Annotated in this window: 102 protein-coding genes and 1 other RNA gene (1 of these 103 only partly in view); 53 read left to right on the top strand and 50 right to left on the bottom strand. The window is 59.9% G+C overall.

Going from position 1 to position 113,835, the window contains the following annotated elements:
* The 4 genes from ACVWYU_RS19270 to ACVWYU_RS19255 form a co-directional block, all read right to left on the bottom strand.
* Positions 1–56, bottom strand: the 5' end (the start) of a protein-coding gene (locus ACVWYU_RS19270) for a hypothetical protein (protein ID WP_457373434.1). The gene continues 1,138 nt to the left of window position 1, outside the view; the window shows 56 of its 1,194 coding nt (coding positions 1–56); its start codon is at positions 54–56; its stop codon lies off the left edge, out of view.
* 16 nt (positions 57–72) lie between these two features.
* Positions 73–960 carry a nitrilase family protein gene (locus ACVWYU_RS19265; protein ID WP_457373433.1) on the bottom strand — a complete coding sequence of 296 codons (888 nt, stop codon included), beginning with the start codon at positions 958–960 and terminating at the stop codon, positions 73–75.
* Between the two features lie 207 nt (positions 961–1,167).
* Entirely contained in the window at positions 1,168–3,114 is a 1,947-nt protein-coding gene (locus tag ACVWYU_RS19260) for a flavin monoamine oxidase family protein (protein WP_457373432.1), read from the bottom strand.
* A gap of 197 nt (positions 3,115–3,311) precedes the next feature.
* Positions 3,312–4,232 carry a GlxA family transcriptional regulator gene (locus ACVWYU_RS19255; RefSeq protein ID WP_174552506.1) on the bottom strand — a complete coding sequence of 307 codons (921 nt, stop codon included), beginning with the start codon at positions 4,230–4,232 and terminating at the stop codon, positions 3,312–3,314.
* 220 nt (positions 4,233–4,452) lie between these two features.
* Here ACVWYU_RS19255 and ACVWYU_RS19250 point away from each other — a divergent pair, with 220 nt between their 5' ends.
* The gene (locus tag ACVWYU_RS19250; protein WP_047533029.1) at positions 4,453–5,589 is read left to right on the top strand and encodes an acyl-CoA dehydrogenase family protein; all 1,137 of its coding nucleotides are present in this window, start codon (positions 4,453–4,455) and stop codon (positions 5,587–5,589) included.
* A 103-nt stretch (positions 5,590–5,692) separates the two neighbouring features.
* Here ACVWYU_RS19250 and ACVWYU_RS19245 read toward each other — a convergent pair whose 3' ends face one another.
* Positions 5,693–6,733: an NADP(H)-dependent aldo-keto reductase gene (locus tag ACVWYU_RS19245; protein WP_247256347.1), complete on the bottom strand. Its 1,041-nt coding sequence runs from the start codon at positions 6,731–6,733 to the stop codon at positions 5,693–5,695.
* Positions 6,734–6,978: 245 nt separating this feature from the next.
* Between ACVWYU_RS19245 and rplM the strand changes: the two genes are divergently transcribed.
* The 7 genes from rplM (at position 6,979) to ACVWYU_RS19210 (ending at position 11,867) form a co-directional block, all read left to right on the top strand.
* Entirely contained in the window at positions 6,979–7,407 is a 429-nt protein-coding gene (rplM, locus tag ACVWYU_RS19240; RefSeq protein ID WP_003228062.1) for a 50S ribosomal protein L13, read from the top strand.
* A 14-nt stretch (positions 7,408–7,421) separates the two neighbouring features.
* A complete protein-coding gene (rpsI, locus tag ACVWYU_RS19235) occupies positions 7,422–7,814 on the top strand; it encodes a 30S ribosomal protein S9 (protein WP_003228056.1) in 393 nt (130 codons plus the stop codon).
* A gap of 268 nt (positions 7,815–8,082) precedes the next feature.
* Positions 8,083–8,676, top strand: a complete 594-nt coding sequence (petA, locus tag ACVWYU_RS19230) for a ubiquinol-cytochrome c reductase iron-sulfur subunit (protein WP_034149537.1) — start codon at positions 8,083–8,085, stop codon at positions 8,674–8,676.
* On the top strand, positions 8,676–9,887 hold the full coding sequence (locus ACVWYU_RS19225; protein WP_247256348.1) for a cytochrome b: 1,212 nt from the start codon (positions 8,676–8,678) through the stop codon (positions 9,885–9,887). The genes petA and ACVWYU_RS19225 overlap by 1 nt, the downstream gene beginning before the upstream one ends.
* Positions 9,887–10,669, top strand: coding sequence for a cytochrome c1 (locus ACVWYU_RS19220; RefSeq protein ID WP_090325053.1), 783 nt, complete (start codon positions 9,887–9,889; stop codon positions 10,667–10,669). The genes ACVWYU_RS19225 and ACVWYU_RS19220 overlap by 1 nt, the downstream gene beginning before the upstream one ends.
* A 150-nt stretch (positions 10,670–10,819) precedes the next feature.
* A complete protein-coding gene (locus ACVWYU_RS19215) occupies positions 10,820–11,437 on the top strand; it encodes a glutathione S-transferase N-terminal domain-containing protein (RefSeq protein ID WP_247256349.1) in 618 nt (205 codons plus the stop codon).
* Between the two features lie 16 nt (positions 11,438–11,453).
* The gene (locus tag ACVWYU_RS19210) at positions 11,454–11,867 is read left to right on the top strand and encodes a ClpXP protease specificity-enhancing factor (RefSeq protein WP_457373431.1); all 414 of its coding nucleotides are present in this window, start codon (positions 11,454–11,456) and stop codon (positions 11,865–11,867) included.
* 155 nt (positions 11,868–12,022) lie between these two features.
* On the opposite strand, the gene ACVWYU_RS19205 is transcribed toward ACVWYU_RS19210, so the two are convergent.
* The 4 genes from ACVWYU_RS19205 to ACVWYU_RS19190 form a co-directional block, all read right to left on the bottom strand.
* Positions 12,023–12,601, bottom strand: coding sequence for a BON domain-containing protein (locus ACVWYU_RS19205; RefSeq protein WP_090325050.1), 579 nt, complete (start codon positions 12,599–12,601; stop codon positions 12,023–12,025).
* Positions 12,598–13,191, bottom strand: a complete 594-nt coding sequence (locus ACVWYU_RS19200; RefSeq protein WP_007904374.1) for a phosphoheptose isomerase — start codon at positions 13,189–13,191, stop codon at positions 12,598–12,600. Before ACVWYU_RS19200 ends, ACVWYU_RS19205 begins: the two co-directional genes overlap by 4 nt.
* 101 nt (positions 13,192–13,292) lie before the next feature.
* Complete coding sequence (locus ACVWYU_RS19195; RefSeq protein ID WP_090325049.1) at positions 13,293–13,655, bottom strand: YraN family protein; 363 nt, start codon at positions 13,653–13,655, stop codon at positions 13,293–13,295.
* Positions 13,655–15,466 (bottom strand): penicillin-binding protein activator, encoded by a 1,812-nt coding sequence (locus ACVWYU_RS19190; protein WP_090325047.1) that lies wholly within the window; start codon positions 15,464–15,466, stop codon positions 13,655–13,657. Before ACVWYU_RS19190 ends, ACVWYU_RS19195 begins: the two co-directional genes overlap by 1 nt.
* Before the next feature lie 187 nt (positions 15,467–15,653).
* Between ACVWYU_RS19190 and rsmI the strand changes: the two genes are divergently transcribed.
* The 18 genes from rsmI to lpxC all read left to right on the top strand — a co-directional run bounded on the left by rsmI (position 15,654) and on the right by lpxC (position 35,236).
* Positions 15,654–16,526: a 16S rRNA (cytidine(1402)-2'-O)-methyltransferase gene (gene rsmI / locus ACVWYU_RS19185; protein ID WP_247256350.1), complete on the top strand. Its 873-nt coding sequence runs from the start codon at positions 15,654–15,656 to the stop codon at positions 16,524–16,526.
* 75 nt (positions 16,527–16,601) lie between these two features.
* Positions 16,602–16,955: RNase P RNA component class A (gene rnpB, locus ACVWYU_RS19180), an RNA gene on the top strand.
* 447 nt (positions 16,956–17,402) lie between these two features.
* A complete protein-coding gene (gene mraZ / locus ACVWYU_RS19175; RefSeq protein WP_003205355.1) occupies positions 17,403–17,858 on the top strand; it encodes a division/cell wall cluster transcriptional repressor MraZ in 456 nt (151 codons plus the stop codon).
* Complete coding sequence (gene rsmH / locus ACVWYU_RS19170; RefSeq protein WP_162493938.1) at positions 17,855–18,802, top strand: 16S rRNA (cytosine(1402)-N(4))-methyltransferase RsmH; 948 nt, start codon at positions 17,855–17,857, stop codon at positions 18,800–18,802. Before mraZ ends, rsmH begins: the two co-directional genes overlap by 4 nt.
* On the top strand, positions 18,799–19,092 hold the full coding sequence (gene ftsL / locus ACVWYU_RS19165; protein WP_090325044.1) for a cell division protein FtsL: 294 nt from the start codon (positions 18,799–18,801) through the stop codon (positions 19,090–19,092). The genes rsmH and ftsL overlap by 4 nt, the downstream gene beginning before the upstream one ends.
* Positions 19,092–20,831 carry a peptidoglycan D,D-transpeptidase FtsI family protein gene (locus tag ACVWYU_RS19160; protein ID WP_174552505.1) on the top strand — a complete coding sequence of 580 codons (1,740 nt, stop codon included), beginning with the start codon at positions 19,092–19,094 and terminating at the stop codon, positions 20,829–20,831. Before ftsL ends, ACVWYU_RS19160 begins: the two co-directional genes overlap by 1 nt.
* Positions 20,831–22,294, top strand: a complete 1,464-nt coding sequence (locus tag ACVWYU_RS19155) for a UDP-N-acetylmuramoyl-L-alanyl-D-glutamate--2,6-diaminopimelate ligase (protein ID WP_247256351.1) — start codon at positions 20,831–20,833, stop codon at positions 22,292–22,294. The genes ACVWYU_RS19160 and ACVWYU_RS19155 overlap by 1 nt, the downstream gene beginning before the upstream one ends.
* Positions 22,287–23,654: a UDP-N-acetylmuramoyl-tripeptide--D-alanyl-D-alanine ligase gene (locus ACVWYU_RS19150; protein ID WP_457373430.1), complete on the top strand. Its 1,368-nt coding sequence runs from the start codon at positions 22,287–22,289 to the stop codon at positions 23,652–23,654. The genes ACVWYU_RS19155 and ACVWYU_RS19150 overlap by 8 nt, the downstream gene beginning before the upstream one ends.
* Entirely contained in the window at positions 23,654–24,736 is a 1,083-nt protein-coding gene (mraY, locus tag ACVWYU_RS19145; RefSeq protein ID WP_090325038.1) for a phospho-N-acetylmuramoyl-pentapeptide-transferase, read from the top strand. Before ACVWYU_RS19150 ends, mraY begins: the two co-directional genes overlap by 1 nt.
* 5 nt (positions 24,737–24,741) lie before the next feature.
* Positions 24,742–26,088, top strand: a complete 1,347-nt coding sequence (murD, locus tag ACVWYU_RS19140; protein WP_248916549.1) for a UDP-N-acetylmuramoyl-L-alanine--D-glutamate ligase — start codon at positions 24,742–24,744, stop codon at positions 26,086–26,088.
* Positions 26,085–27,302 carry a putative lipid II flippase FtsW gene (gene ftsW / locus ACVWYU_RS19135; RefSeq protein ID WP_090325034.1) on the top strand — a complete coding sequence of 406 codons (1,218 nt, stop codon included), beginning with the start codon at positions 26,085–26,087 and terminating at the stop codon, positions 27,300–27,302. Before murD ends, ftsW begins: the two co-directional genes overlap by 4 nt.
* Complete coding sequence (murG, locus tag ACVWYU_RS19130; RefSeq protein WP_390957224.1) at positions 27,292–28,362, top strand: undecaprenyldiphospho-muramoylpentapeptide beta-N-acetylglucosaminyltransferase; 1,071 nt, start codon at positions 27,292–27,294, stop codon at positions 28,360–28,362. The genes ftsW and murG overlap by 11 nt, the downstream gene beginning before the upstream one ends.
* On the top strand, positions 28,355–29,815 hold the full coding sequence (gene murC, locus ACVWYU_RS19125; protein WP_090325031.1) for a UDP-N-acetylmuramate--L-alanine ligase: 1,461 nt from the start codon (positions 28,355–28,357) through the stop codon (positions 29,813–29,815). The genes murG and murC overlap by 8 nt, the downstream gene beginning before the upstream one ends.
* Entirely contained in the window at positions 29,812–30,795 is a 984-nt protein-coding gene (locus ACVWYU_RS19120) for a D-alanine--D-alanine ligase (protein ID WP_090325029.1), read from the top strand. The genes murC and ACVWYU_RS19120 overlap by 4 nt, the downstream gene beginning before the upstream one ends.
* 4 nt (positions 30,796–30,799) lie before the next feature.
* The gene (locus tag ACVWYU_RS19115) at positions 30,800–31,666 is read left to right on the top strand and encodes a cell division protein FtsQ/DivIB (RefSeq protein ID WP_090325028.1); all 867 of its coding nucleotides are present in this window, start codon (positions 30,800–30,802) and stop codon (positions 31,664–31,666) included.
* A 15-nt stretch (positions 31,667–31,681) separates the two neighbouring features.
* A complete protein-coding gene (gene ftsA / locus ACVWYU_RS19110; RefSeq protein ID WP_090325026.1) occupies positions 31,682–32,941 on the top strand; it encodes a cell division protein FtsA in 1,260 nt (419 codons plus the stop codon).
* 77 nt (positions 32,942–33,018) lie between these two features.
* Entirely contained in the window at positions 33,019–34,212 is a 1,194-nt protein-coding gene (ftsZ, locus tag ACVWYU_RS19105; protein WP_047532942.1) for a cell division protein FtsZ, read from the top strand.
* Positions 34,213–34,324: 112 nt separating this feature from the next.
* Complete coding sequence (lpxC, locus tag ACVWYU_RS19100; protein ID WP_034149517.1) at positions 34,325–35,236, top strand: UDP-3-O-acyl-N-acetylglucosamine deacetylase; 912 nt, start codon at positions 34,325–34,327, stop codon at positions 35,234–35,236.
* Between the two features lie 180 nt (positions 35,237–35,416).
* Here the strand turns inward: lpxC and ACVWYU_RS19095 are convergent, their stop codons facing one another.
* The 7 genes from ACVWYU_RS19095 to ACVWYU_RS19065 form a co-directional block, all read right to left on the bottom strand.
* Positions 35,417–36,916 (bottom strand): sensor domain-containing diguanylate cyclase, encoded by a 1,500-nt coding sequence (locus ACVWYU_RS19095; protein ID WP_457373429.1) that lies wholly within the window; start codon positions 36,914–36,916, stop codon positions 35,417–35,419.
* Positions 36,917–37,219: 303 nt separating this feature from the next.
* Entirely contained in the window at positions 37,220–37,441 is a 222-nt protein-coding gene (locus tag ACVWYU_RS19090) for a hypothetical protein (RefSeq protein ID WP_457373428.1), read from the bottom strand.
* Between the two features lie 142 nt (positions 37,442–37,583).
* Positions 37,584–38,948 carry a heavy metal sensor histidine kinase gene (locus tag ACVWYU_RS19085; RefSeq protein ID WP_090325021.1) on the bottom strand — a complete coding sequence of 455 codons (1,365 nt, stop codon included), beginning with the start codon at positions 38,946–38,948 and terminating at the stop codon, positions 37,584–37,586.
* Positions 38,938–39,615: a heavy metal response regulator transcription factor gene (locus tag ACVWYU_RS19080; RefSeq protein ID WP_033056445.1), complete on the bottom strand. Its 678-nt coding sequence runs from the start codon at positions 39,613–39,615 to the stop codon at positions 38,938–38,940. Before ACVWYU_RS19080 ends, ACVWYU_RS19085 begins: the two co-directional genes overlap by 11 nt.
* A gap of 9 nt (positions 39,616–39,624) precedes the next feature.
* Positions 39,625–42,726, bottom strand: a complete 3,102-nt coding sequence (locus ACVWYU_RS19075) for a multidrug efflux RND transporter permease subunit (RefSeq protein ID WP_457373427.1) — start codon at positions 42,724–42,726, stop codon at positions 39,625–39,627.
* Entirely contained in the window at positions 42,723–43,883 is a 1,161-nt protein-coding gene (locus ACVWYU_RS19070; RefSeq protein ID WP_457373426.1) for an efflux RND transporter periplasmic adaptor subunit, read from the bottom strand. The genes ACVWYU_RS19075 and ACVWYU_RS19070 overlap by 4 nt, the downstream gene beginning before the upstream one ends.
* Positions 43,884–44,535: 652 nt before the next feature.
* Positions 44,536–45,504, bottom strand: coding sequence for a LysR family transcriptional regulator (locus ACVWYU_RS19065; RefSeq protein WP_390957220.1), 969 nt, complete (start codon positions 45,502–45,504; stop codon positions 44,536–44,538).
* 181 nt (positions 45,505–45,685) lie between these two features.
* Between ACVWYU_RS19065 and ACVWYU_RS19060 the strand changes: the two genes are divergently transcribed.
* The 4 genes from ACVWYU_RS19060 (at position 45,686) to ACVWYU_RS19045 (ending at position 50,637) form a co-directional block, all read left to right on the top strand.
* Positions 45,686–47,185, top strand: a complete 1,500-nt coding sequence (locus tag ACVWYU_RS19060; protein WP_457373425.1) for an efflux transporter outer membrane subunit — start codon at positions 45,686–45,688, stop codon at positions 47,183–47,185.
* 183 nt (positions 47,186–47,368) lie between these two features.
* Positions 47,369–49,573 (top strand): FUSC family protein, encoded by a 2,205-nt coding sequence (locus tag ACVWYU_RS19055; protein WP_457373424.1) that lies wholly within the window; start codon positions 47,369–47,371, stop codon positions 49,571–49,573.
* Positions 49,563–49,763: a DUF1656 domain-containing protein gene (locus ACVWYU_RS19050; protein ID WP_047532914.1), complete on the top strand. Its 201-nt coding sequence runs from the start codon at positions 49,563–49,565 to the stop codon at positions 49,761–49,763. Before ACVWYU_RS19055 ends, ACVWYU_RS19050 begins: the two co-directional genes overlap by 11 nt.
* Before the next feature lie 10 nt (positions 49,764–49,773).
* Entirely contained in the window at positions 49,774–50,637 is an 864-nt protein-coding gene (locus tag ACVWYU_RS19045) for an efflux RND transporter periplasmic adaptor subunit (protein ID WP_457373423.1), read from the top strand.
* A 122-nt stretch (positions 50,638–50,759) separates the two neighbouring features.
* On the opposite strand, the gene ACVWYU_RS19040 is transcribed toward ACVWYU_RS19045, so the two are convergent.
* The 16 genes from ACVWYU_RS19040 to yaaA all read right to left on the bottom strand — a co-directional run bounded on the left by ACVWYU_RS19040 (position 50,760) and on the right by yaaA (position 71,005).
* Positions 50,760–51,158, bottom strand: a complete 399-nt coding sequence (locus ACVWYU_RS19040; RefSeq protein ID WP_457373422.1) for a DUF4440 domain-containing protein — start codon at positions 51,156–51,158, stop codon at positions 50,760–50,762.
* A 47-nt stretch (positions 51,159–51,205) separates the two neighbouring features.
* Entirely contained in the window at positions 51,206–52,030 is an 825-nt protein-coding gene (locus tag ACVWYU_RS19035; protein ID WP_457373421.1) for an SDR family oxidoreductase, read from the bottom strand.
* A gap of 37 nt (positions 52,031–52,067) precedes the next feature.
* Positions 52,068–52,532: a multidrug transporter gene (locus tag ACVWYU_RS19030; protein ID WP_247256362.1), complete on the bottom strand. Its 465-nt coding sequence runs from the start codon at positions 52,530–52,532 to the stop codon at positions 52,068–52,070.
* 295 nt (positions 52,533–52,827) lie between these two features.
* A complete protein-coding gene (locus ACVWYU_RS19025; protein WP_247256363.1) occupies positions 52,828–54,279 on the bottom strand; it encodes a mannose-1-phosphate guanylyltransferase/mannose-6-phosphate isomerase in 1,452 nt (483 codons plus the stop codon).
* A gap of 224 nt (positions 54,280–54,503) precedes the next feature.
* On the bottom strand, positions 54,504–55,160 hold the full coding sequence (locus ACVWYU_RS19020) for an alginate O-acetyltransferase AlgF (protein ID WP_457373420.1): 657 nt from the start codon (positions 55,158–55,160) through the stop codon (positions 54,504–54,506).
* A 17-nt stretch (positions 55,161–55,177) separates the two neighbouring features.
* Entirely contained in the window at positions 55,178–56,353 is a 1,176-nt protein-coding gene (locus tag ACVWYU_RS19015; RefSeq protein ID WP_457373419.1) for an alginate O-acetyltransferase, read from the bottom strand.
* An 11-nt stretch (positions 56,354–56,364) separates the two neighbouring features.
* Positions 56,365–57,930: an MBOAT family O-acyltransferase gene (locus ACVWYU_RS19010; protein WP_457373418.1), complete on the bottom strand. Its 1,566-nt coding sequence runs from the start codon at positions 57,928–57,930 to the stop codon at positions 56,365–56,367.
* A gap of 150 nt (positions 57,931–58,080) precedes the next feature.
* Positions 58,081–59,202 (bottom strand): mannuronate-specific alginate lyase, encoded by a 1,122-nt coding sequence (locus ACVWYU_RS19005; RefSeq protein WP_457373417.1) that lies wholly within the window; start codon positions 59,200–59,202, stop codon positions 58,081–58,083.
* An 8-nt stretch (positions 59,203–59,210) separates the two neighbouring features.
* Positions 59,211–60,659 (bottom strand): alginate O-acetyltransferase, encoded by a 1,449-nt coding sequence (locus tag ACVWYU_RS19000; protein ID WP_457373416.1) that lies wholly within the window; start codon positions 60,657–60,659, stop codon positions 59,211–59,213.
* 10 nt (positions 60,660–60,669) lie between these two features.
* Positions 60,670–62,268: a mannuronan 5-epimerase AlgG gene (algG, locus tag ACVWYU_RS18995; RefSeq protein ID WP_457373415.1), complete on the bottom strand. Its 1,599-nt coding sequence runs from the start codon at positions 62,266–62,268 to the stop codon at positions 60,670–60,672.
* 26 nt (positions 62,269–62,294) lie between these two features.
* Positions 62,295–63,776: an alginate export family protein gene (locus tag ACVWYU_RS18990; protein ID WP_457373414.1), complete on the bottom strand. Its 1,482-nt coding sequence runs from the start codon at positions 63,774–63,776 to the stop codon at positions 62,295–62,297.
* The gene (gene algK / locus ACVWYU_RS18985) at positions 63,773–65,275 is read right to left on the bottom strand and encodes an alginate biosynthesis TPR repeat lipoprotein AlgK (RefSeq protein WP_457373413.1); all 1,503 of its coding nucleotides are present in this window, start codon (positions 65,273–65,275) and stop codon (positions 63,773–63,775) included. Before algK ends, ACVWYU_RS18990 begins: the two co-directional genes overlap by 4 nt.
* Before the next feature lie 9 nt (positions 65,276–65,284).
* Positions 65,285–66,454, bottom strand: a complete 1,170-nt coding sequence (locus ACVWYU_RS18980) for a PilZ domain-containing protein (RefSeq protein ID WP_457373412.1) — start codon at positions 66,452–66,454, stop codon at positions 65,285–65,287.
* Positions 66,455–66,489: 35 nt separating this feature from the next.
* Positions 66,490–67,971, bottom strand: a complete 1,482-nt coding sequence (alg8, locus tag ACVWYU_RS18975; RefSeq protein WP_425524303.1) for a mannuronan synthase — start codon at positions 67,969–67,971, stop codon at positions 66,490–66,492.
* A gap of 114 nt (positions 67,972–68,085) precedes the next feature.
* Entirely contained in the window at positions 68,086–69,402 is a 1,317-nt protein-coding gene (locus ACVWYU_RS18970) for a nucleotide sugar dehydrogenase (protein WP_457373411.1), read from the bottom strand.
* 823 nt (positions 69,403–70,225) lie between these two features.
* Positions 70,226–71,005, bottom strand: a complete 780-nt coding sequence (gene yaaA, locus ACVWYU_RS18965) for a peroxide stress protein YaaA (protein ID WP_090324986.1) — start codon at positions 71,003–71,005, stop codon at positions 70,226–70,228.
* A 310-nt stretch (positions 71,006–71,315) separates the two neighbouring features.
* Between yaaA and ACVWYU_RS18960 the strand changes: the two genes are divergently transcribed.
* The 6 genes from ACVWYU_RS18960 to ACVWYU_RS18935 all read left to right on the top strand — a co-directional run bounded on the left by ACVWYU_RS18960 (position 71,316) and on the right by ACVWYU_RS18935 (position 76,690).
* A complete protein-coding gene (locus ACVWYU_RS18960; protein WP_457373410.1) occupies positions 71,316–72,440 on the top strand; it encodes a polysaccharide deacetylase family protein in 1,125 nt (374 codons plus the stop codon).
* Positions 72,441–72,798: 358 nt separating this feature from the next.
* On the top strand, positions 72,799–74,193 hold the full coding sequence (locus ACVWYU_RS18955; RefSeq protein ID WP_056854495.1) for a PhoH family protein: 1,395 nt from the start codon (positions 72,799–72,801) through the stop codon (positions 74,191–74,193).
* A 247-nt stretch (positions 74,194–74,440) separates the two neighbouring features.
* The gene (moaC, locus tag ACVWYU_RS18950) at positions 74,441–74,914 is read left to right on the top strand and encodes a cyclic pyranopterin monophosphate synthase MoaC (RefSeq protein WP_457373409.1); all 474 of its coding nucleotides are present in this window, start codon (positions 74,441–74,443) and stop codon (positions 74,912–74,914) included.
* Positions 74,911–75,153: a molybdopterin converting factor subunit 1 gene (moaD, locus tag ACVWYU_RS18945; protein WP_090324982.1), complete on the top strand. Its 243-nt coding sequence runs from the start codon at positions 74,911–74,913 to the stop codon at positions 75,151–75,153. The genes moaC and moaD overlap by 4 nt, the downstream gene beginning before the upstream one ends.
* Positions 75,154–75,156: 3 nt before the next feature.
* Entirely contained in the window at positions 75,157–75,609 is a 453-nt protein-coding gene (gene moaE, locus ACVWYU_RS18940; protein ID WP_247256373.1) for a molybdopterin synthase catalytic subunit MoaE, read from the top strand.
* Positions 75,610–75,913: 304 nt separating this feature from the next.
* Positions 75,914–76,690 carry an ABC transporter substrate-binding protein gene (locus tag ACVWYU_RS18935; protein WP_457373408.1) on the top strand — a complete coding sequence of 259 codons (777 nt, stop codon included), beginning with the start codon at positions 75,914–75,916 and terminating at the stop codon, positions 76,688–76,690.
* Between the two features lie 123 nt (positions 76,691–76,813).
* On the opposite strand, the gene ACVWYU_RS18930 is transcribed toward ACVWYU_RS18935, so the two are convergent.
* The 5 genes from ACVWYU_RS18930 to ACVWYU_RS18910 all read right to left on the bottom strand — a co-directional run bounded on the left by ACVWYU_RS18930 (position 76,814) and on the right by ACVWYU_RS18910 (position 82,145).
* The gene (locus tag ACVWYU_RS18930) at positions 76,814–77,455 is read right to left on the bottom strand and encodes a helix-turn-helix transcriptional regulator (protein WP_090324977.1); all 642 of its coding nucleotides are present in this window, start codon (positions 77,453–77,455) and stop codon (positions 76,814–76,816) included.
* Between the two features lie 90 nt (positions 77,456–77,545).
* Positions 77,546–78,673 (bottom strand): NAD(P)/FAD-dependent oxidoreductase, encoded by a 1,128-nt coding sequence (locus ACVWYU_RS18925; protein ID WP_457373407.1) that lies wholly within the window; start codon positions 78,671–78,673, stop codon positions 77,546–77,548.
* Between the two features lie 144 nt (positions 78,674–78,817).
* A complete protein-coding gene (locus ACVWYU_RS18920; RefSeq protein ID WP_457373406.1) occupies positions 78,818–79,765 on the bottom strand; it encodes an ornithine cyclodeaminase family protein in 948 nt (315 codons plus the stop codon).
* 138 nt (positions 79,766–79,903) lie between these two features.
* The gene (gene rhlB, locus ACVWYU_RS18915) at positions 79,904–81,391 is read right to left on the bottom strand and encodes an ATP-dependent RNA helicase RhlB (protein WP_457373405.1); all 1,488 of its coding nucleotides are present in this window, start codon (positions 81,389–81,391) and stop codon (positions 79,904–79,906) included.
* A 97-nt stretch (positions 81,392–81,488) separates the two neighbouring features.
* Positions 81,489–82,145, bottom strand: a complete 657-nt coding sequence (locus ACVWYU_RS18910; protein WP_457373464.1) for an alpha/beta hydrolase — start codon at positions 82,143–82,145, stop codon at positions 81,489–81,491.
* Between the two features lie 467 nt (positions 82,146–82,612).
* Here ACVWYU_RS18910 and ACVWYU_RS18905 point away from each other — a divergent pair, with 467 nt between their 5' ends.
* The 6 genes from ACVWYU_RS18905 to ACVWYU_RS18880 all read left to right on the top strand — a co-directional run bounded on the left by ACVWYU_RS18905 (position 82,613) and on the right by ACVWYU_RS18880 (position 88,973).
* Complete coding sequence (locus tag ACVWYU_RS18905) at positions 82,613–83,644, top strand: amino acid ABC transporter substrate-binding protein (RefSeq protein ID WP_090324971.1); 1,032 nt, start codon at positions 82,613–82,615, stop codon at positions 83,642–83,644.
* 65 nt (positions 83,645–83,709) lie between these two features.
* Positions 83,710–84,891: an amino acid ABC transporter permease gene (locus ACVWYU_RS18900; protein ID WP_247256377.1), complete on the top strand. Its 1,182-nt coding sequence runs from the start codon at positions 83,710–83,712 to the stop codon at positions 84,889–84,891.
* 10 nt (positions 84,892–84,901) lie between these two features.
* Positions 84,902–85,999 (top strand): amino acid ABC transporter permease, encoded by a 1,098-nt coding sequence (locus ACVWYU_RS18895; RefSeq protein ID WP_247256378.1) that lies wholly within the window; start codon positions 84,902–84,904, stop codon positions 85,997–85,999.
* A gap of 10 nt (positions 86,000–86,009) precedes the next feature.
* Positions 86,010–86,774, top strand: coding sequence for an amino acid ABC transporter ATP-binding protein (locus tag ACVWYU_RS18890; protein ID WP_003171943.1), 765 nt, complete (start codon positions 86,010–86,012; stop codon positions 86,772–86,774).
* 242 nt (positions 86,775–87,016) lie between these two features.
* Positions 87,017–87,676, top strand: a complete 660-nt coding sequence (locus ACVWYU_RS18885) for a FadR/GntR family transcriptional regulator (RefSeq protein ID WP_390957205.1) — start codon at positions 87,017–87,019, stop codon at positions 87,674–87,676.
* The gene (locus ACVWYU_RS18880; protein ID WP_457373404.1) at positions 87,666–88,973 is read left to right on the top strand and encodes a CynX/NimT family MFS transporter; all 1,308 of its coding nucleotides are present in this window, start codon (positions 87,666–87,668) and stop codon (positions 88,971–88,973) included. The genes ACVWYU_RS18885 and ACVWYU_RS18880 overlap by 11 nt, the downstream gene beginning before the upstream one ends.
* Positions 88,974–89,025: 52 nt before the next feature.
* Here the strand turns inward: ACVWYU_RS18880 and ACVWYU_RS18875 are convergent, their stop codons facing one another.
* The 6 genes from ACVWYU_RS18875 to ACVWYU_RS18850 form a co-directional block, all read right to left on the bottom strand.
* Positions 89,026–89,661, bottom strand: a complete 636-nt coding sequence (locus ACVWYU_RS18875) for a DUF1120 domain-containing protein (RefSeq protein WP_457373403.1) — start codon at positions 89,659–89,661, stop codon at positions 89,026–89,028.
* A gap of 116 nt (positions 89,662–89,777) precedes the next feature.
* Positions 89,778–90,395: a DUF1120 domain-containing protein gene (locus ACVWYU_RS18870; protein ID WP_457373402.1), complete on the bottom strand. Its 618-nt coding sequence runs from the start codon at positions 90,393–90,395 to the stop codon at positions 89,778–89,780.
* A gap of 84 nt (positions 90,396–90,479) precedes the next feature.
* A complete protein-coding gene (locus tag ACVWYU_RS18865; protein ID WP_457373401.1) occupies positions 90,480–91,622 on the bottom strand; it encodes a DUF1120 domain-containing protein in 1,143 nt (380 codons plus the stop codon).
* Between the two features lie 9 nt (positions 91,623–91,631).
* The gene (locus ACVWYU_RS18860; RefSeq protein WP_457373400.1) at positions 91,632–94,115 is read right to left on the bottom strand and encodes a fimbria/pilus outer membrane usher protein; all 2,484 of its coding nucleotides are present in this window, start codon (positions 94,113–94,115) and stop codon (positions 91,632–91,634) included.
* 135 nt (positions 94,116–94,250) lie between these two features.
* A complete protein-coding gene (locus ACVWYU_RS18855) occupies positions 94,251–94,967 on the bottom strand; it encodes a fimbria/pilus chaperone family protein (RefSeq protein ID WP_090324958.1) in 717 nt (238 codons plus the stop codon).
* Positions 94,968–95,309: 342 nt separating this feature from the next.
* Complete coding sequence (locus tag ACVWYU_RS18850) at positions 95,310–95,927, bottom strand: DUF1120 domain-containing protein (RefSeq protein WP_457373399.1); 618 nt, start codon at positions 95,925–95,927, stop codon at positions 95,310–95,312.
* A gap of 332 nt (positions 95,928–96,259) precedes the next feature.
* Here ACVWYU_RS18850 and ACVWYU_RS18845 point away from each other — a divergent pair, with 332 nt between their 5' ends.
* The 4 genes from ACVWYU_RS18845 to ACVWYU_RS18830 all read left to right on the top strand — a co-directional run bounded on the left by ACVWYU_RS18845 (position 96,260) and on the right by ACVWYU_RS18830 (position 98,853).
* Complete coding sequence (locus ACVWYU_RS18845; RefSeq protein WP_390957196.1) at positions 96,260–96,886, top strand: response regulator; 627 nt, start codon at positions 96,260–96,262, stop codon at positions 96,884–96,886.
* A gap of 120 nt (positions 96,887–97,006) precedes the next feature.
* Positions 97,007–97,477, top strand: coding sequence for a nuclear transport factor 2 family protein (locus ACVWYU_RS18840; protein WP_090324952.1), 471 nt, complete (start codon positions 97,007–97,009; stop codon positions 97,475–97,477).
* A 41-nt stretch (positions 97,478–97,518) separates the two neighbouring features.
* Positions 97,519–97,830, top strand: a complete 312-nt coding sequence (locus tag ACVWYU_RS18835; protein ID WP_247256386.1) for a GIY-YIG nuclease family protein — start codon at positions 97,519–97,521, stop codon at positions 97,828–97,830.
* A gap of 87 nt (positions 97,831–97,917) precedes the next feature.
* Complete coding sequence (locus tag ACVWYU_RS18830) at positions 97,918–98,853, top strand: glutathione S-transferase family protein (protein ID WP_457373398.1); 936 nt, start codon at positions 97,918–97,920, stop codon at positions 98,851–98,853.
* 85 nt (positions 98,854–98,938) lie between these two features.
* Here ACVWYU_RS18830 and ACVWYU_RS18825 read toward each other — a convergent pair whose 3' ends face one another.
* Positions 98,939–99,289 carry a glutaredoxin family protein gene (locus ACVWYU_RS18825; protein WP_090324948.1) on the bottom strand — a complete coding sequence of 117 codons (351 nt, stop codon included), beginning with the start codon at positions 99,287–99,289 and terminating at the stop codon, positions 98,939–98,941.
* The gene (gene yejK / locus ACVWYU_RS18820) at positions 99,289–100,293 is read right to left on the bottom strand and encodes a nucleoid-associated protein YejK (protein WP_247256388.1); all 1,005 of its coding nucleotides are present in this window, start codon (positions 100,291–100,293) and stop codon (positions 99,289–99,291) included. Before yejK ends, ACVWYU_RS18825 begins: the two co-directional genes overlap by 1 nt.
* Positions 100,294–100,689: 396 nt before the next feature.
* Between yejK and ACVWYU_RS18815 the strand changes: the two genes are divergently transcribed.
* Both ACVWYU_RS18815 and ACVWYU_RS18810 read left to right on the top strand, forming a co-directional pair.
* Positions 100,690–100,971 carry an HU family DNA-binding protein gene (locus ACVWYU_RS18815; protein WP_007905514.1) on the top strand — a complete coding sequence of 94 codons (282 nt, stop codon included), beginning with the start codon at positions 100,690–100,692 and terminating at the stop codon, positions 100,969–100,971.
* Positions 100,972–101,334: 363 nt separating this feature from the next.
* Entirely contained in the window at positions 101,335–101,772 is a 438-nt protein-coding gene (locus ACVWYU_RS18810) for a DUF3757 domain-containing protein (RefSeq protein WP_390957195.1), read from the top strand.
* 163 nt (positions 101,773–101,935) lie between these two features.
* Here the strand turns inward: ACVWYU_RS18810 and rlmF are convergent, their stop codons facing one another.
* From rlmF to ACVWYU_RS18785, 5 genes are all read right to left on the bottom strand, one after another.
* Positions 101,936–102,967, bottom strand: coding sequence for a 23S rRNA (adenine(1618)-N(6))-methyltransferase RlmF (gene rlmF / locus ACVWYU_RS18805; protein WP_457373397.1), 1,032 nt, complete (start codon positions 102,965–102,967; stop codon positions 101,936–101,938).
* Between the two features lie 216 nt (positions 102,968–103,183).
* Complete coding sequence (locus tag ACVWYU_RS18800; protein ID WP_457373396.1) at positions 103,184–106,030, bottom strand: valine--tRNA ligase; 2,847 nt, start codon at positions 106,028–106,030, stop codon at positions 103,184–103,186.
* 236 nt (positions 106,031–106,266) lie between these two features.
* Complete coding sequence (locus tag ACVWYU_RS18795; RefSeq protein WP_457373395.1) at positions 106,267–107,583, bottom strand: MFS transporter; 1,317 nt, start codon at positions 107,581–107,583, stop codon at positions 106,267–106,269.
* Positions 107,584–107,881: 298 nt separating this feature from the next.
* Positions 107,882–109,117, bottom strand: coding sequence for a CNNM domain-containing protein (locus tag ACVWYU_RS18790; RefSeq protein WP_247256393.1), 1,236 nt, complete (start codon positions 109,115–109,117; stop codon positions 107,882–107,884).
* 12 nt (positions 109,118–109,129) lie between these two features.
* Positions 109,130–109,942 (bottom strand): cytochrome C assembly family protein, encoded by an 813-nt coding sequence (locus tag ACVWYU_RS18785; protein ID WP_247256394.1) that lies wholly within the window; start codon positions 109,940–109,942, stop codon positions 109,130–109,132.
* Positions 109,943–110,137: 195 nt separating this feature from the next.
* On the opposite strand from ACVWYU_RS18785, the gene ffh reads away from it, so the two are divergent.
* The 5 genes from ffh to rplS all read left to right on the top strand — a co-directional run bounded on the left by ffh (position 110,138) and on the right by rplS (position 113,706).
* Positions 110,138–111,514 carry a signal recognition particle protein gene (ffh, locus tag ACVWYU_RS18780; protein ID WP_090324937.1) on the top strand — a complete coding sequence of 459 codons (1,377 nt, stop codon included), beginning with the start codon at positions 110,138–110,140 and terminating at the stop codon, positions 111,512–111,514.
* 247 nt (positions 111,515–111,761) lie between these two features.
* A complete protein-coding gene (rpsP, locus tag ACVWYU_RS18775; RefSeq protein ID WP_003198088.1) occupies positions 111,762–112,013 on the top strand; it encodes a 30S ribosomal protein S16 in 252 nt (83 codons plus the stop codon).
* Between the two features lie 5 nt (positions 112,014–112,018).
* Complete coding sequence (gene rimM / locus ACVWYU_RS18770) at positions 112,019–112,555, top strand: ribosome maturation factor RimM (protein WP_007972729.1); 537 nt, start codon at positions 112,019–112,021, stop codon at positions 112,553–112,555.
* 2 nt (positions 112,556–112,557) lie between these two features.
* A complete protein-coding gene (trmD, locus tag ACVWYU_RS18765) occupies positions 112,558–113,310 on the top strand; it encodes a tRNA (guanosine(37)-N1)-methyltransferase TrmD (protein ID WP_077046481.1) in 753 nt (250 codons plus the stop codon).
* A gap of 45 nt (positions 113,311–113,355) precedes the next feature.
* Complete coding sequence (gene rplS, locus ACVWYU_RS18760; protein WP_003175895.1) at positions 113,356–113,706, top strand: 50S ribosomal protein L19; 351 nt, start codon at positions 113,356–113,358, stop codon at positions 113,704–113,706.
* Positions 113,707–113,835 lie beyond the last annotated feature (129 nt).

Below are 113,835 nucleotides of genomic sequence, written 5' to 3'. Positions count from 1 at the left end.
GCTGTATCGATCGGTGATTTGCGCGATGTTTGGGTTTTGTCGGTTGTAACTTCCATGCGATAGGCCTCCTGATCAACGTGGGAGGCAAGGGTGTTGGGTGTAACCGAGCATCTGATCGTAAAGATCGGCTCGGCGGTCACGATGCAGATCGTTCAGGTTGTTCCAGATGGGCGCACTGCGGGAGCTGGTCAGGTCAACATCGGCAAAGAGGATTTCCTGCCTGTCTGCCGAAGCCACGGCGCCAATCGGCCAGCCGTTGGTTCCGGCAATCAACGAGCAACCCAGGTAGCGTGCGCCGCGCTCCTCGCCGATCCGGCTGGCGGCAGCGATAAACACGTTATTGACGTGAGCGGCAGTCATCGTCAAATACGACGCCATGCACTTTCCGGCATCGTCGAACAGCGGTGGCGGTGTCCAGACCCAATTGTTCAGACTGCAAATGATGTCTGCGCCTTGCTGGGCTAGGATCCGTGGCACCTCCGGGAACCAGATGTCCCAGCAGATCAACAGCCCGATGCGGCCGATCGGTGTGTCGAAAACCGGGAAACCCAGGTCGCCGGGGGTGAACCAGAGCTTCTCCAGATTCCACAAATGGGCTTTGCGGTACTTGCCGATAAAACCGTCTGGTCCCACCAGAACGCCGGTATTGAAGAGACGCATGCCGTCGCGTTCGGCCAGACCGGCCACGAGGTAAACGTTGTGTTCGCGGGCGAAGTCGATCCAGCGCTGCACGCTTGGCCCGTCGGGAACTGATTCAGCATGGGCGAAGGCATCCTGTCGATTGCTAAAGAAATAGCCGGTATTGGAAAGCTCGGGCAGAACGATGAGATTCGCACCGCCGTTTACCGCTTCAAGCGCCAATTCCAGGCTGCGACGTAGATTACCTACACATTTCTCGATGCCGACTTGTGGATCGAATTGCACGACTGCTACACGCACAGGGCTTGTTGGCTCACTCATTCCGTCGTTCCTCTTTTTATTGTTTTTCAAGCTGTTAAATGGCGTGTGTATAAGAGGGGAATCAGGAATGGGGTGTAAGTCAGCTACTTCCGTTTAGGTCGTAGTCCTTGTCCTAAAATGGATCAAAGTGATGTTTGAAGGCAGTGGGAAGCAGGTGCGAGAGGTAGAGCCATGTATTGCGTGCATGGCTCTGGAATGGAGACGTGATCAGGTTTTGAGTTGGTATTGCGGGTAGTCGCTCAAGGAAAATCCACCATTGAAGGTCGCGGTGGTTTTGTTGCAGATATGTATCACTGCATCGACAGCACCCCGAAAACAAGGCTCCGTCCAACCGGCATCGACGGAAAAAGATTCACCAGACAAATACAAGCCTGATACATGAGCAAAGTCCCGGTTGTACTTCATCAGGCCGACGGCATCGTAGTAGGTGCCCGGTCGGTAAAGCTTGGCGCAGCCCAGAGCATTTTTATCAGTGATCCAACGCTGAACCACCGCTTGATCAATGCTGATGTAGGGAGAGATTTTCTCCTGGACGTTGGCAGAGTTCATGAGTATGCGATCCAGCTCTTCGGTGCATTTTGATACCAACTCCTGATCGCTGAATGAGGCGAGCTTGGTTGCGTCATCTTCCCATGTATAACTCAGCAGGATGCAGTCGTAGCTGTAGTTGTCGTTATAGCGGTAGGTATAGACATCGTGGATAAAACTGTCGGTTACGATGGCTTGCGGGATGTTTGTGTTTTTCGAGAGAAATGATTTCTTCAGCGGTGCAAACACTTTGCAGCTAGTTTCCCAGTGTGCGGTTTTGTAGGCGTTAATCGTCTCGAAAGGCAGCATCTCCTGGGTGAAATTTTCGAGCTTGATTCGAGTTTCAATCAGCCAGGAGGGTAGTGTCATGATGACTGAGTCAAAGTCATCAAATTGCTCCTGGATTTGCTCGGGTTGACTGTGTTTCCAATTGTAGTAGACGCGTATTTTTTGATTGGGCAGCTTTTCCAGTTTTGTGACGGATGAGTCTGTGAGAAGTCCATTGCTTCTTTCGAGGCTATGTTCGTAGATGGACTTTCCGGTTTCGTCGGTTTTCATAAACAGCAGGCATTCATCCAGCGCGGCGAGGCCGATGTAGCGAGGTCTGTCGAAACTCTGCCCCATCGAGTCAAAAACAGCTTCGTTGTTCAGGTAGGGCGAATCCAGTGGATCGCCGTTTGAGTCCACTCGACCATGGATCAATTGTAATTGGCTGCTGAAACCGAAAATCGCGGTACGCAGAGGGTAGAGGCAGCAGACGTCGTAGAAAGCTCCCCAGCTACCATCACCTATACCTATCGCGTAAAAAATTGCTGACTCTTGCGCAGACATTCCCATTCCGCCGAAATCCCCAGGTGAGCGGTCATCCCAAGCTTCAAGTGCGGGCATGCTGACCAGATCGCGGAACGAGACACTCTCGTATTTTTCAACGATAGAAGCCCATATGGCTTCCCATTCCGGGCTCGCATAGAGCTCGGCAACATGGCGGGTCATACGATCGGCAAAGGCTTTCCACTTGGAATAAACCTTTTGCAATTCATCGCCGGGAGGTGGTGTGACACCGTCTTCGTTTTTCCATATCAACATTTGCGGCGCCGATCCGCCGCCCATACTGCCCTCCCGGAGATAGATGCCGGTCGAGTTAACCCATTGGCTACCGGGATTCGCGAAGTCTGAAAACGCCAATTCAAATTGATTGGCGTAGTAAGCCATCAGCGACCGACCTTCTGTCGGTGGCTCATCCACCCGGTTGAAGAAGGGCATGCGCATGGCGCCCATTTCAAACGGTGTGTGGCTTGCTGCCGAGTTTCGGCTACCGGGAACCGTCAGGTGCCTGCCGCCGATGCGTCTGGATTGCTCTATGAGACTGATGTGGGTAAAACCGCATCGATAGAGTTCTCTGGCGGCGGTCAGGCCTGTGACGCCGGCGCCGATGATGCAGATTTTATGTTGCGGGTCAGTTGCCTTGGCGATGCCGTTTTTCTGTTCTACCAGTGCACGATAGTCAAAACACAAATCCGGCGGATTGGGAAAGCGAACCGCCCATTTGTTTTTAGCCGAGCGCTTTGTTCGTGTGGCCTCCTTGGCAATGTATGAAGGGTAGTTATAGCTTGAGCCGATAGTCATGGTTGATCTTCCCTGATGGTGTTTGCAGGGAGGATGTTGAAGTTTTTAAGGGGGCGCGTCTGTGGGCAGGGTTGGGTTCTCTGACGCTCTGTATTCTGTTTTTTGCGTAGGAAAGTGCATAGCGAACGAACTGCGTGGCCGGCGCAAGATTCAATGTGGAAGCGAGTAGGCTCGCTCCCACATTCGGTTGGTGCTGGCTACGCCGCTTGCTGAAACTGCTGCCGATACTGGTTCGGCGACAGCTCCGTGTGCTGGCGGAACAGGCGGGCGAAAAAGCTCGCATCGTCGTAGCCGACTTCGTAGCTGATGGTCTTGATGCTCTTGCGGCTGCCGGACAGCAGGCCCTTGGCGGTTTCTATGCGCAGGCGTTGCAGGTAGTGCAGGGGCTTGTCGCCGGTGGCGGTCTGGAAGCGGCGCATGAAGTTGCGGATGCTCATGCCGTGTTCGCGGGCGACGTCTTCGAAGCGGAACTTGTCGGCAAAGTGTTCTTCGAGCCAATGCTGGATCTGCAGGATGATCACGTCTTGATGCAGCTTCTGCCCGCCGAAGCCGATGCGGCCCGGTGAGTAGCTGCGCTGGACTTCATAAAGAATGTCCCGTGCCACGGCCTGGGAGACATTGGCGCCGCAGAAACGCTCGATCAGATAGATATAGAGATCGCACGCCGATGTGGTGCCGCCGGCGCAGTACAGGTTGTCGGCGTCGGTCAGGTGTTTGTCCTGGTTGAGCTGGACCTGTGGAAAGCGTTCGGCGAAGGCGTTGAAGAAGCGCCAGTAGGTGGTTGCTTCCTTGCCATTGAGCAGTCCGGCCTCGGCCAGCCAGAACACTCCGGTGGCCTCGCCGCAAAGCACCGCGCCACGGGCGTGTTGCTGGCGCAGCCAGGGCAGTACCTGTGGATAACGTTTGCTCAGGGTATCGAAATCGTCCCAGAAGGCGGGGATGACAATGATGTCGGCATTTTCCAGACCGCCGTCTACCGGGATCTTCACATCGCTGAATGTGTTGACCGACTGGCCGTCGGGGCTGACCAGGCGTGTTTCGAACGCGGGAGTCAGGCCGTGGCCGAGCTGTTTGCCGTAGCGCAGGCTGGCGAGGTGGAAGAAATCCTTGGCTTGCATGAGGGTGGAAGCGAAAACCCGGTCGATGGCCAGGATGCTGACGCGCCGCAGGGGCGTGGAGGCTTGGTTAGACATAATTCAACTTTATTTTTATAGGGGAAAGTGGTCACCAGACGGCTGGATCGTCTTATTTTTTGTCGGATGTGTCCAGTGTTCTGTATCGGATGCGAGGCTTAGTCTCTGAAGGTTGATTCCTGCTAAATACCCAGAAAGGTGCCGCATGATTCCCAGAACCCTGTTCAGTTCCGAGCACGAACTTTTTCGCGACAGTGTACGAACCTTCCTTGAAAAAGAGGCGGTGCCGTTCCACGGACAATGGGAAAAGCAGGGCTACATCGACCGCCAACTCTGGAACAAAGCAGGGGAGGCGGGAATGTTGTGCTCGCATCTGCCGGAGGAGTACGGCGGGTTGGGCGCAGACTTTCTCTACAGTGCGGTGGTGATCGAGGAGGTGGGGCGCCTGGGGTTGACCGGCATCGGTTTTTCCCTGCATTCGGACATCGTGGCGCCGTACATCCTGCATTACGGCAGTGAGATGCTGAAGCACAAATACTTGCCGAAACTGGTCTCCGGGGAGCTGGTTACGGCCATCGCCATGACCGAGCCAGGGGCCGGATCCGACCTCCAGGGCGTCAAGACCACCGCGGTGCTCGACGGCGACGAGTACGTGATCAATGGCTCTAAGACTTTTATCACCAATGGCTTTCTCGCTGACTTGGTGATTGTCGTTGCCAAGACCGATCCCAAGGCCGGCGCGAAGGGCACCAGCCTGTTTTTGGTGGAAGCCAATACGCCAGGCTTTGAAAAGGGCAAGCGCCTGGAGAAGGTCGGCATGAAAGCCCAGGACACGTCGGAATTATTTTTCCAGGACGTTCGGGTACCCAAGGAAAACCTGCTCGGCCAGGCCGGGATGGGTTTTGCGTACCTGATGCAGGAATTGCCCCAGGAGCGCCTCACCGTAGCCATCGGCGGCTTGGCTTCCGCCGAGGCTGCATTGCAATGGACGCTGGAGTACACCCGCGAACGCAAGGCGTTTGGCAAGGCGATTGCGGACTTCCAGAATACCCGCTTCAAACTGGCTGAAATGGCGACAGAAATTCAGATTGGTCGTGTCTTTGTGGATCGCTGCCTGGAATTGCATCTGCAAGGCAAGCTCGATGTGCCAACAGCCGCGATGGCCAAATACTGGGGCACCGACCTGCAATGCAAGGTCCTCGACGAGTGCGTGCAGTTGCATGGTGGTTACGGCTTTATGTGGGAATACCCGATCGCCCGGGCGTGGGCGGATGCGCGGGTGCAGCGGATCTATGCCGGGACCAATGAAATCATGAAGGAGATTATTGCCCGGTCGCTTTGATCTGAGTTGGCAGGCCAGACGCCATCGCGGGCAGCCACACTCCCACAGGCTCCAGGATTCCTGTGGGAATGTGGCATCGCCCGCGATGAGATCTAAAGGTCAATCAAGGCGCAGGATTCGGGTGATCCTTATGGATCGCTTCGATCCCTTCCAGCACTTCCTCTGACAGCTTCAGATCGAAGCTGGCAATGTTGCTCTCCAGTTGCTCCAGGGTGGTCGCGCCAATGATGTTGCTGGTCACGAACGGCTGTTGCGTCACGAACGCCAGGGCCATTTGCGCCGGGTCCAGGCCGTGTTCGCGAGCCAGCGCCACATAACGGCTGCAGGCAGCTTCCGACTGTGGGTTGAAGTAGCGGCTGAAGCGGCTGTATAGGCTCAGGCGACCTTTTGGTGGACGTGCGCCCCCTTCGTATTTGCCCGACAGGAACCCAAACGCCAGCGGTGAATAAGCGAGCAGGCCGCACTGTTCACGAATGGCGATTTCCGCCAGGCCGACCTCGAAACTGCGATTGAGCAGGTTGTAGGGGTTCTGGATCGATACCGCACGCGGCCAGCCCCGGGCTTCGGCCAGGGCGAGGAAGCGCATGGTGCCCCAGGGTGTTTCGTTGGACAGGCCAATGTGGCGGATCTTGCCGGCCTTGACCTGCTCGTCCAGTGCTTCGAGGGTGTCTTCCAGGGGTGTCAGATTGGCTTCGATCTTGTGCTTGTACCCCAGTTGACCGAAGAAATTGGTGCTGCGCTCCGGCCAGTGCAACTGGTACAGGTCGATGTAATCGGTCTGCAGGCGCTTGAGGCTGGCGTCCACGGCTTCAGTGATGTGCTGTCGATTGTGCCGCAGGTTCTTGTCGCGGATGTAGTCGATGGTATTGCCCGGACCGGCGATCTTGCTGGCCAGGATCCAGTCGGCACGGTCGCCGCGACTTTTGAAATAATTGCCGATGTAGCGTTCGGTGGTGGCGTAGGTTTCGGCCTTTGGCGGCACCGGGTACATCTCGGCGGTGTCGATGAAGTTGATCCCGGCACTCTTGGCCCGTTCAATCTGTGCGAAGGCTTCAGCTTCGCTGTTTTGCTCGCCCCAGGTCATGGTTCCGAGGCAGATGGCACTCACGTTTAGATTGGTCCGGCCTAGCTGGCGATAGTCCATCGGGTGCTCCTTGGGCAAAACAATCATAAAAGCAGGTTGAATTATTTTTCGCAATCTGCATAATTGCGCACCTCTTTCTGCAGTGGAAGTGATGCCCCGCCGCCGAAGAATCTTGCCGTTGAACGGACGCGCCGACCCGAGCCCCCGAAAGCGTCTGTATCCGGCTGCCTTTGACTTGTCAAAGTACGCACTATTCAGTAAGATCCGCCGTCTAATTTACAGGGCGGCCCCTGAGGCTATAAAGAATGAAAACTTTTACTGCTAAACCGGAAACAGTAAAGCGCGACTGGTTTGTCGTCGACGCTGCTGGTCAGACCCTGGGTCGTCTGGCCACCGAAATCGCGAGCCGTCTGCGTGGCAAGCACAAGCCTGAGTACACTCCTCACGTTGACACCGGCGACTACATCGTCGTAATCAACGCTGAGCAGATCCGTGTTACCGGTGCTAAAACCACTGACAAAATGTACTACTCCCACTCCGGTTTCCCGGGCGGTATCAAGTCGATCAACTTTGAAAAGCTGATCGCCAAGGCCCCTGAGCGCGTGATCGAGACCGCGGTCAAAGGCATGCTGCCTAAGAACCCGCTGGGTCGCGACATGTACCGTAAGCTGAAAGTCTATGCGGGCGCTGCACACCCTCATACTGCTCAGCAGCCCCAAGAACTGAAGATTTAACGGAATAGTTCATTATGTCGGCGACTCAAAATTACGGCACTGGCCGTCGCAAGACCGCAACCGCACGCGTTTTCCTGCGTCCGGGTACTGGTAACATCTCCATCAACAACCGTTCGCTGGATAATTTCTTCGGCCGTGAAACTGCCCGCATGGTAGTTCGTCAGCCGCTGGAATTGACTGAGACTGTCGAGAAGTTCGACATCTACGTCACCGTGATCGGTGGTGGTGTAAGTGGTCAAGCTGGCGCAATCCGCCACGGCATCACTCGCGCTCTGATGGATTACGACGAGACTCTGCGCAGCGCTCTGCGTAAAGCCGGCTTCGTAACCCGCGATGCACGTGAAGTTGAACGTAAGAAAGTTGGTCTGCGTAAAGCGCGTAAGCGTCCGCAGTACTCGAAGCGTTAATTCGCTTCCACGTTCAAAAAAGAACGCCCAGTTTCCTCACGGAGCTGGGCGTTTTTTTATGTGTGCGATTTATCAAAGAATTGCGCTGTGACAACTTGCCACACGCGCAGAGCCCCTATACTACAAGGCTTGGGAGTGGTGCCCTCAGGTAATTACCTTGTCAGAATTGGGGGTTTTCATTACCATTCGGCAAAATTTTTATAAGTACATAGATTTACTTAGTAGATGCCTGATTTAACAGGCCACAAAGCTGATGGGAGAGGACTGAATGAGCAATGACGGCGTGAATGCAGGCCGGCGTCGCTTCTTGGTAGCAGCCACATCCGTGGTGGGTGCTGCAGGAGCGGTGGGGGCTGCGGTCCCGTTCGTGGGGTCATGGTTTCCCAGTGCCAAGGCGAAAGCCGCAGGTGCACCGGTGAAAGTGAATGTCAGCAAAATCGAGCCAGGCCAGCAGATGATTGCTGAGTGGCGCGGCCAGCCGGTGTTCATCGTCCGCCGTACGCAGGAAATCCTGGGGAATCTGAAGAAGATCGAGGGCCAGTTGTCTGACCCTACCTCCAAGAACTCGACTCAACCAACCTATGTTGATCCGGAAACCCGTTCGATCAAACCTGAGGTTCTGCTGCTGATCGGTATCTGCACGCACCTCGGTTGCTCGCCGACTTTCCGTCCGGAAGTCGCTCCCGCAGATCTTGGCAAAGATTGGGTAGGTGGCTATTTCTGCCCATGCCACGGCTCCCACTACGACCTGGCTGGCCGCGTCTACAAGTCGCAACCTGCGCCTTTGAACCTGCCAGTTCCCCCGCATTCCTATGAGACCGATGACATCATTGTCGTTGGCGTCGATACGGAGAAAGCGTGATGAGCAAGTTCATGGATTGGGTTGATGCGCGCTTTCCCGCGACCAAAATGTGGGAAGACCATCTCAGCAAGTACTACGCCCCGAAGAACTTCAACTTCTTCTACTTCTTTGGTTCCCTGGCGCTGCTCGTTCTGGTCAACCAGATCGTTACCGGTGTCTGGCTGACCATGAGCTACACCCCGTCGGCGGAAGAAGCGTTTGCTTCGGTCGAATACATCATGCGCGACGTCGAGTACGGCTCGATCCTGCGTCTGCTGCACTCCACCGGTGCTTCGGCGTTCTTTATCGTGGTCTATCTGCACATGTTCCGTGGCTTGCTCTACGGTTCGTATCAGAAACCGCGTGAGCTGGTGTGGGTCTTCGGCATGCTGATTTACCTGGCGCTGATGGCTGAGGCTTTCATGGGCTACCTGCTGCCGTGGGGTCAGATGTCCTACTGGGGTGCCCAGGTGATCATCTCGCTGTTCGGTGCGATCCCGGTCATCGGTAACGACCTGACCCAGTGGATTCGCGGTGACTACCTGATTTCCGGCATTACCCTGAACCGCTTCTTCGCCCTGCACGTGGTTGCCTTGCCAATCGTGATTCTCGGCCTGGTGGTGCTGCACGTTCTGGCATTGCACGAAGTCGGTTCGAACAACCCGGACGGCGTGGACATCAAGAAGCACAAGGACGAAAACGGCGTGCCGCTGGACGGTATTGCCTTCCACCCGTACTACACCGTGAAAGATATCGTCGGCGTGGTGGTGTTCCTGTTCATCTTCTGTTCGATCGTGTTCTTCTTCCCGGAAATGGGTGGCTACTTCCTCGAGAAGCCGAACTTTGAAGTGGCGAACGCCTTCAAGACTCCCGAGCACATCGCTCCGGTCTGGTACTTCACACCGTTCTACGCCATCTTGCGCGCAGTTCCGGACAAGCTCTTCGGCGTTATCGCAATGGGTGCGGCCATCGCCGTGCTGTTCGTCCTGCCGTGGCTGGACCGTAGTCCGGTCAAGTCGATGCGCTACAAGGGCTGGCTGAGCAAAATCTGGCTGTGGGTGTTCTGCATCGCGTTCGTGATCCTGGGTGTGCTGGGCGTTCTGGCTCCGACCCCTGAGCGCACGCTGCTGTCGCAGGTATGTACCATCCTGTACTTCGCCTACTTCATTCTGATGCCGTTCTACACCAGGCTCGAGAAGACCAAACCGGTTCCGGAAAGGGTGACTGGCTGATGAAAAAGCTATTTGCTGTACTTATTCTTGCGGCTATGCCGGTACTGTCCTTCGCGGCCGAACACGGTGGTCCAGAGCTGGAAAAAGTCGATATCGACGTTTCCGACAAAGCGGCCATGCAGGACGGCGCGCGTACGTTCGCCAACTATTGCATGGGTTGCCACAGCGCCAAGTTCCAGCGCTATGAGCGTGTCGCTGATGACCTGGGCATACCTCATGAGCTGATGCTCGAGAAGCTGGTGTTCACAGGCGCCAAGATCGGCGACCACATGAGCATCGGCATGCAGCCTGCTGACGCCAAGACCTGGTTCGGTGCGGCGCCGCCCGATCTGACGCTGGTTGCACGCGTTCGTGGTACTGACTGGCTTTATGGTTACCTGAAGTCGTTCTACGAAGATCCGGCGCGCCCTTGGGGTGTGAACAACAAGGTCTTCCCGAATGTCGGCATGCCTAACGTCCTGGTCGGCCTGCAAGGCCGTCAGGTTGTCGGTTGCAAACAGGTTCAAATCGTTGAAGACGGCAAGAAGCAATTTGATCCGCTGACCGGTACGCCGCTGACACATGAAGCGTGCGATCAGCTGACCATCCTGCCGAAAACGGGTGCTTTGACCGAAGAGCAGTTCGATGAGAAGGTCAAGAATCTGGTAACCTTCCTGGCTTACTCGGCTAACCCGGTTAAGCTGCAACATCAGCGCATCGGTACGTATGTATTGCTGTACCTGGCTTTCTTCTTCGTGTTCGCATACCTGCTCAAGCGCGAATACTGGAAAGATGTGCACTGATAAAGCTTTAAGCAATTGCTGTTAATCGCGCGCGCCCAAGGGCGTCTCTGAAGGTGTAACGAGCCTGGTGATCCAGGCGTTACGGGAGACGCCCTATGGGCGCGCTCGTTTTTCCGCTTCCGATAATTTCTACAAGCGAGGAGGACCGCCATGGGCGTGACCAATCGGTTGGCCTGTTACTCCGACCCCGCCGACCACTATTCCCACCGAGTGCGAATCGTACTGGCAGAGAAGGGTGTAAGCGCCGAGATCATTTATGTGGAAGCTGGCCGTCAGCCGCCTAAACTGATCGAAGTGAACCCTTATGGCAGCTTGCCCACCCTGGTCGATCGTGACCTGGCGTTGTGGGAATCAACGGTGGTGATGGAATATCTGGATGAGCGTTACCCGCACCCGCCACTACTGCCGGTTTATCCGGTGGCGCGTGCCAACAGTCGTTTGCTGATTCATCGTATTCAGCGTGACTGGTGCGGTCTGGTGGATCTGATCCTGGATTCGCGGACCAAAGAGTCAGCTCGAGCCGTAGCGCGTAAAGAGTTGCGCGAAAGTCTGACAGGCGTGTCGCCGTTGTTCGCCGACAAGCCGTTTTTCCTCAGTGAGGAGCAAAGCCTGGTGGATTGCTGCCTATTGCCAATACTCTGGCGATTGCCGATTCTGGGTATAGAACTGCCGCGGCCAGCCAAGCCGCTGCTTGATTACATGGAGCGCCAGTTTGCGCGTGAGGCTTTCCAGGCAAGTCTGTCTGGTGTCGAACGCGATATGCGCTAAGGCTTAAGGAGCCGCTATGAACTCCAGTCGACCTTATCTGGTCCGCGCGCTCTACGAGTGGATTGTGGATAACGATTGCACCCCGCACATGCTGGTCAACTCCGAGTATCCGTCGGTGCAGGTGCCGCAGGGTTTTGCCAGTGATGGACAGATTGTCCTGAATGTATCGCCGCAGGCTGTGCGCCATTTGCACATGGATAACGAAGCGGTCAGTTTCGAGGGGCGCTTCGGTGGCGTGCCACACACGCTATACGTGCCTATCGCATCGATCCTGGGTATTTACGCCCGGGAGAACGGCCAGGGCATGGTGTTTGATCTGGAATCGCCTATTGAAGACGAGGATGAGATCGAGCCGGATGACGACCTCCCGCCACCCGACAGCGAGCCGCCGCGTCCTAGCGGCCGACCAAGTTTGAAGGTAGTGAAATAAAAAAAGGGTGATCCGCAGGGATCACCCTTTTTTTATTTCACTACCTTCAAACGATGTAGGAGCGAGCCTGCCGGCGATGGGTGTGAACGATAACGCGGGCTGCCTGAATGAACGTATTCACCGGCGTTTTTCGCGAGCAGGCTGGCTCACAGGTCTTAATCGATGTACTCGAACAGCTTCACAATCTTCTGCACACCAGAAACGCCTTGCACCAGATTGGTTGCCTGAGCGGCTTCCTGTTTGGTCAGCAGGCCCAGCAGGTAGACGATGCCATTTTCCGTGACGACCTTGATACGTGAGCCGGGGATGTTCGGGTCAGTAAGCATCTGAGTCTTGATCTTGGAAGTCAGCCAGGTGTCGTTCTGGCGGGCAAGGAAGCCGGAGGGTGGCAGAATCTGCAGTTCGTTGTGGACGGTCTTCACCCGTTGAACAGCGGCGGCGGCCTGTTCGGCCTTGGCCTTGAGGTCTGCGCGCGGGGTTTGTCCGGCAAGCAGTACCACGCCGTTGAAGCTGGTGACGACGATATGGGAATCGTTGTCCAGGGCCGGATCGGCCTTGGCGATGTTCACACCGACCTTGGTGTCGATCAGGGAGTCATCGATCTTGCTGCCGAAGGTGCGGGTGCCGCGGTCATCTTCAATCGGTGCTTCACGGCTGGCACTTACCACCGAGGTGCAGCCGCTGATGCCGAGGCACAGGGTCAGGGCCAGTAGGCCGAGGCGATTAGGGGTCATTCTTCACTCCCGAACAGTTGGCTGTCGATCAGATCGCATAGGCAATGGATCGCCAGCAGGTGGACTTCCTGGATACGTGCGGTGACATTGGCCGGAACGCGAATCTCCACGTCCTCGGGTAGCAGCAGCGATGCCATGCCGCCGCCATCGCGACCCGTCAATGCTACGACAATCATTTCGCGATCATGTGCGGCCTGGATCGCTTGAATAATGTTTGCCGAGTTGCCGCTGGTGGAAATCGCCAGCAGCACGTCGCCCGGCTGACCAAGGGCGCGGATCTGCTTGGAGAATATTTCGTTGTAGCTGTAATCGTTGGCGATCGAGGTGATCGTCGAGCTGTCAGTGGTCAGCGCAATGGCTGGCAGGCTTGGTCGCTCACGCTCGAAGCGGTTCAGCAGCTCGGACGAGAAGTGCTGGGCGTCGCCAGCAGAGCCGCCATTGCCGCAGGAGAGCATTTTGCCTTCGTTGAGCAGGGCGTTGACCATCACCTGGCTGGCTTGCTCGATGTGCGGTGCAAGTACGTCCATCGCCTGTTGCTTGGTGTCGATACTGGCCTGAAAAAGCTGGCGAATTCGGGATTGCATGTCCATCTGTGTGACCTTAATGAGCGCGGCTGTCCGGCACGTGAATGTGCAGCCCGCAAAGCAAAGAGCAAAAGTGTTGTCGGGTGTCCGGTTCGGAGCTTAAGCGATCAGCTGTCGAAGGCATTCTGCAACCAGTTCAACTGATCGAGTTTACTGTCGATGGCAACCACGTCGAAACGGCAAGGGGAATTGGCCCAGCGCGACTCGCACTGAAGAAAATACTGCGCGGCAAAAATCAGTTTCTGCCGTTTGCGCTCATCGATGCTATCGAGCGCGCCACCCCATTGAGTGTTTTTTCTGTAGCGAACTTCAACGAATACTACTGTATCGCCATCAAGCATGACCAGATCAAGCTCGCCGCGTTTACACAACCAGTTCTGCGCCAGCAGGCGCAGACCTTGTTGTTGGAGATGCTCGAGCGCATGGCGCTCGGCATCTTTACCGCTTTGCTGGCGTGACCTGTCAGGCATCAGCGCGGGGTGTCCGGCAGACGTTGAATCTGGCCATTGACGAACTGGGCCCATGGCAACTGTCTTACGACGCGCTGGTTCTGAGTGATGCCCAGGCTGCCCGATTGACCTTCGACACGGCTCTCCGGCAAGGCCTTGAGTTGCCCCAGGCGTGGAGCCAGGCGATAGGCATCGACGCCCATGGCGTACAGGCGCCCCAGGCTTCCGGCCGCTTGTGGCCATTGTGCGGTGACCTGGCGGCGCAGTGGATCATTGGCATCCAGCAGCCATGGGGTCTCGCAGAAACGGATGCCGTTCATGTCGTTGTACTGGTTCACATCGCCACTGGCGCTGAAAACGTGGGAAGTGGCGTAAACCGGAACATCACCCGCGTACTGGAAGTTCAGGGTCGGTTTGATTTGTTGGGCTTGTTGTGGCGTGGCAGCCAGGAAGATGAACTCGATGTCCTGGCGCCGGGAAGGCTGGGCGCTGACCTGGGAGCCAATGGTGCTTTGCAGGCTCTTGGCGCGACCTTCGCTCTGACGCAGCTGGAACATGTCGGCAATTTGCTGGGCCAGTTGTACCGGCTGGTCGACGCGTTCGGTGACGACGATGCTGCCTCCGTTAGCTTGCCAGTCCTGGCTGAAAGCCTTGAGTACGCGATCGCCCCATTCACCTTTCGGCACCATGATGGCAGCACGATGCAGGCCATCGGCGCGAGCGCGGCGCGATACTTCGCGTGCCTCGTCTTCCGCTGCAAGACCAAACTGGAACAGTTGGGCAGGGCCTTGTTCACCTTCGCTGTAGTTCAGCGCCAGTGTGGTGATCGGCAGTTGTGGGCGAGTGCTGAGCTGTTTGACCAGCGGCTTTTCCAGCGGACCGACGACCAGTTGCACGCCGTCGGCCTGGGCCTTGCGATAGAACTCGTCAAGGGAGGTCAGGTGCGAGCTGTCATAGAACTCGATGGCTGGCGGCTTCTGCCCGGCTTGTTGGGCCTGGTAATGGGCAGCCATGAAACCTTCGCGCAATGCCTTTCCGACCGAAGCCAATGGACCGTCCTGTGGCAGCAGCAGGGCGATTTTGCCAAGGGGCTGACTGGCCAGCTCCTTGAGATTGGTCAATGGCAGAGGCAGCTGGATAGCGGCCGGGTGTTTCGGGTTCTGGGCGCGCCAGTTGTCGATTGCGGCCTGTTGTTGTTCCAGGGTGCCGGCCGATTTTACGGCCAGTGCCAGTGCCATCCAGCCGCCGAGGTCGTCGGTGGTGGTCGGTTGCAATTGATCGGTGGGCAACGAAGCGATCAGTGCCCAGATGGCTTCGTGGTTTTTGCGGGCTGCGTCACCGGTCAGCATCGGTGCGATAAAAACGCGTTCCCGTGCTGCGGCGAGCGTCTGGCCATCGGCTTCAAGGGCCCGGGCGTGAACGGTGCCAGTGCGTACCTGCTGTTCGGCGGGCATTTCACTCAGGCGTTGCAGGCTTGGGTGGCTCAAGGCGGTCAGCGCCGCCTTGGGCTGGTTGCGGGCCATGGCCAGCTCAGCCGCCAGGGTGTTGGCGAAGATCTGTTGTCCCGGCTTGAGTTGTTCGACCGGAACCTGTTGCAGGATCTGCGCGGACTGGCCGGCATTGCCCTGACGATAGGCCATGTCCGCCGCGCTCAGGCGAAGCAGGGCGGCGTCTTCCGGATTTTTGCTTTGGGCTGCCTTTTCAAGCAATTGCTCGATACTGGCATCCGGGGTCCGAGGAAGTTCGCCAAGGCTGGAGGAGGGCGAGCTGGCGCAAGCCGCCAGCAAGGCAGCGAGGCAAAGGGCAGTAAACAGCCGCAGGCAAGCGATCATGTAAGCGTTCCTGATACTCGATCAAATTAGCGTGGAATTGTACCCAAGCACTGGCCGGGGCGCGATGTTACTGGCGTGAATCGATCAATTTAGCTCGTAGAAATGTTGCGGCAAGGCACAAAAGGCTGAAAAAGCGAGCGTCGCTACGCGTTACAATGTCGGCTTTATCGATTGTGAGGTGTGCGCTTTGACTGCTCCAGGTGCTTTGAATTCCGCTGCTGGCTCGCTTTATGTGGTGGCGACGCCCATCGGCAACCTGGACGACATCAGTGCGCGAGCGCTGAAGATCTTGCGCGAGGTCGCGCTGATCGCCGCCGAAGACACCCGGCATTCCCAGCGCTTGATGCAGCACTTCGGTATCCCGACGCCGCTGGCGGCTTGCCATGAGCACAACGAGCGGGATGAAGGCAGCCGCTTTATTACCCGGCTGCTGGCCGGTGACGATGTGGCGCTGATTTCCGATGCGGGGACACCGCTGATTTCCGATCCAGGCTATCACCTGGTGCGTCAAGCCCGTGCGGCAGGCATTAATGTAGTGCCGGTGCCAGGCGCCTGTGCGTTGATCGCGGCACTGTCGGCGGCGGGGTTGCCATCGGATCGTTTCATTTTCGAGGGGTTTCTGCCGGCCAAGGCCGTGGGGCGGCGCGCACGCCTTGAACTCATTAAAGAGGAGCCGCGCACGCTGATTTTTTACGAAGCGCCGCACCGTATCCTTGAATGCCTGCAGGACATGGAGCTGGTATTTGGCGGTGAGCGTCCGGCATTGTTGGCGCGGGAACTGACAAAGACCTTTGAAACACTCAAAGGCTTGCCATTGGCCGAGCTGCGTGAGTTCGTCGAGTCGGACAGCAATCAGCAGCGCGGCGAATGCGTCGTGCTGGTGGCGGGATGGACGGCTCCGGAAAGCGAGGATGCTGTCAGCAGCGAGGCGATGCGCATCCTCAATCTGTTGCTCGAAGAAATGCCGCTCAAGCGTGCTGCGGCATTGGCGGCGCAAATTACCGGCGAGCGCAAGAATGTGCTGTACCAGGTCGCGCTGGATAAACAAAAGGGCGAGTAAAACCCGACGCAATGGGGTGGCTAAAGGCTTTTAGCGCTTGTTCTTCAGGCGCTCTGCCGTTAACCTTCGCGGCGGAGAGTCGATCGGACAGTCGCTGCCCTCTATGAAAATTAGGGGGGGGAGGAAAGTCCGGGCTCCATAGGGCGAAGTGCCAGGTAATGCCTGGGAGGCGTGAGCCTACGGAAAGTGCCACAGAAAATAACCGCCTAAGCGCTTCGGCGCCGGTAAGGGTGAAAAGGTGCGGTAAGAGCGCACCGCACGTCTGGCAACAGTTCGTGGCTAGGTAAACCCCACTTGGAGCAAGACCAAATAGGGTCCCAAGGCGTGGCCCGCGCTGGGACCGGGTAGGTTGCTAAAGATGTCCAGTGATGGCCATCGTAGACGAATGACTGTTCAAGACAGAACCCGGCTTACAGATCGACTCTCCACCTTTTTTCTATCCTCTGCTTAAATCATTTAGCAGGGTGCGGGTGATGGCATTCTTGTCATGGAGTGTCGTCGGGATCCGGAGTTAGGTGATATCAATTAGCCTGCGCTGATGATGATCGCCGAAACTCGAAGCAGCATCGTTTTTCCCTCCTTTCAGAATCGTCGGCAGAAGCACTTTCGTAATACCGAAAAAATCTTACTCTTAATAAGTTACTTTAACTTCTGAACGCAGCCTTCTGTGCTGATTCAAGTTGTCGGGCAGTTTCATCTGCCGGATTCTCGTTCTCCCTCCTTTTATGCTCCTAAATCTCAGTTCTGTAAGGGTTTTCCTTTAATGCGCGCCTTGACGGTGTGGTGGGCGCATTCCTATAGTGTGCGCAAGTGGCGGAAAGTGGCATGAAGTGGGTTTTTTGAGCGCAAAAAGCTAATATTTGGAGAAACGCTGACGTGTTTCGCGGAGCCAACGCTATCAGTCTCGATGCAAAGGGCCGTCTCGCCATGCCGAGCCGGTACCGTGACGAGCTCGTTTCGCGTAGTTCCGGTCAGTTAATTGTCACAATTGATGCCGTTGATCCGTGCTTGTGTGTTTACCCCCTCGACGAGTGGGAAATTATTGAAACCAAACTGCGCGCACTGCCTTCGCTTCGCGAAGAGAACCGCCGCCTGCAACGTTTACTGATTGGTAATGCCGTCGACCTCGAGCTCGATGGCAGTGGTCGTTTTCTGGTTCCGCCGCGTCTTCGTGAATATGCCAAGTTGGATAAGCGCGCGATGTTGGTAGGCCAACTGAACAAGTTCCAATTGTGGGACGAGGATGCCTGGAACGCGGTTTCTGCCGCGGACCTGGCTGCTATTCAACAACCGGGCGCCATGCCTGATGAACTGCGTGATTTGATCCTGTGACTATTGATAGCGGCTTTAACCACATCACCGTACTGCTTGACGAAGCCGTCGAGGCTCTCGCCGTACGTCCTGATGGCTGCTATCTGGACGGTACGTTCGGGCGCGGCGGGCACAGTCGGTTGATCCTCAGCCAGCTCGGTCCCGATGGCCGGTTGCTCGGGTTCGATAAAGATCCTCAAGCGATTGCCACCGGGCAGACGCTAGCGGCCGAAGACGGCCGCTTTGTCGTTGTGCAGCGCAGCTTTGCCGAGCTTGGTTCGGAGGTTGCCGATCGTGGCCTGCACGGTAAGGTCAGCGGCGTATTGCTCGACCTGGGTGTGTCTTCGCCGCAACTGGACGACCCGGAGCGTGGCTTCAGTTTCCTCAATGACGGTCCTCTGGACATGCGCATGGATCCGTCTCGCGGGATCAGCGCCGCCGAATTCGTCAATACCGCGCCGGTGGAAGAAATTGCCCGTGTGTTCAAGGAATACGGCGAAGAGCGTTTCTCCGGTCGCATGGCCCGTGCCGTGGCCGAGCGTCGCGATATCAAACCGTTCGAGCGAACGGCCGACCTGGCTGAAGTCCTCAAGGTCGCCAACCCGGCGTGGGAAAAGGGCAAAAACCCGGCAACCCGTGCTTTCCAGGGCTTGCGTATTCACGTCAACAACGAATTGGGCGATCTGGAAGCTGGCCTCGAAGCCGCTCTGGACTGCCTGGAAGTGGGCGGTCGTCTGGTCGTGATCAGCTTCCACTCGCTGGAAGATCGCATCGTCAAACTGTTCATGCGCAAACTGGTGAAAGGCGAAGCCGACAACCTGCCGCGCAACCTGCCGGTTCGGCATGTCGCTTTCGAACCGAAAATCAAAGTCCATGGCAAAGCGCAGACGGCCTCCGACGCCGAACTCAAAGCCAACCCACGCTCCCGTAGCGCTGTCATGCGCGTGGCGGAGAAGCTGCGGTGAGCAAGCTATTCGCCAAGCCACTGCCCGGCGGAAGCTTCTTCATGCTGCTGCTGTTTATCGCCGTGCTCGTGTCGGCGATCGGCGTGTCCTATAGCGCGCACTGGAATCGTCAACTGCTCAACTCGCTCTACAACGAGTTGAGCGTGCGGGACAAGGCCCAGGCCGAGTGGGGACGGTTGATTCTTGAACAAAGCACCTGGACCGCGCACAGCCGAATCGAAGTGCTGGCGACCGAACAACTGAAGATGCACATTCCCGGTGCCGCCGAAGTGCAGATGGTGGCGCCATGATGAAACTCGAAGGTGCACTCTTCCCATGGCGGTTCCGCGTGGTCCTGGGTTTGCTCGGTATCATGGTGGCGGCGATTTGCTGGCGCATTATCGATCTGCAAGTCGTCGACCGTGACTTCCTCAAGGGTCAGGGAGATGCACGCAGCGTTCGTCATATTCCGATTCCAGCTCACCGTGGTTTGATTACCGACCGTAACGGCGAGCCTCTGGCCGTCAGTACTCCGGTGACCACCCTGTGGGCCAACGCCAAGGAAATGCAGCTGGCCAAAGAGAAGTGGCCTGCACTGGCCGCGGCCCTGGGTCAGGACCCGAAAGCCCTGGCCGAGCGCCTTGAGGCTCAAGCCAATAAAGAATTCATCTACCTGGTGCGCGGGCTGACGCCTGAGCAAGGCCAGGCTGTGCTCGATCTGAAGGTGCCGGGTGTTTACGGTATCGAAGAGTTTCGTCGCTTCTATCCGGCCGGTGAAGTGACCGCGCATATGGTCGGTTTTACCGATATCGATGACCACGGTCGGGAAGGTGTCGAACTGGCCTATGACGAATGGCTGGCCGGCGTTCCCGGCAAGCGCCAGGTCATCAAGGATCGGCGCGGCCGGTTGATCAAGGATGTCCAGGTCACCAAAAACGCCAAGGCCGGAAAGCCCTTGGCGTTGTCCATTGACCTGCGTCTGCAATACCTGGCGAACCGTGAATTGCGCAACGCTATCATCGAGAATGGCGCGAAAGCCGGCAGCCTGGTGATCATGGATGTGAAGACCGGCGAGATTCTCGCCATGGTCAACCAGCCGACCTATAACCCGAACAACCGCCGCAACCTGCAACCGGCGATGATGCGTAACCGCGCGATGATCGACGTGTTCGAACCGGGTTCGACCATGAAGGCGATTTCCATGAGCGCGGCCATTGAAACCGGGCGCTGGAAACCGAGCGATACCGTCGAGGTTTACCCGGGCACTTTGCAGATTGGTAAATACACCATCAAGGACGTCTCCAAGACCGAAGGTCCGGTGCTGGATATGACCGGCATTCTGATCAACTCCAGTAACGTCGGCATGAGTAAGGTCGCGTTCGATATCGGCGGCGAGACGATTTTCCGGCTGGCGCAGAAAGTCGGTCTCGGCCAGGACACCGGCCTGGGTTTCCCGGGCGAGCGCGTCGGCAACCTGCCGAACTACCGCGAATGGCGCAAGGCCGAGACCGCCACGCTGTCCTACGGCTACGGTATTTCGGTAACGGCGATCCAGTTGGTTCACGCCTTCTCGGCCCTGGCCAACAACGGCCGCCTCGCGCCGCTGACCCTGATCAAGACCGACAAGGCGCCGCAAACCACCCAAGTGCTGCCTGAAGCCGTGGCGAAAACCATGCAGGGCATGCTGCAGCAAGTGATCGAGGCCCCGCGCGGCGTGTTCCGTGCGCAGGTGCCGGCGTATCACGTGGGCGGCAAGTCGGGTACTGCGCGTAAAACGTCGGTCGGTACCAAAGGCTACGCCGAGAACTCCTATCGCTCGCTGTTCGCCGGCTTCGGCCCGATGAGCGATCCGCGTTACGCCATTGTGGTGGTGATCGATGAACCGACCAAGGCCGGCTACTTCGGTGGTCTGGTATCGGCACCGGTATTCAGTCGCGTCATGTCCGGCACCTTGCGCCTGATGAACATCACCCCGGACAACCTGCCACCTACTCAACAAGCGAACGCAACGCCGGTCGTTCCACTGAAAGCCAATGGAGGGCGCGGCTGATGTCTCTTAGCCTGAACAAGATTTTCCCTCACGCGGGCCACGATCTGCTGATTCGTGAATTGGCGCTGGACAGTCGCAACGTACGCGCGGGCGATCTGTTCCTCGCGGTACCGGGCGGCAAATTCGATGGTCGTACGCACATCGCCGACGCTCTGGCGCGCGGCGCTGCCGCCGTGGCTTACGAAGTGGAAGGCGCCACCGTGCTGCCGATCACTGAAGTGCCATTGATTCCGGTCAAAGGCCTGGCGGCGCAACTTTCGGACATCGCCGGACGCTTTTATGGCGAGCCGAGTCATCATCTGAACCTGATCGGCGTGACCGGCACCAATGGCAAGACCAGCGTGACTCAGCTGGTTGCCCAGGCGCTGGACCTGCTCGGTCAGCACTGCGGCCTGGTTGGCACCCTCGGCACCGGTTTCTACGGTGCGCTGGAAAGCGGCCTGCATACCACGCCGAATCCTATCGCCGTACAAGCCACTCTGGCGGACCTGAAAAAGGCCGGAGCCAAAGCCGTGGCGATGGAAGTTTCTTCCCATGGTCTGGATCAGGGCCGTGTGACGGCATTGGCGTTCGATGTGGCAGTGATGACCAATCTGTCCCGAGATCACCTGGATTACCACGGCACCATGCAGGCCTACGGCGAAGCGAAGGCCAAGCTGTTTGCGTGGAATGACCTGAAATGCCGGGTGGTCAACCTCGATGACGAATTCGGCCGGCAACTTGCCGCCGATAAGCGCGAGTCGCGCTTGATTACCTACAGCCTCGAAGACTCCAGTGCTTATTTGTATTGCCGCGAAGCGCAGTTCGACGACGAAGGCGTGCGCGCCACGTTGGTCACGCCGCAAGGCGAGCATCATTTGCGCAGCGCCCTGCTCGGTCGCTTCAACCTGAGCAACGTGCTGGCAGCGGTGGGCGCTTTGCTCGGGCTGGACTATGCGCTGGACGAAATCCTCAAGGTGCTGCCGAAGCTGGAAGGCCCGGCTGGGCGCATGCAGCGTCTGGGTGGAGGCTCGCAGCCGTTGGTCGTGGTCGATTACGCCCATACCCCGGACGCATTGGAAAAAGTATTGCTGGCCCTGCGTCCGCATGCCAAGGGCCGGTTGCTGTGCCTGTTTGGCTGTGGCGGCGACCGTGATCGCGGCAAGCGTCCGTTGATGGCTGAAGTGGTCGAGCGCCTGGCCGACGGTGTGCTGGTGACCGATGACAACCCGCGCACGGAAGACCCTGCGCTGATTTTCGACGACATCCGCGCCGGTTTCACGGCTGTCGATAACGTGACGTTCGTTGCCGGCCGTGGCCAGGCCATTGCCCAACTGATAGCCAGCGCCTCGGCAGATGACGTGATCGTGCTGGCCGGTAAAGGTCATGAGGACTATCAGGAAATCAACGGCGAGCGTCACGCCTTCTCTGATCTGGTCGAGGCTGATCATGCCTTGACTGCGTGGGAGGTGGCCCATGCTTAAGGCCTTGAAACTGAGTGAACTGACTGGCGCGCTGAATGCTCGTCTGGTCGGCGCCGATGCCAGCTTCGACGGCGTCAGCATTGACAGTCGCGCGATCAAGCCCGGGCAACTGTTTATTGCGCTGACAGGTCCGCGCTTCGATGGTCATGACTACCTGAATGATGTCGCCGGCAAAGGCGCCGTGGCAGCGCTGGTCGAGCACGAAGTCGCCGACAGCGCGCTGCCGCAATTGGTGGTCGCAGATACCCGTCGGGCGTTGGGTCAACTGGGTGCGCTGAACCGTGCGGCCTTCACACATCCTGTCGCAGCCATCACCGGTTCCAGCGGCAAGACCACGGTCAAGGAAATGCTCGCGAGCATCCTGCGCACACGCGGTTCGGTGCTGGCAACCCGTGGCAATCTGAACAACGACCTCGGCGTGCCGCTGACCTTGCTCGAACTGGCGCCGGAACACAGCGCTGCCGTGATCGAACTGGGTGCTTCGCGCCTGGGCGAAATTGCTTACACCGTCGGCATGACCAAGCCGCACGTGGCCATTCTCAACAATGCCGGGACCGCCCACGTGGGTGAGTTCGGCGGGCCGGAAAAAATCGTCGAGGCCAAGGGTGAGATTATTGAAGGGCTGGATGCCGATGGCGTCGCCGTTCTCAATCTTGACGACAAGGCTTTCGACATCTGGAAGGCTCGCGCCGCTGGTCGCAAAGTGCTGACGTTTGCCCTGAGCAATGTCAACGCGGATTTCCATGCGAGTGACCTTGGTCGTGATGCTCGCGGCTGCCCAGCGTTCGATCTGCACAGCCCCGAAGGCGTGGAACGCGTCCAGCTGAACCTGCTTGGCACCCATAACGTCGCCAATGCCATGGCCGCCGCGGCTGCCGCCCATGCCTTGGGCGTGTCGCTGTTCGGCATTGCGACGGGCCTCGGCGCGGTACAGCCGGTCAAGGGACGGACTGTCGCGCAACTGGCCAGCAATGGCATGCGCGTAATTGATGACACTTACAACGCGAACCCCACCTCCATGTGCGCGGCGGTTGATATACTGGCCGGCTTTTCCGGTCGCACCGTTCTGGTGCTCGGAGATATCGGCGAGCTGGGCGAATGGGCGGAGCAGGGGCACCGCGATGTGGGCGAATACGCCCGAGGCAAGGTTTCTGCGCTATACGCCGTCGGGCCGATGATGGTCCACGCCGTCAACGCCTTCGGCCCACAGGCCTATCACTTCAGCACGCAGGCTGAATTGATCAACGCCCTGGGTGCCGAGCAAGACACAAACACCACCATTTTGATCAAGGGTTCGCGCAGCGCCGCGATGGAAAACATCGTTGCCGCTTTGTGCGGGACCAGTCTGGAGAAACATTAATGCTGCTGCTGCTAGCGGAGTATCTGCAACAGTTCTACAAAGGCTTCGCGGTCTTTCAGTACCTGACCCTGCGCGGGATTCTCGGTGTACTGACCGCGTTGGTTTTGTCGCTGTGCTATGGCCCGTGGATGATCCGCACCCTGCAGAACCGTCAGATCGGTCAGTCCGTTCGCAACGATGGTCCGCAATCGCACCTGTCAAAATCCGGCACCCCGACCATGGGCGGCGCGCTGATTCTTTCGTCCATCGCCGTCAGTACCCTGCTGTGGGCTGACCTCACCAACCGTTATGTCTGGGTTGTGTTGCTGGTGACGTTGCTGTTCGGTGCCATTGGCTGGGTCGACGACTACCGCAAGGTGATCGAGAAAAACTCTCGCGGCCTCCCTAGCCGCTGGAAGTATTTCTGGCAGTCGGTATTCGGCCTGGGCGCGGCGATCTTCCTTTATATGACTGCCGCCACTCCGGTGGAAACCACCCTGATACTGCCAATGCTCAAGGACTACAGTATCCCGCTGGGGGCTGGTTTCATCGTGCTGACCTACTTCGTGATCGTCGGTTCGAGTAACGCGGTCAACCTGACCGATGGCCTCGACGGCCTGGCGATCATGCCGACGGTGATGGTGGGCGGTGGCCTGGGCATCTTCTGCTACCTGTCGGGTAACGTGAAGTTCGCCGAGTACCTGCTGATTCCCTACGTACCGGGCGCGGGCGAGTTGATCGTGTTCTGCGGCGCGTTGATCGGTGCGGGCCTGGGTTTCCTCTGGTTCAACACCTATCCGGCCCAAGTCTTTATGGGTGACGTCGGCGCGCTGGCCTTGGGCGCTGCTCTGGGCACCATCGCCGTGATCGTCCGTCAGGAGATCGTCCTGTTCATCATGGGCGGCGTTTTCGTGATGGAGACCCTATCGGTCGTGATCCAGGTTGCTTCCTTTAAAATGACCGGTCGCCGCGTATTCCGCATGGCGCCGATTCACCACCACTTTGAACTCAAGGGCTGGCCCGAGCCGCGCGTGATCGTCCGTTTCTGGATCATCACCGTAATTCTCGTGCTGATCGGCCTTGCCACCCTGAAGCTGAGGTAGAACGAGTGTCTCTGATCGCTTCTGACCACTTCCGCATCGTTGTCGGCCTCGGCAAGAGCGGCATGTCCCTGGTTCGCTTCCTGGCGAACCGGGGCGTGGCCTTTGCAGTGGCCGATACGCGGGAAAACCCACCGGAACTGGCCACGCTCAAGCGTGACTATCCGCACGTGGAAGTGCGTTGTGGCGAACTGGACGTGGAATTCCTGTGCCGTGCAGACGAACTCTACGTGAGCCCTGGCCTGGCGCTGGCGACCCCGGCCCTGCAGGCCGCCGCCGCCCGTGGCGTAAAACTGTCCGGCGACATCGAGCTGTTCGCGCGTAACGCGAAGGCGCCCATCGTCGCCATCAGTGGCTCCAACGCGAAAAGTACCGTGACCACCCTGGTCGGCGAGATGGCCGCGGCGGCCGGCAAGCGTGTCGCCGTCGGCGGCAACCTCGGCACACCGGCGCTGGACCTGCTCAGCGATGACATCGAGCTGTACGTGATGGAGCTGTCGAGCTTCCAGCTGGAAACCACCGATCACCTCGGTGCCGAAGTGGCCACCGTGCTCAACGTCAGTGAAGACCACATGGACCGCTACAGCGGTCTGCCGGCTTATCACCTGGCCAAGCACCGGATCTTCCGCGGTGCAAGACAATTCGTGGTCAACCGCCAGGACGCCTTGAGCCGTCCCCTGATGGGCGAGGGGCAGCCGTGCTGGACCTTCGGTCTGAGCAAGCCCGATTTCAAGGCCTTCGGTATCCGTGAGGAAGACGGCGAGAAGTACCTGGCTTTCGAATTCCAGAACCTGATGCCGGTGCGCGAGCTGAAAATTCGCGGCGCCCATAACCAGTCCAACGCCTTGGCGGCCTTGGCGCTGGGGCACGCCGTCGGCCTGCCGTTCGACGCCATGCTGTCGAGCCTGCGCACTTTCGCCGGCCTTGAGCATCGCTGCCAGTGGGTCCGCGATCTCGACGGCGTGAGTTATTACAACGATTCCAAGGCCACCAACGTCGGCGCTGCACTGGCCGCGATTGAAGGTCTGGGCGCGGACATCGACGGTAAACTCGTGCTGATCGCCGGTGGCGATGGCAAGGGTGCCGAGTTCAAGGACCTGCGTGATCCAGTGGCGTCCAATTGCCGCGCCGTGATCCTCATGGGCCGCGACTCCGACAAGATCGGCCAGGCCATCGGCGACGCCGTGCCACTGATTCGAGTCAACTCGCTGATCGAAGCGGTCGAGCAATGCCGTGCTGTCGCCCAACCGGGCGATGCCGTGCTGCTGTCTCCGGCCTGCGCCAGTTTTGACATGTTCAAGAACTACGAAGACCGTGGTCACCAGTTCGTCCGCGCCGTGGAGGAACTGGCATGAGCATGAGAAACATCATCAAGCCTTATCCATCGCCGATCATCACCGGGCGTGGCATCGACCTCGATTTTCCGATGCTCGCCGGCTGCCTGGGCTTGCTCGGTCTGGGGTTGATCATGATTGCCTCGGCGTCGACCGAAGTCGCGGCGGCGCAATCGGGCAGTGCCCTGTATTACATGATTCGTCACCTGATCTACGTCGTACTGGGTCTTGGCGCCTGCGTCATCACCATGATGATTCCGATCGCGACCTGGCAGCGCCTGGGCTGGCTGATGTTGCTGGGGGCGTTCGGTTTGCTGGTGATGGTGATCGTCCCGGGCATCGGTCGCGAAGTGAACGGTTCTATGCGCTGGATCGGCTTCAGCTTCTTCAACGTTCAGCCTTCCGAGATCGCCAAGGTGTTTGTGGTGATCTACCTCGCCGGTTACCTGGTGCGTCGCCAGAAAGAAGTGCGCGAAAGCTGGATGGGTTTCTTCAAGCCGTTCATCGTGCTGCTGCCGATGGCGGGACTGTTGCTGATGGAGCCGGACTTCGGTGCCACCGTCGTGATGATGGGCGCTGCGGCGGCGATGCTGTTCCTCGGCGGTGTCGGGCTGTTCCGTTTTTCCCTGATGGTCGTGCTGGCCGTGGGGGCGGTGGTGCTGTTGATCAAGATGCAGCCGTATCGGATGGCGCGTCTGACCAACTTTGCCGACCCGTGGGCCGACCAGTTCGGTGCCGGTTATCAGTTGTCCCAGGCATTGATCGCTTTTGGTCGTGGTGAATGGTTGGGCGTTGGCCTGGGCAACAGTGTGCAGAAACAGTTCTACCTGCCGGAAGCCCACACCGACTTCGTGTTCTCGGTCCTGGCCGAAGAACTGGGTGCCGTGGGTTCGTTGTGCACCGTGGCACTGTTCGTATTCGTCTGTATTCGCGGCATGTACATCGGCTTGTGGGCCGAAAAGGCCAAACAGTTTTTTGCTGCTTACGTGGCCTATGGTCTGTCGTTCCTGTGGATCGGTCAGTTCCTGATCAACATCGGCGTGAACGTCGGCCTGCTGCCGACCAAAGGCCTGACGCTGCCGTTCCTCAGTTATGGCGGCAGTTCGTTGGTGATTTGCTGTGCCTGTCTCGGCTTGTTGCTGCGCATCGAGTGGGAGAGTCGAACCCACCTGGGCAGCGAGGAGATGGAGTTCCATGAGAGCGACTTCGCCGAGGAGCCGAACCATGGGCGCTAATGTCTTGATCATGGCCGGCGGCACCGGTGGCCACGTGTTCCCGGCGCTGGCCTGTGCGCGTGAATTCCAGTCTCGCGGTTACACCGTGCACTGGCTTGGCACGCCGCGTGGCATTGAAAACGATCTGGTCCCGGCGGCCGGCATTGAGCTGCATCGGATCAATGCCAGCGGTCTGCGTGGCAAGGGCAAGCTGTCGCTGCTCAAGGCGCCGTTCATGTTGCTCAAGTCGGTGTGGCAGGCGCGGGCGATCATTCGTCGGTTGCGACCCGTCTGTGTCGTCGGTTTTGGCGGTTATGTGACCGGTCCTGGTGGTGTTGCAGCCAAACTGGCCGGCGTGCCGGTGATCGTTCACGAGCAGAACGCCGTTGCCGGTACCGCCAATCGGTTGCTGATGCCGTTGGCCGCCCGGGTCTGTGAAGCCTTCCCTGACACCTTTACCCTGTCGGGCAGCCGTCGGACCACTGGTAACCCGGTGCGCACCGAGCTGTTCCTCGAAACACCGCGACCGGCCCTGGCCGGTCGCAAGGCGCGTTTGCTGATCCTGGGCGGAAGCCTGGGCGCAGAGCCGTTGAACAAGTTGCTGCCTGAAGCCTTGTCGCAAGTCGCCGTCGACTTGCGTCCGGAAGTGTTCCATCAGGCCGGCAAAAACCACGATGAAGTGACTGCGGAGCGCTATCGCGCGGCTGGCGTCGAGGCGCAAGTGCAGCCCTTTATCAAAGACATGGCCCAAGCCTATGGCTGGGCCGACCTGGTGGTATGTCGCGCAGGTGCGCTGACCATCAGTGAACTGGCCGCCGCCGGTCTGCCCTCGATGTTGGTGCCCTTGCCCCACGCGATCGACGATCACCAGACCCGCAACGCCGAATATTTGGCCCGGGAAGGTGCTGCCTTCCTGATGCCGCAAAGAACGACCGGCGCAGCGGATCTTGCCGCGCGCCTGACAGAGGTCCTGATGCAACCACAACGACTCAACGATATGGCTACCGCGGCTCGCCGCCTGGCCAAACCCGATGCCACCCGTAGCGTGGTCGATACCTGCCTGGAGGTGGCCCATGGTTGAGAATCAGAAAGCCATGCCACAACCGGAAATGCGCCGCATCCGTCGAATCCACTTCGTCGGGATCGGCGGCGTGGGCATGTGCGGGATCGCCGAAGTGTTGTTGAACCTGGGCTATGAAGTGTCCGGTTCCGACCTGAAAGCATCCCCGGTCACCGAGCGCCTGGAATCGTTTGGCGCGCATATTTTCATCGGCCATCGCGCAGAAAACGCGGCTGCCGCCGATGTGTTGGTGGTGTCGAGCGCGGTGAACACGTCCAACCCGGAAGTCGCCACCGCGCTGGAGCGCCGGATTCCGGTGGTGCCTCGGGCGGAAATGCTGGCCGAGCTGATGCGCTATCGCCACGGCATCGCCGTCGCCGGTACCCACGGCAAGACCACCACCACCAGCCTGATCGCTTCGGTGTTCGCTGCCGGTGGCCTGGACCCGACGTTCGTGATCGGTGGCCGTCTGAACGCCGCGGGCACCAATGCCCAGCTGGGCACCAGCCGTTACCTGATCGCCGAAGCTGACGAAAGCGATGCGAGCTTCTTGCACTTGCAACCGCTGGTAGCCGTGGTCACGAACATCGACGCCGACCACATGGCGACCTACGACGGTGATTTCAACAAACTGAAGAAAACCTTCGTCGAGTTCCTTCACAACCTGCCGTTCTATGGTTTGGCAGTGGTGTGCCTGGACGATCCGGTGGTGCGTGAAATCCTGCCGCTGGTCAAACGTCCGGCCGTCACCTACGGCTTTGGCGATGACTGCGACGTGCGCGCGATCAATGTGCGCCAGCAAGGCATGCAGACCTTCTTTACCGTGCTGCGTCCCGATCGCGAGCCGCTGGACGTCTCGGTCAACATGCCGGGTAACCACAACGTGCTGAATGCACTGGCCACCATCTGCATCGCCACTGACGAAGGCGTCAGCGATGAAGCCATCGTCCAGGGCCTGTCCGGGTTCCAGGGCGTTGGTCGACGCTTCCAGGTCTACGGCGAACTGCCGGTAGAGGGCGGCAATGTGATGCTGGTGGACGATTACGGTCACCACCCGACCGAAGTCGCGGCAGTCATCAAGGCGGTACGCGGTGGCTGGCCGGAGCGTCGCCTGGTGATGGTTTACCAGCCGCACCGTTACAGCCGCACGCGCGACCTGTACGACGATTTCGTCAATGTACTGGCCGACGCCAACGTGCTGCTGCTGATGGAAGTCTATCCGGCCGGCGAAGAGCCGATCCCGGGCGCCGACAGCCGCAAGCTGTGCAACAGCATCCGCCAGCGCGGACAGCTTGATCCGATCTACATCGATCGCGGCGTCGACCTCGCGCCTATCGTCAAGCCGCTGCTGCGCGCCGGCGACATCCTGCTGTGCCAGGGCGCCGGTGATATCGGTGGCCTTGCACCAAAACTGTTGAAGAGTGAGTTGTTCGCTGGCGCCGTTGCGGCGTCGGTCGAGGGGAAGTTGAAATGACTGCTGCGTACGCCAACCTCGTCTCCACTGTTGCGCCGAAAGACTTCGGCCGGGTCGCCGTACTGTTCGGTGGCAAGAGTGCCGAGCGCGAAGTATCCCTGAAGTCGGGCAACGCGGTTCTCGATGCGTTGCAAAGCGCGGGTGTGGACGCGTTCGGGCTTGACGTGGGCGATGACCTTCTGCAGCGGCTGATGAGCGAAAAAATCGACCGCGCCTTCATCATCCTCCACGGTCGTGGCGGTGAGGACGGCAGCATGCAAGGCCTGCTCGAATGCCTGGGCATTCCGTACACCGGCAGTGGCATTCTCGCTTCGGCACTGGCCATGGACAAGCTGCGCACCAAGCAGGTCTGGCACAGCCTGGGCATTCCGACGCCGCGTCACGCGGTACTGAGCAGCGAGGCCGATTGTATTTCGGCAGCGACGGAACTGGGCTTCCCTTTGATCGTCAAACCGGCCCATGAAGGTTCAAGTATCGGGATGGCCAAAGTGACTTCCGCGTCCGAATTGATTGACGCCTGGAAAGCGGCCAGTACCTACGATTCGCAAGTGTTGGTCGAGCAATGGATTCAAGGTCCGGAGTTCACCATCGCCACCCTGCGTGACCAGGTGTTGCCACCGATTGCCCTGGGCACGACGCACAGTTTCTACGACTACGACGCCAAGTACATCGCCAACGATACCCAGTACCGCATTCCGTGCGGGCTGGACAGCGCCAAGGAAAAGGAACTCATGGACCTCACGGCGAAAGCCTGTGAGGCGCTGGGGATCGCCGGTTGGGGCAGGGCGGACGTGATGCAGGACGCCGAAGGGCAGTTCTGGTTCCTGGAGGTCAACACGGCACCGGGCATGACCGATCACAGTCTGGTTCCGATGGCGGCCCGTGCCGCCGGTCTGGATTTCCAGCAACTGGTTCTGGCCATCCTGGCTGAGAGCGTTGTCGGCAACACGGCCGGCAACCCAGAGTCGACGCGAGGTTAAGACCATGCAAGGCGCACAGCTAAGACATCAGCCACCCGCTCCCGGCCGCAAGCCGGTGCCGCGGGGTGCCAGCCGAATGGTGGCCAAAGAGCCGATGTCCGTGCGCCTGCCGAAAGCCAATTTTGGTTTTCTCAAAGCCTTGTTCTGGCCGGTACTGCTGGTCGCATTGGGGTTCGGGACTTACGAAGGCGCGCAGCGTTTGTTGCCGTACGCCGACCGGCCGATCACCAAGATCAACGTGCAGGGCGACTTGAGTTACATCAGCCAGCAAGCCGTGCAGCAGCGGATCGCCCCGTACGTGGCGTCGAGCTTCTTCACCATCGACCTGGCGAGCATGCGCACCGAGCTGGAACAAATGCCATGGATTGCCCACGCCGAAGTGCGTCGGGTGTGGCCGGATCAAGTGGTGATCCGCCTGGAGGAACAACTGCCGGTAGCCCGCTGGGGCGACGAGTCGCTGTTGAACAACCAGGGTCAGGCGTTCACCCCGCGTGAACTGGCGAACTACGAACACTTGCCTCAGCTGTTTGGCCCACAACGGGCTCAACAGCAAGTGATGCAGCAATACCAGGTGTTGAGTCAGATGCTCAGGCCGCTGGGTTTTTCGATTGCACGCCTGGAGCTGCGTGAACGTGGCAGCTGGTTCCTGACCACCGGCCCCGGCAGTGCGGGCCCTGGGATCGAGCTGCTGCTGGGACGCGGCAACCTGGTGGAAAAGATGCGCCGCTTCATTGCCATCTATGACAAGACGCTCAAAGAACAGATTACGAACATTGCGCGCATCGATCTGCGTTACGCCAACGGCCTCGCCGTTGGCTGGCGGGAACCTGTAGCGCCCACGACAGCCCAACCCGCTGTCGCGAAGAATTAAGAAGAGGCAGGACCCATGGCAAACGTGCAAAGCGGCAAAATGATCGTCGGTCTCGATATCGGCACCTCCAAGGTGGTGGCGCTGGTGGGCGAGGTTTCTGACGACGGCACGCTGGAAATCGTCGGGATCGGTACCCATCCGTCCCGTGGCCTGAAGAAAGGCGTGGTGGTGAACATCGAGTCCACCGTGCAGTCGATCCAGCGCGCGATCGAAGAGGCCCAACTGATGGCGGGTTGCCGCATTCACTCGGCATTCGTCGGTGTGGCGGGTAATCATATCCGCAGCCTGAACTCCCACGGCATCGTGGCGATTCGTGATCGCGAAGTGAGCTCTGCCGACCTCGAGCGCGTACTCGACGCTGCCCAGGCCGTGGCGATCCCGGCTGATCAGCGCGTGCTGCACACCCTGCCGCAGGATTACGTGATTGATAACCAGGAAGGCGTCCGCGAGCCATTGGGCATGTCCGGCGTACGTCTGGAGGCCAAGGTTCATGTGGTCACCTGCGCCGTCAACGCCGCACAGAACATTGAAAAGTGCGTTCGCCGCTGCGGTCTGGAAATCGACGACATCATTCTCGAGCAACTGGCTTCGGCCTACTCGGTACTGACCGACGACGAGAAAGAACTGGGCGTATGCCTGGTCGACATCGGCGGCGGCACCACCGACATCGCCATCTTTACCGAAGGCGCAATCCGGCACACCGCGGTGATCCCGATTGCCGGCGATCAGGTGACCAACGACATCGCCATGGCGTTGCGCACCCCGACCCAGTACGCCGAAGAAATCAAGATTCGCTATGCCTGCGCCCTGGCCAAACTGGCTGGCGCCGGTGAAACCATCAAGGTGCCAAGCGTTGGCGACCGTCCACCTCGCGAGCTGTCCCGTCAGGCCCTGGCCGAAGTGGTCGAGCCGCGTTACGACGAACTGTTCACGCTGATCCAGGCCGAACTGCGCCGCAGTGGCTACGAAGACCTGATCCCGGCCGGCATCGTGCTGACCGGTGGTACGTCGAAAATGGAAGGCGCCACCGAACTGGCCGAGGAAATTTTCCACATGCCAGTGCGCCTGGGCGTGCCGCATGGCGTGAAAGGCCTCGATGACGTGGTCCGCAACCCGATCTATTCCACCGGCGTTGGCCTGTTGATGTACGGCCTGCAGAAGCAATCCGACGGCATTTCGTTCTCGGGCATCGGCAGCCGCGACAGCTACAGCAACGAAGAGCCGAAAGGCGCCTTGCTCGATCGCATCAAGAGCTGGGTCCAGGGCAATTTCTAAGATTTACCGCAGCACCGTTACACCGTTGTAGATACAGGCAGTAGGCGAAAAACTAGAGAACGTAAAGGAGAGGGAAAATGTTCGAACTCGTAGACAACATCCCCGCAAGCCCGGTTATTAAAGTTATCGGTGTTGGCGGTGGCGGCGGCAACGCCGTGAATCACATGGTCAAGAGCAACATTGAAGGCGTTGAGTTCATCTGCGCCAACACTGATGCCCAGGCGCTGAAAAGCATCGGCGCACGGACCATCCTTCAACTGGGTACCGGCGTGACCAAAGGTCTGGGCGCTGGCGCCAACCCTGAAGTAGGTCGTCAGGCCGCTCTCGAAGATCGTGAGCGCATTGCCGAAGTCCTGCAGGGCACCAACATGGTGTTCATCACCACTGGCATGGGCGGTGGTACCGGTACCGGTGCTGCGCCGATCATTGCTGAAGTGGCCAAGGAAATGGGGATCCTCACCGTTGCGGTGGTGACCCGTCCGTTCCCGTTCGAAGGTCGCAAGCGCATGCAGATCGCCGACGAAGGCATCCGTCTGCTTTCCGAAAGCGTCGACTCGTTGATCACCATTCCCAACGAGAAGCTGCTGACCATCCTCGGTAAAGACGCCAGCCTGCTGTCGGCTTTCGCCAAGGCTGACGATGTACTGGCCGGTGCCGTTCGTGGTATCTCCGACATCATCAAGCGTCCGGGCATGATCAACGTCGACTTCGCCGACGTACGTACCGTGATGAGCGAAATGGGCATGGCGATGATGGGCACTGGCTGCGCCAGCGGTCCGAACCGTGCGCGTGAAGCGACTGAAGCCGCCATTCGTAACCCGTTGCTCGAAGACGTGAACCTGCAAGGTGCACGCGGCATCCTGGTGAACATCACGGCCGGTCCTGACCTGTCCCTGGGTGAGTACTCCGACGTGGGTAGCATCATCGAAGCCTTCGCTTCCGAGCACGCAATGGTCAAGGTCGGTACCGTTATCGATCCGGACATGCGCGACGAGTTGCACGTGACTGTGGTTGCCACCGGTCTGGGCGCAAAAATCGAGAAGCCTGTGAAGGTCATCGACAATACCGTTCACACCTCGATGGCTTCGCAGCCGCAACAACAAGCCCCTGCTCGTCAGGAAGCTCCAGCGGTGAACTACCGTGACCTGGACCGTCCGACCGTCATGCGCAACCAGGCTCAGGCCGGTGCTGCGACTGCCGCGAAGATGAATCCGCAAGATGATCTGGATTACCTGGATATCCCGGCATTCCTGCGTCGTCAGGCCGATTGATGAAATGTATCAGGGCTATGAAGGTGATTGGTGTTCAGCAAAGGCGTGGTCTGCTATCATCGCCAGCCTTTGTTGATACCAGTTCGCAATTTGCGCTGAAGCGGCCCAAGCCATGATTAAACAACGCACACTGAAAAATATTATCCGTGCCACAGGTGTAGGTCTGCACTCTGGTGAGAAGGTCTATCTGACCCTCAAGCCTGCGCCTGTCGACACCGGCATCGTGTTTGTTCGTGCCGACCTGGACCCTGCGGTGCAGATCCCGGCCCGCGCGGAAAACGTTGGTGAAACCACAATGTCGACCACGTTGGTCAACGGTGACACCAAAGTGGATACGGTGGAGCACTTGCTCTCGGCCATGGCTGGCCTGGGCATCGATAACGCCTACGTCGAGCTCTCCGCGTCCGAAGTTCCAATCATGGATGGTAGCGCTGGACCCTTCGTATTTCTGATTCAATCGGCTGGCCTGGAAGAACAGGACGCCGCCAAGAAGTTCATCCGTATCCTGCGGGAAGTGACAGTGGAAGACGGCGACAAGCGCGCCACTTTCGTCCCTTTCGAAGGCTTCAAGGTGAGCTTCGAGATCGATTTTGATCACCCGGTTTTCCGTGACCGCACACAAAGTGCAAGCGTGGATTTTTCCAGCACTTCGTTCGTAAAAGAAGTCAGCCGCGCCCGTACCTTTGGTTTCATGAGTGACATCGAGTACCTGCGCAAGCACAACCTCGCACTCGGCGGCAGCGTTGAAAACGCTATTGTGGTCGACGCGGATGGAGTACTGAACGAAGACGGCCTTCGCTATGAAGACGAATTCGTGAAGCACAAGATCCTCGATGCAATTGGTGACCTCTACCTGCTGGGCAATAGCCTGATTGGTGAGTTCAAGGGCTTCAAGTCCGGACATGCATTGAACAACCAGCTGCTGCGCAAGTTGATTGAGCAGACAGATGCTTGGGAAGTCGTGACTTTCGAAGACGCCAGCACTGCACCGATCTCTTACATGCGCCCTGTAGCGGCCGTGTAAGAAAAAAACCTCTCTAGTTTTTTAAAGGCTACCTTCGGGTAGCCTTTTTTTATGCCTCGAATTGCGTTGGTGTCTGAGCGGGCCTCATCGCGGGCAAGCCCGCTCCCACAGGGATTTTCTTCGTTCACAAATCCTGTGTGCGGGCTTGCCCGCGATGCGGCCAGTCGGCACGACGAAGACTCAGGCAACCACCACACGATTGCGACCCCCTTCCTTGGCCTGGTACAGCGCCTTGTCGGCCGCAAACAACAGCAGTTCCAGGCTGTTGTCGCTCGCGGTTGTCCAGGTGCTGATGCCGATGCTCACCGTCATCGGCGCATCGTCATCGCCCACCAGGGGCAGTTGTTCGACCTGCGCTCGAATGCGCTCGGCGATCTGCCGCGCGCCTTCGTTGTCGGTTTCGGCCAGGATCACCGAAAACTCCTCGCCGCCATAACGGGCCACCAGGTCGGTCGGGCGATGCACATTGGCGCGTATGACGGCGGCCAGCGAACGCAAGGCCTCGTCACCGCTCAGGTGTCCATGGCGGTCGTTGAAGGACTTGAAGTGATCGGCATCAATCATCAGTACCGACATGGGCTTGCCGGAACGCTGTGCGCGAAACCATTCATGGCGCAGGGTCTGGTCGAGCGTCCGGCGATTGGCCACGCCGGTCAAGGCATCGGTGGCGGCCAGTTGCGCCAGTTCCTGCTCGGCGAACTGACGCAGGCGCAATTCGCGGCAGAGTAACCAGGTCAGCCACAGCAAACCGATGCACAGGACGCCAGTGGCACCGCTGATAACGATGGCCGTGCGCCTCCAAGTGGCGAACACCTGATCGCTGGACAGAGCGACAATCACGGTCAATGGCAGGTTGCCGACCCGACTGAAGGTGTACAGGCGTTGCTCGTTGTCGACGCTTGACACACCGTCGAAACTGCCACTGCCTTCACGCAGCATCCGCACGACATTGGGACGACCGGCGAAGCTTTTGCCGATGGAGTTGTCCTCCAGGTATGGCTTCTGTGCCAAAAGAACGCCGTCGTCATTGATGATGGCCAGTGTGTTATCGGTGCCGATGTCCAGGCTGCTGAACAACTGATCGAAGTAAGCCAGGCGCATCGACGCCACCGCGACCCCCAGAAACTCACCCGTGGATGAGGAAATGCGCCGGCTGAAGCTGATTTGCCATTCATCGCTGTACGCGCAGTCGCAACGAGGCTTGTACGGCTGGCTGATGAACATGCCGGTGTCCCGGTTGTAGGCATGGGCGAGGAAGTAATCGCGATCGGCGAAGTTACCCGGCTTGGGGTCGATCAGCGAAGAGTCGGCGAGCACGTCGCCGTGCTTGTCGAGCAACAGGATGTCGCCCTTGTAACGTGCGGTGGTGGAGCGGTCGAAGAGCACCAGGTGACGGATCTGCGCCGAAACCTGTTTGAGATCGTCTCGTTGCGCGGCGGCGATCAGACCCTGCAAGGTCAGGTCGTAGAGTTCAACCGTGCGCAATACGTCGGCGTCGATCAATTGCGCGACAGTGGTCGCGCCGCGTGCTGCTGCCTGTTGGGCATTGGCGCGTTCGCGGATCAGCAGGAAGGTCACGATGCCGAGAATCGCGATGACCGTCAGGCTGCTGCCAAGGATTACCAGTAGCTCAGGCCGTCCGGCACTGCCTGAATGATGTGGGGGGCGGCGTTCAGTCATGAGGCTGATATCTGCTGGAATGACTGAGTAAGCGTAGTCCCATAACCCAGGCAGCCAGAAAAAATGCCGACACCTGCAGGAGCGAGCCTGCTCGCGAAAAATCCAGCAACGCCGCAGTAAATCCGGTTTTACGCGTTTTTGTTCACGACCCTCGCGAGCAGGCTCGCTCCCACAAGGGGAGGGCAGTCATCGTTGCAGCCAATGCAATAAAAAAAGCCGCTGATAGCAGCGGCTTTGAAGACAACTTTTCAAAGGGATGAGCCGATGAAAAGCGTCGAGGGAAACAGGAGTGATGCGTGGCAATCAGCTGTCTTTCAGGGCCTGCTGCTCGCTCTGGGTGCTCGATGCCTGAGGGGACTGGGCATCCTGGGCTTTCGCGGTCATCTCGCTCTGACGTTCTTCAAACGCGGCGGCGCGTGCCGAATTCTGTGCGACGAATGCGTGCGACTCTTCAGCCATGGCGAATGGAGACACGAACAAAGAGGACAAAACGAAAGCGCTGGCAATACCCATACTGTTGGACATCTTTAAAACCTTCTTGCTTGGCAAGTGCTGTTTGGTGCGGGCAAAGATAAGGATGTTGGGCGCCGGGAAACAGACCTGATTCAAGAAAGGACTATTGCGGAAAAAGCAAAGATTGCAGCGAGTGGCAGTGCTGGCGGGTGCGTCAGACAGGCAGGTGAATCCCGAAGGTATTCATCCCATGGTCGCTGCGCACGAACACGTCGCCGCCATGCATCAGGGCAATCGCCTTGACGATCGCCAATCCCAATCCATGGTTGTTGCCGCTGTTGCTGCGCGAAGCATCGACGCGGTAGAAGCGCTCGAACAAACGCGGCAAGTGCTCGCTGGCAATGGGCGAACCGGGGTTGGCCACGCCAATGCTGACCTGATGCTCTTCGGCCTCGATCCGTACCTGAATGACCTGCCCGGGTTCAGTGTGTTGTACGGCGTTACTCAGCAGGTTGATCAACGCCCGGCGCAGATGCGCGATCTCGATCCGAACCTGAGCATCGCCGCTGACCTGCACCTGAACCTGGGCATCCTCGAGAATGAAATCCAGGTATTCGAGGGTCGTCGCCACTTCGTCAGCCAATGAGGTAGAGGTCAGTTTGGTCGCCTTGCTGCCCTGGTCGGCGCTGGCGAGGAACAGCATGTCGTTGATGATCGAACGCAGTCGTTCCAGCTCTTCAAGATTCGATTGCAGCACCTCGAAATAATGCTCGGCCGAACGTCCGCGGGTCAGGGCGACCTGGGTCTGGCCGATCAGGTTGGTCAGGGGCGAGCGCAGTTCGTGGGCGACATCGGCATTGAACGACTCAAGGCGCGAGTAGGCCTGCTCGACCCGTTCCAGCGTGGAGTTGAACGAGTTGACGAACTGATTCAACTCCGGCGGCAACGACGACATTTGCAGACGCCCCGAGCGCAAGGGCGGAGCCAGACGCTGGGCTTCCTGAGACAGCTTGATCAAGGGTTTGAGGCCAATGCGCGCCACCCAATAACCCAGCGCCGACGCCAGCAGCACCCCGATAATCGCCAGGCTGATCAGGGCAATCAGCAAGTGGTGTTGAGTCTGGAAAAAGGTCTCGGTGTCGATGCCGATCATGAAGCGCAGCGGCGGGCGCTGATCCTTGGCCGGGAATTCACTGACCAGCACTTTCAGTGGATAACGCTGATCCGGCAGTTGCAGGTCGCGCATGCCCAGCGGCCCTTGGGCGAAGGCGCGGATCTGCGGGGTGAGGTTGCCGTATTCGTACTGGGGATCGCCGCTGGTGATCCAGAAGCTGATGCGCTTGTCCTCTTCGCCGAGCAGTTTGAGCTTGTTGTTGATCTTCACCCAGTGCTCAGGCGTGCCGTAGCGGCCGACGGTGGATTCGAGCACGCTGTAGCGCGCATCCAGTTCGGCTTCAGGCAACAGTCCCAGGCCTTTATCCACCTGCTGATACAGCGCCCAGCCGATCAGGAGGAACACCAATAACGCCACCAGCGTGAACATGCCGCTCAGGCGCAGGGCGATCGAGTTACTGGACACCACGGCTCTCCAGCACATAACCCATGCCGCGAATGGTGTGCAGCAGTTTCTCTTCGAACGGCCCGTCGAGCTTGGCCCGCAAGCGTTTGATCGCGACTTCGACGACGTTGGCGTCGCTGTCGAAATTGATGTCCCAGACCATCTCGGCAATGGCCGTTTTCGAGAGGATTTCACCTTGCCGGCGGGCCAGTACGCTGAGCAACGAGAACTCCTTGGCGGTCAGGTCCAGGCGCGTACCGGCGCGGGTGGCCTTGCGGCTGATCAAATCTATCCACAGGTCGGCGATGCTCACTTGCACCGGTTCATGGCCGCCGCTGCGCCGGGTCAACGCTTGCAGACGCGCCACCAGCTCAAGGAAGGAAAACGGCTTGCCGAGGTAATCATCGGCACCGTCGCGCAGGCCCTTGATCCGGTCTTCGACACGCTCACGGGCAGTGAGCATGATCACCGGAGTTTGCTTGCGCGCACGCAGGGCGCGCAGTACGCCGAAGCCGTCGAGACCCGGCAACATCACGTCGAGGACGATCACCGCGTAGTCGCTTTCCAGCGCCAGGTGCAAGCCTTCCACACCATCGCGCGCCAGGTCCACGGTGTAACCCTGTTCCGTCAGGCCGCGGTGCAGATAATCCGCGGTTTTTTCCTCGTCTTCGATAATCAGAACGCGCATGACCCCGCCTCAGTCTGTGGTTGCCAGCGCCGGTACGGGCGTAGGTTTGGGCTTATGAAATAACCGCTCAAGCCACAAGTATATGACCGGAGTGGTGAACAGCGTCAGCGCCTGGCTAACCAGCAAACCGCCAACGACCGCGATCCCCAGGGGTTGGCGCAACTCGGCGCCGGTGCCGTAGCCGAGCATCAGCGGCAGGGCGCCGAGCAGGGCGGCGAGGGTGGTCATGATGATCGGCCGGAACCGCGTGAGGCAGGCCTGGAAGATCGCTTCTTCCGGTGACAAGCCACCTTTGCGCTGCGCTTCGAGGGCGAAGTCGATCATCAGGATGCCGTTCTTCTTCACGATACCGATCAGCAGCACCAGTCCGATCAGCGCCATGATCGAAAAGTCCTGACCGCAAATCCACAGCATGATCACCGCGCCCAGGCCCGCCGAGGGCAGGGTCGAGATGATCGTCAGTGGATGCACGAAGCTTTCATAGAGCACACCGAGAATGATGTACACCGCCACCAGCGCCGCCAGGATCAGCCACGGCTGGCTGGCCAGCGAACTCTGGAAGGCCTGGGCCGCGCCCTGGAAATTGCCGCTGATGGCTGCCGGCATGCCGATGTCGAGCTTGGCCTGGTTGAGCATGATCACCGCATCGCCCAACGCCACGCCGGGTGCCAGGTTGAACGACAGGTTGGCCGCCGGGAACATCCCGTCATGGGCGATGGACAGCGGGCCGATGGTCGGCGCATCGAATTTCGCCAACGCCGACAACGGCACCATCTCGCCGCTCAGCGGGGAGCGCAGGTAGAAATAGTTGAGGCTTTCCGCCTTGCCGCGTTGCTGGGTGTCCAGTTCCAGGATCACGTTGTACTGGTTGATCTGGGTCTGGAATTCGTTGATCTGCCGCTGGCCGAAGGCGTCGTACAGCGCTTCGTCGACATCGCTGGCGGTCAGGCCGAAACGTGCCGCCGCGCTGCGGTCGATCGTGATGTGGGTGATGCTGCCACCCAGTTGCAGGTCATTGGACACATCGCGAAATGCCGGGTTGCTGCGCAGTTTTTCCGTCAGGCGCTGGGTCCAGGTGCTCAGCACCGCGCCGTCATTGCTCTTGAGTACGTATTGGTACTGGGCGCGGCTCGGGCCGGAGCTGAGGTTGATGTCCTGGCCGGCGCGCAGGTACAGCACGATGCCCGGTACTTTCATCAGTTGCGGGCGAATCCGGTCGATGAACTGACTGGCCGAAACGTCACGATCACTGCGTTTTTTCAGGGAAATCCAGAAGCGGCCGTTGGCGATGGTCTGGTTGCTGCCTGACACCCCGACCGAGTGGGAAAAGGCTTCGACCGCCGGGTCCGCCGCGACGATTTCAGCCATCGCCAGATGCTTTTTCACCATGTCGCTGTAGGAAATATCCGCAGCCGCCTCGGTGGTGCCGAGGACGAATCCGGTGTCCTGCACCGGGAAGAAACCTTTGGGGATAAAGATGTACCCGGCAATCGCCAGTCCGAGGGACAGGCCGAACACCCCGATCATCAACTTCTGATGCGCCAGGGCGTGGCGCAGGCCTTTTTCATAGAGGGCCAGCAAGCGTTCGCCGAAGGTCGGTTTGCTGTGGGCATGATGCACGGGCGCCCGCATGAACAGCGCCGCCAGGGTCGGGGCCAATGTCAGTGACACCACCACCGAAATCATGATGGTCGAGGTGGCGGTCAACGCGAACTCCTTGAACAACCGTCCGACCACGCCGCCCATGAACAGCAGCGGAATGAACGCCGCCACCAGCGAGAAACTGATCGAAACCACGGTGAAACCGATCTCGCCGGCGCCTTTGATCGCCGCTTCGCGCATGCCATCGCCGGCTTCCAGGTGTCGGTGAATGTTCTCCACCACCACAATCGCATCGTCGACCACAAACCCCACGGCGACCACGATTGCTACCAGCGTCAGGTTGTTCAGGCTGAAGCCCATGATGTACATCAGGGCAAAACTGGCCGTCAGCGAAACCCCGAGCACCGCCGACACAATCATCGTTGCCGACCATTGGCGCAGGAACAGCGCCATCACCGCGACCACCAGCAGGATGGCGATCAGCAGGGTGACTTCCACTTCATGCAGCGAGGCGCGAATGGTCTGGGTGCGGTCGACCAGCACTTTGACCTGTACCGACGCCGGCAGCATGGCTTCGAGGGTGGGCAATGCGGCCTGGATGCGGTCCACGGTCTCGACGATATTGGCACCCGGCTGCCGGGATATGACCAGGTTCACCCCAGGCCGGTCACCGGCCCAGGCCTGGACGTAAGCATCTTCCGAACCGTTGACGACTTTGGCCACATCCTTCAAGTGAACCGGGGCACCGTCCTTGTAGGAAACGATGAGCTGGCTGTATTCCTCGGGGTGGAACAATTGGTCGTTGGTGGACAGCGTCGAAATACTCGACTCGCCGTACAGGGCCCCTTTGGCCAGGTTGAGGCTGGTTTTCTGGATCGCCAGGCGGATATCGGCCAGCGTCAGGCCGATGGCGGCGAGCTTGTCGGCAGACGCCTGGACGCGAATCGCCGGGCGTTGCTGACCGGTGATGTTGATTTGGCCTACGCCATCGATCTGGCTGATCTGACGCGAGAGCAGGGTTTCCACCAGGTCGCTGAGTTCAGTGCCGGGCATCTGGGTCGAATTGACGCTGAGGATCAGAACCGGGCTGTCGGCGGGGTTGACCTTGCGCCAGGTCGGCAGGGTCGGCATGTCCTTGGGCAGTTTGCCGGCGGCGGTGTTGATCGCGGCCTGGACCTCTTGAGCGGCGGTATCGATGCTTTTATTGAGGGTGAATTGCAGGGTCAGGATGGTCGAGCCCAGGGCGCTGCTCGAGGTCATCTGGGTTACGCCGGGGATGGCGCTGAACTGCACTTCAAGCGGCGTGGCCACTGACGACGCCATGGTTTCCGGACTGGCGCCCGGCAATTGCGCCGCCACCTGGATGGTCGGGAACTCCGCTTCCGGCAGCGGCGCGATCGGCAGCCGAGGGAAGGCGATCACGCCGAGCATGACCAGGGCAAACGTCAGCAGGATGGTCGCGACCGGATGATCGATGCACCAGGCCGAAACCGAACCGTGGCCCTTCATGGTTTCGACTCCGACTGGACCACTTGCGGCGGGTCGGTCAGGACCTGCACGGTCGAACCGGGTTTGAGCCGCGACTGGCCGTCGCTGACCAGCAGATCGCCCGGTTTGACCCCTTGGATGATGTCCTGGCCGCTGCCTTGGGAAATCATCTGTACGTTAACGGTTTCGACCTTGTCGCCGTTCACCCGGTAAACGAAATGCTGGTCAAGGCCACGCTGTACGACGGTGGGCGGAACCACCAGAGCATCTTTATCCAGCGCTGTCTGAATTTTTACCGTCACCAGCAGGCCCGGCCAGAGCTTCTGCGCAGGGTTGCTGAATTCAGCCTTGGCGCGAATGGTCCCGGTGTTGGCGTTGATCTGGTTGTCGATCAGGGTCAGATGGCCTTCACCCAGCAGGTTGCCGGTTTCGCCATCGGTGTCGGCGCCGATGTAGGCCTTCACCTGGGCGCGCTCCGGATCGCCGATCAAGCCTTGCAGGGTCGGCAGCATTTGCTGTGGCAGGGAGAACTCCACGGCGATCGGATCGATCTGGGTCACGGTGAACAGCCCTTGGGCGTCGGCCATGCGCAGGAAATTGCCTTCGTCCACCGTACGAATACCGACGCGGCCGGTGACCGGGGAGCGAATCTGTGTGTAGGACAGTTGCACCTGTGCCGCATCAATCGAGGCCTGGTTGCCCTGGGCGGTGGCCTTGAGCTGGTTGACCAGCGCTTGTTGCTGGTCGTAGGTCTGTTTCGAGACGCCATCGTCGACGCTCAGCAGTTTGTAGCGCTTGAGGTTGACCAGCGCCACTTGCAGTTGCGCCTGGCTTTCACCCAGTTGCGCCTTGGCCTGATCGAGGCTGGCGCGGATCGAGCGGTCGTCAATGGTGGCCAGCAGGTCGCCCTTGTTCACCAGTTGACCTTCCTTGACCAGCAATTTGGTGAGGATGCCGTCGATTTGCGGGCGGACCACCACGCTGTGCAGGGACAGGACCGAGCCGATACCGCTGGCGTAGCGGGGGACGTCTTTTTGGACGACGCTGACCACGCGTACGGGGATGGCGGTGGGGGCGGTGAGTCTGGTTTTGGCGGGTTGAGTGGCATACCACAGGCCCAGCGCTGCCAGGACGATCAGGAGGGCGACGAGCAGGGCGGGTTTTTGCTGGATTCGCATGCGAGTGGGACGCCAGGGCTGGGTAGTCGGTAGGTTGATAGCTTCCTTTATAAACCTGTTTGGCGGTCAGGAAGGTGACTGCTAACTGACGGCGCTGTCAGTTTGGTTTGACCTTGGCGGCCTTTGGGCCGACCAGGTTTTGGGTTGATCGAGTACATATCCGTTGCTGCGGTAACGGCGGCTTAGGGTTTCGCCCTTCAGCCCCGGCGTCCGGCCCCTCGCTAAGGCTCGGCGTTCCTTCGCTGCGGTATTCATCCGGGGACACTGCCCTCCGGTCTGCTTCGCGACGACCTACATGCAGCGTGTTCGACTGCGTCGAACGGCGCTGCGCGCCACTCCCCGGATGAACACCTCCACTCAGCCTCCCGAAGGGGCGGGTGGATCAAGATCAAGAGCTGCAGGCGAGCTAACGCTCGGCCTGATGAGTGGTGAAGAGCGGGTGGCGCGCGCTGCTGTGCTTTTCTGTGGGAGCGAGCCTGCTCGCGATGAATGACTGGGCAACGCGGGCATTCAGACGGCCCGCGTCATCGTTGAAGTCCATCGTCGGAACGCCGCCCGGAGCAAGCTCGCTCCTGCAAGTGGTCTTGGTCGAACGCGGAATACGGTTACGCAGCCCATTGCCCGGTGGGAGCATTGTGTGTCCCTGGCAGGCTCAGTTCGCCATTCGCGCCCCGGCCAGGCTTCCGCTCAATTCATAAGCCGCCAGTTCCGCCTGATGCGCGGCCAACAACTCCGGCAGCGATCCACGCAAATACTCGACCCAGGTCTTGATCTTCGCATCCAGGTATTGCCGCGACGGGTAGATGGCGTACAGGTTCAGTTCCTGGGAGCGGTATTTGGGCATCACGCGTACCAGGGTGCCGTTGCGCAGGCCGTCGATCGCGGCGTACAGCGGCAGCACGCCGACGCCCATGCCGCTGGTGATCGCGCTTTTCATGGCGTCGGCGGAGTTCACCAGAAAGGGCGAGCTGCTGATGGTGACCATTTCCTGGCCGTCCGGGCCGTCGAAGGCCCATTTTTCCAGGGGGATCACCGGGCTGACCAGGCGCAGGCAGGCGTGGTTGAGCAGGTCGCTGGGTTTTTGCGCGCAGCCGTTGGCTTTGACGTAGGCCGGGGAGGCACAAACGATGCTGTAAGTAATTCCCAGGCGTTGGGAGACGAACCCCGAGTCCGGCAGTTCGCTGGCCAGCACGATGGAGACGTCGTAACCCTCGTCGAGCAGGTCTGGCACGCGGTTGGCCATGGTCAGGTCGAAGGTCACGTCCGGGTGTGTCTTGCGGTAGCCGGCGATGGCGTCGATCACGAAGTGCTGACCGATGCCGGTCATGGTGTGCACCTTCAGCTGTCCGGCCGGGCGCGCATGAGCGTCGCTGGCCTCGGCTTCGGCTTCTTCGACGTACGCCAGGATCTGTTCGCAGCGCAGCAGGTAGCGCTTGCCGGCTTCGGTCAGGGCGATGCGGCGGGTCGTGCGGTTGAGCAGACGGGTTTGCAGGTGGGCTTCCAGGTTGGAGACCGCGCGCGAGACGTTGGCCGTGGTGGTGTCCAGCTGTACGGCCGCGGCGGTGAAGCTGCCAGCCTCGGCCACGTAACTGAAGGCGCGCATGTTTTGCAATGTGTCCATGGGGTGCTCTCGGGTTCGATGGCAAATTGTGACACGAAGTTTCAGAGACTGAGACCCCGACCAAGGGATTATCGCGTTTACGGTAACAAAGATTCACAGGAATCCCGGCTTATCGCCATTCCGGCCGCCCCCTAGAATTGCGCATCCCGCAAATAATCCCCCACCTCAGGATATCGCAGCAGTGCCGCGTCGCATCAGCAGAGCGCTTCAACCGCTCAGTGTTTTGGCTTTAACCCTGGCAATCAGCGGCTGCATCGGAACCGGAGGTATTGCCCCGCAGGGCAAGGCGCTGGAGGCCAATGCACTGGTCACCGATGAAGCCATCCAAAGCGCCGCTCAGGATGCGCATTGGCCGACCGCCCAGTGGTGGCAGGCTTATGGCGACCCGCAACTGGACCGCTGGATCGACCTCGCCGTGCAAGGCAGCCCGACCATGGCCATGGCCGCCGCCCGGGTGCGTCAGGCCAAATCCCTGGCTGGGGTCGCAGAATCTGCCGAATCGCTGCAGATCAATGGCGAGTCGACCCTCAAGCGTCACAACTGGCCGACCGATCAGTTCTATGGCCCGGGTGAGCTGGCCAACACCACCACCTGGGACAACAACGCGGCACTGGGCTTCAGCTACGCCCTTGACCTCTGGGGTCGTGAAAGCAATGCCACCGAGCGCGCCGTGGACATGGCCCACATGACCGTCGCCGAAGCGCGCCAGGCCCAGCTCGAACTGCAGAACAACATCGTGCGCGTCTACATCGAACTCTCGCTGCATTACGCGCAGCGGGACATCGTCGAAGCCACCTTGAAGCAGCAACAGCAGATCCTCGAACTGGCGCAAAAGCGCTTGAACGGCGGGATCGGCACCCATTTCGAAGTCAGCCAGGCCGAAACGCCGCTGCCGGAAACCCATCGTCAGATCGACGCGCTGGACGAAGAGATCGCCCTGAGCCGCAATCAACTGGCCGCCCTTGCCGGCAAGGGACCGGGCGAGGGCGCGCGGTTGCAGCGCCCGACCCTGTCGTTGGGCGCCGCCTTGAAATTGCCGTCGGCGTTGCCGGCGCAGTTGCTCGGTCAGCGCCCGGACGTGGTCGCCAGTCGCTGGCAAGTCGCGGCACAGGCCCGTGGTATCGACGTTGCCCATGCCGGTTTCTATCCCAACGTCGATCTGGTCGGCAGCCTCGGCTACATGGCGACTGGCGGTGGCGCGCTGGAGTTTTTGACCGGCAAGAAACTCAACTACAGCGTCGGCCCGGCGATTTCCTTGCCGATCTTTGACGGCGGGCGACTGCGCGCGGAGCTGGGTGAAGCCTCGGCCGGTTATGACATGGCGGTGGCCAGGTACAACCAGACCCTGGTCAATGCCCTGAAGAACATCTCCGACCAGTTGATCCGCCGCGAGTCCATGGACAAGCAGCAAGCCTTCGCTACCGAATCGGTGGCGACTGCGCAGAAAACCTATGACATCGCGATGATCGCCTATCAGCGCGGGCTCACCGATTACCTCAACGTGCTCAATGCCCAGACCCTGTTGTTCAAGCAGCAGCAAGTGCAGCAGCAGGTGCAGGCGGCGCGACTGAGCGCCCATGCCGAGCTGGTGACAGCACTCGGCGGCGGGTTGGGGGCCGGTAACGATGTGCCCAAGGACAGTCAGACAGCCGCGCCGAAAACCCCGAGACTGCTGAGGTGACCCGGATGCATCAGGCCAGGCCATCTTTGTGGCGAGGGAGCTTGCTCCCGCTTGAGTGCGCAGCACTCACAACATCAGCAATGACTGCCAGCGTTTTGGGGCTGCTTCGCAGCCCGGCGCGAGCAAGCTCGCTCGCCACAGGGCGTCAATTGTTTCCAGACTTTCCCAAGTGAGCAGGACTCCATGACTTCCTTGCCCGCACCTCTACGCTGGCTGTACTCCCTGGAATGGCGCCGGGGGTTCTTTGACTGGGCACGCAGCGACGGCGTGACCTGGGTGTACATTTTCAAGGTGTTGATCGCCGCATTCCTGACCCTGTGGCTGGCCATGCGCCTGGAGCTGCCGCAGCCACGCACCGCGATGATCACGGTGTTCATCGTCATGCAGCCGCAGAGCGGTCATGTATTCGCCAAGAGTTTCTATCGGTTCCTCGGCACCCTGGCCGGGTCGTCGGTGATGGTCGCGTTGATCGCCCTGTTCGCGCAGAACACCGAGTTGTTCCTCGGTTCGCTGGCAATCTGGGTCGGTATCTGCACGGCCGGGGCGGCCCGTTGCCGCAACTTCCGCGCCTACGGTTTCGTACTGGCCGGTTACACCGCGGCGATGGTCGGCTTGCCCGCGCTGGCGCATCCGGAAGGCGCGTTCATGGCGGCGGTCTGGCGGGTGCTGGAAATCTCCCTGGGGATTCTCTGCTCGACCCTGGTCAGCGCCGCGATCCTGCCGCAATCGGCCAGTGCCGCCATGCGCAACGCCTTGTATCAGCGTTTCGGTGTGTTCGCCTTGTTCGTTACCGACGGGTTGCGCGGGCGCAGCCAGCGCGAGGCATTCGAGGCCGGTAACGTGCGCTTCATCGCCGAGGCCGTGGGCCTGGAGGGGCTGCGCAGCGTCACCGTGTTCGAAGACCCGCACATGCGTCGGCGCAACGGTCGGCTCAGTCGCTTGAACAGCGAGTTCATGGGCATCACCACCCGCTTCAACGCCTTGCACCAGTTGCTGGAACGTCTGCGCAGCAGTGCCGCGGACCAAGTGGTGGCCGCAATCAAACCGGGGTTGCAGGACCTCGCCGAGTTGCTCGACGGCTTTAGCGGTCGCGCCCTGACCAACGCCGATGCGGCGCGTCTGGTGACAGCCCTGAGCGTTTACAAGGAAGGCTTGCCGGCACGGGTGCGCAGCCTGCGGGCGATTTTCCAGGAAAGTCATCCGAGCGACGCCGAGCAACTGGATTTCCACACGGCGTACGAGCTGCTCTATCGCTTTGTCGATGACCTGCACAGTTACGCACAGACCCACGCATCACTGGCCGATCACAGCCACGAACGGGAGCGCTGGGACGAGCCGTTCACGCCGCAGACCAGTTGGCTGGTGTCAGCGGCCTCGGGCATTCGCGCCGCGTTCATCCTGGTGGTGCTGGGCAGCTATTGGGTCGCCACGGCGTGGCCGAGCGGGGCGACCATGACGTTGATCGCCGCCGCCACCGTCGGCCTCTCCGCCGCCACACCGAACCCCAAGCGCATGTCGTTCCAAATGGCTTGCGGCACCTTCCTCGGGGCGCTGATCGGCTTCGTCGAGATGTTCTTCATTTTCCCGTGGATCGATGGTTTCCCGTTGCTCTGTGTGATGCTCGCACCGGTGATCGTGCTGGGTTCGTTCCTCGCCTCGCGGCCGCAGTACGCCGGGGTCGGGCTGGGGCTGCTGATCTTTTTCAGCACCGGTTCGGTACCGGACAATCTCACGGTTTACAACCCGTACAACTTCATCAACGACTACATCGCCATGGTGCTGGGCATGCTGGTGTGCGCGGCGGCGGGGGCGATCATTCTGCCGCCCAACAGCCGTTGGCTGTGGCGGCGAATGGAGCAGGATCTGCGTGGTCAGGTGGTGTACGCCATCAGTGGCAAACTCAAGGGCCTGGCGTCGAGTTTTGAAAGCCGTACCCGTGACCTGGTGCATCAGGCCTATGGCTTCGCGGCGGGGCAGCCGCAGGTCCAGCGAAACCTGCTGCGCTGGATGTTCGTGGTGCTGGAAGTGGGGCACGCGATCATTGAGCTGCGCAAGGAGCAGGCGATCCTGCCGGTGCATCCCGCTTATGCCGAATCCCAGCCGTGGCGCCAGTCGATCCGCGTGATGGGCCGAGCGCTGGTGCGGCTGTTCCTGCAACCCGGCCAGAGCAATCAGGAGCGTGCATTGATCGCGGTCGACCATGCCATCAGCCGCGTGCAAGCCACCGACGAACCATTCGCTCCGCACTTCGATACCTCGGCGCTGCGCCGGGTCAAGAGCTACCTGCACTTCATCCGCACTTCGCTGTTGGACCCGCAATCACCGCTCGCCGGCTACACCCATGCCATCGCCACTGCCAAGCCCCAAGGACTTGAACATGCCTCGTGAAATCGCCTTCCACGGCGTGTACATGCCGACCATGACTCTGATGTTTTTGATCGCGGCGGCGTTGGCCTGGGCGCTGGACCGCTTCCTGTCCGGGTTCGACCTGTACCGCTTCTTCTGGCACCCGGCGCTGCTGCGCCTGAGTCTGTTTACCTGTCTGTTCGGCGCCCTGGCGCTGACTGTCTACCGTTGAGAACACCCTGATGAAAAAGCTATTCAGCCTGCTCGCAACCCTGCTGGTACTGGCCCTGGCGATATGGATCGGCCGGACCCTCTGGGTGCACTACATGGAGACACCATGGACCCGCGACGGGCGGGTACGCGCCGACATCATCAACGTCGCCGCCGATGTCACCGGCGAAGTGGTGGACGTGCCGGTGCGTGACAACCAGTTGGTGAAGAAGGGGGACCTGCTGATGCAGATCGACCCCGAGCACTATCGCCTGGCGGTCAAGCAGGCGCAGTCGCTGGTGGCGTCGCGCAAGGCCACGTGGGAGATGCGCAAGGTCAACGCCCATCGCCGTGCCGACATGGACAACCTGGTGATCTCCAAAGAAAACCGCGATGACGCCAGCAACCTCGCCGACTCGGCCCTGGCCGACTACCAGCAGGCCCAGGCGCAACTGGAAGCCGCCGAACTGAACCTCAAGCGCACCGAAGTCCGCGCCGCCGTGGACGGTTACGTGACCAACCTCAATGTGCATCGCGGCGACTACGCGCGCATTGGTGAAGCGAAAATGGCCGTGGTCGACATGAATTCGTTCTGGGTCTACGGCTTTTTCGAAGAAACCAAACTGCCCCATGTGCGCGTGGGCGATCAGGCCGACATGCAGCTGATGAGCGGCGAAGTGCTCAAGGGCCATGTGGAAAGCATCTCGCGCGGCATCTACGACCGCGACAACCCGGAAAGCCGTGAGTTGATCGCCGACGTGAACCCGACGTTCAACTGGGTGCGCCTGGCACAACGGGTGCCGGTGCGGATTCACATCGACGACGTGCCGGAAGGCGTGCTGTTGGCGGCGGGGATTACGTGTACGGTGGTGGTGAAGCCTGCGGCTGGTGAGTAGCTCCTGGACAAGCATGACATTGTGGCGAGGGCGCTTGCTCCCGCTGGAGTGCGTAGCAGTCCCTTTGGGGCCGCTGCGCAGCCCAGCGAAAGCAAGCTCCCTTGCCACAGAAAACAACAGTTTCAGACTTGGCTAAACGTCTCGTGCAAATGTCGCCACAGCACCTTGCCGTCCGCCTGTTTCTCGAACACCACGGTCGAGCGCCGATCCGAATGCAGCCCCGTCGCATCGGTCTGCCGCTCGCGGTAACTGACGGTGGCGCCACCGTCATGCAGCGCAATGCCGCGCAATTCGCTGAGTTCGATACGAAACCCCAGCTTCTTGCCGCCCGCCATCAGGAACAACTCGTTCAGCGCGGCAAAATCCAGCACGCGGCCTAATGGTGAAACCATGGAAAATTGCGGCGAAAAACGTGTCAGCAACTGTTCGAGTTCGCGCACATCGCGTTCTTCGGCCAGCCATTGTTCGATGGCAACGTGGGCCTGGATCACTTCGTCGAAGTATTCGGTGTAGTCGGTCATGGTGTTTCCTCAAAATCTGCCTGGCCGCGAAGAACGATAACCCGGTCTCAGAGCTGCCCGCGCAATCCGAACCGCTTCATCAAGCCTGATTCCAGCAGGCCCTTGGGCAACAGTCCGGCCATCAACGGCAATGCCCGGCTGCCGTTACCCAGGCGTAACAGCCGTGGCGGCTTGCCTTGCTGCACAGCTTTGAGCACGCCAGCGGCGAATTCGCTGGCGGGTGTCGGTTTGTCCTGCGAGGCCCTGGCCCTGGCGCGGATACCTTCGCGCAACGGAAACCACGGCGACTGCTCGCTGATCAATTGTTCGGCCTCATGGCCGGCGTTCTTGGCAAAACTCGACGCGATGGCCCCCGGCTGAACTTCCATGACCCGCACGCCAAATGGCGCCAGTTCCATGCGCAAGGCATCGCTCAAGGCATGCACCGCCGCTTTCGACGCGCAGTAGGCGCCGGCGAAGGGCGTCACCAGCACACCGGAGACGCTGCCGATGTTCACCACCAGGCCTCGGGCCCGGCGCAACACCGGGAACAGTGCGCGGGTCACGCCGACAATGGCGAACACATTGGTTTCGAACTGACGTTGCATCGCGGGCACGCCGCCATCGAGCAGCGGGCCCATGGCGCCGTAACCGGCGTTGTTGATCAGCACGTCGAGGCCACCATGCTGCTGGTTGATGCGCTCGCTCAACTGTTCAAGCGCCTGGCCATCGTTGACGTCCAGTTGCACGGCGCTGAAGCCGGCGGCGGTCAGGGCTGTCACGTCTTCGGGTTTGCGGGCGCTGGCCCAGACTGTGTAGCCGGCGGCTTTGAATACATCAGCCAGGGCGCGGCCGATGCCGCTAGAACATCCGGTAATCAACGCAACGGGCATGGCGCGGTCCTTGTGCAAAAAAAAGGGGGGGGAGGGCTCAGTCGGAGAAACTACCCTGCAAACGCTCGGCGCGAAACTCCAGGGTTTCCGGGCGGTAGCCAGGGCGCAATGGTGGCAGCGGCAGACAGTCTTCCCAGTTGCCACCGGCCTGCAATTCGCCGGGGCCACGATAGCGCGGGGCGGTGTACTGGTTGTCAGCGAGATTGACCGTGTCGCCCGGCGCGTAGGCAGCGACACGCCAGCGCAGTTCGGTCAGCGGTACGTCATTGCCGTTTTTCAGGGTCAATTGCAGCGGCCGGTCGGCAGGGCAGTGTTTCGGCGCGTAGCTGATGCGCAATTCAAGACGTTCCAGTTGCTTGAGTTCGCGGTGGTCCATCCAGATCACCCACGTGGCGACGATGCCCAGGCCCACGGCGGCGGCCATGGAAACGGGCAGGGCTTTGGCCGGATAGCGCAGTAGCAGGATCAGCCAGGTGATGACCAGCAGGACACCGATGAACATGACGCGCAAACCTCGGAAGCAGAGAGGAGCATCCTACCTAAGCGTAGGTGAGGTTGGCGATGGCCGGGATTTCGGCGGTGGATTGACTGGCCTCATCGCGGGCAAGCCCGCTCCCACAATGGTTGGGTGTTGAACGCAAAATGTGTGACCAACTGAAAACCCTGTGGGAGCGGGCTTGCCCGCGATGAGGCCAGTCGGGACAACATACAATCCAGGCAAAAAAAGCCCCCGTCCAACCCGCTGCGGATAGGGAACGCAGCAAGCTGGACGGGGGCTTGTTTTTTTTACAGGTCGATCACTGCGCGATGGTTTTTACCGAAACACCACGCTCGATCGGGGTGGAGCGACCGTAGATATCGTCGTACCGCTCGATGTCGTCTTCGCCCAGATAACTGCCCGATTGCACTTCGATGATCTCCAGTGGAATCTTGCCCGGGTTGCGCAAACGGTGAACCGAGGCAATCGGAATGTAGGTCGACTGGTTCTCGGTGAGCAGGAACACGTTCTCGTCGCAGGTCACTTCAGCCGTGCCGCTGACCACGATCCAGTGCTCGGCGCGGTGGTGGTGCATTTGCAGCGACAGGCACGCGCCCGGCTTGACCGAGATGTGCTTGACCTGGAAGCGCCCGCCCATGTCCACCGAGTCGTAGGAGCCCCACGGACGATAGACCTCGCAGTGGTTCTGGGTTTCGCTGCGACCCTGTTCGTTGAGGGTGTTGACCATTTGTTTCACGCCTTGGACCTTGTCCTTGTGGGCGATCATCATGGCGTCCTTGGTTTCGACGACCACGATGTTTTCCAGGCCGATCACCGACACCAGTTTGCCGTTGCCGTGGATCATGCAGTTACGGCTGTCCTGGATGACCACGTCGCCTTTGGTGACGTTGCCATTGGCGTCTTTTTCGTTCACTTCCCACAGCGATGACCAGCAGCCGACATCGCTCCAGCCGGCGGTCAGGGGCACGACACAGGCGCGCCGGGTTTTTTCCATCACCGAGTAGTCGATGGAATTGTCCGGGCAGCAGGCGAAAGTCGCTTCGTCGATGCTCACGGTATCGGCATCCTGCTCGCTGCGCTCCAGGGTCAGCAGGCAGGTGTCGTAGATGTCCGGATCGTGCTTTTTCAGCTCTTCGAGGAAACGGCTGGCGCGGAACAGGAACATGCCGCTGTTCCAGAAATAACCGCCGGACTGGACGAACTCGGTGGCGCGTTTCACGTCGGGTTTTTCGACGAAGTGCGAGACGCGGCTGACGCCTTCGGGCAACAGCGAATCGTTGGTCGACTTGATGTAGCCATAGCCGGTTTCCGGTTTGGTGGCCGGCACACCGAACAACACCATTTCGCCGTTTTCGGCGGCGACCGTGGCCAGCGCCAGGGCGCGTTGCAGGGCTTTCTGGTCTTCCAGTACGTGGTCGGCCGGCAGCACCAGCATCAACTCGTCGCGCCCCTCATTGACCAGCATCATCGCGGTCAGGGCCACGGCCGGCGCAGTGTTGCGACCGAACGGCTCCATCAGGATGCGCTGGGTTTCCAGTTTGCGTGCGGTCAGTTGCTCGTTGACGATGAAACGGTGGTCCTTGTTGCAGACCACGATCGGCGTGTCCATGCCTTCGAACACCAGGCGCTCCAGGGTTTGCTGGAACAGCGTGTGCTCGCCGGTCAGGGCCAGGAACTGTTTCGGGAATTGCTTACGGGAAAGCGGCCAAAGACGTGAGCCACTACCACCTGACAAGATCACCGGAATCATGTTGTTACTCCTTGAAAATCGTTTGGTTAGAGCTACGAACGCTGTGTCGTTTCACTCTTGTTCTTGTTCCGTGTCCCGGCTGACACCTCGGTCCCTTTTAGGAGCGAGCCTTGCTCGCGATGGACGTCAACGAAAACGCGTGCTGTCTGGATGAATGCGTTGTCCTTGAGTTCATTGCGAGCAGGCTCGCTCCTGCAGGGTTCCTGGTCAGCCGGAAAAATGTATTAGCGCGTCGAAACCGGGCGTTTCACCCAGACCGGCGACAGGCTGCTACCATTGCCGGTGACGTACAGCACCGCGGCCTCACCGCGTTCCAGGGCGACCGGTTTTACGTCGCCGACTTTCTTGTCCCCATCGTATAGCGCCAGGCTGACTTTCACCGGGTTGATTTCACGTTCGCCACGGCCCTTGGCGGCCACGTTCGGTACCACGTCGGTATTGCCGTCGGCGGTTTTCAGGGTCAGTGCCTTGTCGCTGAGGTTCTGCATCCGTACCAGGGATTTCTGTTTGTTCTTGAACGGTGGTTCCTCGATCAACTGCGGTGCGCCACTGGCGTTGTTGACCAGGGTGTAATAGTGATCGCCGGCCAGTTTCACCGGCAGGCTCTGGCTGCCGACCTTGGCGCTGTAGTCACCGCCCGGCATGAAGCTGAAGTCACTGCTGGACAGGGGCGCGACATCGCTCAGGTTGGTGCTGCCGACGGTGGCGCTGACTTCGGCGTTGCTGGCGTTGTAGATCCGCACGAAGGTCGAGCCTTTCGGTGCGGTCGGGCCATACAGCGCCGCGTCGCCACCGGCGAAGGCCTGCATCGAAAGCACACTCATACCAGCAACGAGTGCGAAGGTCTTGGCGAGACTTTGATTCGTAGTCGTGAAAGTCATGGAAGTACCTCTCTCTTTCAGTTTTGCGCCCGGTCGGGCGTCTCGGATTTAGTGTTGATTGCTACGTTTTGTTGGCGCGCGCCGGCTTGTTTAAGCTCTGCGACCCACTGCGGGTCGGCGTCGCCGATTTCGTTGTTCACAGGCAGATATCGTTCTGGAAACTCCCAGATCAGCACCTGTGGCGGGCTGTTCTTGAAAGCATCGCTTTTCAGGTAGCTGAGCATTGGCAGGATCGGGCCGTGGCCGTCTTCGGCGTAATTGACCACGTCGCTGTGCAGCGCTTGTTTCAGCGCGCCGACGAAGTTCCAGTTGGGGTTGGCGCTGTAGCTGGTGCCGATCAGCGCCACGGGTACTTCGGTGTTGGCGAACAGGGCGTCTTCACCGGCTGGCTGGTCGGAAGCGGCGACGGTGCTGCGCTTCTGCAAAGGCTCTTGCGCCGGCATCAGGTTCTCGAACAGCGGGTCCAGCGGCAGGAACAGACGCAGGTCGCCCTTGTGCGTGACTTTCTCCGCCGGCTGGGTGACGAAGTTCTGCGGTTCGCCGCTCAGCGGGAACTTGTCGGCAATGGTCTTGGCCAGGCGGTTGGCCGCGATTTCCGCGCCTTCCGGCGTCCAGTGGGTGTCGGTGCGCAGGAACACTTGCTGACCGTTCTGTTTGGCTTTCAGCAGCGGGCCGAGCAGGTCAGGCGCAGGAATCCGGTCGGCCGCCAGGCGCTGGTGGAAGTCCTGGTAGAGATTGGCGTGGATGCTCGCCGGTTTCACCTCGCCGAGGTGTTCCGGGTACAGCCGCACCTTGGCCGGCACCACCGCCATCACCAGTTGCACGCCCTTGGCTTTCAAGGTCTGGCGCACGCCTTCGACCAGCGCGTAGTTGCCTTGCAGGTTCAGCTCTTCGTTGACGATCGGGTGGAACTCTTCATCGCTGTACAGCCACTGGTCGCGACCGAGCACAACGCCCGGACGACCTTCGTTGAACAGCTTGAAGTCCAGCGCCGCCCAGAGGTTGGTGCCCAGGCGCTTGATCGGAAACTCGTCGTCGTAGTGCGTCTCTACCGCTTTGGTCCAGCGACCGTTCAGCACCGTGGCGTCGGCGTTGGTGCTGAAACCGAAGAAGCTGCGCGTGGACCACAGGCCCAGGGCCAACAGGGTCACCAGGAACAAGGCGATGTAGAAGATGCGTAATGAGCGGGTCATGGTCAGATCCCTCAGAACTGGAAGTAAAGGAACGGCGAGAAGCTTTGTGCCGAGAGTTTGAGAATCGAGGCGATGAACAGCAGCAGCACCAGGGCGCGCATCACATAACGCGACCAGTCAGCTGTCCAGTAGGCCGGTTGCACCTGGGCTTCAACCCCGACGGTGTAGCCAGGCTGATGGATGCTCGCCGGGTTATCCCCAGGCGCGGCCTTGATCAGGCCCGGCTCGGCGGCGGCCGGGCCGTCGCTGTCGACGTTCACCGCAGGCCTGGTCTTGACCGGTAGCTGGTTGGTGTAGAAGTCGCGCAGGCCGAAGAACGCCAGGGTCACATAGGCCACGATCAGCGTTGCCACTTGCAGGCCGGTGAGGCTGGCCTGGTTGAGTTCCGACAGCGACCAGTCGCCGAAGCTGAACATCGCGCCGTACATGCGGCCGGCGACGTGCAGGTTTTCCGCACGGAAGATCACCCAGCCCATCACCACCAGCAGGAAAGTCAGCGCCCAGCGGATCGGGTTGAAGCGGCGTGGCGAAGTGTTGAGGCCGATGGCTTTTTCAATCGCCAGCCACATGCCGTGCCACGCACCCCAGACGATGTAGGTGATGTTCGCGCCGTGCCACAGACCACCGAGCAGCATGGTCAGGAACAGGTTGCGATAGGTCATCAACGTGCCTTTGCGGTTGCCGCCCAGGGTGATGTACAGGTAGTCGCGCAGCCAGGTCGACAGGCTGATGTGCCAGCGCCGCCAGAACTCGGTGATCGACTGGCTGACGTAAGGCTGCTTGAAGTTTTCCATGAAGCGGAAACCCATCATCAAGCCCAGGCCGATGGCCATGTCGCTGTAGCCGGAGAAGTCGAAATACAGTTGCGCGGTGTAGGCCAGCGCGCCGAGCCAGGCATCACCCGTGGTCGGGTTTTGCAGGGCGAAGCAATGGTCGGCCACCACCGCGAGGGTGTCGGCGATGAAGACCTTCTTGATGAAACCCTGCATGAACCGCGTGCAGCCCTCGGAGAACTTGTCGAGGGTGTGGGTGCGGTTGTTGAACTGGTCGGCCAGGTCACGGAAACGCAACACCGGGCCGGCGATCAGGTGCGGGAAGATCGCCACGAATGCCGCGAAGTCGATCAGGTTGCGGGTGGCCGGGGTGTCGCCACGGTAGACGTCGATGATGTAGCTGATGGACTCGAAGATGTAGAACGAGATCCCGATCGGCAAGAGCACGTGGGTCAGGATGAACGGCTCCAGGCCCACCGACGTCATCATCGCGTTGATGCTGTCGACGCCGAAGTTGGCGTACTTGAAGTAGCCGAGGATGCACAGGTCGACGGCCACGCCGAGCAGCAGCCAGCGCTGCGCCGGTTGGGTCCGCACGCCGGCGGCACCGACCCTCAGGCCGATCCAGTAGTTCCACAGCGTGACCGCGGCGAACAGCGCGAGGAAGTCCACCCGCCACCAGGCGTAGAACACGTAGCTGGCGATCAGCAGCAGCAAGTTGCGATAGCGTTGCCCGCTCAGGTAGTACAAGCCGAGAAAGATCGGCAAGAACAAAAACAGGAACACGTTGGACGAAAAAACCATCCCGATCTCTCCTTGTTTAACCACAGTCAAGGGCCGCAGCCCCCCCAAACCCCCCCACCAAAAACCGGGGGGCGTAACACACAAAAACTCAAACTCGACACCGACCCTGTGGGAGCGGGCAAGCCCGCTCCCACAGGGTTTTGGGTTGGCCTAAGAGCCTTTGCCCTTCTCGTTGGCTGGGTCATAGACCCTGGTCAGGTCGCCGCCGAGGCGGAAGGTCTTGAACGGTTGCATGCCGTGCTTCTTCTCCAGCACGTCGGGCGTGCAGGTGTAGAGGGTGCAGAACGGTTCCAGCCAGGCGAATTTCATGTCCTCTTTCAAGTCGGTCATGTCCTGTTCCTTGCCGTTCTTTTTCTCGAACGCGTCGGGGTCTTTCACTCCGGCGAGGACGCGATCAGCCAGGCGTTTGAGCGCGCCGTTGTTTTCCTGGCGCAAGTCCACACCGTTGACCTGGGCGAAACTGGCGATCATCGCCAGCGGTGGCAGGGCGTAGTTGTGATAGGCCAGTGCGCGTTGCTGGCGCTTGAGTTCGTTGGGCAGGAAGCCGTCGGCGTCGACCTGGTTGGCGCCGACCTTGTATTCCTTGACCGCCCAATCGAACAGGTCGCGGCGGTTGGTGGCGATGGAGGTGGCCATCACCGACCAGGCGGCCCAGTACGAGTGGTTATTGGTTTGGTCCAGCGGCAGGTTGTCCCAGTCGCTGACCACCTGATCGGCCATCCTGCTGAACCAGGCTTCGATCAGCTGCGACTCCTGCTGATGGTTGGCCAGCGGATGGGAGTCGGAAAACTTCAGGCGAATGTACGCGGACGCCATGCTGCCCAGCGCCCATTTGCGCATCGACTTGCCGGTATGGTTGAAGTCCTTGGACATCAACGCATCGGCCTTGGCCCAGGCCGTCAGCCAATTGAGTGTGCATTCGAGCTGTTCCGGACGACCGTCACGCATGAACTGCATGACCCGTTTGCTGGTACCGCGTTCCAGTTTGGTGATGTCGGCGGTGCTGTCGCGGAAAGCTTTTTCCGATTGCACGTTCAGCGTGGCGCGGGCCTTGTCCGAACCTTCGTACTTGCTGCGAAATTGCAGGGCGCCGGTATAAGGCGTCGGCATCGCTTCGCAGCCCTCGCCCTTGTCGCCGGTCTTGAGTTTTTCGATTGGCGCGAAGTAACCCTGTGGCGGGCGCAATGGCGCGGCCGCCTGGGTTGCGCCGGCGAACATCGCCAGGCTCAAAAGCGTGGGGGCCAACAGATTTTTCAATATCGGATTTCGCATGGCAGACCTCATTGCCCGGCCTGAGCGGTACGTTGCTCAGCGCTCGGGAATACGTTGCGTTTGCAGATTTTCGCTTCGACTTTCTGTGGCGCGGCACCCGCTTCAGGGCCCTGGACTTCGACGGCCAGCAAGTTCTGCGAGGCCCAGTCTTCGTCCGTGCGCAACTCAAAGGCGAAACGCCCGTCGGTCTCGGAGGTTTCCGGTTTGTCGATCTTGATGTCCTCGTGGCGCCCGTTCATGTACCAGAGGGTGGCTTGCAGGGTTTTCACCGACGTGTCGGCGAAGCGGATGTCGACCTGATGACTGCTGTTTTGCAGGTTCAGGTTTTTGCTGTTGACCATCAGTTCGTTCTTGCCCGGCTTCAGGGTGGTGCTGCCGGACATCTGTGCTTCCTTGCCTTCGCAACCGTTGTCCAGCAGCGCCATCATCTGGCGGTAGATGGTTTCCTGGTCGAGGCGATACAGCGGCGAGAATTCCCAGATGAGAATCTTCGGCGGGTTCTTCTGGAACTCTTCGCTGCCCAGGTACTGCAGCATCGAACCTTCCAGGCCGCCGCCGGGGAACGCCACGTTGAGAATGTCGGCGCCGATGGCCTCTTCGAGGAAACCGGCGAAGTTGTAGTTCTTGCCACTGTGACTGGTGCCGACCAGGGTGATTTGCGGATTGCCGGAATCGCCGAACAGATCGCCATCGCCCGCTTCGCCTTTGGGCTCGGTGGTGAATTGATCCATGTACTGGATCGCGTAGCTGGTGCCACAGAGTTGACCGGCCATGTTGTGCAATGTTCCGGTCTTGCCCATGCGACCCGACTTGTGGGTCTCGAACTCACGCTTGGGAATGCCGGCGAACTCGGGCATTTGCTTGATTTTCTCGGCGACGATTTTCGCCGTACGCTGGGCACCGTAAGGCGTCCAGTGCTGGTCGCCACGGAAGTAGAAGTCGTGGGCGGGCAGGGTGTCGGGCAACGATTCGTTGGTCAGTGGCGACAGGTCCGGCACCACGTAGCCCATGGCGGCGAATCGGCCGAGCATGGTCTTGTAGTTTCTCAGTGCTTTGTCGAAATCGAAGCTGGCTTTTTCCGCCGGGTTCAATTTGTTGCGGTTCACCAGGCCACGGGTCGGCTGGTAGACCACCACCAGTTCCACGCCTTTGCTCTTGAACGCATCGTGCAGTTGCTTCATGCGTTTGTAGCCGGCGGGCGTGGTGTCGAATTCGGTGCGCAGGTCTTCCTGGGTCCGGAACAACCAGTCGCCCTGAGCCTGTACCAGCGTGGTGAAGTTCTGCTGATAGCGCGTGGTGTAGTTCTTCGCGTCATGGGCGGCCGGGCACAGGCTGCAGCATGGTTCGGCGGTGTAAGTGGGCGCCTTGGCTTCGTCGGCACGGGCACCGCTGGCGGCCGCCAGAATCCCGAGTGTCAGGCCCGACAGGCTGAGTAATTTGATCAAGTGTGGGTGCATAAAATTATCCTCAGTCCTGCATTTCGGTCTGGCGTTCGACAGGGTCGATCAGCACGGCTTTCTGCTGGCGCACCAGCAGGTCGAGAATTTCATCCTGGCGCTCGCCGAGAATCCCCGAGAAGCTGATGCCGCTGGATTTGGTCGGTGCGAGCATGGACACGCGGTACAGCTCGACGCTCAGCGGCGAGTCGATGGACAGCGGCCCGCTGCCATTGCCCGCCAGTTCACCGCCGACCACGATCAGCGACACCTGGGCGTCGAACGGATCGAGCTTGATGTCGCGGTCGGTGTTGGTCAGGTCCTTGATGTGGCCGTAGACGCCGGTCAGGCCGTTGGCCATGGCGACGTTTTCGTAGAGGCGGATGTTCACGCTGTTACGAATGCGGATGCCGTGGCGCCGGTTGCTGATCACCTTGTTGCCCCACAACAGGTTGTCGGCACTCTCGTAGAGGGTGATGCCGTCGGTGTGGTTCTGGTAGATCTCGTTGTGGGCGATCAGGTTGTTCACGCTGTTACGGTCGATCACCAGGCCCGAGAGGTGGTTGTCGTAGCTGCGGTTGTTGAAGATGAAGCTGTCGTTGACCTCACGGGAAATAATGATCCCGTGCTTCTTCCTGGTCCCGTGCACCCTGTTGTCGGCAATGATCAGGCCGTGGGAACGGTCGTGCGGGTCGATGCCGTAGACGATGTTGTCTTTGTAGGTGTTGCCCTTGACCACGAAGTCGCGGGTTTCGTAGCAGTAGAAGCCGTACCACATGTCCGAGAACTCGGAACCGACGATCCAGCCGGTCGGCTCGGGACGCTTGAGCACCTTGGCCATGTTCGGCGTGTATTGGGAAATACTCACGCCGTAGGACTTACTGTTGGCGTAACCGAAACTGGCGATCTTGCTGTTGGCGATGTAGGTCTCGGTGCCGCCCCAGGACAGCAGGAACGGCCGGAATTCCTTCGGCGAAGTGAACGTCGCCGGACCGTTGTCCTTTTCGCGCCAGCCGGTGATTTTGGTATCACGCACGAACAGCTGGCCGTCGTTGACCAGGAACGAGCCGGCTTCTTGCGACAGGCGCAGCTCCTGGGTCTGCTTGTCGATTTCCAGGATGCCGTGGCGACCGACCACGATCGGCAACCGGGCGAGGAACACGCCCGGCGAGGTTTCGATGACGTACTTGGGCAGCTTTTTCGCCACGTCCTTGAGGTTCATGTAGCCGTCGTCGACAAAGATCGCTTGCGGGATGCCGTGCTGACGCACCACCCATTCGGCCATTTTGTTGTCGCCGCCAATGAAGTCCTTCAGGGCGTCTTCCTGCATCATCCGGCGCACGCTGATCTTGCCGGCTTTGCTGCGCACGATTTTCGCGGCGATGGCTTCGGCGGTGTAGCCGGAGATGTCCGGCAGTTTCGGCGTGGCCAGTTCCAGCGGCGCGGTCGGTGCGCTGCTGACGGTGTAGGTCTTGGCCTGTTGCAGTTCCTTGGCCAGGGTGGCCGGCTTGCCTGGTTGAGGGGCCGCCGGTTCGACTTTGGCCGGCTCCACATTGGCGAAGGCAGCCGCACTGGCCAGCAGCATCGCGCCAGCCAGCAAGGTCAACGAACCTTTCTTGGCATTGTTCATGTCGGGGACTCCCTTCGCGGTGTGCATCAGAAGCGCCAGATCACGTCGATGAACGCGCGGTGCATGTACGAATCAACCTGGCTGCCGTAGGCATCGCCGGGCTTGAACACGCCGCCACGGAAGCGCACCAGGGCCGAAGGCTCGTCGATCTTCTGGCTCAATGCCGCTGGCAACAGACCCTGTTTGAAGTACTTGGTGACCACCAGGTCCATTTCCTGACCCATGTCTTTCTCGCCATCGTTCAGCGGCAGCGAGGTGCTGGAGAGCACGGCGCCGGTGACGTCGTCGGTGGTGTTCTGCACCGCATCGATGCCGTTGCTGCCGACCGGCTTGTTGCCGTCGACACGCCAGAACTTGTGGTAGATCAGGCTGGCGTCGTACTCATCGTTGAGCATCCATGAACCAAACAGCGTGGCGGTTTGCAGGTTGTTCATTTCGCCACGGAAGGCTTCGCCGAAACGGTGGACCCGCGAGCGTGTGCCGGTGTAGTTCGAGCGGTTACTTTCCAGACCGTTCTGTTCGTAATCGGCGCTGGCCCGGGCGTAGGCCGCACCGACTTGCCATTGCGGATCGAGGCGCAGGCGCACGCCCAGGTCGGTGGCCCAGCCGTTGACATTGCCGCTTTGCTTGGGTTGCGCGGGCACGGTGCCATCGGCGTTCAGCGGGTTGACCGTATCGCGGTCGCCGCTCATGCCGGTGACGCTGCCCCAGTAATTGACCGTGTTGGTGTTGCGCCAGTTATAGGCATCACTGTTGGCCTGGAGGCCGATCCAGCTGATGTCGCCGTTCTGTTTTTTGTCCAGCGAGTCGCTGGGCACACCCGGTTGCGGATAGTCGAGCTTACCGTCGTCGTGGGTGTGATGACCGCGAATGCCGACCCATTGCCCTGGCGTCCACTGGTACTCGACCTCGGCGTAAGCGTGCAGGCGATCCTTGTCCTTGGGCGCCAGCTCTTTCAAATCGGTGCGGTACTCGCTGAAGCGTTCGGCGACACCGGCATTGGCGCGCAACAGGGTGGTGTCGAAGGTCCAGTTCAGGGCTTCGATGTTGGTGTCGCGCCATTGTCCGTCGTCGTTGTGCAGGCGCTGGCGACCGAATTTGAGGATCTCGCCGGGGTAGGGCGTGAAGCCGCTGTAGCCGACCCAGAACTCGCGCATCGCCAGGTAGTTCTTCTTGGTCTGGCGATCATTGTTGCTGGTGTTCTCGGTGCCTTCGGACTGTTGCAGGGTGTCGGTTTCGATGATGTCCGTGGCCGTCACGGCCTGACCCATGGCGTAGGCGCTCCACGCGCCGCTTTCGCCATAGACCCAGGGACGCAGGTCGAGACCGACACCGTTGACGTCGCCGCCGGGCCGGGTGCCGAGGTCGCGGTCGTCTTCGGACTGGCCGGTGATCTTCACTTCGAGGCCGAAGTTCTTGGTTTCGGTGATGGCCGCCAGTGTCGGGCAGGACCAGATCAGCGCGAATGTCAGGCCAATACCGGCCTTCATGAATGGATTGAGCTTCATAGGGATTCCTCGCCGTCCTCTTCTTGCAGGGCGTGCAGTTGCAGCGTGTTCTGGCTCAAGGCACCACGAGTCGCCTGTTCCTGTTTCAACAGTCGTTGGGCCTCGGCAAGCTGCGCGGGCGGCAGTTGGGCTTCGAGTGTTTGCGCAAGCTCGGTGGCTTGCGGGGTGTTCTGGACCTTGGCCAATTGGCTGAAGACATAGGCATTGAGCGGGTCAGGCTTGGTGCCCTTGCCTTGGGAAAACAATTGGGCGATGGCGAAGTCGGCGCTGTTCTGGCCGTTGCGCGCCGCAGTCAGCAGATGGTCGAGGGCCTTCTGTGGATAAACCTTGCCCAGGTAGCCCCGGCGATAGATCTGGCCGAGGTAATAATCGGCGGCGACTTCGCGGCCGACGGCTTTCTGGAAGTGTTCTTCGGCGACCTTGGCGTCAGCCGGGACCATCTTGCCTTCGTAGTAGAGCTTGCCCAGCAGCAGTTCAGCGCGTGGCTGGTCGGCGGCGCGACCGTTGTCGAGGTACTTCATCATCTGGTCGACATCGCCCAGCTCGGGGAAGTCGTAGAGCAGTTGCGCGAGGGTGACCCACGATGCCGGGTAACCCGGAGCAATGGGTTCGAGCAGCGACTGCGCGGTTTTTTCGTCAGGCGTGCCAAGGGTCGAATCAGCGAGCACACGGGCCACACTGTCGACCCGTTGCGCCGAAACCGCGCCGCGAGCGTGAGCGGCTTGCAGCTGCTTGATCAGTTCGGCCTGCTGCTCAGGCTTGGCCTGTTTCTGATAGACCGTGGCCAGCTCGACGTAGCAGATGTCGGTGGTGTTCAACGCGGCTTTGCAGATCGTTGCCACTTCGTCCAGGTGCTGGTCGTAAGTGCCCTGGGTGCGGTAGAGCAGCACCTGCGCCAGACCCGCTTCCGGTTTGCCTTCGGCGCGCCATTGGCTGATTTGCTGCTGGGCATTGATGTTGGGGAAGCTGTGCGGGTATTGCAGGTACAGCATGGCCAACGGGATCAACGTGTTGCCTTCGCCATTGGCGCCGGCTTTTTTCAGCAGGCTTTCGGCTTCATGATGCTCGGCTTCGGTGGAGCCGGGTTTGGCCACCAGCAGGCGACCGAGGCGCGCCTGTGCCCGTGGCGATACATCGGCGGCGGCGCGATAGGTCGCCTCGGCCTGTTTGATCTGATCGGGGTCGCGGCTGTCGACCTGAATGTCAGCCAGCCCGACTTGCGCCTCGCTGTAGCCCAGGTCCGCCAGCGCGCGGTAGTTTTGCGCCGCAGTGGTGGTGTCGCCACGCTTGAGGGCTTCGTTGGCCAGGCGCTGGTCGGGCAGGCCGGCACAGCCGGCGAGGCTGACTGCCAGAGCAATGGCGCACAGTGAGCCCATGTGGGAGCGAGCCTGCTCGCGAAGCAGGCGCCCCGGTGCATCAGACAAACCGCGTCGATTCTTTCGCGAGCAGGCTCGCTCCCACAGGGTCGGCGGTGTGTTCAAGATAGTCGTCACAGGCATGTCCTCCGCTTAAAGACCAGCGGCCATGGCTTTGTCGATCAGCCAGTTCAGGTTCGGGCCACGGTCGCTGCTCACTTCCACCGGGCGGCCGGCGAGGGTGGTGTCCAGGGCTTCGTCCGGCTGGATCAGGACGCGAATGTCAGACGACAGGTCGGCGCTTTTCAGGCTGGTGCTGCTGACGATCTTGCCGGTGCGGGATTTGTCTTCGCCGGCGATCTGGAAGCGCACCGCAGTGCCTGGCAGCACGTCGCTGAACTGGCGATAGGAGAAGCGCGCTTCAACGTTGGCTTCGCTGTTGCGTGGCACTAGTTGGAAGATCACGTCGCCTTTGCTGGCGTACTGACCGTTGGCGACCATTTGCTGGGCCAGGGTGCAATCGCACGGCGAAGTCAGGGTGCCGGTCATTTGCTTGCCGAACAGCTCTTCGACCTTGGCCGGTGTCAGTTGATCGTCTTCCAGATGGCCCTTGAGCACGTCGAGCATGCTGGTGCTGAAGGTCGCCAGCGGCGCGCCTTTGGCGGCCACGCCATCGGGTTTCAGCAGGCTCTGCACGGTACCGTCGCGGGGCATGGTGATGCTCACGCCGGGCACGCTGACCAGACCAGCCTGAGCGTGGCTGACGAAGTACATGCCATACACCGACTTGAAAATGAACCCGAACGCGGCCAGGCCAACCACGAAAATCCCCAGGCTGAAGGTCACGGCTTTCATGCGTCCGAACGCGGTCATGCCGTGGCCGCCGTCCTTGACCTTGCGAGCCTTGGTGAAGTTGTCACGCTGCAGCGTCGCCAGCACTTCGCCGATGCTGACGATGTCGCCGGCCAGGTGCGAGGTGATCAGGTGGCGCAGGGTCGAGATGTCTTGTTGTTCCAGGTTCTGGAACTGGCAACCGGCACGACCGGTCTGGCGATCGAAGGAGCGAACCTGCAACTCGACGTCCATGGCCAGGCCGAGGTTGTCGATCACGAATTGCAGGCGGGCCTTGTACACATCGCCGGCCTTGAGCGGCAGCTGGCCGGCGTTGAAGGCCAGGCCACCGGCGGAGAGGTCGAGCACTCGCGCTTCGACCGGCGTGCGGTCGGGACCGAAGAAGCGCAGCTTGGCCGGAATTTTCACTCGGGCGTGTTGGCGCTGGGCTTCGGATTCATGCACTACGTTGGCGTTGACGGCGGTATTCATAGGGGCGGTTTCCTTGTTAATTCAGGCGAGTTCGGTCAGACCATCAACAGCAGCACGGCGACGAAAATGCTGCCGGCAGAGAAGGTCATGGTCCGAGACGACCAGGTGTTGAACCAACGTTGAAAGCTGGCGAGATCACGGGTCAGAGAAGTGGGCTGGCGAGTCCAGGACTGTTGGTCGAGGCGGAAGAACACGTAGATCTTCACCAGCGCACCGACGATCTGGTTGTAATAGAGAATCGCCGGGTAGGCCGGCCCGATCCGGTGACCGGAGCAGGACAGCAGCAGGGTCAGGATCAGGCGAGTGATACCGATCCACAGCAGGTAAACCAGGATGAACGCGGTGCCGTATTTGAAGCTGGCGATCATGGCGACGGTCAGGCCGAGCAATGAGGTCCACATCGACACGCGCTGGTCGAACAGCACCACGGACGTGAACACACCGAGACGCTTGATCCCCAGGCCCAGGGCGCGGGAATTCTGCCGCAGGTTGTTGCCGTACCAGCGGAACATCAGTTTGCGACTGGCCTTGATGAAGCTCTTTTCCGGCGGGTGTTCAACGGTGTGGATCGCCGCGTCGGGCACGTAGAAGGTGTCGTAGCCCAGGCGCATGAGGCTGAACCAGCTCGACTTGTCGTCACCGGTGAGGAACTTGAAACGACCCAGGCGCCAGTGTTGCAGCGAGTCGCTTTCCACGTCGGCGATGAAGTCCGGGTTTGTCACGACGCTGGCGCGGAATACCGACATGCGCCCGGTCATGGTCAACACGCGCTTGGACAGGGCCATCGAGCACATGTTGATGTGACGCTGGGCGAAGCGCAGCTTGTGCCATTCGCTCATGATGTAGCCACCGCGCACTTCGCAGAACTCGTTGGTGGTCAGGCCGCCGACATTGCCGAACAGCTGGAACCAAGGCACGGTCTTGAGCACCACGCCCTCGGCGAGCACGGTGTCGCCATCGATCACGGCCACCACCGCACGGTCATCCGGCAGGTGACGGGAGATGGCGCGGAAGCCGTAGGCCAGGCCGTCACGCTTGCCGGTGCCGGGGATGCGCACGAAGTCGAGTTTGACCCGGGCCGGTGGATTCATCCGGTTCCACAGGCTTTTCACCAGCAGCTCATCGGACATTTCCACGATGGAACAAACCACGGTGGTCGGCAGGCCGCAGTCGATGGCTTCGCGGATCACCGAGCTGTAGACCTGCGCGGTGGTCAGGGCGTCGATGCGGAAACTGGTGACCATCAGAAAGACATGGGACGGGTCCGCCGCTTTACCAAGCTTGCGCACTTTGCGCCGCAGGTGCGGATAGACCACGTAGAGAAACAGCATGCCGCGCAGAAAATGCGTGGCCCCCATCGAGTAGCGCCAGATGCCGACGATACCGATCAGGAAAATGAAGTCCTTCGACTCGGAGTCGAACGTGGATACAGGCAACGCCAGGGCGATGCCCATCAATAAACTTAGATAAAACAGCCAACCGGCGGCCTGGAGTAGGCCGTGCTTTAGCCTGTGCATAATCTGCATCCGTCTAGAGATTTCGGGTTAACGCAGGCGTACAAACCTGTAGGAGCGAGCTTGTCGAATCGTCGCACCGTCGCGATGGTCGCCAAGCTCGCTCCTACAGGGGGCTTACCAGCAGATCCCTTCGGTGCGGCCGCTGACGCTGGTGGCCTTGGACATGAAGCCGACCAGGTCGATCACCTGCTTGCCGTGCGGGACGTCCTGCGCCAGGGCGCGGAATTTCTCGTCACGGTTACCGAGGATGATCACGTCGGAGTTGTTGATCACGTCGTCAAAGTCGGCGTTGAGCAAGGACGAAACGTGAGGGATCTTCGACTCGATGTAGTCCTTGTTCGCGCCATGAACACGGGCGTATTCGACGTTGCTGTCGTAGATGCTCAGGTCGTAGCCCTTGCCGATCAGCATTTCCGCCAGGTCAACCAGCGGGCTCTCGCGCAGGTCGTCGGTACCGGCCTTGAAGCTCAGGCCCAGCAGCGCGACTTTGCGTTTGTCGTGGCTGGATACGATGTCGAAGGCGTTCTGCACCTGGGACTCGTTACTGCGCATCAGCGAGTTGAGCAGCGGGGCTTCCACATCGAGGGAGCCGGCGCGGTAGGTCAGGGCGCGAACGTCTTTCGGCAGGCAGGAACCGCCGAAAGCGAAGCCTGGGCGCATGTAGTACTGGGACAGGTTCAGGGTCTTGTCCTGGCAGACCACGTCCATCACTTCGCGACCGTCGACGCCGACTGCCTTGGCGATGTTGCCGATCTCGTTGGCGAAGGTCACTTTGGTGGCGTGCCAGACGTTGCAGGTGTACTTGATCATCTCGGCGACGGCGATGTCCTTGCGGATGATCGGTGCATCGAGCTCTTCGTACAGCGATTGCAGAACGTCACCCGAGGCCTTGTCGAACTCGCCGATGACGGTCATTGGCGGCTGGTCGTAGTCGGCGATGGCGGTGCTTTCGCGCAGGAACTCAGGGTTCACGGCGACACCGAAATCGACACCGGCTTTCTTGCCCGAGCAGTCTTCGAGGATCGGGATGACCACGTTGGCTACGGTGCCAGGCAGCACGGTGCTGCGTACGACGATGGTGTGGCGGGTGCTCTTGTCACGCAGGACAAAACCGATTTCGCGGCACACGGCCTCGATGTAGTTCAGTTCAAGATCGCCGTTTTTCTTGCTCGGCGTGCCGACACAGATCATCGACAGGTCGGTGTCGCGAATCGCCTCGGCAAAGTTGGTCGTGCCGCGCAGGCGGCCCGTCTGGATACCTTGCGCCAGAAGTTCGCCCAGGCCCGGTTCAACGATCGGCGATTTGCCGGCATTGATCATATCGATCTTGTCTTTGGCAACATCGACGCCGACGACGTCATGGCCCCGTGCAGACAGGCAACCGGCACACACTGCGCCGACGTAACCCAAACCAAATATGCTGATGCGCATCGCAATTACCTCTCTATTATCAAGCCTGTATTCATCAGGCCATTAGATGGCCGTAGTTAATGGTGTTTCAGCGGTCATAGTGCACTCGCAAGTGCGGCTTGCAGGCGCAACAATGCCGCGTTCTGGCATATAAGTTACGAGTGTCTAAATAAGTGCACTCAAGGTGTGCGTAACCAGGCCTTATTATTGTGACGTGCCCTGTTATGCAGCCGACCCCCTGTTGTCAGAGGATGACCGTGCAATCGTCTTGCGCGCTCAAAGCCAGGCTGGAAGCCTGTAAATCAAGCGGTTGGGTGCTCCATCGAGCACGCTTATAGGGGCGCTGCCATGGCCTTGTAGGGGATAGTCATAAACCGTTATCTCCTGTCCGTTGTGTGTTGCCCAAATCAGGGATTATTCAGCACAAGTTGATGTGACAACTTTGCTACATGGATCTCTGGTCTGCGTAAGTTATCTCGTACAAGCACTGTGAGAATCGTTACCGGTGGTATGAGCGGTGCATTCGGACATAGTTCCGATCCGCTGATCACGAATTCTGTAATTTCTTGAAATATTGAGAAAGATGGCACTGCTTTCATATTGATAGCACTTGCCGTTTCGCCCTTTATATATAGGCGATTTATTGGAGGGGATAGTTTTTTGCCACTACCGATAAAAATTTTCAGTGCCACTACTGAAAAAAATCGTAAAAGTCGAGTGAAACTAAAGTTATAAATCTGAATGATGTATTTTTGGCGCCATAAAAATGGCGAAAAAGGCGAGGGAAGTGGGGTGATCTATGGGGGCGCATGACGAATTTGAGCGTCATGCGCCAAGCGGTGCTTCAGTCTGGAGCGTGATCGCGCAGGAACACCAGGTTGTCCGGTTTCGACTGCTCGGCGCTGTAACGATAGCCTTGCACGTCGAACTGTTTGAGGGCGGCCGGGTCGTTGATGCGTTCTTCAATCACGAAGCGACTCATCATGCCGCGCGCCTTTTTCGCGTAGAAGCTGATGATTTTGTACTGGCCGTTCTTCAGGTCCTTGAACTCGGTATTGATGATGCGCGCGTTCAGGGCATTGCGTTTGACCGCCGAGAAATACTCGTTCGAGGCCAGATTCAGCAGCACGTCATCACCCTGGTCGGCCAGGGCTTCGTTCAACCATTCGCTGATCCGCGTGCCCCAGAAGGCATACAGATCCTTGCCCCGGGCGTTGGCCAGTTTGGTGCCCATTTCCAGGCGGTACGGTTGCATCAGGTCCAGTGGGCGCAGCAAGCCGTACAGGCCGGAGAGCATGCGCAGGTGTTGTTGGGCGTAATCGAAATCGGCTTCGCTGAAGGTTTGTGCATTGAGGCCGGTATAAACGTCGCCCTTGAACGCCAGCAAGGCCTGTTTGGCGTTTTCAGGGGTGAACGCGGGCGTCCAGCTGCCGAAACGCGCGGCGTTGAGCCCGCCGATCTTGTCGGAGACGTGCATCAGCTCGCTGATTTGCGCCGGTGTCAGCTCGCGCAATTGCAGGATCAGCTCCTGGGAATGGTCCAGGTATTGCGGTTGGGTAAAGCGCTGGGTCGCCGGCGGTGTTTCGTAATCGAGGGTCTTGGCGGGTGAAATCACCATCAGCATGAAGTCGTCTCCTTTAATCGTGGTGGCGATTCTAGGGGGTTGTCCTGGTTGACTCCAGCTATCAAGGTCATAGGTGATCGGTGGTTTGCCAGGATGGGCTTCTGTGGCGAGGGAGCTTGCTCCCGCTTGAGCGCGAAGCGGTCGCAAGAGGGGGCACGTATTTAGCCTGGAGGAATGAGGTCGCCCGGTTGGGTCTGCTTCGCAGCCCAGCGGGAGCAAGCTCCCTCGCCACAATGAGTTCGGCTTGGCTGCGGGTGTTGGGACGGGATCAGCTATAGTGCCGCGCGGGTTTTGTTATGGAGACATCTCATTGCGCTTTGTTTTTCTATTTTCGGCCTGGCTCCTGAGCTTCGGGGTCCTGGCGGCGCCGGGTGAAGTGGCGACCCTTGATCGCAGCACCTGGCCTGAGCAACTCGGCAATCCGACGCTGTTCGACGTCGCCTCACGCGCCGAAATCCTGATGTTTGCCCATGTGCTGCTGGCCAGCGAAGCCCTGGACGAACCGGCGCTCGCGCAGCGCCTGGGCTTGCGTACGGTCAACATGGCGTCGGTCAATCACGTGCGCCAGCGCCTGTGGCAGCGCCTGTTGAGCAACTACAACTTCGCCCAGCAGAGCTGCGACCAGGATGCGTCTTTCTGTTTTCTGGTCGAGGACCTGCCTACCCTGCGCGAACAAGCCGCCAAGTTTCAGATCGGTGAGGACAGCTACTACATCAAGTGGGCCGAACCGAGTCGCCTGTTCCATGCCCAGTACCTGGACGAGCAATTGCGCAAGGCCGCGCTGTTTCCGCAAACCAGCAGCGAAGTCGATCGTTTTGGCGACTTTGAGCGCAATGGCGACGAGATGCACGACCGGCTGTTTCTGCTGACCTTCGACAGCGGCGCCAACGCCATGCCGGACAACACGACCTGGGTCACCGAGTACCTGCGCAAGTCGAACTTGAGCGGTACGTTCTTCGTGCTGGGCAAGGATATTCAAGCGCGTCTGGCGGAGCGTTCGGTGGCGAGCCTGCAGTCGACCTACTCCATGCAGTGCGTCGGCGTCCAGGGCTGGGAGTTCCGCTCCCACAGCCATTGGCAGGACTGGCAGGATTCGATACGGCGCAGCGTCGAACTGGTCAAAAACAAGCTGCCGGAGAACTACGTGCCGTTGTTTCGTCCGCCCGACGGTCAGCGCCGTTCCGATGCCGAAGGCTTCTTCAAGTCGCAGGGGGTGCGGGTGGCGTTGTGGGACATCGATGCCCAGGACGGCGCCGGCAAGCTCAAGGCCACCCAGAGCGCGCAGCGGGTGCTGACCCTGATGCTGCTGTGGCGCCATGGGGTGATCAATTTCAATGTGAAACAGGATGGGGTGAAAACGGCGCTGCCCTGGCTGATTACGCAAACGGCGCAAAGCGGGATCGGTTGGGAGGACTGCCAGAGCGGTTTCCAATGACAAAGCCGACGCGGCTTCGCTGGAAACGGCGAATGCCCGTAAACATTGGGCGAAGGGCGATTTTGGGAGGGATTTCGATGCAGGCGGACTTCCGACTTTAAACGGGTGATGGCAGTCCGCCAAGTGCTATTGGTCATTCTGAAAAATAAACTTCAAAAAAGCGTCAAAGTGCTTTTTTCTGTCATGTGTTTTGGAGTATTACGAAGACAGACCGCCGAAACCTGCAACACAGGTGGCGTCTTCCAAGACCCGTTTGTTTGCAGTCACTTGGATCTCCGCAGGTGAGATTCGGCGGCCACTTCGAGGCGCAGCACCGCCAAGGTATTGCGTCGACTGGCTCCCACAAAGGTGACCGAGTATGGATGATCACGGACGTAGCTCTTCTTCCAACCAGCCAATCCTTTATGTACTCGATACCAATGTATTGATTCACGATCCAAACGCGCTCCTCAATTTCGAAGAACACCACGTTGCCATCCCGATGACCGTGCTTGAAGAGCTCGACAAGCTCAAGAGCGGGCATCACAGCGTTGCTGCCGAATGTCGCCAGGCCATTCGCCTGATCGACAAGACCCTGGGCGATGCCTCTCCCGAGGATGTCGAGCAGGGCGTGCCGATCCAGCGGGGCAAGAGCGGTCCGAAGGGCTTGCTATCAATTCTGATGAGCAAGCGTGCCGAGCCGAACATCATTCTGCCCGAGCACCTCAACGACAACATCATCATCAACCAGCTGATCGACCTGCACGCGCGCGATCCGAAACTGCCCGTGGTGCTGGTCACCAAAGACATCAACATGCGCCTCAAGGCCCGCGCTTGCGGGATCGCGGCCGAGGACTACAGCACCGACCAACTGGTCGACGACGTATCGCTGCTGCCAAACGGTTATCACAACATGACCGGCTCCTTCTGGGACCGTGTGAGCAAGGTCGAAACCCGTCAGGACCATGGCCGCACCTGGCACCAGGTGCAACTGATCGACAACCTGCCGGCCGTGCATATCAATGAGTTCATCATCGATGAGCAGGGCTTTGTCGGCTGGATCAAGGAGATCGAAGAAGACAAGCTGCTGATTCTGGACCTGCATCAGGAACCACTGTTGCATCAGGAAGCCTGGGGGCTGAAGCCACGGGACATCTATCAGAGCCTGGCGCTCTACGCCTTGCTGGATCCGGATATCCATCTGGTCAACCTGTCCGGTGCGGCCGGCTCGGGTAAAACCATCCTGGCGCTGGCAGCGGCGATCGAGCAGACCATGGTCAGCAAGCGCTACCGCCGGATCATTGCCACTCGCAGCGTGCAGGGCCTGGACCAGGAGATCGGCTTCCTGCCCGGTACCGAAGCGGAAAAAATGGAGCCATGGCTGGGCGCGATCACCGACAACCTCGAAGCCTTGCACATGGATGACGAAAGCACCCATGGCAGCGTCGATTACATCCTCAGCAAAGTGCCGTTGCAGTTCAAATCCCTCAACTACATCCGGGGTCGCAGCTTCCAGCAGAGCCTGATCCTGATCGACGAGTGCCAGAACCTCACACCGCACCAGATGAAGACCATCATCACCCGTGCCGGTGCCGGCTCTAAAGTGGTGTGCCTGGGTAACCTGGCACAGATCGACACCCCATACCTGTCCGCGACCAGCTCCGGGCTGACCTACCTGACAGAACGCTTCAAGGATTTCCCGAACGGGGTGCACATCACCCTGCAAGGGGTGCCACGTTCGATCCTGGCCGAATACGCCGAATCGCATCTGTAACCTTTCAGCCAAAACCGGGCGGCCTCAAAAACCGCCCGGTTTTTTATGCCCGACACAATCTCCCTGTAGGAGCGAGCCTGCTCGCGAAAAACGCAGGGACAACGCGATCATTCAGGCAGTACGCGTTATCGTTGGCGTCCATCGCGAGCAGGCTCGCTCCTACAGGGGGCTGTGTGGGCCGATAATCGTGCGTGCGGAATTCTGACCCGCAGGTTTACAATCGACGCTCCTGATCAGGAGTAACCCCGTGCTGACTCATCTCGATTCCCAAGGTCGCGCCAACATGGTCGACGTCACCGAAAAAGCCGTGACGTTCCGTGAGGCGACGGCCCAAGCGCTGGTGCGCATGCTGCCCGAAACCCTGCAGATGATCGTCAGCGGCGGTCACCCCAAGGGTGATGTCTTCGCCGTGGCGCGCATTGCCGGCATTCAAGCGGCGAAGAAAACCAGCGACTTGATTCCCCTGTGCCACCCGCTGATGCTGACCGGCGTGAAAGTCGAGCTCAGTGCCGAGGGCGAGGACAGCGTGCGTATCGTCGCTCGCTGCAAACTGTCCGGGCAGACCGGCGTCGAGATGGAAGCCCTGACCGCCGCCAGTGTGGCAGCGCTGACCATCTACGACATGTGCAAGGCCGTCGATCGCGGCATGACCATCGAAAGCGTGCGCCTGCTGGAAAAGGTCGGCGGCAAGAGCGCGCATTTCCAGGCGGATCAGCCATGAATATCACGGTGAAATTTTTTGCCCGTTATCGCGAAGCGATTGGCGTGGATGCGCTGAAGGTCCAGGGCGATTTCGCCACTGTAGACGATGTGCGGGCGCTGCTGGCTCAGCGCGATGGCGCCGAAGTGCTAACCGAGCAGAACCTGATGTGCGCGCGCAACGAAGACCTCTGCCAGCTCGACGAGCCGGTGAGCGAGGGCGATGAAGTGGCGTTTTTTCCGACCGTGACCGGGGGCTGAGCCATGGCGATTCGCGTGCAGTCCACGGCGTTCGATCCGGGCGCCGAAGTCAACGCCATGCACGATGCCAATGTCGGCGTCGGCGCGGTGGTGAGTTTTGTCGGCTACGTGCGCGACTTCAATGACGGGCTCGACGTGGCCGGGATGTTCCTCGAGCACTATCCGGGCATGACCGAAAAAGCCCTCGGCAAGATTGCCAGCGAAGCCGGGCAGCGCTGGCCGCTGCTCAAGCTGGAAGTGCTGCATCGCATTGGCGCCCTGGAACCGGGCGAGCCCATCGTCTTTGTCGGCGCCGCCAGTGCGCACCGCCAGGCGGCGTTCGACGCCTGCGCCTTTGTCATGGACTACCTGAAAACCCGCGCACCGTTCTGGAAGAAAGAAAACACCAGCGACGGCCCGCGATGGGTGGAAGGGCGTGACAGTGATCATGCGGCGGCGGATCGCTGGAAGCAGTAATTCCTGCGCTGTTCTTTCGACCGTTATCGCGGGCAAGCCCGCTCCCACAGGTTCGATGGCGTACATACATGTCGTGTACGACTCGAACACTGTGGGAGCGGGCTTGCCCGCGATGAGGCCATCCGCATCACCCAATAATTTCCTGACTCCCCTCCCGACCACCGGCCGATACGGACTGCATTTGTCTGATTGACGGATAATACGTAAAAGTCCAATATGGAATTATAAGTACAAAAAAGGCTTTCCCTGTTTCAGCTCTTTCTTCTGTCTTGCCAAACCAACAACAACCCGCGAGAGAACGAACATGAAGAAGTTTCCCCTCATCACCGGTCTGGCCCTGAGCCTGTTGGCGTGCAGTAGCCTGTTTGCCGCCGAGAAAACCTTGCGCATCGGTATCGAGGCCGCTTACCCGCCGTTCGCTTCCAAAACCGATCAAGGCGAAATCGTCGGCTTCGACTACGACATCGGGAATGCCTTGTGCGCACAGATGAAGGTCAAGTGTGTGTGGGTTGAAGGCGAGTTCGACGGTCTGATTCCTTCCCTGAAAGTGAAGAAAATCGACATGGCGCTGTCGTCCATGACCATCAACGACGACCGCAAGAAGTCGGTGGATTTCACCCACAAGTACTACTTCACGTCATCGCGTCTGGTGATGAAGGAAGGCGCAGTGGTGGATGACCAGTACGCCAGCCTCAAAGGCAAGACGGTCGGCGTGCAGCGCGCCACCACCACGGACCGTTATGCCACCGAGGTGTTTGAGTCCAAAGGCATCATCGTCAAGCGTTACGGCAACAACGAAGAAATCTACATGGACCTGGCGGCCGGTCGCCTCGACGCCATTTTTGCCGACACCATTCCGCTCAATGACTTCCTGTCGATGCCGCGCGGTAAAGGCTACGCGTTTGTCGGGCCTGAGTTGAAGGACCCGAAATACGTCGGCGAGGGCGCCGGGATTGCCGTGCGCAAGGGTAATGCCGAGTTGGTCAGCGAACTGAACACCGCCATCGACGGCATTCGCGCCAATGGCGAGTATCAGAAGATTTCCGAGAAGTACTTCAAGTCGGATATTTACGGCGACTGATAGTCCGCTATCGCTGGCAAGCCCGCTCCCACATTGTCTGCGCCGTGCACAACGATGTGATCACCGCAGAACCTGTGGGAGCTGGCTTGCCAGCGATGAGGCCGGAACTGCCGATGCAGATCTCTAGCCCTTCAATTCCTTCAAATGCTTGTACACCGTCGCCCGTCCCATGTTCAGCACATTGGCCACGTAGTTCGAAGCGCTTTTGCCTTTGAAGGCCCCTTCGGCGTGCAGCGCCAGCACCAGTTCGCGTTTGTGGTCGCGGGTCAGCAGGTTCAGGCTCAGTTGCCGCTCGCGCAGCCAGTTATGCAGGAAGGTATTGATGCGCTCCTGCCAGTCGTCGCGAAACAGTGAGTCCGGTTGCGGAATCAGTTTGTTCGGCGACAGAAACAGGTCCAGCGCCGCCTTGGCATTTTCAAACAGCGAAATATTCAGGTTGATGCACAGGACCGCCAGCGGATGACCTTCGCGGTCGCGCAGGACGGTGCTCAAGCTGCGAATTTTCTGACCATCCCAATTGAGCTTTTCATACGGCCCGATATTTCGTTCGCTGACATCGTCGCTGAGCATGTCTTCGAGCGCCGAGTCGTCGCCGATCTCCCGTTTCGACAGGTTGTTGGCGATGTAATCGACCTTTTGCGTACGCAAGTCGTGCAGCACCACTTCGGCGTGGGGAAAGAACAGCGTGGCGATGGCGTCGGCAATCGCCCGGAAGTTATCCAGGGATGCGTCGTTCAGGGCCGGGTCTTTTTCGGGGGCGTTCATACGTGGGGCTCCGGGAAGCTTCAGCGCCCCGAAAAACGGGGCTCTGAAAGTGTGCCGCAATCGTGTCGGCGCGTCACCTGAGGACGAAAATCAACCCAGGCGGGCAGGGGAGAGCATGTCGGCGTTCAAGCCGAAGCGCGTGAGTTGCTCGGGCAGGGCCTCGCCGCGCACCAGGGCGGCGCTGGCCTGGCCCATGGCGGGCGAAGTCTGGATGCCATAGCCGCCCTGTGCCGCCACCCAGAACAGGCCTGGCACCTGCGGGTCGAAACCGGATAACAGATCGCCGTCACTGACGAAGCTACGCAGACCGGCCCAGGTACGGGTCGGACGGCGGATGGTCAGGGTCGTGGCCTCTTCGATCTGGTAAATGCCCATGGCGATGTCCAGCTCTTCAGGCTGCACGTCGTGGGGTTCTACCGGGTCGGCGTTGGCCGGCGAGCCGAGGAACATCCCGGCATCGGGTTTCATGTAGAAGGATTCGTCGAGGCTGACCAGCATCGGCCAGTGATGAATGTCCACGCCTTCGGGACCGGCAAAGATGAACGCCGCGCGCCGCTTGGGTTGCAGGCCCAGCGGTTTGGCGCCGGCCAGTTCGCCGATCTTGTCCGCCCAGGCGCCGGCGGCGTTGATGATGATCGGTGCGCTGAAGGTTTCAGTTTGGGTCTGTACGTGCCATACGCCTGCGGCATCGCGGCTCAGGCCCAGTACTTCGCAGTCTGTGTGGACTTGGCCTGTGTTGCGGCGGATACCGCGCAGATAGCCCTGATGCAGCGCGTCGGTGTCGATGTCGCTGGCGGTCGGGTCGTAGATAGCACCGTGGACTTTTTCCTGGCGCAGGATCGGCAGGCGGGCGCAGGCCTCCTCGGCGCTGAGCAATTGCATCTCGGGCACCGTGGCCTTGGCGCTCAGGTATTGATTGTTCAGCTCGGCCGGATCGCCGGTGAAGTCCACGGTCATCTCGCCGCGCGGGGTCAGCAGCGGATGCTCGCAGAAGCCGGCGGGTGGGGTGTCGAAAAACTCGCGGCTGGCCTGGGTCAATGCGCGAACCTGCGGCGTGCCATAAGCGGCGGTGTACAGCGCGGCCGAGCGACCGGTGGAGTGATAGGCCGGATGGGATTCGCGTTCGAGCACGACCACGCGCCCGTGCCGGGACAGCCAGAAGCCGGTGGAAGCGCCGGCAATCCCGCCGCCGATGATGATGAAGTCTGCGTGGCTCATGAACGTCTCCTGATGGGGCGTAAATGCCAATGATTTGAATGCTCTATGTGGGAGCGAGCCTGCTCGCGATGGTCTGTCAGACGACTCAGTGGTGCCTGATCCACCTTCGCGAGCAAGCTCGCTCCTGCAAGGGGTTATGTGTTGTCAGGGCAGCAGGCGGTAGATGGCATTGGCCAGCGCGATGTCTTCCAGGCCCAGGCCGATGGAGCGGAAGTACACATGACGATCGTAGTCGGGGCGCTGCACCTTGCCGCTCAGCAGATCGGCCAGGTCGCCGACCAGCGCATTTTTATCCCAGCCGTGTTGCTCGCCGGCGATCAGCATCTCACCCGCCGAGCCGGGGGTGGTCAGACGGTAGTCGCAGAACACCTGCATGTCATTGAGGCTCTGTGGCGGTACTTCGTGGGCGCGTGGGGCGTTGGTGCTGATGGAGGTGATCAGCGCCGCTTTGCTCAGGCGGGACGGGTCGATCACCGGGCCGGCGGACGAGGTGCACAGCATGATCACGTCGGCATTCTCAATGGCGGCTTCACGGCTGTCGACGATGGTCAGGCGTGGGTCGAGGCTTGTGATCTGCGCCAGATCCTGCGGGCTGGCCTCGCTGAGGCCCGGGGCATACAGGCTGATGGACTGCCAGTCGCGCAGGCCTTTGACGTAGTGCACGTGCGCCTGGGCGACTTTGCCGCCGCCGATGATCGCCAGGCGCGTGGCTTGTGGCGGTGCGAGGGCATCGATGGCGACGGCGGTGGTCGCGGCCGTCCGTGCGATGGTCAGTTCACCGGCGTCGCACAGCATCAGTGGCTGGCCGGTTTTCATCGACATCAGCAAGGTCCAGGCGGTCACCAGCGGGCCTTGTTCGCGCACGATGTACGGCGACGTCTTGACCCCGTACACGCCTTCTTCGGCCAGCACGCCCAGGTAGTTGATGAAGTCGCCGGCGCCCTGGGGAAACTCCACCAGTTGCTGCGCAGGTTGCACGGCCTGGCCGGCGGCGAGGTCGCGGAACAGCTTGCGCATGATTTGCGGTACGTCGACCTGGGCCAGCCATTCACGGGCCTGCGGTTGGGTGATCACGTGGGGGCTGTGGGTCATGGTGGCTCCGGGCAGTGAAATAAACTAATTTGTCTATTATGGACATTTAAATATCGCGATCAAGCGTCCGTTGAAAAAAAGCCGGGCAAAAAAAAGCGCAGTCCGTTGCCGGCTGCGCCTTTTTCTGCAAGTCGTCCGTTACGGGCGCTTGCGCTCAACCGCACGCAGCAGATGCGTCGGTGGTGTTTCACAGCTGATCTTGCGACCCAGCTTCTCTTCGATGGACGGTAGCTGGTAGGAGTCGTCTTCACCGGCAAAGCTGATGGACACGCCGTCTGCGCCAGCGCGACCGGTACGGCCGATGCGGTGCACGTAGTCGTCCGGAACCTCCGGCAGGGTGAAGTTGATCACGTGGCTGATGCCGTCGATGTGGATGCCGCGCCCGGCCACGTCAGTGGCCACCAGCACCCGGATCTTGCCTTCGCGGAAACCTTCCAGGGTCTTGATGCGCTTGTGCTGCGGCACGTCGCCGGACAACTGCGCCGCATTGATGCCATCACGCACCAGGCGTTCTTCGATGCGCCGCACTTCATCCTTGCGGTTGGCGAACACGATCACTCGCTCCCAGCCGTTATCGTTGACCAGGTTGTAGAGCAGTTTGTATTTGTCGGCAGCGGCCACCGCGTAGATGTGCTGCTCGACGTTTTCGTTGGCCACGTTGGTGATTTCGATTTCGACGATGGCCGGGTCGGTGGTCCATTGCTTGGCGAGGTTCATCACGTCTTCGGTGAAGGTCGCGGAGAACAGCAATGTCTGACGCTCGCTCTTGGGCGGGGTCTGGCGAATGATCTGGCGCACTTGCGGGATGAAGCCCATGTCGAGCATGCGGTCCGCTTCGTCCAGCACCATGACTTCGACCATGTCCAGGTGCACGTCACCGCGCTGGTTGAAGTCCAGCAGGCGGCCCGGCGTGGCAACCAGGATGTCGCAGTGGCGGGCCTCGAGGTGCTTGAGTTGCTTGTCGAAGTCCATGCCGCCAACGAAGGTCATGACGTTGAGACCGGTGTACTTGGTCAGGTCGGCGGCGTCCTTGGCGATCTGCACCACCAGTTCACGGGTCGGCGCAATGATCAGTGCCCGTGGCTCACCCATGTAGCGCTCTTTCGGCGGCGGGGTTTGCAGCAGCTGGGTGATGATCGAGATCAGGAACGCGGCGGTCTTGCCTGTGCCGGTCTGGGCGCGGCCGATGGCGTCTTTGCCCGCGAGGGTGAAGCCCAGCACCTGGGCCTGGATCGGCGTGCAATACGGGAAGCCCAGGTCCTGGATGGCGTGCATCAGTTCCGGGGCGAGTTTGAAATCGTGGAAGCGGGTTTTGCCTTCCTGTGGCTCGACGACGAAATCTTCGAGTTTCCACGGGATCACCGGGGCTTTTGGTTTCGGTTCGCGGCGCGGTTTGGCGGGTTTTGGCGTTTCGCTGCGCGGTTGTTCGGTGACAGTGGTCACCGCAGGCTGCTCGGCCGCTGCGGGCTTGGGCTCGTGTTTCGGTGCCGCGGCGGTGGCGGCCCGACCAGGCTGATGACCGTCGGGGCGGTGGCTGGGTGTGTGAGACGGAGCGCTGGGGACTGGCGCGAGTTGCTCAGTCTCGCTTTTACCGAACATTTTCTTGAGTGCTTTGAGCACGGTCATCTCATCAATTGGTTAAGGAATATACGCCGGCCAGTGTAATGCAAGAATCGGGCGCGGCGTAGTGGGATGGATCAAAGGGTGTTTTTAAACGCAGTGTTTAGCGCAGACGCTCGGTGAGCCAGACGCCTATGTCGCGGATTTCCTCGGGTAACACTTCGTGACCCATTGGGTATTCCTGCCATGTCACGGTGACACCACGCTGCTTCAAATGCTCGTAGGCGGTTCGGCCCATCGAGTTTTGCACGACATCGTCGTACTGACCGTGCAGCGACAGCACCGGGATGCGTTGCTGGCTGGCGGACAGTTCCAGGGTCTCGCTGAAAGTCGGTGCATAAGTAGAGAGGGCCAATACACCCCCCAGTGCGCCCTGCCATTTGAGGAACGCGGTGTGTAGTACCACGGCGCCACCCTGGGAAAAACCTGCCAGAAAAATCCGCGAGGCGTCTATTCCGGCGGCTCGCTGTGCTTCGATCAGATCCATGACCCGCTGTGCCGACGCTTCCAGCTGCTCGCGATTGATTGCTCGCGCCGGGCTCATGGCCAATATGTCGTACCAGCTCGGCATCTCGTAGCCACCATTGATAGTGACAGCACAGGTGGGCGCCTGGGGCAGGACGAAGCGGGTGGTCAGCAAGGTTTCCTGCAGCGCTTCGGCGACGGGCAGGAAGTCGTAGCGATCGGCGCCAAGGCCGTGCAGCCAGATGACGCAGGCGTCTGCGGGCTTGACGGGTTCTAGAATCAAGGGCTCGGTCATGGCTGCTCCAATGTTGTGCATGCGCTCTCATTGAGTGCGAGGTCTGAGTGCGCGTCTGGTTGATCTGTTAATAAGATGTCGCAAGGCTGCAAGTTTTGCTCTTGACCTGTGCCTGAAACGATTTTGCAAGCGGTGTGGTACGGGGTTTGCTATGGGGAAGCGGTGCAACCCATCTCACGCTTGGCGGTAACACTATCAGTGTACTGCTGACCGTGGGATAGCAAAAAATCCGGTGATGGATGTTCGCCAGTGGCCGTTACGGGCTTCGCGAACGTGAAAGGGCTACAGCCCGTTCGGCCGATTGGTGAGAAGTGAGTTGTCCATGATGTGGATTTTCTCCTACTAGACTCATAGCTACGGTCCTACGTCGGTTGACCCTAAAAAAAGCCAACACGGGTCAACAACGCCTCAAAAGGGTGCGATTGGACTCACGCTCCGACACAACAAGAGCAAAACTGGAGGTTTGAATGAAGATGTTGAAATCCACCCTGGCAGTCGTGACTGCAGCGGCAGTACTCGGCGTCAGTGGGTTCGCTCAGGCGGGCGCGACCCTGGATGCAGTGCAGAAGAAAGGTTTCGTACAGTGCGGCGTCAGTGACGGCTTGCCTGGCTTCTCGGTCCCAGACTCCACCGGCAAGATCGTCGGTATCGATGCCGACTACTGCCGTGCCGTGGCCGCTGCGGTCTTCGGCGATGCGACCAAGGTCAAGTTCAGTCAGTTGAACGCCAAGGAACGCTTCACTGCGTTGCAGTCCGGCGAAATCGACATCCTGTCGCGCAACACCACCATGACCAGCTCCCGTGACGCGGGCATGGGTCTGAAATTCCCGGGCTTCATCACTTACTACGATGGCATCGGCTTCCTGGTAAACAACAAGCTGGGCGTCAAGAGTGCCAAGGAGCTGGACGGCGCAACGATCTGCATCCAGGCCGGTACCACCACCGAGCTCAACGTCTCCGACTACTTCCGCGGCAACAACCTGAAGTACACCCCGATCACTTTCGACACCTCCGACGAAAGCGCCAAGTCGCTGGAATCCGGTCGTTGCGACGTGCTGACTTCCGACAAGTCCCAGCTGTTCGCCCAGCGCAGCAAGCTGGCTTCGCCGAAGGACTACGTGGTTCTGCCGGAAACCATTTCCAAGGAGCCACTGGGCCCGGTCGTGCGTAACGGCGACGACGAGTGGCTGGCCATCGTGCGCTGGACTGGCTACGCCATGCTCAACGCTGAAGAAGCAGGCATCACTTCGAAGAACGTCGAAGCTGAAGCCAAATCCACCAAGAACCCGGACGTTGCCCGTCTGCTGGGTACCGACGGTGAATACGGCAAAGACCTGAAAGTGAAAAAAGACTGGGTCGTCCAGATCGTCAAGCAAGTCGGTAACTACGGCGAAGTGTTCGAGAGAAACCTCGGCAAGAGCACTCCGCTGGAAATCGACCGCGGGCTGAACGCCTTGTGGAACGCTGGCGGCATTCAATACGCACCACCAGTGCGCTGATGGTTCTATCACCCGGTGGGCCAACCACCGGGTGATGTTCTGTTCCATTATTTGCGGGGCACTTCATGCAAAATTCAATCGGCGCACCGAAGCAGAGGCTCAGTCTCAGCGATCCGAAAGTGCGTGCGTGGCTATTCCAGATCATCACCATTGTCGCGGTGGTCTCGATGGGCTGGTATCTGTTCGATAACACGCAGACCAACCTTCAGCACCGGGGCATTACCTCGGGCTTCAGCTTTCTGGAGCGCAGTGCCGGTTTCGGCATCGCTCAACACCTGATCGACTACACGGAATCGGACAGTTATGCCCGAGTCTTTGTCATCGGCCTGCTCAACACCCTGTTGGTGACCTTCATCGGCGTGATCCTGGCGACGATCCTCGGTTTCATCGTCGGTGTGGCACGGCTGTCGAAGAACTGGATCATCGCCAAGCTGGCGACGGTCTACGTGGAAGTTTTCCGTAACATTCCGCCGCTGCTGCAGATCCTGTTCTGGTATTTCGCGGTGTTCCTGACCATGCCGGGACCGCGCAACAGCCATAACTTCGGCGACACCTTTTTCGTCAGCGCCCGTGGCCTGAACATGCCGGCCGCGAAGCTGGCGGACGGTTTCTGGCCGTTCGTGGTCAGCGTGATCGTGGCTATCGTCGCCATCGTGCTGATGAGCCGCTGGGCCAACAAACGCTTCGAAGAAACCGGCGTACCGTTCCACAAATTCTGGACCGGTCTGGCGTTGTTCCTGGTGATTCCGGCGCTGTGCGCGCTGATCTTCGGCGCACCGCTGCATTGGGAAATGCCGAAGCTGCAAGGCTTCAACTTCGTCGGTGGCTGGGTGCTGATCCCGGAACTGCTGGCCTTGACCCTGGCCCTGACGGTGTACACCGCGGCGTTCATCGCCGAGATCGTGCGCTCGGGCATCAAATCGGTCAGCCACGGCCAGACCGAAGCGGCGCACTCGCTCGGCCTGCGCAACGGTCCGACCCTGCGCAAGGTGATCATCCCGCAGGCCCTGCGCGTGATCATTCCGCCGCTCACCAGCCAATACCTGAACCTGGCGAAGAACTCCTCGCTGGCGGCCGGTATCGGTTACCCGGAAATGGTCTCGCTGTTTGCCGGTACGGTGCTGAACCAGACCGGGCAGGCGATCGAAGTGATTGCGATCACCATGAGCGTGTACCTGGCGATCAGTATCAGCATTTCCCTGCTGATGAACTGGTACAACAAGCGCATTGCGCTCATCGAGCGGTAAGGAAAAGCGCATGAGTACTCATACCTTCAAACCCGACATGCCACCTCCGAGCAGCAGCATCGGTGTGGTGGCGTGGATGCGCGCGAACATGTTCTCCAGCTGGCTCAACACCCTGCTGACCCTGTTTGCGTTCTACCTGATCTACCTGGTGGTGCCGCCGATCCTGCATTGGGCGATCCTCGACGCCAACTGGGTCGGTACCACCCGCGCCGACTGCACCAAATCCGGCGCCTGCTGGGTGTTCATCCAGCAACGCTTCGGCCAGTTCATGTACGGCTACTACCCGCCGGAACTGCGCTGGCGCGTGGACCTGACCGTGTGGCTGGCGGTCATCGGAGTGGCACCGCTGTTCATCTCGCGCTTTCACCATAAAGCGGTGTATGGCCTGAGCTTCCTGGTGCTGTACCCGATCATTGCCTACTTCCTGTTGCATGGCGGCCTCTTCGGCCTGACCAACGTGGCGACCAGCCAATGGGGCGGCTTGATGCTGACCCTGGTGATCGCCACCGTCGGTATCGCCGGTGCATTGCCGCTGGGGATTATCCTGGCCCTGGGTCGTCGTTCGAACATGCCGGCGATTCGTGTGGTCTGCGTGACCTTCATTGAGTTCTGGCGCGGCGTGCCGTTGATCACGGTGCTGTTCATGTCCTCGGTGATGCTGCCGTTGTTCCTGCCCGAAGGCATGAACTTCGACAAGCTGCTGCGGGCCCTGATCGGCGTGATCCTGTTCCAGTCGGCCTACGTGGCTGAAGTGGTGCGTGGCGGTCTGCAAGCGATTCCCAAGGGGCAGTACGAAGCCGCCGCGGCGATGGGCCTGGGTTACTGGCGCAGCATGGGCCTGGTGATTCTGCCGCAAGCCCTGAAGCTGGTGATCCCAGGCATCGTCAACACCTTCATTGCGCTGTTCAAGGACACCAGCCTGGTGATCATCATCGGCCTGTTCGACTTGCTCAACAGCGTCAAACAAGCCGCCGCCGACCCGAAATGGCTGGGCATGGCCACCGAAGGCTATGTGTTCGCCGCCCTGGTGTTCTGGATTTTCTGTTTTGGTATGTCCCGCTACTCCATGCATTTGGAACGTAAGCTCGACACTGGCCACAAGCGTTAGGAGTTCTTTTATGAGCGAAGCAATCAAACAGCCTGTGAGCCCTGAAGGCATTATTCAGATGCAGGGCGTGAACAAGTGGTACGGCCAGTTTCACGTACTCAAGGACATCAACCTCAACGTCAAACAGGGCGAGCGTATCGTGCTGTGCGGCCCGTCGGGTTCCGGCAAGTCCACCACCATCCGCTGCCTCAACCGTCTGGAAGAGCACCAGCAAGGCCGCATCGTGGTCGATGGTGTGGAGTTGACCAACGACCTCAAGCAGATCGAAGCGATCCGTCGTGAAGTCGGCATGGTGTTCCAGCACTTCAACCTGTTCCCGCACCTGACCATTTTGCAGAACTGCACCCTGGCGCCGATGTGGGTGCGCAAGATGCCCAAGCGCAAGGCCGAGGAAATCGCCATGCACTACCTGGAGCGCGTACGCATTCCGGAGCAGGCGCATAAATTCCCGGGGCAACTGTCCGGCGGTCAGCAGCAGCGTGTGGCGATCGCCCGCGCGCTGTGCATGAAACCGAAAATCATGTTGTTCGACGAACCGACTTCGGCACTCGACCCCGAGATGGTGAAAGAGGTGCTGGACACCATGATCGGCCTGGCCGAAGACGGCATGACCATGCTCTGCGTCACCCACGAAATGGGCTTCGCCCGTACCGTGGCCAACCGCGTGATCTTCATGGACAAGGGTGAAATCGTCGAACAGGCTGCGCCGAACGACTTCTTCGACAACCCGCAGAACGACCGCACCAAGCTGTTCCTGAGCCAGATCCTGCATTGATCGACGCTCGCCAGTGAAATAAACCCGGACATGTTCCGGGTTTTTTTTACCCAAAGAAAACCGCGACCCTGTAGGAGCGAGCCTGCTCGCGATGACCGAGAGAGCGCCGCGGGACGTCAGGCGTTTATCGTTGACGTCCATCGCGAGCGTGCTCGTTCCTACAGTGGGTGGTTGCCGTTCTGAAACAAGCTGACTAACATGTCAGAAAATTCATCCTATGATTGGATGACAGGGCGAATCCAATGTCTGAAATTTCTCCATTAGTTAAACGATCCCTGGTCGATCAGGCCCTGGATCAATTGCGCCTGCGCATCAATGAGGGGGTCTGGGTGGTGGGCCAGCGCTTGCCTACCGAGCCGGAGTTGTCCGCCGAGCTGGGCATCAGCCGCAACACCGTGCGTGAAGCCATGCGGGTGCTGGCGTTTTCCGGCCTGATTGAAATCCGTCAGGGTGACGGCAGTTACCTGCGGGCGGTGGTCGACCCGCTGGACACGCTGAAGGCGCTGTCCCGTTGCTCCCTTGAGCAGGCCCGGGAAACCCGGCACATCCTCGAAGTCGAGGCCATCGGTCTGGCGGCCTTGCGTCGTACCGATGAAGACCTGCTGGCCTTGCGTGAGGCGCTGGCGGCCAGCGGCAGTCACTATCACGGCGATCTCGATACGTACATCGCCTGCGATCTGGTGTTCCACCGCCGTCTGGTGGACGCCGCACACAACCCGACCCTCAGCGAGCTGTATCGCTACTTCTCCAGCGTGGTCGGCGCGCAGTTGCGTCAGACCCTGAACATCGTCCCGCGCCGACAGGAAGTGTTCGACCTGCACATCGCGCTGCTCGATGCGGTCGAGCAACGCGACCCGGAGCGGGCCAAAGCCTTGTCGAGGCAGTTGATCAATGAACCTTGAAAGCGAGAACACCATGACCAGCGATTCAGGCAGCACCGCTCAATCCAAACGCACGGCTGAGCTGGAAGAGCTGCTGATCGACGCCGAAGCCGATGATGAACAAGTCCAGCAAACCCATCCGGTCTTGCGCCGGCCATGGCTATTGCTGCTGGGCCTGATTCTGGTCGCGCTGAACCTGCGCCCGGCATTGTCGAGCATGGCGCCGATGCTCAGCGAAGTCTCGAAATCCCTGGGGCTGTCGGCGTCCCAGGCGGGCTTGCTGACGACCTTGCCGGTCCTCTGCCTGGGGCTGTTCGCGCCGCTGGCGCCGCTGCTGGCGCGACGTTTTGGCGCCGAGCGGGTGGTGCTGGGCATTCTCCTGACCCTGGCCGGCGGGATCGTTCTGCGCAGTTCCTTTGGCGAGATCGGCCTGTTCGCCGGCAGCGTGCTGGCGGGTGCCAGCATCGGTGTGATCGGCGTGCTGTTGCCGGGCATCGTCAAGCGTGACTTCGCCAAACAGGCCGGGACCATGACCGGCGTCTACACCATGGCCCTGTGCCTGGGCGCTGCCATGGCCGCAGGTTCCACCGTGCCGCTGAGCGAGCATTTCGACAGGAGCTGGGCACTGGGCCTCGGTTTCTGGGTGATCCCGGCGCTGGTTGCCGCGCTGTTCTGGTTGCCACAAGTCGGCCAGAAACACGGCGCGCACAACGTTGCCTACCGCGTTCGCGGATTGCTGCGTGACCCGCTGGCCTGGCAAGTGACCTTGTACATGGGCTTGCAATCGTCCCTGGCCTACATCGTGTTCGGCTGGTTGCCGTCGATCCTGATCGGCCGTGGCCTGACGCCGACCCAGGCCGGCCTGGTGCTGTCGGGTTCAGTGATCGTGCAATTGGTCAGCTCGCTGGCCGCGCCCTGGCTGGCCACGCGCGGCCAGGATCAACGCATGGCCATCGTGATCGTCATGGCCTTGACCCTTGGCGGCTTGTTCGGCTGCCTGTATGCGCCGCTCGATGGCTTGTGGGGTTGGGCGATCGTGCTGGGGCTAGGGCAGGGCGCCACGTTCAGCCTGGCCTTGACCCTGATCGTGCTGCGCTCGCGGGATTCCCATGTGGCGGCGAACCTGTCGAGCATGGCTCAGGGATTTGGCTACACCCTGGCCTCCATGGGGCCGTTCGCGGTGGGCATCGTGCATGACTGGACCGGCGGCTGGTCTGCGGTGGGCTGGATCTTCGGGGTGATTGGCCTGGGCGCGATCATCGCTGGCCTTGGGGCCGGTCGTGCGCTGTACGTGCAGGTCGTCAGCGAAAAAATCTGATCGGGCACTGAATCACTCCCTTTGACGCCTGGAGTGATTCAGCGTCAGGGGCTTACAGGTAGATCAATTCAAATGTCGCGGAACCGTCCATTTTGATTTCGTCAGTCAAGGTCAGGCTGTTGGCTGGAGCGATGTAAGTCACGACCTCAAGATCCATCGTGAGGTTTTCTACGGGGCTCGGGATGTACCTGCCGCCCGGTGCGCTGGTACCTGCCGATGTGTACTGATCCTTGCCCAGAACCTCGATGCGAACCCAGTCTGGACGGGTCCCGGAGATATCATATGCGCGGATCGGCGTTAAGGTTGAGCCGTCTGCCATGGCGCTTTTGATGTCGGCCCGGAAGATTCCGATCTTTTCACCCTTGTCGGTAAACCCCAGGCCGAAGTAGTTGTCGGCCAACGTTGAGCTGGCCTGGTTGTCGATGCCATACAGGGCTACCGCCATCGGAGCACTGCAGGTCACGCTCAATTGCATCGGATGGGCCCCCACCCGGGTGTTGGTGTCCAGATTGAGATCTTTCGCGGAGATCTTGCCGTTATCAATGATGCCGCCATTGGACAGGCTCGGTGTGCAAGCCTGTGGCGTGATGACGCCCGTGACGGTCAGATCGGTACTGGACGCCGCGACGGCAAAGGGCGCGACGCTGATCAGTGCGGTGGCGGAAAGTGCAGCGAAATAGTTTTTCATGTTGGTTAATGCTTCTTTTCGGTGTTTGCTTTCCATTCCCCGTTGCAAAGGCACAGAGGATGGAGACGTGAGCCGAACCACTCGCCCAGACGCTGCGGGTGGTTCAGCGCCGGGGCTTAGATGTAAGTCATTTCAAATGTCACCGCACCGTCCATGAGCACCTCGTCGGTCAGGGTCAGGCTGTCGGCGCGGGCGATGTTGGTGTTGACCTCGAAATCCATGGTGAGGTCTTTCACAAACAGCGGGGTGCTCAGGTCGGTGGTGGAACCGACTGACAGGAGGTATCCGGGGCTTGTTACCCAGGCTGCCTTCCAGGTTTTACCCTCGTCTTCGGAGTCGATGGCGTGTGCCGCCACGCCGTCTGCCAGGGCATTTTTGACATCGACGCGAACCCAGCCCAGTTTCTCGCCAGCGTCGGTCAGGCCCAGGCCGAACCAGGTTGCCATAGAGGCCGTGCCGGCTCGGCGATCGATGGGCTTCAATGCAAACTGAGTCGGCCCATCGCATGACACCGCCAATTGCAGCGGATAGGTGCCGATCAACGTATCGCGCACGGGGTCGAGATCCTTCGCCGAGATCTTGCCGTTATCCACGACACCGCCCTTGGACAGGCTCGGTGTGCAGGCAGACGGGGTGATGACGCCGGTGACCGTCAGGTCGGTTGACGACGCGAGGGCATAGGGTGCAACGCTGACCAGAGCGGCAGTCGACAGGGCCATGAAATACTTTTTCATTTCTTTTCCTTTTGTGGGTGGTTGTTTCCTTGAATGGCCCAGGGCGCTCGATTGCGCCCTGGGGTCAACAAGGTGGGTTGGGTGTTACAGGTAAATAATCTCGATCGTTCCCGAGCCATCGAGCTGGACGGCGGAGCTCAGGTCCAGGCTTGAGGTGGGCGCAATGCCGGCCTCGACGGTGACGCCGGTTGTCAGGTTCTGAATCGCGACCGGGCCTGCGGTGCTGCCGGCGATGTCGGTAAAGCCCAGGTAGCTTTTCTGGCCGACGGGTATCGGGCTTGAACTGGCTGTACTCCAGGCGGCGCCTGTGGTGGTGGAGTCGGTTCGGTACAGGCGCGCAAAGCTGTCGGCGCTGGCATCGGCCGGATCGACGTTCAGCGAATACAGGCCGATCTTGTTGCCGCGGTTATCGAATGCCAGGCCGAAATAAATCTCACTGTTGACCGTCGCCGAGCCTGCGCGGTTGTCGTGCATCACCAGGGCAAAGTGGGTCGGTGCATCACAACCGACCCGCAGCGTCAGGGACTTGGGCGGCAGTCGAGTGCCCTGGTCGGCATTCAGATCGCTCTTGGACAACCTGCCAAAGTCGACCAGGCCGCCGTTGGACAGCATCGGTTTGCAAGCTCCCGGCGCGAAGCGGGCGCGCAGGATGGCTTCCCGGGAGCGGCCTGCCGCGACCGCGTCGAATACACCTGTGGTTTCCCAGGTGACGGCTTCACGCACTCGCATCGCTTGCTCCTGAGCCCAGGCGGTCACCTCGATCTGCGCGGAGAAGCTCCGACCCTGAACCGCTGTGCCGGCGCGCACTGGCGCGATGCCGTGTTCCGGGCGCCAGGTCAGGGTCGATGCGGTTTCCACAGGTGACTGGCCGACCTTGGAAATCAGTCCCAAATCGACCGATTGCCCATCAAGTACGCCGTCGCGAATACGCATTTCATAGCTGCCGTGCTCCGCGAAGTCATAGCGTTCGGCGGTCGCGGCCATGGCGCGGTAGAACACGCTCATGTCGGTGGGCTGCGAACAACTCAGGTTGAGGCCCAGGCGACGTTCACCCAAGGTGCGTACCGGAGTTGTATCGATGCGTATCGCACGGTTCATCAAGCCGTAGTCGAGCACGGGCTGGCTGAGGCTGAGCTGACAGTCTTGCGGCAGCGCCCAGGCGTGGGATGAGAGGGCGCCCAGCGTCAGAGGGGCGAGGACAGGCAGCAGGTAACGGGACAGGTTCATCAATTATCCTCAGAGGGCTCGGCACTGGGCAGCGGCGGTTTCGTAGTACGCCTCGGAGTCGGCTTTGGCCGGCAGCTCGAAATCGAGTCGGCAGCGCTCCAGCCCCGGCGCGGTTATCCACAGCGGCCGTGAGTCGAGCACATTGGGCAAAAACACTTGGCCGGCGTCCTGAACCAGCGTCACGAACTCGCCGTCCTCGGTATTCACCGTCGCGCCTCGGGGCAGTGGTGCGCCCTGGCTTGTGGTGACCTTGAGCAAGGCGCGGCGGGTCATCGATACCCCGAACTCGATGCGGTCGACCGCACCACGACCGGCCGATATCACGGCCATGCCGTTGTTGATATCGATATTGCGCGGTAGCGAACGGGTATCGATTTCCACCGCACTGCGGCCATAGGCTGCGACCTGCGGGACCACCGCCTGACCTTGCCGGTCGGTCCAGACCGGGCCGCTGGGGGTGCTGACCTTGATGGCGTCCATCTCACCGACCGACAGCAGGGCGAAGGTGTCGCGCACTGGATACGGCGACAGCGTCAAGCCACCGCCATGCAGTACGGCACCGCCGCGGGCGCCGGCCTGATAGCTCGAGTGCTCGGCGTCGGAACGGGTGTAACTGAGGTCCAGTTGGCTGGAGCGCGGCAGCAACGAGACGCCGGCAGTGGACTGCACCTGTTTGTCGCGGGTGTCGTGTTCGACGCCGATCCGATAGCCGAATCGGTCGTTGACCCGTTCGTTCAGGCCGACGCCGCTGCGGTATTCGCCAGCGGTGCTGCGCACCCAGGTTCGCGCCCGGCGACTTTCACCCAGGGGAATACTGAGACTCAGGTAAACACTGTCACCACTGCGGCCCGCCCCGCTGAGTTGCCATTGCGCGTTTGCCGAAACGGATACCCCACCGATGCTGGTGCCCCATGACGCCAGGGCGCGACTGCTGCTTTGACCGTCGTATGAAGATGAGCGACTAATGCCGCCGCTGAAGGCGCCCAGGGCCGGGTGTGACCAGGCCAGCGCGACGCTTTGGCGATCGCGGTAACGGGATTTGTCGTTGTCTGACGAGATGCCGAAGACAGCATCCTCAAGTTCGCGGTAGCCGAAGGTCCGGTAGGCGCTGCCGACATTGATCGACCATTGGTCATCGAATCGATGGGACGCGCTCAGGTCGCCTTGCAGTCCGCGGGAGGGCGCGCGTCCACCGGCGTCCGCCTGCAAAAGGCTGGCCTGAATCTGCGTCTCGGGCGAGGGCAACAGGCCGAGACTGAAACCTGTCGCACGATAATCAGCCGCGGCTGTCATGCCCGCGCTGAACTGCAATTGAGGATCCAGCGCACCGCTCCAGTCACCGCTGATCATCCATGGAAGGCCATCCTGGGTATCGCTTGTACTGCGTACCTGGCCCGCTGCAAGCGAAAAGCCTGGCGCGGGAAGGCCGACGCCAAGCATGGCGGCCGGCACGATAAAGCTGCGCTCACTGCCGTCCGCCTCTTTGACCGTGACTTCCACATCGGATCGATGGTTGAGCCGACGCACGTCATTCAACGAAAACGGGCCGGCGGGCACCACTGTCGAATGAATCAGCGAACCGTTCTGCCGAACTTCGATCTGCGCCTGGCTCTGCGCAATCCCTTCAATCACCGCGTTTTGGCTTTCGACCTGCAGGGCCTGCTCGGTCATGACTTGCACACCGGTTATCTGCGAACCGGCGAGCACCGGGTTATAGAGATTGATCTGCCCGGCCTGCAGCACCGCTTGCTGACTGGCGAAGGTGCGCTGGGCGTACGCCGCCAGATGGCTGGTGCGCGACACGTCATCCTGCCGGGTCTGCACCTGGCGACTGCGCACGATCCAGTCGCCGGCGTTGAAGCCGAGTTCGGTATTGGCTGACAGATAACGGCTCGACTGATCGCCGAGGTGGCTGTACAGGCTGTTGATGTCGTAATTGAGCAGACCGGCGAAGCCACCGGTTTGATAGCCGGTAAAGTCCCGGGTTGTCGGCCGGATCGAATCAGTGGGCACGATCAATGACAGGCTCAGGCTGGCGGGGTCCGGGTCGATCACGGTTTGCGGCCAGGCACCGAGGAAGTCGTTACAAGGCTGATCGTCCGGCGTGCCGGCAGGAAGCCTCAGGTTCGCTGTGTCGAGCAGGGCCTGGTCAAAGCACAAGTCACCGTGGCGATCGAACGCGGCATCCACCCGCCCGCGGCGCTGACCGTTGACCGTGAGCGTGACCGGATGTCGACCCGCGGTGAAGCGAGGCGCTTGTAGCAGCTGGGTCGCCAGTGCCGGATCAATACCGCGTTGCTGCAACGTTTTCTTGTCAAATGCAGTCAGCAGCGGCGAGTCGGCCATGACATCGGCGCCGACATCGGTCAGCACCAGTGCATTGGCCAACCCCAGCGCCATACTGGCCCAGGGGCGGGATCGCGGAAGGCGAGCGTTCGCCACCCGAATTGCGGGCATGGCTTCGCCATCACAGTAGGTCGATACGGTGTTCATGGGGTTCACTAGTCTTTTGTCAGCGTGCTGCTCGACACGCTGCGGTTCAGGCACACGTTCGGCGACGATCAGCGGGTCGTCGCATTGGTCTCTCGCCAGCGCCCGCATTTCGCCGGGGCGCCAGGGTGATGCGTATCAGGATTCGATGGGTGCGTCGTAGTGCGGCACCGCAAAGCCGTAGACGGTGGCGGGCAGGAAGCGCACCTGCGTCGCTGTTGTGGCCGTTGCCGGCACACTGATGCTCTCGCCGGGTAGCACATAGGTTCGTGGCAACAAAGCACCGCTCCCGGATGGCAACAATTGCAGCTCCTGCGCCAGGCGCACCACATAAGGTGTTTCGTTGCGCACGGTCAGTTGGCCGTCCCGCAATGACCATTGCAGGCCGGTCCATGGCGTGCGATTGGGCGCCAGGCCCTTAGGGTGCAGAATCAATGGCAGGTTCTGGCGCACGGTCACGCCGACGCGGGCATGCCCGGCTTCGGCGGCAGGCCTGCCCTGGGGAATGCCTTCAAAAATCACGCGCTTCAAGCGTTGAGTGAGCAAGGGTTTTTCCGATTGCAGGATGAAGCGCACCAATTGGGTTTTCGACGCCTCGACGCGGGACAGCGGAGGGGTCACGAACACCAGGGATTCGTTGTCCTGCTCGATGTTTTCAATGGTGACGTGAAGCAACGCCAGGTTGGCGTCGGTGTTGGTCACGGAAACGGAGGCCTCGCCATCGGCCTCGTTGACAATCACCACCGAGGTGTTCGGGACCATGCCATCGGCTTGCGCCTGGGTGGCCAGTAACAGAACGAGCGCGCCGATACCGCTGTGAATCAAGGGGCGCGCGAAAGTAAAAAACATCGTCATGACGTGTCTCGTTGATAGTTTCGATAAGGAGCCGATGGTTCCGGTCGGATGGCCGCTTGCAGATGACAACGGGGCCAAGGATGCAACGGGCATCAGGGATTTTCGGAAATGGGGGGCTCACCGATTGAGGTGCCATTTAAGCGGCTGGCATTGGCGCCTTGAATGCAACAAGTACGAAAGCAACGGTCCGGTGTGTAGAAAAGTGTTGCAAACAGTGCCTTGCCATTGGCCGCACGGTCGTCGGCGTGCAGGCAGCCGGTCAAAGGAGCTGGGATGTACCCGTGGGGTCTTCAGGAAAAATGGGCAACAGGGCGGATCCACCATTGCCCGAACGATTGGGCGTTACAGATACTTGAGTTGCAGGGTCGCTGAGCCGTCGATCAGCACGTCGTCGGTCAGGGTCAGTTCCCTGGTGCTGGCGATTTGAGTGGTTATTCGAAGATCCAGGGTCAGGTCTTTCACCCGGAGCGGCGTACTGGTGTCGTCCATGGCGCCGACTGCCCAAAGATTGTCGGCATCCCAGTAATCCTTGATCCAGGTTTTTCCGCCGTCCGTCGATGCAATATGTTGTACGTCGACTCCGTCGGCCCTCATATTCAACGCATCAACCATGAAGCTGCCCAGCTTCTCGCCTGCATTGGTCAGGCCCAGTCCAAATTGACTGCGCGTGCCCCAGGCGGTACCGGCCCGATGGTCGATCGGAGAAAAGTAATACTGAACCGGCGCATCGCAGTTCACGGCCATTTGCAGCGCTAGTTTGGGCAAAGTAGTGGGGTTGTCGGGCCGGAGGTCTTTCGCGGAAATTTTGCCATGATCGACAATGCCTCCCCCGGACAGAGTCGGCGTGCACGCACTTGGGGTGATGACGCCAGTGACGGTCAAGTCGGTGCTGGCGGCAAAAACGGGCGAAGCTGTCGTCAGGAGTAATGCAGTGCAGAGTGCGCTTAACGTCTTGTTCATGCAGGGGCTCTTTTCGGCAAAAGGGGATCAGGGATTGAGGCGCAATTTAGACGGGTGCAGTCAGCGATTTGAATGCAACAAATACGAAAAGCGATAGCACTGTTTATGTAGAGATGTATTGGGTGATGGCGGATGCACCGATTGCTGGTCGCCCACTGCTGTAGGTTTTTGCGTTGTGCAATGTATGAATAATCTGAAAGTTTGTAAGGTAAAAGCACTGGCCCTTGAATACGTTGACTGAACCCGTTTTCGGCGTCTGGCGAGGCATTGTGGGAGGGAGAAAACGGCGTTAATTTCCGCGCCCTTCAATCACAAGCAGGAGACCTCCCACTATGCGAGTCGTAATTGCTGACGACCACAGCGTCGTCCGCATCGGGCTGCGGATATTGATCAATGCCACCCGGCGATGCGTCATCGTCGCTGAGGCTGAGGGTACCGATAGCCTGATGCGCGTTCTTTCGGATACACCGTGCGATCTGTTGATCACCGATTTCTCGATGCCGGGAGGACGGCAGGCCGATGGTTTGAAAATGTTGAGTACGATTCGGCGCGACCATCCGGCATTGCCGGTCATTGTGCTGACGATGTTTACCAGCGTCGCGACAGCGAGGGCGGCGCTGGCTCAGGGGGTGCGGGCCATTGTCGCCAAATCCGCGTCGGAGACTGAACTGCCCCTGGCGATCAAAGCGGCGGGGGTGGGGCGCCGCTACATCAGTGAGTCATTGCGAACACTGCTGGCTGACACAGGCAGCCAGATGATTGAGTTGCCGTTGTCGGCCAAAGAGCATGAAGTGGTGAGAATGCTGGCCTGCGGCATGACCGTCAGCGAAATTGCCAGTCACTTCCAGCGCAGTGTGTCGACCATCAGTAAACAAAAAAACATGGCCATGCACCGCTTGGGCATCTCCACGGATGCCGAGCTTTTTTCCTACGCCCGTGACAGCGGAATGTCGCCCTAGACGCTCAGCGCAGGAGCGGTCCCGCTATTCTCGCGGCGAATGCCCATAGCGTTCGGCTCATTCGCAGACTATCGTGCAGGCCATCTTTCGAAAATATTTTGCAACAACAGGGGCCTGCCCATGAGTGACGTCCACAGCGCATTGATCACCCGTTTCTACCAGGCCTTCCAGCGCCTGGATGCCGAGGCCATGGCTGCCTGCTATACCGATGACGTGGTGTTCAGTGATCCGGCGTTTGGCGAGCTGCACGGCCGTGATGCCAGCGACATGTGGCGCATGCTGACCACCCGGGCCAAGGATTTCTCCCTGAGTTTCGATAACGTGCGCGCCGATGAGCGCACCGGCGCTGCCCATTGGGTGGCGACCTACCTGTTCAGTCAAACCGGAAACGTTGTGGTCAATGAGATTCAGGCGCGTTTTGTCTTCCGTGACGGCAAGATTTGCGAGCATCACGACAGCTTCGATCTGTGGAAGTGGTCGCGTCAGGCGCTGGGTTTCAAAGGCCTGCTGCTCGGTTGGACGCCGTTGGTGAGTAACGCTGTGCGTGCTCAGGCCTTGAAGGGGCTGAGGGCATTCCAGGCCAGCCGCTGATAAGATCGCGACTTGTTTCCCTTTCAAGCACTGATCGTTACGTGAACGCCCCCAGCGAAAACCCTGTCGACACCGTCACTGCGGTGAGCAAACCCTGGTTCGTCTATCTCGTGCGCGCGGCCAATGGTTCGCTCTACTGCGGGATCAGCGACGATCCCGTGCGTCGCTTCGCCAAGCATCAAAGCGGCAAAGGGGCACGCTTCTTCCTGTCCAGCCCGGCCATGGCGCTGGTCTACACCGAAGTCTGTCGCGACAAGAGCGAAGCGTTGCGCCAGGAACGCCTGATCAAGAAGCTCAAGAAAAGCGCCAAGGAATGCCTGGTGGCCAGCGCGGCCGCAGGCTTATCACTCTGACTGATCAGGTCCCATCAGGCAGATCTGTAGGCTGCTAACCGATTGCGCGTTAAGCTGCGACTTCCTATTCGTGCGGCGGAGCCGAGCATGTCCGAGTTGATCCTGCATCATTACCCGACGTCCCCATTTGCCGAAAAGGCGCGATTGCTGCTGGGTTTCAAGGGGCTGTCCTGGCGCTCGGTGAAGATCTCACCGGTGATGCCCAAACCTGATCTGACCGCGTTGACCGGTGGCTATCGCAAGACCCCGGTGCTGCAGATCGGTGCGGATATTTATTGCGATACTTCGTTGATCGCCCGTCGATTGGAGCAGGAAAAAGCCTTGCCGGCGTTCTTCCCGGAAGGACAGGAAATGATCGCCGCCAGCTTCGCCAGCTGGGCCGATTCGGTGGTGTTCCAGCATGCGGTCAGCCTGGTGTTTCAGCCGGAGTCGATCGCGGTGCGCTTTGGCAACCTGTCACCGGAGGCGATCAAGGCCTTTATCGCCGACCGCGCCGGGCTGTTCAGCGGTGGCAGTGCGACACGCCTGTCGGCGGAACAAGCCAGGCATCAATGGCCGACGATCATGTCTCGGCTGGAGCAACAGCTGCAGCGTGAGGAGGGGGATTACCTGTTTGGCGAGCCGTCGATTGCCGACTTCGCCCTGGCGCATTCGCTATGGTTTCTAAAGGCGACGCCCGTGACGTCTCCGCTTGTGGATAACTATCCTGCGGTGACCGCGTGGCATGCCCGTGTGTTGGGGTTCGGCCATGGCGCTTCGAGCGAGATGAGCTCCGAAGAGGCGCTGCAAGTGGCGCGAACGTCCACCCCGGCGGCATTGCCGGATGAGCAGTTCGATGAGCCGAATGGTTTCAAGGCTGGCCAGCCAGTGGTGATTGCTGCGACCGACTATGGCGTCGATCCGGTGGCGGGTGAGTTGTTGTTTGCCGGTCGCGAGGAGTTGATTCTTCGTCGCGAAGACGAGCGTGGCGGTGTGTTGCATGTGCACTTCCCGCGGTTTGGTTTCCGGATCGAAGCACAGTAACTGCCAACCGCTGATTATCTGGTGGCTCGATAACCTGTGGGGGCTGGCAGGCCAGCTCCCACAAAGGGTAAGTCAGTTTGAGCGGTTACTTCAGGGCCGCCAGGATCGCATCCGGGTCATATTTGCGAATCAGCGTGCCGTTCACATCGATGATCGGAATCCCGCCGCCGCCCAGCGCTACATAGTCCTTGCGCGCCACAGCATCCTTTTCGATATCGAATTCCTTGTAAGGAATGTTCCTTTGATCGAGAAAGCGTCGGGTCTGTTTGCAGTAGCCGCACCAGTCCGTGCTGTAGATCACGACATTGGCTTTGAGCTGCATCTGCTCGGACACCAGTCGGGTCGGATCCATCAGGCGCTCGATCTTGCCCCAATTCTGGTAGACCACGACCACCAGCAGGATCAGCAGGCATTTCTTCAACACATTGCCCAGCATCAGTTGCGACGCTTGAGCTGGTCGGTGAGCGAGGTGGGCAGGCCCTTGATGATCAGCGTACCGGCCTCTTCGTCATACTCGATCTTCGAGCCCAGCAAATGCGCCTCGAAACTGATCGACAGGCCTTCGGCGCGACCGGTGAAGCGGCGGAACTGGTTCAGGGTGCGCTTATCGGCCGGGATTTCCGGCGACAGGCCGTAATCCTTGTTGCGGATGTGGTCGTAGAAGGCTTTCGGGCGTTCTTCGTCGATCAGCTCCGACAGCTCTTCCAGGCCCATGGGCTCGCCCAGTTTGGCCTGGCTGCTGGCGTAATCCACCAGGGTCTTGGTTTTTTCGCGGGCGGAGTCTTCCGGCAGATCTTCGCTTTCGACGAAGTCACTGAACGCCTTGAGCAGCGTGCGGGTTTCGCCCGGGCCGTCGACGCCTTCCTGGCAGCCGATGAAGTCGCGGAAATACTCCGAAACCTTTTTGCCGTTCTTGCCTTTGATGAACGAAATGTACTGCTTGGACTGCTTGTTGTTCTGCCACTCGGACACGTTGATCCGCGCCGCCAGGTGCAACTGGCCCAGGTCCAGGTGACGGGACGGGGTCACGTCCAGTTGATCGGTCACCGCGACGCCCTCGCTGTGGTGCAGCAGGGCAATCGCCAGATAGTCGGTCATGCCTTGTTGGTAGTGCGCAAACAGGACGTGGCCGCCGACCGAGAGGTTGGATTCCTCCATCAGTTTTTGCAGATGTTCCACCGCCACGCGACTGAACGCCGTGAAGTCCTTGCCGCCATCAAGGTATTCCTTCAGCCAGCCGCTGAATGGAAAGGCCCCGGACTCCGGATGAAACAGCCCCCAGGCTTTGCCTTGTTTGGCGTTATAGCTTTCATTGAGGTCGGCGAGCATGTTCTCGATGGCGGCGGACTCGGCCAGTTCCGATTCGCGGGCGTGGAGAACTGCAGGTGTGCCGTCGGGTTTTTTGTCGATCAGGTGGACGATGCAATGACGGATCGGCATGGGCTTCTCGGCTGGTTGAAGAGAGGAGGGCGTGCTCCCCCGAAAAAGCGCTCAGTGTACCGCAACCGCTGGTTTTGGCGCGGAGCGAAGGCCAATTCCACGGTGACCGGCGGTGCTTATGCGATTTTTTCCCGGTTTAGAGCAATAAAGCTGACCAAATGGGTAGCTAGAGGCGGATATTTCCCCGTCTCTGTGCTAGTTTTGCCCGGTCTTACGCGAAGTCACTGCGTTAAGCGTGCATTCAGCATTTGTCAGGTCGAACCAAACCCTGATTTCGGTATCTATAACCCCGATCCAGTGGTTATTTGGCCGAGGGTGCCAGATCCAGAAGATCGGGCTCGATGGCTGACACTGCACTCTGCAATCCATATGAATTTGATAGGGAAGGAACACTACATGGCTCTTACTAAAGACCAACTGATCGCCGACATCGCTGAAGCTATCGACGCGCCAAAAACCACCGCGCGTAACGCTCTGGACCAACTGGGCCAAATCGTTGCCGATCAGCTGGAAAACGGCGGCGAAATCACTCTGCCAGGTATCGGCAAGCTGAAAGTGACTGAGCGTCCTGCCCGTACTGGCCGTAACCCTTCGACTGGCGCTGCCATCGAAATCGCTGCCAAGAAAGTGATCAAGCTGGTTGTGGCCAAAGGCCTGACCGACGCTGTTAACAAGTAAGACTTGTTAAAAGAAACCGTGCGCCGGAGCAGTCCGGGCACGGTTTTTTTGTGCCCGTCAAAAAGATCTGCGCCAGGTGGATCGATGTAACACTTTGTTTATTTAGCTGCATGACGTTTTGCCTCCTGATATTTCAGTGGCGATCATTTCTGGTAACAAATTTATGGGCGTGTCGGTTAAATATCAATTCGGCTTTTTAGTGTGAATTGAATAAGTCAGTTTTCTCTGTCTATCTAGCGAAATTTCCCACACAACTGATAGTTGAGTGTATGCCGTGGATCGGTAGTATCGATCTGGTGTCGCGCTCGGCTTTGCGTAAAAAGCCAAAAACTCAATTCTGGTTGTTAGTTACAGGGACGTTTTATGAAACTTAAACAGTTGGTGATGTGTGTGTCGATTCTGTTGTCCGGTCAGGCCTGGGCAAGTGTCACGGAGTACTGCCCAAGCCCTTCAGACATCAAGGAGTTGGCCTCGGGTGTCTACAAAGCCCCCACGGCCAGCGGTGACGGCGAGTGGTATGGCGTGTCTCAGGGCGGCCAGGGACCGGTGGGTGAGTTCGAGTTGGCGATCTTCATGCCTCACAAGGATGTCGAGGGGAATACCGTCATAGGGGAAGTCCAGCGTTGTGGTTACAGGCTGCAAAAGGGCGGCGCGGTGGATATGAAGTTCAAAAGGGAAGGGACTGTCGCGAGTATTGACGCCGGCGGGTCGTGGGAAGAGTGGAACTCACGGTACTACTGCGATAACAAAGAAGTGCGCGGGTGCGCATTCAAAGAGATCGTCAGGCCAGCGAAGCGCTGATGTATAGCCTGTTTGGCTTGGGCCACCTGGCGAGTTGCAATCAAAGGCTGCGTTCACACTGTTAGTAAGTAAGGCGTGTAAAAAACCGTGCACCGGATTAACCGGGCACGGTTTTTTGTTCACAGTAGTGATTTGTCCCAAGGCAAGTCACTGCGATGTTCTGTTATTCCGTTGAAGCCTTTGCCCAGCGCGCCTGACGCCAGGCCTGTTGCTGCGCCTTGGTCTGGAACGTCCAGGCGACGAAGCGACTCTGCTTCTGACCCTGGGACATTTCCACCACTCGGCTTTCCAGTGCGCCCGCCTTTTTCAGGGCGGTCTGGATCGCAGGCAGGTTCGAGGCCTTCGACACCAGTGTGCTGAACCACAGCACCTGTTGCCCCACCTGCGCGCTCTCGCTGATCAATTGCGTGACAAACCGTGCCTCGCCACCCTCACACCACAACTCCGCCGCCTGACCGCCAAAATTCAACACCGGCAGTTTGCGCTTCGGATCGGCCTTGCCCAGCGCGCGCCATTTACGCGTGCTGCCTCGGGTCGCTTCCTCAAGGGACGAATGGAACGGCGGGTTGCACATAGTCAGGTCAAACCGCTCGGCGTTTTCGAGCAGGCCCAGCAGGATCTGTTTCGGGTTGCTCTGCTGACGGATCTGAATGGCCTTGTTCAATCCGTTGGACTGAATAATGGCTTTGGCGGCGGCGATGGCGGTGGCGTCGATCTCCGAACCGAGGAACTGCCAGCGATAGTCGCTATGACCGATCAGCGGATACACACAGTTGGCGCCCATGCCGACATCCAGGACCTTCACTGCTGCGCCACGGGGGATCACACCGTCATTGCCGCTGGCCAGCAGGTCGGCCAGAAAGTGCACGTAATCCGCACGTCCCGGCACTGGCGGACACAGATAGTCGGCCGGAATGTCCCAATGGGCGATGCCATAGAACGACTTGAGCAGCGCCCGATTGAACACCCGCACCGCATCCGGGCTGGCGAAGTCGATGCTTTCCTTGCCATACGGGTTGGTGATCACGAACTGCTTCAATTCCGGCGTGGTTTTGATCAGTGCCGGGAAGTCGTAGCGACCCTGGTGGCGATTGCGCGGATGCAGGCTGGCCTTCTCGCGTGGTTCAGCGGCTTTGGCTGCCTTGGTCGGTTCAGGCTTTTGGCGCGCAGGTTTGGGGGGGCGGGGGGCAGTCATGGGTGTGGTCGATTCGGGCATGGCTAAAAGTGGCGGGTATTGTCCCACATCTGCCTCCATGACGCGGTACAGGCTTTCTGAACCGGCTTGCCGGCGAAAGAGGCTGTAAGGCCTGCGGTGATCTGTCGGGCGTTTCGCTGGCAAGCCAGCTCCTACAAATTGCGGGTATGAAAAAGGGAGGCCACCCGGGCCTCCCTGTTTCATTGCGACTTGCCGTTACAGACTGGCAATCCGCGCGTGTTGCTCCGCCAGCTTGCCCAGAGCCTGTTCGGCTTCGGCCAGCTTGGCGCGTTCTTTCTCGATGACCTCAGCCGGTGCCTTGTCGACGAAGCCGGCGTTTGACAGCTTGCCGCCAACCCGTTGCACTTCGCCTTGCAGGCGCTGGATTTCCTTGTCCAGACGCGCCAGTTCCGCACCCTTGTCGATCAGGCCGGCCATCGGTACCAGCACTTCCATCTCGCCGACCAGCGCGGTCGCCGACAGTGGCGCTTCTTCGCCCGTTGCCAGTACGGTGATCGATTCGAGGCGCGCCAGTTTTTTCAGCAAGGCTTCGTTTTCAGTGAGGCGACGCTGGTCCTCGGCGCTGACGTTCTTCAGGAACAGCGGCAGCGGTTTGCCCGGACCGATGTTCATTTCGCCACGGATGTTACGCGTGCCGAGCATCAGGCCCTTGAGCCATTCGATGTCGTCTTCGGCGGCCTGATCAATGCGTGTTTCATTGGCCACCGGCCAGGGTTGCAGCATGATCGTCTTGCCTTCGATGCCGGCCAGCGGCGCAATGCGCTGCCAGATTTCTTCGGTGATGAACGGCATGAACGGATGGGCCAGACGCAGGGCCACTTCCAGCACGCGAACCAGGGTGCGGCGAGTGCCGCGCTGACGCTCGACCGGTGCATTCTCGTCCCACAGCACAGGCTTGGACAGTTCCAGGTACCAGTCGCAGTACTGGTTCCAGATGAACTCATACAAGGCTTGGGCGGCCAGGTCGAAGCGGAACTGGTCCAGTTGGCGGGTCACTTCGGCTTCGGTGCGTTGCAGTTGCGAGATGATCCAGCGGTCAGCCAGGGACAGTTCGTAGGCTTCGCCGTTCTGGCCACAGTCTTCGCCCTTGTCCAGCACGTAACGCGCGGCGTTCCAGATCTTGTTGCAGAAGTTGCGGTAGCCTTCGACGCGGCCCATGTCGAACTTGATGTCGCGACCGGTGGACGCCAGCGAGCAGAAGGTGAAACGCAGGGCGTCGGTGCCGTAGCTGGCGATGCCGTCGGCGAATTCTTCGCGGGTCTGCTTCTCGATCTTCTTTGCCAGTTTCGGCTGCATCATGCCGGAGGTGCGTTTGCTGACCAGCTCTTCCAGTTCGATACCGTCGATGATGTCCAGTGGGTCAAGGACGTTGCCCTTGGACTTGGACATCTTCTGGCCCTGGCCATCACGCACCAGACCGTGCACATAAACCGTCTTGAACGGAACCTGCGGCGTGCCGTCTTCGTTCTTCACCAAATGCATGGTGAGCATGATCATCCGGGCAACCCAGAAGAATATGATGTCGAAGCCGGTCACCAGCACGTCGGTGGAGTGGAATTTCTTCAGGAATTCGGTTTGCTCAGGCCAGCCGAGCGTCGAGAAGGTCCACAGGCCCGAACTGAACCAGGTGTCGAGAACGTCGTTGTCCTGTTGCAGTGCAACGTCCGGACCGAGGTTGTGCTTGGCACGCACTTCGGCTTCGTCGCGGCCGACGTAGACCTTGCCCGATTCGTCGTACCAGGCCGGGATCCGGTGGCCCCACCACAGCTGGCGGCTGATGCACCAATCCTGAATGTCGCGCATCCAGGAGAAGTACATGTTTTCGTACTGCTTGGGCACGAACTGGATGCGGCCGTCTTCAACGGCGGCAATGGCGGGCTCGGCCAAAGGCTTGGTGGACACGTACCACTGGTCGGTCAACCACGGCTCGATGATGGTGCCGGAGCGGTCGCCTTTCGGGACTTTCAGGGCGTGATCGTCAACGCTGACCAGCAGGCCTGCGGCTTCGAACGCGGCGACGATCTGCTTGCGGGCTTCGAAACGGTCGAGACCGGCGTATTCGGCCGGGATCTTGCCGTCGATGCTTTCGTTCAGCGTGCCGTCGAGGTTGAATACCTGGGCGGCTGGCAGGACGTTGGCGTTCTTGTCGAAGATGTTCAGCAGCGGCAGGTTGTGGCGCTTGCCGACTTCGTAGTCGTTGAAATCGTGGGCCGGGGTGATTTTCACGCAGCCGGTGCCGAATTCAGGGTCGCAGTAATCGTCGGCGATGATCGGGATGCGGCGGCCGACCAGCGGCAACTCGACAAATTTGCCGATCAGGGCTTTGTAGCGTTCGTCGTTCGGGTTCACGGCCACGGCGGCGTCGCCGAGCATGGTTTCCGGACGAGTCGTCGCGACGATCAGGTAATCGTTGCCTTCAGCGGTTTTGGCGCCATCGGCCAGCGGGTATTTCAGGTTCCACAGGAAACCTTTCTCATCGTGGTTTTCCACTTCGAGGTCGGAAATCGCCGTGTGAAGCTTGGTGTCCCAGTTGACCAGGCGCTTGCCGCGATAGATCAGACCGTCTTCGTGCAGGCGTACGAAGGCTTCTTTCACCGCTTCCGACAGGCCGTCGTCCATGGTGAATCGCTCGCGGCTCCAGTCGACGGACGAGCCTAGGCGGCGGATCTGACGGCTGATGTTGCCGCCGGATTCATCTTTCCATTCCCAGACTTTTTCGAGGAATTTCTCGCGCCCCAGGTCGTGGCGGCTCTGGCCTTTGGCTTCGAGTTGACGCTCCACCAGCATCTGCGTGGCGATACCGGCGTGGTCGGTGCCCGGCTGCCACAGGGTGTTGCGACCCTGCATGCGGCGGAAACGGATCAGGGCGTCCATGATCGCGTTGTTGAAGCCGTGACCCATGTGCAGGCTGCCGGTGACGTTCGGCGGCGGGATCATGATGGTGTAGGACTCGCCCGCGCCTTGCGGGGCGAAGTAATTCTCTGACTCCCAGGTGTTGTACCAGGAGGTTTCAATGGCGTGCGGCTGGTAGGTCTTATCCATGCGCGGCGGGACCCTATTGGCATTTATTCAGGAAAAGCCGATGAGTATAGCGGGGATATACTGTTACGCGTAGAGCGGGGCGGTAACGGGTGGGGAAAATTCGCGACCGGTTGGGGATATGTTTTGCCAATCAGGACGCCATCGCGGGCAAGCCACGCTCCCACAGGTTCTTTGTCGTGCAATTCCGTGACCGACTTCAATCCTGTGGGAGCGGGCTTGCCCGCGATGGCGATCGGTCAGGCGACCCGATTCAAATCGTTATGCCGGGTTTCTTTCAGACACAGCACCGCAATCAAGCTCAGCACCGCTGCCCCGGATACATACCCGCCGACATAACTCAAACCGCCCATCGCCACCAGTTTTTGCGCGAAAAACGGCGCCGCCGAGGCCCCCACAATGCCGCCCAGGTTGTAGGCGGCCGAGGCGCCCGTGTAGCGCACGTGGGTCGGAAACAATTCCGGCAACAGAGCGCCCATTGGCGCAAACGTCACGCCCATCAGAAACAGTTCGATGCACAGGAACAGCGCCACGCCCCAGGTTGAGCCCTGGGTCAGCAGGGGTTCCATCAAGAACCCGGACAGAATGGCCAGCACGCCACCGATGATCAGCACCGGCTTGCGCCCGAAGCGGTCACTGGCCCAGGCCGAGAGCGGCGTGGCGGCGGCCATGAACAGCACGGCGAAGCACAGCAGGCCGAGAAAGGTTTCGCGGCTGTAGCCGAGTGTGGCCACACCATAGCTCAGCGAAAACACGGTCGAGATGTAGAACAGCGCGTAGCACACCACCATCGAACCGGCTCCCAGCAAAACCGGCGCCCAGTATTGGCTGAACAGCTCAATCAGCGGGATCCTCACCCGTTCCTGGCGTGCCATGGCGCTGGCGAACACTGGAGTTTCGTGGAGCTTGAGGCGCACATACAGCCCGACCATCACCAGTACGGCGCTGAGCAGAAACGGAATCCGCCAGCCCCAGGAGCGGAACTGTTCGTCGTTCAGGGCCATGGCCAGTGTCAGGAACAGGCCGTTCGCCGCCAGAAAACCGATGGAAGGGCCCAATTGCGGGAACATGCCGAACCACGCACGTTTGCCTTTGGGCGCGTTTTCCGTGGCCAGCAAGGCGGCACCGCCCCATTCGCCACCCAGTCCCAAACCCTGGCCGAAGCGCAGCACGCAGAGCAGGATCGGCGCCCAGGCCCCAATGCTGTCGTAGCCCGGCAGCACGCCGATCAGCGTGGTGCACACCCCCATCAAGAGCAGGGAGGCCACCAGGGTGGACTTGCGGCCGATACGGTCGCCGAAGTGACCGAACAGCGCCGAACCCAGTGGGCGTGCAAGGAATGCGATGCCGAACGTGAGGAATGCCGAAAGCATCTGCGCCGTGCCGGATGTCTGCGGAAAGAATACCGGGCCGATCACCAGTGCGGCTGCGGTGGCATAGACGTAGAAATCGTAGAACTCGATGGCGGTGCCGATGAAACTCGCCGTGGCCACGCGGGTGGCGGAGTTCGTCGGTTGCGCGGGTGTGGAATCACTGTAAGTCGTGCTGGTCGTCATGCGGTTATCCCTGACAGTCATGTGCCCCAGTGGAGCGAATTATTATGGTCGATACCCAGGGATGTGGGTGGAGGCGCGGTCGCCATTCCAGGTAGGAACAGTCGTCGGTTTGTTGCGGATATTACGGGTGGTCGGGCCGAAACCCGTGGTGTGCAGGGTAAGCACAGGGGCGGCGCGGCTTGGGTAAGCGGCTCGATTATAGGAAGGTGGCTAACGATTCAACAAGGGGCTTGGGGTAGCGTGGTTTTCAGTGGCGAGGGAGCTTGCACCCTCGCCACAGGGGAAGTTGCACCGAATTCTAGATCACCACCGGCATCGGGGTGGTCTGCCAGATCAGTACCCGTGTCACCCGATTGTCCTCGGTCTCGAGGATTTCCAGGCGATAACGACCGATCTTCAGGCATACCGCGCTCTCGGGGATGGTTTCCAGCGCCTCGGTCACCAGACCGTTCAGGGTTTTCGGGCCGTCGCTTGGCAGATGCCAGCCCAGGCTCTTGTTGAGTTCGCGTATCGAGGCGGCGCCCTCGATGACCAGGCGGCCGTCGGCCTGGGGATGGATGTGCGGGTTGTTCAGGCTTTGCTGGCTTTCGAACTCGCCGACGATTTCTTCGAGAATGTCTTCCAGGGTCACGATGCCGAGCACCTCGCCGTACTCGTCGACCACCATGCCCAGTCGGCGTTGCTGTTTGTGGAAATTCAGCAGTTGCAGTTGCAGTGGCGTGCTTTCGGGCACGAAGTAAGGTTCGCGACTGGCAGCCAGCAGTGCTTCCAGGGTCAGGCTCGCATCGGGCAGCAAGTGGCCGATTTGCCGGGTGTTGAGCACGGCTTCGACCTGATTGATATCGCTGTGGAATACCGGCAGGCGGGTGCGCTTGTTGTGGCGCAGTTGCTCGATGATTTCCTCGATGGGATCGTCAAGGTTGATCCCGTCGACTTCACTGCGCGGTACCAGAATGTCGTTGACCGTGATGTTGTCCAGCGCATGGATGCCTGGCAGCGAGTGCGGACGGCAGATGGCGGGTTCGCGATCGTCGTATTGGGCTTTCGGTGGCTCGTCTTCGCTCTGTTGCACCACTTTGGCTTTGCGCGCGAGCGGTCGCAGCAGCAATTGGCTGGTGGCGTTGAGCAGCCAGGCTGCCGGGTAGATGATCTTCAGCGGGATGCGCAGCAGGTTGTTGCCCAGGGCCAGGATCGCATCCGGATGGCGGGTGGCGAGGGCACGTGGCAGGTAATCGGCGAACACCAGCAAAATGGCGGTCGCACCCAGGCAGGCCACCCACGGGCCCTTTTCGGCCCAGGTAAAAATGGCCAGCAAGGTGCTGATGACCACCACCAGTGCACGGCACAGGGTGTTGCACAGGATCAGGCTGTTGAGCGGAAAGCTCAGCCTGGCCAGCGGCTTGTCGCTTGAGCGTGTGGCAATGCGCCGGGCCAGCACATGCTGGTAAGCAGCCTCAATGGCGGTAAACAGCACCGACCATAAAATCAGCAGGGCCACTACAGCGAGCATCGGCCCTATGGGCAAGTCGTCCATTAATACCGCCCGTCAGATATGCAGGATGTATTCACGAACCAGCTTGCTGCCAAAATACGCCAGCATCAGCAGGCAGAAACCGGCAAGGGTCCAGCGAATGGCTTTATGTCCGCGCCAGCCGAGGCGGTTACGACCCCAGAGCAGTACGCTGAAGACGATCCAGGCCAGGCAGGCCAGCAAGGTTTTATGTACCAGATGCTGGGCAAACAGGTTTTCGACGAACAACCAGCCCGAGATCAGCGACAGGGACAGCAGGGTCCAGCCGGCCCAGAGGAAGCCGAACAGCAGGCTTTCCATGGTTTGCAGCGGCGGGAAGTTCTTGATCAGTCCCGACGGGTGCTTGTGCTTGAGTTGATGGTCCTGAACCAGCAGCAGCAAGGCCTGGAACACCGCGATGGTGAACATGCCGTAGGCGAGGATCGACAGCAGGATATGAGCGAGGATGCCCGGCTCTTCATCAATGATCTGTACGGTGCCGGCCGGAGCGAATTGCGCAAGCAATGCTGTTGCGGCCCCCAGAGGGAACAGCAATACCAGCAGGTTTTCCACCGGTATGCGCGAGCAGGCCAGGAGGGTCAGGGCTATGACGGCCACCGCAATCAGGCTGGCGGCGCTGAAGAAGTCCAGACCCAGGCCGATTGGCGTCAATAAATGTGTGACCAGGCTGGCGCCATGGGCCAGCACCGCCAGCACGCCGAGCGTGACGAGCAGGCGTTTGTTCGCCTTGGCGCCGTTGGCCAGGCGAGTGCCCTGATAGAAAGTCGCAGCGGCATATAAGCAGGCGGCGGCGAGGGTGGTTAGCAAACTGGGTGACAAAGGGAGCATAAGTCCTGTTAGGCAAGCCCGAAAGCCGATGAGTTTGGCATAGAACCCACACGGCACGAAAGTGCGAGGTGTCCGCCAGACGCAGTCTTCGCTATAATCCGCGACCTGCCCACGCCGCAGGCTCGCCGAGTACACGTTCAGTCCGGTCTGGGCCGCCACTATCCCGGTCTACACAGGGCCTGAAAGGATCGCGCAATGTTTGAAAACTTAACCGACCGTCTCTCGCAGACGCTGCGCCATGTCACCGGCAAGGCCAAGCTGACCGAGGACAACATCAAAGACACCCTGCGTGAAGTGCGCATGGCGTTGCTTGAAGCCGACGTCGCCTTGCCGGTGGTCAAAGACTTCGTCAATTCGGTCAAGGAACGCGCTGTCGGCACCGAGGTGTCGCGCAGCCTGACGCCGGGCCAGGCCTTCGTGAAGATCGTCCAGGCCGAACTCGAAAGCCTGATGGGCGCGGCCAACGAAGACCTGAATCTGAGCGCCGTTCCGCCTGCCGTGATCCTGATGGCCGGCTTGCAGGGCGCTGGTAAAACCACCACCGCCGGCAAGCTCGCGCGCTTTCTTAAGGAACGCAAGAAGAAGTCGGTCATGGTTGTGTCCGCGGACGTGTACCGTCCAGCGGCGATCAAACAGCTGGAAATGCTTGCGGGCGAAGTCGGCGTCACCTTCTTCCCTTCCGACCTGACCCAGAAGCCGGTCGAGATCGCGCAAGCCGCTATTAAAGAAGCAAAACTCAAATTCATCGACGTGGTGATCGTCGATACCGCCGGCCGCCTGCACATCGATGAAGAGATGATGGGCGAGATCAAGGCGCTGCATGCCGCGATCAACCCGGTCGAGACGCTGTTCGTGGTCGACGCCATGACCGGCCAGGATGCCGCCAACACGGCCAAGGCCTTCGGCGATGCGCTGCCATTGACCGGTGTGATCCTGACCAAGGTTGACGGCGACGCCCGTGGCGGTGCGGCCCTTTCGGTGCGCGCCATCACCGGCAAGCCGATCAAGTTCATCGGTATGGGCGAGAAGAGCGAAGCGCTCGATCCGTTCCACCCTGAGCGTATTGCTTCGCGGATCCTCGGCATGGGTGACGTGCTCAGCCTGATCGAGCAGGCAGAAGCCACCCTCGACAAGGACAAGGCCGACAAACTGGCCAAGAAGCTGAAGAAGGGCAAGGGTTTCGACCTCGAGGACTTCCGCGATCAGCTGCAACAGATGAAAAACATGGGCGGCCTCGGCGGCCTCATGGACAAACTGCCGAACATGGGCGGTGTGAACCTGGCGCAGATGGGCAATGCCCAGAGCGCGGCAGAAAAACAATTCAAGCAGATGGAAGCCATCATCAACTCCATGACCCCGGCCGAGCGTCGTGACCCTGAGCTGATCAGCGGTTCGCGCAAGCGTCGTATCGCCATGGGTTCCGGCACGCAAGTGCAGGACATCGGTCGCTTGATCAAGCAGCACAAGCAGATGCAGAAGATGATGAAGAAATTCTCCGCGAAAGGCGGAATGGCCAAAATGATGCGCGGCATGGGCGGTATGTTGCCCGGCGGCGGCATGCCGAAAATGTAAAGAATACGCGCGAGAGCTTGCTCTGGCGCAGCCCACAGGGAAGTGGGATCTCCAGCAAACCCGCATAGGCGGGAGCTGATCGGCCGTTTTCAACGACGGCTCTATGGCAAATCTGCATGGTGGCCAACAGGCGCCGGAAAAAGTCATTTGCAAAAGTCCGGATATTCCTTAGAATATGCGGCCTTTCGGGCACCCATGCCCGCTGTGCATTTAGATTTGCAGCACCGACTACAGGAACGATGTTCACATGCTAACAATCCGTCTTGCCCTTGGCGGCTCCAAAAAGCGCCCGTTTTACCACTTGACCGTAACCGACAGCCGCAACCCGCGCGACGGTTCGCACAAGGAACAGGTTGGTTTCTTCAACCCGGTTGCTCGTGGTCAAGAAGTCCGTCTGTCCGTGAACCAAGAGCGCGTAGCCTACTGGCTGAGCGTTGGTGCACAACCTTCTGAGCGCGTTGCTCAGTTGTTGAAGGAATCTGCTAAGGCTGCGGCCTGAGCAATATGAACGCGACGCCAGCTGTTGCTGATGATTTGATCGTTATCGGCAAGATTTATTCGGTTCACGGCGTTCGCGGCGAAGTGAAGGTGTATTCCTTTACTGATCCGATTAAGAACCTGCTGGATTACAAAACCTGGACGCTCAAGCGTGACGGCAATGTAAAGCAGGTAGAGCTGGTCAGCGGACGCGGGAACGACAAGTTCCTGGTCGCAAAGCTCAAGGGTCTCGATGATCGTGAGGAAGCTCGTCTTCTGGCCGGTTATGAGATCTGTGTGCCGCGCAACCTGTTCCCTGAACTGACCGACGGCGAGTACTACTGGTACCAGCTGGAAGGTCTCAAGGTTATCGACACCCTCGGACAACTGTTCGGGAAGATCGATCACCTGCTCGAGACCGGCTCGAATGATGTCATGGTGGTCAAGCCTTGCGCTGGCAGCCTGGATGATCGCGAACGCCTGTTGCCCTATACCGAGCAATGCGTGTTGGCTGTCGACCTGGCCGCAGGCGAGATGAAGGTGGATTGGGATGCGGATTTCTAAGCGTGGCTAACTTGCGCGTAGAAGTGATCAGTTTGTTTCCCGAGATGTTCTCCGCCATCAGCGAGTACGGCATCACCAGTCGTGCGGTGAAACAGGGGCTCTTGCAGCTCACCTGTTGGAATCCGCGAGACTACACGACGGATCGACATCACACTGTGGATGATCGCCCATTTGGCGGTGGTCCGGGCATGGTGATGAAGATCAAGCCCCTGGAAGATGCTCTGGTTCAAGCCAAGGCAGCCGCCGGGGAGGGCGCGAAGGTGATTTACCTGTCGCCCCAAGGCCGCCAACTGACTCAGTCGGCGGTGCGCGAGTTGGCGAATCTGGATGCATTGATCCTGATTGCCGGCCGCTATGAAGGCATTGACGAGCGTTTTATTGATGCTCATGTCGATGAAGAGTGGTCGATTGGCGACTATGTACTGTCTGGCGGTGAGCTGCCGGCGATGGTCCTGATCGATGCGGTTACACGACTGCTGCCTGGAGCTTTAGGGCATGCGGACTCCGCCGAGGAGGATTCCTTTACGGATGGTTTGCTGGATTGCCCGCACTACACCCGACCTGAGGTGTATGCGGATCAGCGTGTTCCCGACGTATTGCTAAGTGGCAATCACGCGCACATCCGGCGTTGGCGTTTACAGCAGTCCCTTGGTCGGACCTATGAACGACGCGCCGATCTTCTGGAAAGCCGCTCGCTTTCTGGAGAAGAGAAGAAGCTGCTCGAGGAATACATCCGCGAGCGGGACGATAGTTAACAACGTATCGATGGTAGATCCGACGATTTACCTTAGGAGCACAGCATGACTAACAAAATCATCCTTGCACTCGAAGCAGAGCAGATGACCAAAGAGATCCCTACCTTTGCCCCGGGCGACACCATTGTCGTTCAGGTGAAAGTGAAGGAAGGCGACCGTTCGCGTCTGCAAGCGTTCGAAGGTGTTGTTATCGCCAAGCGTAACCGCGGCGTAAACAGTGCATTCACCGTTCGTAAAATCTCCAACGGTGTTGGCGTAGAGCGTACTTTCCAGACCTACAGCCCGCAAATCGACAGCATGGCCGTCAAGCGTCGCGGTGACGTACGTAAAGCCAAGCTGTACTACCTGCGTGACCTGTCCGGTAAAGCAGCTCGCATCAAGGAAAAACTGGCTTAAGTCCAGCTTCCGATGCAGAAAAAAAGCAGCCTACGCAGACTGTGTGAAAACCTAGCAATCTGCGCAGCGCTCAAAGAAAATGCTCCGTATCGAAAGATACGGAGCATTTTTCGTTATGGCCTACATCCA

The sequence above is a fragment of the Pseudomonas sp. TE12234 genome, assembly GCF_054061835.1.
The sequence above is the reverse complement of the archived record's forward strand: the minus strand, read 5'-3'. Positions and strand labels throughout refer to the sequence as shown.

Bases quoted from the DNA above. Each gene is read 5' to 3' on its own strand.
- ACVWYU_RS19265 (WP_457373433.1), bottom strand. From the start codon at position 960: ATGAGTGAGCCAACAAGCCCTGTGCGTGTAGCAGTCGTGCAATTCGAT.
- ACVWYU_RS19260 (WP_457373432.1), bottom strand. From the start codon at position 3,114: ATGACTATCGGCTCAAGCTATAACTACCCTTCATACATTGCCAAGGAG.
- ACVWYU_RS19255 (WP_174552506.1), bottom strand. From the start codon at position 4,232: ATGCAAGCCAAGGATTTCTTCCACCTCGCCAGCCTGCGCTACGGCAAA.
- ACVWYU_RS19250 (WP_047533029.1), top strand. From the start codon at position 4,453: ATGATTCCCAGAACCCTGTTCAGTTCCGAGCACGAACTTTTTCGCGAC.
- ACVWYU_RS19245 (WP_247256347.1), bottom strand. From the start codon at position 6,733: ATGGACTATCGCCAGCTAGGCCGGACCAATCTAAACGTGAGTGCCATC.
- rplM (WP_003228062.1), top strand. From the start codon at position 6,979: ATGAAAACTTTTACTGCTAAACCGGAAACAGTAAAGCGCGACTGGTTT.
- rpsI (WP_003228056.1), top strand. From the start codon at position 7,422: ATGTCGGCGACTCAAAATTACGGCACTGGCCGTCGCAAGACCGCAACC.
- petA (WP_034149537.1), top strand. From the start codon at position 8,083: ATGAGCAATGACGGCGTGAATGCAGGCCGGCGTCGCTTCTTGGTAGCA.
- ACVWYU_RS19225 (WP_247256348.1), top strand. From the start codon at position 8,676: ATGAGCAAGTTCATGGATTGGGTTGATGCGCGCTTTCCCGCGACCAAA.
- ACVWYU_RS19220 (WP_090325053.1), top strand. From the start codon at position 9,887: ATGAAAAAGCTATTTGCTGTACTTATTCTTGCGGCTATGCCGGTACTG.
- ACVWYU_RS19215 (WP_247256349.1), top strand. From the start codon at position 10,820: ATGGGCGTGACCAATCGGTTGGCCTGTTACTCCGACCCCGCCGACCAC.
- ACVWYU_RS19210 (WP_457373431.1), top strand. From the start codon at position 11,454: ATGAACTCCAGTCGACCTTATCTGGTCCGCGCGCTCTACGAGTGGATT.
- ACVWYU_RS19205 (WP_090325050.1), bottom strand. From the start codon at position 12,601: ATGACCCCTAATCGCCTCGGCCTACTGGCCCTGACCCTGTGCCTCGGC.
- ACVWYU_RS19200 (WP_007904374.1), bottom strand. From the start codon at position 13,191: ATGGACATGCAATCCCGAATTCGCCAGCTTTTTCAGGCCAGTATCGAC.
- ACVWYU_RS19195 (WP_090325049.1), bottom strand. From the start codon at position 13,655: ATGCCTGACAGGTCACGCCAGCAAAGCGGTAAAGATGCCGAGCGCCAT.
- ACVWYU_RS19190 (WP_090325047.1), bottom strand. From the start codon at position 15,466: ATGATCGCTTGCCTGCGGCTGTTTACTGCCCTTTGCCTCGCTGCCTTG.
- ACVWYU_RS19160 (WP_174552505.1), top strand. From the start codon at position 19,092: ATGAAACTCGAAGGTGCACTCTTCCCATGGCGGTTCCGCGTGGTCCTG.
- ACVWYU_RS19155 (WP_247256351.1), top strand. From the start codon at position 20,831: ATGTCTCTTAGCCTGAACAAGATTTTCCCTCACGCGGGCCACGATCTG.
- ACVWYU_RS19150 (WP_457373430.1), top strand. From the start codon at position 22,287: ATGCTTAAGGCCTTGAAACTGAGTGAACTGACTGGCGCGCTGAATGCT.
- mraY (WP_090325038.1), top strand. From the start codon at position 23,654: ATGCTGCTGCTGCTAGCGGAGTATCTGCAACAGTTCTACAAAGGCTTC.
- ftsW (WP_090325034.1), top strand. From the start codon at position 26,085: ATGAGCATGAGAAACATCATCAAGCCTTATCCATCGCCGATCATCACC.
- murG (WP_390957224.1), top strand. From the start codon at position 27,292: ATGGGCGCTAATGTCTTGATCATGGCCGGCGGCACCGGTGGCCACGTG.
- murC (WP_090325031.1), top strand. From the start codon at position 28,355: ATGGTTGAGAATCAGAAAGCCATGCCACAACCGGAAATGCGCCGCATC.
- ACVWYU_RS19120 (WP_090325029.1), top strand. From the start codon at position 29,812: ATGACTGCTGCGTACGCCAACCTCGTCTCCACTGTTGCGCCGAAAGAC.
- ACVWYU_RS19115 (WP_090325028.1), top strand. From the start codon at position 30,800: ATGCAAGGCGCACAGCTAAGACATCAGCCACCCGCTCCCGGCCGCAAG.
- ftsA (WP_090325026.1), top strand. From the start codon at position 31,682: ATGGCAAACGTGCAAAGCGGCAAAATGATCGTCGGTCTCGATATCGGC.
- ftsZ (WP_047532942.1), top strand. From the start codon at position 33,019: ATGTTCGAACTCGTAGACAACATCCCCGCAAGCCCGGTTATTAAAGTT.
- lpxC (WP_034149517.1), top strand. From the start codon at position 34,325: ATGATTAAACAACGCACACTGAAAAATATTATCCGTGCCACAGGTGTA.
- ACVWYU_RS19095 (WP_457373429.1), bottom strand. From the start codon at position 36,916: ATGACTGAACGCCGCCCCCCACATCATTCAGGCAGTGCCGGACGGCCT.
- ACVWYU_RS19090 (WP_457373428.1), bottom strand. From the start codon at position 37,441: ATGTCCAACAGTATGGGTATTGCCAGCGCTTTCGTTTTGTCCTCTTTG.
- ACVWYU_RS19080 (WP_033056445.1), bottom strand. From the start codon at position 39,615: ATGCGCGTTCTGATTATCGAAGACGAGGAAAAAACCGCGGATTATCTG.
- ACVWYU_RS19075 (WP_457373427.1), bottom strand. From the start codon at position 42,726: ATGAAGGGCCACGGTTCGGTTTCGGCCTGGTGCATCGATCATCCGGTC.
- ACVWYU_RS19070 (WP_457373426.1), bottom strand. From the start codon at position 43,883: ATGCGAATCCAGCAAAAACCCGCCCTGCTCGTCGCCCTCCTGATCGTC.
- ACVWYU_RS19065 (WP_390957220.1), bottom strand. From the start codon at position 45,504: ATGGACACATTGCAAAACATGCGCGCCTTCAGTTACGTGGCCGAGGCT.
- ACVWYU_RS19055 (WP_457373424.1), top strand. From the start codon at position 47,369: ATGACTTCCTTGCCCGCACCTCTACGCTGGCTGTACTCCCTGGAATGG.
- ACVWYU_RS19050 (WP_047532914.1), top strand. From the start codon at position 49,563: ATGCCTCGTGAAATCGCCTTCCACGGCGTGTACATGCCGACCATGACT.
- ACVWYU_RS19045 (WP_457373423.1), top strand. From the start codon at position 49,774: ATGAAAAAGCTATTCAGCCTGCTCGCAACCCTGCTGGTACTGGCCCTG.
- ACVWYU_RS19040 (WP_457373422.1), bottom strand. From the start codon at position 51,158: ATGACCGACTACACCGAATACTTCGACGAAGTGATCCAGGCCCACGTT.
- ACVWYU_RS19035 (WP_457373421.1), bottom strand. From the start codon at position 52,030: ATGCCCGTTGCGTTGATTACCGGATGTTCTAGCGGCATCGGCCGCGCC.
- ACVWYU_RS19030 (WP_247256362.1), bottom strand. From the start codon at position 52,532: ATGTTCATCGGTGTCCTGCTGGTCATCACCTGGCTGATCCTGCTACTG.
- ACVWYU_RS19025 (WP_247256363.1), bottom strand. From the start codon at position 54,279: ATGATTCCGGTGATCTTGTCAGGTGGTAGTGGCTCACGTCTTTGGCCG.
- ACVWYU_RS19020 (WP_457373420.1), bottom strand. From the start codon at position 55,160: ATGACTTTCACGACTACGAATCAAAGTCTCGCCAAGACCTTCGCACTC.
- ACVWYU_RS19015 (WP_457373419.1), bottom strand. From the start codon at position 56,353: ATGACCCGCTCATTACGCATCTTCTACATCGCCTTGTTCCTGGTGACC.
- ACVWYU_RS19010 (WP_457373418.1), bottom strand. From the start codon at position 57,930: ATGGTTTTTTCGTCCAACGTGTTCCTGTTTTTGTTCTTGCCGATCTTT.
- ACVWYU_RS19005 (WP_457373417.1), bottom strand. From the start codon at position 59,202: ATGCGAAATCCGATATTGAAAAATCTGTTGGCCCCCACGCTTTTGAGC.
- ACVWYU_RS19000 (WP_457373416.1), bottom strand. From the start codon at position 60,659: ATGCACCCACACTTGATCAAATTACTCAGCCTGTCGGGCCTGACACTC.
- algG (WP_457373415.1), bottom strand. From the start codon at position 62,268: ATGAACAATGCCAAGAAAGGTTCGTTGACCTTGCTGGCTGGCGCGATG.
- ACVWYU_RS18990 (WP_457373414.1), bottom strand. From the start codon at position 63,776: ATGAAGCTCAATCCATTCATGAAGGCCGGTATTGGCCTGACATTCGCG.
- algK (WP_457373413.1), bottom strand. From the start codon at position 65,275: ATGCCTGTGACGACTATCTTGAACACACCGCCGACCCTGTGGGAGCGA.
- ACVWYU_RS18980 (WP_457373412.1), bottom strand. From the start codon at position 66,454: ATGAATACCGCCGTCAACGCCAACGTAGTGCATGAATCCGAAGCCCAG.
- alg8 (WP_425524303.1), bottom strand. From the start codon at position 67,971: ATGCACAGGCTAAAGCACGGCCTACTCCAGGCCGCCGGTTGGCTGTTT.
- ACVWYU_RS18970 (WP_457373411.1), bottom strand. From the start codon at position 69,402: ATGCGCATCAGCATATTTGGTTTGGGTTACGTCGGCGCAGTGTGTGCC.
- yaaA (WP_090324986.1), bottom strand. From the start codon at position 71,005: ATGCTGATGGTGATTTCACCCGCCAAGACCCTCGATTACGAAACACCG.
- ACVWYU_RS18955 (WP_056854495.1), top strand. From the start codon at position 72,799: ATGGATGATCACGGACGTAGCTCTTCTTCCAACCAGCCAATCCTTTAT.
- moaD (WP_090324982.1), top strand. From the start codon at position 74,911: ATGAATATCACGGTGAAATTTTTTGCCCGTTATCGCGAAGCGATTGGC.
- moaE (WP_247256373.1), top strand. From the start codon at position 75,157: ATGGCGATTCGCGTGCAGTCCACGGCGTTCGATCCGGGCGCCGAAGTC.
- ACVWYU_RS18935 (WP_457373408.1), top strand. From the start codon at position 75,914: ATGAAGAAGTTTCCCCTCATCACCGGTCTGGCCCTGAGCCTGTTGGCG.
- ACVWYU_RS18930 (WP_090324977.1), bottom strand. From the start codon at position 77,455: ATGAACGCCCCCGAAAAAGACCCGGCCCTGAACGACGCATCCCTGGAT.
- ACVWYU_RS18925 (WP_457373407.1), bottom strand. From the start codon at position 78,673: ATGAGCCACGCAGACTTCATCATCATCGGCGGCGGGATTGCCGGCGCT.
- ACVWYU_RS18920 (WP_457373406.1), bottom strand. From the start codon at position 79,765: ATGACCCACAGCCCCCACGTGATCACCCAACCGCAGGCCCGTGAATGG.
- rhlB (WP_457373405.1), bottom strand. From the start codon at position 81,391: ATGACCGTGCTCAAAGCACTCAAGAAAATGTTCGGTAAAAGCGAGACT.
- ACVWYU_RS18910 (WP_457373464.1), bottom strand. From the start codon at position 82,145: ATGACCGAGCCCTTGATTCTAGAACCCGTCAAGCCCGCAGACGCCTGC.
- ACVWYU_RS18905 (WP_090324971.1), top strand. From the start codon at position 82,613: ATGAAGATGTTGAAATCCACCCTGGCAGTCGTGACTGCAGCGGCAGTA.
- ACVWYU_RS18900 (WP_247256377.1), top strand. From the start codon at position 83,710: ATGCAAAATTCAATCGGCGCACCGAAGCAGAGGCTCAGTCTCAGCGAT.
- ACVWYU_RS18895 (WP_247256378.1), top strand. From the start codon at position 84,902: ATGAGTACTCATACCTTCAAACCCGACATGCCACCTCCGAGCAGCAGC.
- ACVWYU_RS18890 (WP_003171943.1), top strand. From the start codon at position 86,010: ATGAGCGAAGCAATCAAACAGCCTGTGAGCCCTGAAGGCATTATTCAG.
- ACVWYU_RS18885 (WP_390957205.1), top strand. From the start codon at position 87,017: ATGTCTGAAATTTCTCCATTAGTTAAACGATCCCTGGTCGATCAGGCC.
- ACVWYU_RS18880 (WP_457373404.1), top strand. From the start codon at position 87,666: ATGAACCTTGAAAGCGAGAACACCATGACCAGCGATTCAGGCAGCACC.
- ACVWYU_RS18875 (WP_457373403.1), bottom strand. From the start codon at position 89,661: ATGAAAAACTATTTCGCTGCACTTTCCGCCACCGCACTGATCAGCGTC.
- ACVWYU_RS18870 (WP_457373402.1), bottom strand. From the start codon at position 90,395: ATGAAAAAGTATTTCATGGCCCTGTCGACTGCCGCTCTGGTCAGCGTT.
- ACVWYU_RS18865 (WP_457373401.1), bottom strand. From the start codon at position 91,622: ATGAACCTGTCCCGTTACCTGCTGCCTGTCCTCGCCCCTCTGACGCTG.
- ACVWYU_RS18860 (WP_457373400.1), bottom strand. From the start codon at position 94,115: ATGAACACCGTATCGACCTACTGTGATGGCGAAGCCATGCCCGCAATT.
- ACVWYU_RS18855 (WP_090324958.1), bottom strand. From the start codon at position 94,967: ATGACGATGTTTTTTACTTTCGCGCGCCCCTTGATTCACAGCGGTATC.
- ACVWYU_RS18850 (WP_457373399.1), bottom strand. From the start codon at position 95,927: ATGAACAAGACGTTAAGCGCACTCTGCACTGCATTACTCCTGACGACA.
- ACVWYU_RS18845 (WP_390957196.1), top strand. From the start codon at position 96,260: ATGCGAGTCGTAATTGCTGACGACCACAGCGTCGTCCGCATCGGGCTG.
- ACVWYU_RS18840 (WP_090324952.1), top strand. From the start codon at position 97,007: ATGAGTGACGTCCACAGCGCATTGATCACCCGTTTCTACCAGGCCTTC.
- ACVWYU_RS18830 (WP_457373398.1), top strand. From the start codon at position 97,918: ATGTCCGAGTTGATCCTGCATCATTACCCGACGTCCCCATTTGCCGAA.
- ACVWYU_RS18825 (WP_090324948.1), bottom strand. From the start codon at position 99,289: ATGCTGGGCAATGTGTTGAAGAAATGCCTGCTGATCCTGCTGGTGGTC.
- yejK (WP_247256388.1), bottom strand. From the start codon at position 100,293: ATGCCGATCCGTCATTGCATCGTCCACCTGATCGACAAAAAACCCGAC.
- ACVWYU_RS18815 (WP_007905514.1), top strand. From the start codon at position 100,690: ATGGCTCTTACTAAAGACCAACTGATCGCCGACATCGCTGAAGCTATC.
- ACVWYU_RS18810 (WP_390957195.1), top strand. From the start codon at position 101,335: ATGAAACTTAAACAGTTGGTGATGTGTGTGTCGATTCTGTTGTCCGGT.
- rlmF (WP_457373397.1), bottom strand. From the start codon at position 102,967: ATGACTGCCCCCCGCCCCCCCAAACCTGCGCGCCAAAAGCCTGAACCG.
- ACVWYU_RS18800 (WP_457373396.1), bottom strand. From the start codon at position 106,030: ATGGATAAGACCTACCAGCCGCACGCCATTGAAACCTCCTGGTACAAC.
- ACVWYU_RS18795 (WP_457373395.1), bottom strand. From the start codon at position 107,583: ATGACGACCAGCACGACTTACAGTGATTCCACACCCGCGCAACCGACG.
- ACVWYU_RS18790 (WP_247256393.1), bottom strand. From the start codon at position 109,117: ATGGACGACTTGCCCATAGGGCCGATGCTCGCTGTAGTGGCCCTGCTG.
- ACVWYU_RS18785 (WP_247256394.1), bottom strand. From the start codon at position 109,942: ATGCTCCCTTTGTCACCCAGTTTGCTAACCACCCTCGCCGCCGCCTGC.
- ffh (WP_090324937.1), top strand. From the start codon at position 110,138: ATGTTTGAAAACTTAACCGACCGTCTCTCGCAGACGCTGCGCCATGTC.
- rpsP (WP_003198088.1), top strand. From the start codon at position 111,762: ATGCTAACAATCCGTCTTGCCCTTGGCGGCTCCAAAAAGCGCCCGTTT.
- rimM (WP_007972729.1), top strand. From the start codon at position 112,019: ATGAACGCGACGCCAGCTGTTGCTGATGATTTGATCGTTATCGGCAAG.
- rplS (WP_003175895.1), top strand. From the start codon at position 113,356: ATGACTAACAAAATCATCCTTGCACTCGAAGCAGAGCAGATGACCAAA.